106 protein-coding genes, 6 tRNA genes, 1 other RNA gene, 6 pseudogenes and 1 riboswitch (2 of these 120 cut by a window edge) are annotated in these 115,343 nt (G+C 39.7%); of the genes and pseudogenes, 67 read left to right on the plus strand and 52 right to left on the minus strand.

Annotated elements, in window-relative coordinates:
* The 5 genes from EGS71_RS17010 to EGS71_RS17030 form a co-directional block, all read right to left on the minus strand.
* Positions 1 to 273, minus strand: the beginning of a protein-coding gene (locus EGS71_RS17010; RefSeq protein ID WP_000071498.1) for an NAD(P)/FAD-dependent oxidoreductase. It extends 927 nt beyond the left edge of the window; 273 of the gene's 1,200 nt are visible here — the first part of the coding sequence; its start codon is at positions 271 to 273; its stop codon lies off the left edge, out of view.
* A gap of 117 nt (positions 274 to 390) precedes the next feature.
* Positions 391 to 1,272: a 1-aminocyclopropane-1-carboxylate deaminase/D-cysteine desulfhydrase gene (locus tag EGS71_RS17015; protein WP_000459525.1), complete on the minus strand. Its 882-nt coding sequence runs from the start codon at positions 1,270 to 1,272 to the stop codon at positions 391 to 393.
* Positions 1,273 to 1,338: 66 nt separating this feature from the next.
* Positions 1,339 to 2,454 (minus strand): HlyD family secretion protein, encoded by a 1,116-nt coding sequence (locus tag EGS71_RS17020; protein WP_001278641.1) that lies wholly within the window; start codon positions 2,452 to 2,454, stop codon positions 1,339 to 1,341.
* A gap of 40 nt (positions 2,455 to 2,494) precedes the next feature.
* Positions 2,495 to 4,138 carry an MFS transporter gene (locus tag EGS71_RS17025; protein ID WP_000047790.1) on the minus strand — a complete coding sequence of 548 codons (1,644 nt, stop codon included), beginning with the start codon at positions 4,136 to 4,138 and terminating at the stop codon, positions 2,495 to 2,497.
* Positions 4,135 to 4,704 (minus strand): TetR/AcrR family transcriptional regulator, encoded by a 570-nt coding sequence (locus EGS71_RS17030; RefSeq protein ID WP_000044599.1) that lies wholly within the window; start codon positions 4,702 to 4,704, stop codon positions 4,135 to 4,137. The genes EGS71_RS17025 and EGS71_RS17030 overlap by 4 nt, the downstream gene beginning before the upstream one ends.
* A gap of 178 nt (positions 4,705 to 4,882) precedes the next feature.
* On the opposite strand from EGS71_RS17030, the gene EGS71_RS17035 reads away from it, so the two are divergent.
* Complete coding sequence (locus tag EGS71_RS17035; protein ID WP_000463103.1) at positions 4,883 to 5,506, plus strand: LysE family translocator; 624 nt, start codon at positions 4,883 to 4,885, stop codon at positions 5,504 to 5,506.
* Between the two features lie 162 nt (positions 5,507 to 5,668).
* Positions 5,669 to 5,857, plus strand: a complete 189-nt coding sequence (locus tag EGS71_RS17040; RefSeq protein WP_000735805.1) for an NF038215 family lipoprotein — start codon at positions 5,669 to 5,671, stop codon at positions 5,855 to 5,857.
* Positions 5,858 to 5,983: 126 nt separating this feature from the next.
* On the opposite strand, the gene metG is transcribed toward EGS71_RS17040, so the two are convergent.
* Positions 5,984 to 8,047: a methionine--tRNA ligase gene (metG, locus tag EGS71_RS17045; RefSeq protein ID WP_001226775.1), complete on the minus strand. Its 2,064-nt coding sequence runs from the start codon at positions 8,045 to 8,047 to the stop codon at positions 5,984 to 5,986.
* 286 nt (positions 8,048 to 8,333) lie between these two features.
* Here metG and EGS71_RS17050 point away from each other — a divergent pair, with 286 nt between their 5' ends.
* The 3 genes from EGS71_RS17050 (at position 8,334) to EGS71_RS17065 (ending at position 11,226) form a co-directional block, all read left to right on the plus strand.
* The gene (locus EGS71_RS17050; RefSeq protein WP_000206130.1) at positions 8,334 to 8,834 is read left to right on the plus strand and encodes a hypothetical protein; all 501 of its coding nucleotides are present in this window, start codon (positions 8,334 to 8,336) and stop codon (positions 8,832 to 8,834) included.
* Positions 8,835 to 8,979: 145 nt separating this feature from the next.
* On the plus strand, positions 8,980 to 10,209 hold the full coding sequence (gene apbC, locus EGS71_RS17055; protein WP_000118709.1) for an iron-sulfur cluster carrier protein ApbC: 1,230 nt from the start codon (positions 8,980 to 8,982) through the stop codon (positions 10,207 to 10,209).
* Positions 10,210 to 10,353: 144 nt separating this feature from the next.
* The gene (locus EGS71_RS17065) at positions 10,354 to 11,226 is read left to right on the plus strand and encodes a 5'-methylthioadenosine/S-adenosylhomocysteine nucleosidase (RefSeq protein ID WP_001159878.1); all 873 of its coding nucleotides are present in this window, start codon (positions 10,354 to 10,356) and stop codon (positions 11,224 to 11,226) included.
* Between the two features lie 30 nt (positions 11,227 to 11,256).
* Here the strand turns inward: EGS71_RS17065 and EGS71_RS17070 are convergent, their stop codons facing one another.
* The gene (locus EGS71_RS17070; protein ID WP_000605098.1) at positions 11,257 to 11,823 is read right to left on the minus strand and encodes a DUF2062 domain-containing protein; all 567 of its coding nucleotides are present in this window, start codon (positions 11,821 to 11,823) and stop codon (positions 11,257 to 11,259) included.
* A 356-nt stretch (positions 11,824 to 12,179) separates the two neighbouring features.
* Between EGS71_RS17070 and EGS71_RS17075 the strand changes: the two genes are divergently transcribed.
* The 7 genes from EGS71_RS17075 (at position 12,180) to EGS71_RS17110 (ending at position 21,716) form a co-directional block, all read left to right on the plus strand.
* The gene (locus EGS71_RS17075; RefSeq protein ID WP_000626775.1) at positions 12,180 to 12,773 is read left to right on the plus strand and encodes a LysE family translocator; all 594 of its coding nucleotides are present in this window, start codon (positions 12,180 to 12,182) and stop codon (positions 12,771 to 12,773) included.
* A 114-nt stretch (positions 12,774 to 12,887) separates the two neighbouring features.
* Entirely contained in the window at positions 12,888 to 13,457 is a 570-nt protein-coding gene (dcd, locus tag EGS71_RS17080; protein WP_000985728.1) for a dCTP deaminase, read from the plus strand.
* A 296-nt stretch (positions 13,458 to 13,753) separates the two neighbouring features.
* Positions 13,754 to 15,061, plus strand: a complete 1,308-nt coding sequence (locus tag EGS71_RS17090) for a hypothetical protein (RefSeq protein ID WP_001248735.1) — start codon at positions 13,754 to 13,756, stop codon at positions 15,059 to 15,061.
* A 222-nt stretch (positions 15,062 to 15,283) separates the two neighbouring features.
* Positions 15,284 to 17,416, plus strand: a complete 2,133-nt coding sequence (locus EGS71_RS17095; RefSeq protein ID WP_000209690.1) for a hypothetical protein — start codon at positions 15,284 to 15,286, stop codon at positions 17,414 to 17,416.
* A gap of 15 nt (positions 17,417 to 17,431) precedes the next feature.
* The gene (locus tag EGS71_RS17100; protein WP_000724339.1) at positions 17,432 to 18,157 is read left to right on the plus strand and encodes a DUF6160 family protein; all 726 of its coding nucleotides are present in this window, start codon (positions 17,432 to 17,434) and stop codon (positions 18,155 to 18,157) included.
* 32 nt (positions 18,158 to 18,189) lie between these two features.
* Positions 18,190 to 20,601 carry a DUF6160 family protein gene (locus tag EGS71_RS17105; RefSeq protein ID WP_001038909.1) on the plus strand — a complete coding sequence of 804 codons (2,412 nt, stop codon included), beginning with the start codon at positions 18,190 to 18,192 and terminating at the stop codon, positions 20,599 to 20,601.
* Between the two features lie 161 nt (positions 20,602 to 20,762).
* A complete protein-coding gene (locus EGS71_RS17110; protein WP_000791879.1) occupies positions 20,763 to 21,716 on the plus strand; it encodes a DUF6160 family protein in 954 nt (317 codons plus the stop codon).
* A 79-nt stretch (positions 21,717 to 21,795) separates the two neighbouring features.
* Here the strand turns inward: EGS71_RS17110 and EGS71_RS17115 are convergent, their stop codons facing one another.
* Positions 21,796 to 22,740, minus strand: coding sequence for a tRNA dihydrouridine synthase (locus tag EGS71_RS17115; RefSeq protein WP_001984199.1), 945 nt, complete (start codon positions 22,738 to 22,740; stop codon positions 21,796 to 21,798).
* An 84-nt stretch (positions 22,741 to 22,824) separates the two neighbouring features.
* Positions 22,825 to 23,634 (minus strand): cytochrome C assembly family protein, encoded by an 810-nt coding sequence (locus EGS71_RS17120; protein ID WP_000624642.1) that lies wholly within the window; start codon positions 23,632 to 23,634, stop codon positions 22,825 to 22,827.
* A gap of 140 nt (positions 23,635 to 23,774) precedes the next feature.
* Between EGS71_RS17120 and ffh the strand changes: the two genes are divergently transcribed.
* Positions 23,775 to 25,184, plus strand: a complete 1,410-nt coding sequence (gene ffh, locus EGS71_RS17125) for a signal recognition particle protein (protein WP_000460625.1) — start codon at positions 23,775 to 23,777, stop codon at positions 25,182 to 25,184.
* Positions 25,185 to 25,233: 49 nt separating this feature from the next.
* Here ffh and EGS71_RS17130 read toward each other — a convergent pair whose 3' ends face one another.
* Positions 25,234 to 25,968, minus strand: a complete 735-nt coding sequence (locus tag EGS71_RS17130) for a pantothenate kinase (protein ID WP_000839416.1) — start codon at positions 25,966 to 25,968, stop codon at positions 25,234 to 25,236.
* Positions 25,969 to 25,983: 15 nt separating this feature from the next.
* Entirely contained in the window at positions 25,984 to 26,736 is a 753-nt protein-coding gene (locus EGS71_RS17135; RefSeq protein WP_000362828.1) for a biotin--[acetyl-CoA-carboxylase] ligase, read from the minus strand.
* 30 nt (positions 26,737 to 26,766) lie between these two features.
* On the opposite strand from EGS71_RS17135, the gene EGS71_RS17140 reads away from it, so the two are divergent.
* The 7 genes from EGS71_RS17140 (at position 26,767) to EGS71_RS17170 (ending at position 37,351) form a co-directional block, all read left to right on the plus strand.
* On the plus strand, positions 26,767 to 27,570 hold the full coding sequence (locus tag EGS71_RS17140) for a sulfite exporter TauE/SafE family protein (protein ID WP_000420176.1): 804 nt from the start codon (positions 26,767 to 26,769) through the stop codon (positions 27,568 to 27,570).
* 249 nt (positions 27,571 to 27,819) lie between these two features.
* The gene (locus EGS71_RS17145; protein ID WP_001047228.1) at positions 27,820 to 28,515 is read left to right on the plus strand and encodes a GntR family transcriptional regulator; all 696 of its coding nucleotides are present in this window, start codon (positions 27,820 to 27,822) and stop codon (positions 28,513 to 28,515) included.
* 10 nt (positions 28,516 to 28,525) lie between these two features.
* The gene (gene smc / locus EGS71_RS17150) at positions 28,526 to 31,975 is read left to right on the plus strand and encodes a chromosome segregation protein SMC (RefSeq protein WP_001239993.1); all 3,450 of its coding nucleotides are present in this window, start codon (positions 28,526 to 28,528) and stop codon (positions 31,973 to 31,975) included.
* A 1-nt stretch (position 31,976) separates the two neighbouring features.
* A complete protein-coding gene (locus tag EGS71_RS17155) occupies positions 31,977 to 33,014 on the plus strand; it encodes a cell division protein ZipA C-terminal FtsZ-binding domain-containing protein (protein ID WP_000405211.1) in 1,038 nt (345 codons plus the stop codon).
* Between the two features lie 94 nt (positions 33,015 to 33,108).
* A complete protein-coding gene (gene ligA / locus EGS71_RS17160) occupies positions 33,109 to 35,145 on the plus strand; it encodes an NAD-dependent DNA ligase LigA (RefSeq protein WP_001018838.1) in 2,037 nt (678 codons plus the stop codon).
* A 253-nt stretch (positions 35,146 to 35,398) separates the two neighbouring features.
* A complete protein-coding gene (ftn, locus tag EGS71_RS17165) occupies positions 35,399 to 35,863 on the plus strand; it encodes a heteropolymeric bacterioferritin subunit Ftn (protein ID WP_001214863.1) in 465 nt (154 codons plus the stop codon).
* Positions 35,864 to 36,157: 294 nt separating this feature from the next.
* On the plus strand, positions 36,158 to 37,351 hold the full coding sequence (locus EGS71_RS17170) for an MFS transporter (RefSeq protein ID WP_001992131.1): 1,194 nt from the start codon (positions 36,158 to 36,160) through the stop codon (positions 37,349 to 37,351).
* A 67-nt stretch (positions 37,352 to 37,418) separates the two neighbouring features.
* On the opposite strand, the gene EGS71_RS17175 is transcribed toward EGS71_RS17170, so the two are convergent.
* Together EGS71_RS17175 and otsB are read right to left on the minus strand one after the other, a co-directional pair.
* Positions 37,419 to 38,849, minus strand: coding sequence for an alpha,alpha-trehalose-phosphate synthase (UDP-forming) (locus EGS71_RS17175; protein WP_000040102.1), 1,431 nt, complete (start codon positions 38,847 to 38,849; stop codon positions 37,419 to 37,421).
* Positions 38,837 to 39,688: a trehalose-phosphatase gene (gene otsB, locus EGS71_RS17180; protein ID WP_001064767.1), complete on the minus strand. Its 852-nt coding sequence runs from the start codon at positions 39,686 to 39,688 to the stop codon at positions 38,837 to 38,839. Before otsB ends, EGS71_RS17175 begins: the two co-directional genes overlap by 13 nt.
* A gap of 355 nt (positions 39,689 to 40,043) precedes the next feature.
* On the opposite strand from otsB, the gene EGS71_RS17185 reads away from it, so the two are divergent.
* The 5 genes from EGS71_RS17185 (at position 40,044) to bioD (ending at position 44,699) form a co-directional block, all read left to right on the plus strand.
* On the plus strand, positions 40,044 to 40,778 hold the full coding sequence (locus EGS71_RS17185; RefSeq protein ID WP_000776133.1) for a hydrolase: 735 nt from the start codon (positions 40,044 to 40,046) through the stop codon (positions 40,776 to 40,778).
* 90 nt (positions 40,779 to 40,868) lie between these two features.
* Positions 40,869 to 42,149, plus strand: coding sequence for an adenosylmethionine--8-amino-7-oxononanoate transaminase (bioA, locus tag EGS71_RS17190; RefSeq protein WP_000131424.1), 1,281 nt, complete (start codon positions 40,869 to 40,871; stop codon positions 42,147 to 42,149).
* Position 42,150: 1 nt separating this feature from the next.
* Positions 42,151 to 43,308, plus strand: coding sequence for an 8-amino-7-oxononanoate synthase (locus EGS71_RS17195; RefSeq protein WP_000054319.1), 1,158 nt, complete (start codon positions 42,151 to 42,153; stop codon positions 43,306 to 43,308).
* Positions 43,305 to 44,054 carry a malonyl-ACP O-methyltransferase BioC gene (gene bioC, locus EGS71_RS17200; protein WP_000055881.1) on the plus strand — a complete coding sequence of 250 codons (750 nt, stop codon included), beginning with the start codon at positions 43,305 to 43,307 and terminating at the stop codon, positions 44,052 to 44,054. Before EGS71_RS17195 ends, bioC begins: the two co-directional genes overlap by 4 nt.
* The gene (gene bioD / locus EGS71_RS17205) at positions 44,055 to 44,699 is read left to right on the plus strand and encodes a dethiobiotin synthase (protein ID WP_000016597.1); all 645 of its coding nucleotides are present in this window, start codon (positions 44,055 to 44,057) and stop codon (positions 44,697 to 44,699) included.
* Positions 44,700 to 44,763: 64 nt separating this feature from the next.
* On the opposite strand, the gene rluB is transcribed toward bioD, so the two are convergent.
* The 5 genes from rluB to EGS71_RS17230 form a co-directional block, all read right to left on the minus strand.
* Entirely contained in the window at positions 44,764 to 45,687 is a 924-nt protein-coding gene (gene rluB, locus EGS71_RS17210) for a 23S rRNA pseudouridine(2605) synthase RluB (RefSeq protein ID WP_001291249.1), read from the minus strand.
* Between the two features lie 41 nt (positions 45,688 to 45,728).
* Positions 45,729 to 46,325 carry an SMC-Scp complex subunit ScpB gene (gene scpB, locus EGS71_RS17215; RefSeq protein ID WP_000093856.1) on the minus strand — a complete coding sequence of 199 codons (597 nt, stop codon included), beginning with the start codon at positions 46,323 to 46,325 and terminating at the stop codon, positions 45,729 to 45,731.
* Positions 46,322 to 47,113 (minus strand): segregation and condensation protein A, encoded by a 792-nt coding sequence (locus EGS71_RS17220; protein ID WP_001076479.1) that lies wholly within the window; start codon positions 47,111 to 47,113, stop codon positions 46,322 to 46,324. The genes scpB and EGS71_RS17220 overlap by 4 nt, the downstream gene beginning before the upstream one ends.
* Before the next feature lie 228 nt (positions 47,114 to 47,341).
* Complete coding sequence (locus EGS71_RS17225; protein ID WP_000902823.1) at positions 47,342 to 47,959, minus strand: L-threonylcarbamoyladenylate synthase; 618 nt, start codon at positions 47,957 to 47,959, stop codon at positions 47,342 to 47,344.
* 89 nt (positions 47,960 to 48,048) lie between these two features.
* Positions 48,049 to 48,711 (minus strand): elongation factor P hydroxylase, encoded by a 663-nt coding sequence (locus EGS71_RS17230; RefSeq protein WP_000550438.1) that lies wholly within the window; start codon positions 48,709 to 48,711, stop codon positions 48,049 to 48,051.
* Positions 48,712 to 48,807: 96 nt separating this feature from the next.
* Here EGS71_RS17230 and EGS71_RS17235 point away from each other — a divergent pair, with 96 nt between their 5' ends.
* The 6 genes from EGS71_RS17235 to lysM all read left to right on the plus strand — a co-directional run bounded on the left by EGS71_RS17235 (position 48,808) and on the right by lysM (position 52,483).
* Positions 48,808 to 49,368: a YceD family protein gene (locus EGS71_RS17235; protein WP_001275712.1), complete on the plus strand. Its 561-nt coding sequence runs from the start codon at positions 48,808 to 48,810 to the stop codon at positions 49,366 to 49,368.
* 74 nt (positions 49,369 to 49,442) lie between these two features.
* Positions 49,443 to 49,628, plus strand: a complete 186-nt coding sequence (gene rpmF, locus EGS71_RS17240) for a 50S ribosomal protein L32 (protein WP_000290730.1) — start codon at positions 49,443 to 49,445, stop codon at positions 49,626 to 49,628.
* Positions 49,629 to 49,780: 152 nt separating this feature from the next.
* Complete coding sequence (gene fabD / locus EGS71_RS17245) at positions 49,781 to 50,767, plus strand: ACP S-malonyltransferase (RefSeq protein ID WP_002009440.1); 987 nt, start codon at positions 49,781 to 49,783, stop codon at positions 50,765 to 50,767.
* Complete coding sequence (fabG, locus tag EGS71_RS17250; RefSeq protein ID WP_000191300.1) at positions 50,764 to 51,498, plus strand: 3-oxoacyl-ACP reductase FabG; 735 nt, start codon at positions 50,764 to 50,766, stop codon at positions 51,496 to 51,498. Before fabD ends, fabG begins: the two co-directional genes overlap by 4 nt.
* A gap of 84 nt (positions 51,499 to 51,582) precedes the next feature.
* A complete protein-coding gene (gene acpP / locus EGS71_RS17255) occupies positions 51,583 to 51,819 on the plus strand; it encodes an acyl carrier protein (RefSeq protein WP_001279871.1) in 237 nt (78 codons plus the stop codon).
* Positions 51,820 to 52,009: 190 nt separating this feature from the next.
* Positions 52,010 to 52,483: a peptidoglycan-binding protein LysM gene (gene lysM, locus EGS71_RS17260; protein ID WP_000522216.1), complete on the plus strand. Its 474-nt coding sequence runs from the start codon at positions 52,010 to 52,012 to the stop codon at positions 52,481 to 52,483.
* A gap of 45 nt (positions 52,484 to 52,528) precedes the next feature.
* Here lysM and EGS71_RS17265 read toward each other — a convergent pair whose 3' ends face one another.
* Positions 52,529 to 53,296: a hydroxymethylpyrimidine/phosphomethylpyrimidine kinase gene (locus EGS71_RS17265; RefSeq protein WP_001247943.1), complete on the minus strand. Its 768-nt coding sequence runs from the start codon at positions 53,294 to 53,296 to the stop codon at positions 52,529 to 52,531.
* A gap of 97 nt (positions 53,297 to 53,393) precedes the next feature.
* Between EGS71_RS17265 and EGS71_RS17270 the strand changes: the two genes are divergently transcribed.
* Positions 53,394 to 54,068: an HAD-IA family hydrolase gene (locus EGS71_RS17270; protein WP_000985178.1), complete on the plus strand. Its 675-nt coding sequence runs from the start codon at positions 53,394 to 53,396 to the stop codon at positions 54,066 to 54,068.
* Between the two features lie 65 nt (positions 54,069 to 54,133).
* On the opposite strand, the gene ribB is transcribed toward EGS71_RS17270, so the two are convergent.
* Positions 54,134 to 54,793: a 3,4-dihydroxy-2-butanone-4-phosphate synthase gene (gene ribB / locus EGS71_RS17275; protein WP_000096537.1), complete on the minus strand. Its 660-nt coding sequence runs from the start codon at positions 54,791 to 54,793 to the stop codon at positions 54,134 to 54,136.
* A gap of 90 nt (positions 54,794 to 54,883) precedes the next feature.
* A riboswitch (FMN riboswitch) is annotated at positions 54,884 to 55,034 on the minus strand.
* Between the two features lie 176 nt (positions 55,035 to 55,210).
* On the opposite strand from ribB, the gene EGS71_RS17280 reads away from it, so the two are divergent.
* Both EGS71_RS17280 and EGS71_RS17285 read left to right on the plus strand, forming a co-directional pair.
* Entirely contained in the window at positions 55,211 to 56,992 is a 1,782-nt protein-coding gene (locus tag EGS71_RS17280; RefSeq protein WP_002009411.1) for a DUF2157 domain-containing protein, read from the plus strand.
* Complete coding sequence (locus EGS71_RS17285) at positions 56,992 to 57,552, plus strand: GDYXXLXY domain-containing protein (protein WP_000716108.1); 561 nt, start codon at positions 56,992 to 56,994, stop codon at positions 57,550 to 57,552. Before EGS71_RS17280 ends, EGS71_RS17285 begins: the two co-directional genes overlap by 1 nt.
* Positions 57,553 to 57,606: 54 nt before the next feature.
* On the opposite strand, the gene panD is transcribed toward EGS71_RS17285, so the two are convergent.
* The 11 genes from panD to EGS71_RS17340 form a co-directional block, all read right to left on the minus strand.
* Positions 57,607 to 57,987, minus strand: a complete 381-nt coding sequence (panD, locus tag EGS71_RS17290; protein WP_000952664.1) for an aspartate 1-decarboxylase — start codon at positions 57,985 to 57,987, stop codon at positions 57,607 to 57,609.
* A gap of 131 nt (positions 57,988 to 58,118) precedes the next feature.
* A complete protein-coding gene (gene pth, locus EGS71_RS17295) occupies positions 58,119 to 58,700 on the minus strand; it encodes an aminoacyl-tRNA hydrolase (protein ID WP_002009592.1) in 582 nt (193 codons plus the stop codon).
* A gap of 20 nt (positions 58,701 to 58,720) precedes the next feature.
* Positions 58,721 to 59,017: a 50S ribosomal protein L25 gene (gene rplY / locus EGS71_RS17300; RefSeq protein ID WP_001273421.1), complete on the minus strand. Its 297-nt coding sequence runs from the start codon at positions 59,015 to 59,017 to the stop codon at positions 58,721 to 58,723.
* Between the two features lie 99 nt (positions 59,018 to 59,116).
* Complete coding sequence (locus EGS71_RS17305; RefSeq protein ID WP_001133287.1) at positions 59,117 to 60,067, minus strand: ribose-phosphate pyrophosphokinase; 951 nt, start codon at positions 60,065 to 60,067, stop codon at positions 59,117 to 59,119.
* A gap of 36 nt (positions 60,068 to 60,103) precedes the next feature.
* Positions 60,104 to 60,178: transfer RNA gene (locus EGS71_RS17310), tRNA-Gln, on the minus strand.
* A 91-nt stretch (positions 60,179 to 60,269) separates the two neighbouring features.
* A tRNA-Gln gene (locus EGS71_RS17315) sits at positions 60,270 to 60,344 on the minus strand.
* 21 nt (positions 60,345 to 60,365) lie between these two features.
* A tRNA-Gln gene (locus EGS71_RS17320) sits at positions 60,366 to 60,440 on the minus strand.
* Between the two features lie 27 nt (positions 60,441 to 60,467).
* Positions 60,468 to 60,542: transfer RNA gene (locus EGS71_RS17325), tRNA-Gln, on the minus strand.
* Positions 60,541 to 61,374, minus strand: coding sequence for a 4-(cytidine 5'-diphospho)-2-C-methyl-D-erythritol kinase (ispE, locus tag EGS71_RS17330; RefSeq protein WP_000621870.1), 834 nt, complete (start codon positions 61,372 to 61,374; stop codon positions 60,541 to 60,543). Before ispE ends, EGS71_RS17325 begins: the two co-directional genes overlap by 2 nt.
* Before the next feature lie 18 nt (positions 61,375 to 61,392).
* Positions 61,393 to 61,971, minus strand: a complete 579-nt coding sequence (gene lolB / locus EGS71_RS17335) for a lipoprotein insertase outer membrane protein LolB (protein ID WP_000039823.1) — start codon at positions 61,969 to 61,971, stop codon at positions 61,393 to 61,395.
* Between the two features lie 4 nt (positions 61,972 to 61,975).
* Complete coding sequence (locus EGS71_RS17340; protein ID WP_001088484.1) at positions 61,976 to 63,685, minus strand: tetratricopeptide repeat protein; 1,710 nt, start codon at positions 63,683 to 63,685, stop codon at positions 61,976 to 61,978.
* An 88-nt stretch (positions 63,686 to 63,773) separates the two neighbouring features.
* Between EGS71_RS17340 and hemA the strand changes: the two genes are divergently transcribed.
* Entirely contained in the window at positions 63,774 to 65,057 is a 1,284-nt protein-coding gene (gene hemA, locus EGS71_RS17345) for a glutamyl-tRNA reductase (protein ID WP_000007423.1), read from the plus strand.
* Here hemA and EGS71_RS17350 read toward each other — a convergent pair.
* Both EGS71_RS17350 and EGS71_RS17355 read right to left on the minus strand, forming a co-directional pair.
* Positions 65,054 to 66,919 (minus strand): DNA primase, encoded by a 1,866-nt coding sequence (locus EGS71_RS17350; RefSeq protein WP_001007235.1) that lies wholly within the window; start codon positions 66,917 to 66,919, stop codon positions 65,054 to 65,056. The genes hemA and EGS71_RS17350 overlap by 4 nt on opposite strands.
* Before the next feature lie 157 nt (positions 66,920 to 67,076).
* On the minus strand, positions 67,077 to 68,234 hold the full coding sequence (locus EGS71_RS17355) for an outer membrane protein assembly factor BamD (protein WP_000056810.1): 1,158 nt from the start codon (positions 68,232 to 68,234) through the stop codon (positions 67,077 to 67,079).
* 71 nt (positions 68,235 to 68,305) lie between these two features.
* On the opposite strand from EGS71_RS17355, the gene rluD reads away from it, so the two are divergent.
* The 3 genes from rluD (at position 68,306) to EGS71_RS17370 (ending at position 70,879) form a co-directional block, all read left to right on the plus strand.
* Positions 68,306 to 69,358: a 23S rRNA pseudouridine(1911/1915/1917) synthase RluD gene (gene rluD / locus EGS71_RS17360; RefSeq protein WP_000199621.1), complete on the plus strand. Its 1,053-nt coding sequence runs from the start codon at positions 68,306 to 68,308 to the stop codon at positions 69,356 to 69,358.
* A 10-nt stretch (positions 69,359 to 69,368) separates the two neighbouring features.
* Positions 69,369 to 70,106, plus strand: a complete 738-nt coding sequence (pgeF, locus tag EGS71_RS17365; protein WP_000397509.1) for a peptidoglycan editing factor PgeF — start codon at positions 69,369 to 69,371, stop codon at positions 70,104 to 70,106.
* 221 nt (positions 70,107 to 70,327) lie between these two features.
* Positions 70,328 to 70,879 (plus strand): flavodoxin family protein, encoded by a 552-nt coding sequence (locus tag EGS71_RS17370; RefSeq protein WP_000056378.1) that lies wholly within the window; start codon positions 70,328 to 70,330, stop codon positions 70,877 to 70,879.
* A 41-nt stretch (positions 70,880 to 70,920) separates the two neighbouring features.
* On the opposite strand, the gene smpB is transcribed toward EGS71_RS17370, so the two are convergent.
* Positions 70,921 to 71,397, minus strand: coding sequence for an SsrA-binding protein SmpB (gene smpB / locus EGS71_RS17375; RefSeq protein ID WP_001029798.1), 477 nt, complete (start codon positions 71,395 to 71,397; stop codon positions 70,921 to 70,923).
* A 135-nt stretch (positions 71,398 to 71,532) separates the two neighbouring features.
* Here smpB and coaD point away from each other — a divergent pair, with 135 nt between their 5' ends.
* The 5 genes from coaD to EGS71_RS17400 all read left to right on the plus strand — a co-directional run bounded on the left by coaD (position 71,533) and on the right by EGS71_RS17400 (position 74,146).
* Entirely contained in the window at positions 71,533 to 72,024 is a 492-nt protein-coding gene (coaD, locus tag EGS71_RS17380; RefSeq protein WP_000047853.1) for a pantetheine-phosphate adenylyltransferase, read from the plus strand.
* Between the two features lies 1 nt (position 72,025).
* Positions 72,026 to 72,289, plus strand: a complete 264-nt coding sequence (locus EGS71_RS17385) for a YfhL family 4Fe-4S dicluster ferredoxin (protein ID WP_001979799.1) — start codon at positions 72,026 to 72,028, stop codon at positions 72,287 to 72,289.
* 27 nt (positions 72,290 to 72,316) lie between these two features.
* Positions 72,317 to 72,671, plus strand: an RNA gene (gene rnpB / locus EGS71_RS17390) — RNase P RNA component class A.
* Positions 72,672 to 72,735: 64 nt separating this feature from the next.
* Positions 72,736 to 72,812, plus strand: a tRNA-Met gene (locus EGS71_RS17395).
* A 149-nt stretch (positions 72,813 to 72,961) separates the two neighbouring features.
* Positions 72,962 to 74,146: a porin gene (locus EGS71_RS17400; protein ID WP_000830711.1), complete on the plus strand. Its 1,185-nt coding sequence runs from the start codon at positions 72,962 to 72,964 to the stop codon at positions 74,144 to 74,146.
* Positions 74,147 to 74,199: 53 nt separating this feature from the next.
* Here the strand turns inward: EGS71_RS17400 and EGS71_RS17405 are convergent, their stop codons facing one another.
* Positions 74,200 to 75,180, minus strand: coding sequence for a LysR family transcriptional regulator (locus EGS71_RS17405; RefSeq protein WP_001061609.1), 981 nt, complete (start codon positions 75,178 to 75,180; stop codon positions 74,200 to 74,202).
* Positions 75,181 to 75,283: 103 nt separating this feature from the next.
* On the opposite strand from EGS71_RS17405, the gene EGS71_RS17410 reads away from it, so the two are divergent.
* From EGS71_RS17410 to EGS71_RS17440, 7 genes are all read left to right on the plus strand, one after another.
* Positions 75,284 to 76,396: a tartrate dehydrogenase gene (locus EGS71_RS17410; RefSeq protein WP_001129656.1), complete on the plus strand. Its 1,113-nt coding sequence runs from the start codon at positions 75,284 to 75,286 to the stop codon at positions 76,394 to 76,396.
* Between the two features lie 20 nt (positions 76,397 to 76,416).
* Positions 76,417 to 78,069 (plus strand): BCCT family carnitine transporter, encoded by a 1,653-nt coding sequence (locus EGS71_RS17415; RefSeq protein ID WP_001984224.1) that lies wholly within the window; start codon positions 76,417 to 76,419, stop codon positions 78,067 to 78,069.
* 11 nt (positions 78,070 to 78,080) lie between these two features.
* On the plus strand, positions 78,081 to 79,055 hold the full coding sequence (locus EGS71_RS17420; RefSeq protein ID WP_000214726.1) for an alpha/beta hydrolase: 975 nt from the start codon (positions 78,081 to 78,083) through the stop codon (positions 79,053 to 79,055).
* 42 nt (positions 79,056 to 79,097) lie between these two features.
* Positions 79,098 to 80,213: a carnitine monooxygenase subunit alpha gene (cntA, locus tag EGS71_RS17425; protein ID WP_001277084.1), complete on the plus strand. Its 1,116-nt coding sequence runs from the start codon at positions 79,098 to 79,100 to the stop codon at positions 80,211 to 80,213.
* Positions 80,214 to 80,277: 64 nt separating this feature from the next.
* Entirely contained in the window at positions 80,278 to 81,729 is a 1,452-nt protein-coding gene (locus EGS71_RS17430) for an NAD-dependent succinate-semialdehyde dehydrogenase (RefSeq protein WP_000096960.1), read from the plus strand.
* 47 nt (positions 81,730 to 81,776) lie between these two features.
* Entirely contained in the window at positions 81,777 to 82,733 is a 957-nt protein-coding gene (gene cntB / locus EGS71_RS17435; protein WP_000146428.1) for a carnitine monooxygenase, reductase subunit CntB, read from the plus strand.
* Positions 82,734 to 82,890: 157 nt separating this feature from the next.
* Positions 82,891 to 82,967 (plus strand) — tRNA-Met (locus EGS71_RS17440).
* 43 nt (positions 82,968 to 83,010) lie between these two features.
* Here EGS71_RS17440 and EGS71_RS17445 read toward each other — a convergent pair.
* The 6 genes from EGS71_RS17445 to EGS71_RS17470 all read right to left on the minus strand — a co-directional run bounded on the left by EGS71_RS17445 (position 83,011) and on the right by EGS71_RS17470 (position 89,424).
* Positions 83,011 to 84,039 (minus strand): hypothetical protein, encoded by a 1,029-nt coding sequence (locus tag EGS71_RS17445; RefSeq protein WP_000139302.1) that lies wholly within the window; start codon positions 84,037 to 84,039, stop codon positions 83,011 to 83,013.
* Complete coding sequence (locus tag EGS71_RS17450) at positions 84,032 to 85,657, minus strand: NAD+ synthase (RefSeq protein WP_002009526.1); 1,626 nt, start codon at positions 85,655 to 85,657, stop codon at positions 84,032 to 84,034. Before EGS71_RS17450 ends, EGS71_RS17445 begins: the two co-directional genes overlap by 8 nt.
* Positions 85,658 to 86,041: 384 nt before the next feature.
* Positions 86,042 to 86,602, minus strand: coding sequence for a hypothetical protein (locus tag EGS71_RS17455; RefSeq protein WP_001048355.1), 561 nt, complete (start codon positions 86,600 to 86,602; stop codon positions 86,042 to 86,044).
* Between the two features lie 90 nt (positions 86,603 to 86,692).
* Entirely contained in the window at positions 86,693 to 87,553 is an 861-nt protein-coding gene (locus EGS71_RS17460) for a pirin family protein (RefSeq protein WP_000838090.1), read from the minus strand.
* 170 nt (positions 87,554 to 87,723) lie between these two features.
* Entirely contained in the window at positions 87,724 to 88,176 is a 453-nt protein-coding gene (gene hemJ / locus EGS71_RS17465; RefSeq protein ID WP_000339889.1) for a protoporphyrinogen oxidase HemJ, read from the minus strand.
* An 18-nt stretch (positions 88,177 to 88,194) separates the two neighbouring features.
* On the minus strand, positions 88,195 to 89,424 hold the full coding sequence (locus EGS71_RS17470) for a beta-ketoacyl-ACP synthase II (protein WP_000832710.1): 1,230 nt from the start codon (positions 89,422 to 89,424) through the stop codon (positions 88,195 to 88,197).
* 296 nt (positions 89,425 to 89,720) lie between these two features.
* Between EGS71_RS17470 and EGS71_RS17475 the strand changes: the two genes are divergently transcribed.
* From EGS71_RS17475 to rimI, 8 genes are all read left to right on the plus strand, one after another.
* Entirely contained in the window at positions 89,721 to 91,046 is a 1,326-nt protein-coding gene (locus EGS71_RS17475) for an EcsC family protein (protein ID WP_000160015.1), read from the plus strand.
* A 200-nt stretch (positions 91,047 to 91,246) separates the two neighbouring features.
* Positions 91,247 to 91,621, plus strand: a complete 375-nt coding sequence (gene rpsL, locus EGS71_RS17480; RefSeq protein ID WP_000246374.1) for a 30S ribosomal protein S12 — start codon at positions 91,247 to 91,249, stop codon at positions 91,619 to 91,621.
* 159 nt (positions 91,622 to 91,780) lie between these two features.
* The gene (rpsG, locus tag EGS71_RS17485; protein WP_001138055.1) at positions 91,781 to 92,251 is read left to right on the plus strand and encodes a 30S ribosomal protein S7; all 471 of its coding nucleotides are present in this window, start codon (positions 91,781 to 91,783) and stop codon (positions 92,249 to 92,251) included.
* Between the two features lie 178 nt (positions 92,252 to 92,429).
* Complete coding sequence (fusA, locus tag EGS71_RS17490; protein ID WP_000113824.1) at positions 92,430 to 94,568, plus strand: elongation factor G; 2,139 nt, start codon at positions 92,430 to 92,432, stop codon at positions 94,566 to 94,568.
* Between the two features lie 94 nt (positions 94,569 to 94,662).
* Positions 94,663 to 95,853 (plus strand): elongation factor Tu, encoded by a 1,191-nt coding sequence (tuf, locus tag EGS71_RS17495; RefSeq protein ID WP_001029610.1) that lies wholly within the window; start codon positions 94,663 to 94,665, stop codon positions 95,851 to 95,853.
* A 203-nt stretch (positions 95,854 to 96,056) separates the two neighbouring features.
* Positions 96,057 to 96,938 (plus strand): metal-dependent hydrolase, encoded by an 882-nt coding sequence (locus tag EGS71_RS17500; protein WP_000992302.1) that lies wholly within the window; start codon positions 96,057 to 96,059, stop codon positions 96,936 to 96,938.
* Positions 96,939 to 97,174: 236 nt separating this feature from the next.
* Positions 97,175 to 98,050 (plus strand): metal-dependent hydrolase, encoded by an 876-nt coding sequence (locus EGS71_RS17505; RefSeq protein WP_000992291.1) that lies wholly within the window; start codon positions 97,175 to 97,177, stop codon positions 98,048 to 98,050.
* A gap of 108 nt (positions 98,051 to 98,158) precedes the next feature.
* Positions 98,159 to 98,614, plus strand: a complete 456-nt coding sequence (rimI, locus tag EGS71_RS17510) for a ribosomal protein S18-alanine N-acetyltransferase (protein WP_000621542.1) — start codon at positions 98,159 to 98,161, stop codon at positions 98,612 to 98,614.
* A gap of 44 nt (positions 98,615 to 98,658) precedes the next feature.
* Here rimI and EGS71_RS17515 read toward each other — a convergent pair whose 3' ends face one another.
* The 3 genes from EGS71_RS17515 to trxB all read right to left on the minus strand — a co-directional run bounded on the left by EGS71_RS17515 (position 98,659) and on the right by trxB (position 101,292).
* Positions 98,659 to 99,474 (minus strand): arginyltransferase, encoded by an 816-nt coding sequence (locus EGS71_RS17515; protein ID WP_000844345.1) that lies wholly within the window; start codon positions 99,472 to 99,474, stop codon positions 98,659 to 98,661.
* Between the two features lie 18 nt (positions 99,475 to 99,492).
* Positions 99,493 to 100,224, minus strand: a complete 732-nt coding sequence (gene aat, locus EGS71_RS17520; RefSeq protein ID WP_000854785.1) for a leucyl/phenylalanyl-tRNA--protein transferase — start codon at positions 100,222 to 100,224, stop codon at positions 99,493 to 99,495.
* Between the two features lie 120 nt (positions 100,225 to 100,344).
* Positions 100,345 to 101,292, minus strand: coding sequence for a thioredoxin-disulfide reductase (trxB, locus tag EGS71_RS17525; RefSeq protein WP_001276144.1), 948 nt, complete (start codon positions 101,290 to 101,292; stop codon positions 100,345 to 100,347).
* 269 nt (positions 101,293 to 101,561) lie between these two features.
* On the opposite strand from trxB, the gene EGS71_RS17530 reads away from it, so the two are divergent.
* The 7 genes and pseudogenes from EGS71_RS17530 to istB (EGS71_RS17560) all read left to right on the plus strand — a co-directional run.
* On the plus strand, positions 101,562 to 104,594 hold the full coding sequence (locus EGS71_RS17530) for a DNA translocase FtsK (protein WP_025464953.1): 3,033 nt from the start codon (positions 101,562 to 101,564) through the stop codon (positions 104,592 to 104,594).
* Positions 104,595 to 104,743: 149 nt separating this feature from the next.
* Positions 104,744 to 105,364: a threonine export protein RhtC gene (rhtC, locus tag EGS71_RS17535; RefSeq protein ID WP_000959259.1), complete on the plus strand. Its 621-nt coding sequence runs from the start codon at positions 104,744 to 104,746 to the stop codon at positions 105,362 to 105,364.
* A 150-nt stretch (positions 105,365 to 105,514) separates the two neighbouring features.
* Complete coding sequence (locus EGS71_RS17540) at positions 105,515 to 105,898, plus strand: transposase (RefSeq protein WP_001055589.1); 384 nt, start codon at positions 105,515 to 105,517, stop codon at positions 105,896 to 105,898.
* A complete protein-coding gene (tnpB, locus tag EGS71_RS17545) occupies positions 105,895 to 106,230 on the plus strand; it encodes an IS66 family insertion sequence element accessory protein TnpB (RefSeq protein WP_000619347.1) in 336 nt (111 codons plus the stop codon). Before EGS71_RS17540 ends, tnpB (EGS71_RS17545) begins: the two co-directional genes overlap by 4 nt.
* Before the next feature lie 74 nt (positions 106,231 to 106,304).
* A pseudogene (locus tag EGS71_RS17550) lies at positions 106,305 to 107,420 on the plus strand (IS66-like element ISAba25 family transposase); the annotation flags it as partial.
* An 88-nt stretch (positions 107,421 to 107,508) separates the two neighbouring features.
* Positions 107,509 to 108,534, plus strand: coding sequence for an IS21-like element ISEc57 family transposase (gene istA, locus EGS71_RS17555; protein WP_002009888.1), 1,026 nt, complete (start codon positions 107,509 to 107,511; stop codon positions 108,532 to 108,534).
* Positions 108,534 to 108,791: pseudogene (gene istB / locus EGS71_RS17560) on the plus strand (IS21-like element ISEc57 family helper ATPase IstB); the annotation flags it as partial. The gene istA and the pseudogene istB (EGS71_RS17560), both read left to right, overlap by 1 nt.
* 31 nt (positions 108,792 to 108,822) lie before the next feature.
* Here istB (EGS71_RS17560) and EGS71_RS17565 read toward each other — a convergent pair.
* The 3 genes from EGS71_RS17565 to EGS71_RS17575 form a co-directional block, all read right to left on the minus strand.
* Positions 108,823 to 110,406 (minus strand): IS66-like element ISAba25 family transposase, encoded by a 1,584-nt coding sequence (locus EGS71_RS17565; protein WP_001094424.1) that lies wholly within the window; start codon positions 110,404 to 110,406, stop codon positions 108,823 to 108,825.
* Positions 110,407 to 110,480: 74 nt separating this feature from the next.
* Complete coding sequence (gene tnpB, locus EGS71_RS17570; RefSeq protein ID WP_000619347.1) at positions 110,481 to 110,816, minus strand: IS66 family insertion sequence element accessory protein TnpB; 336 nt, start codon at positions 110,814 to 110,816, stop codon at positions 110,481 to 110,483.
* Positions 110,813 to 111,196 (minus strand): transposase, encoded by a 384-nt coding sequence (locus EGS71_RS17575; protein ID WP_001055589.1) that lies wholly within the window; start codon positions 111,194 to 111,196, stop codon positions 110,813 to 110,815. Before EGS71_RS17575 ends, tnpB (EGS71_RS17570) begins: the two co-directional genes overlap by 4 nt.
* 88 nt (positions 111,197 to 111,284) lie before the next feature.
* Between EGS71_RS17575 and istB (EGS71_RS17580) the strand changes: the two are divergent.
* A pseudogene (istB, locus tag EGS71_RS17580) lies at positions 111,285 to 111,806 on the plus strand (IS21-like element ISEc57 family helper ATPase IstB); the annotation flags it as partial.
* A gap of 71 nt (positions 111,807 to 111,877) precedes the next feature.
* Positions 111,878 to 112,351, plus strand: a pseudogene (locus EGS71_RS17590) (IS66 family transposase); the annotation flags it as partial.
* A gap of 27 nt (positions 112,352 to 112,378) precedes the next feature.
* On the opposite strand, the pseudogene EGS71_RS17595 reads toward EGS71_RS17590, so the two are convergent.
* The 5 genes and pseudogenes from EGS71_RS17595 to EGS71_RS22815 form a co-directional block, all read right to left on the minus strand.
* A pseudogene (locus tag EGS71_RS17595) lies at positions 112,379 to 112,819 on the minus strand (hypothetical protein); the annotation flags it as partial.
* 27 nt (positions 112,820 to 112,846) lie between these two features.
* Complete coding sequence (locus tag EGS71_RS17600; RefSeq protein WP_001094424.1) at positions 112,847 to 114,430, minus strand: IS66-like element ISAba25 family transposase; 1,584 nt, start codon at positions 114,428 to 114,430, stop codon at positions 112,847 to 112,849.
* 74 nt (positions 114,431 to 114,504) lie between these two features.
* The gene (tnpB, locus tag EGS71_RS17605; RefSeq protein ID WP_000619347.1) at positions 114,505 to 114,840 is read right to left on the minus strand and encodes an IS66 family insertion sequence element accessory protein TnpB; all 336 of its coding nucleotides are present in this window, start codon (positions 114,838 to 114,840) and stop codon (positions 114,505 to 114,507) included.
* Complete coding sequence (locus EGS71_RS17610) at positions 114,837 to 115,220, minus strand: transposase (protein WP_001055589.1); 384 nt, start codon at positions 115,218 to 115,220, stop codon at positions 114,837 to 114,839. Before EGS71_RS17610 ends, tnpB (EGS71_RS17605) begins: the two co-directional genes overlap by 4 nt.
* 86 nt (positions 115,221 to 115,306) lie before the next feature.
* Positions 115,307 to 115,343, minus strand: a pseudogene (locus EGS71_RS22815) (hypothetical protein) (its annotated part continues 77 nt past the right edge of the window); the annotation flags it as partial.

Genomic DNA, 115,343 nt, shown 5'->3' on the forward strand with positions numbered 1-115,343 from the left:
ATAATCACAGACCAGACCAATAAAGTCCCAGTTGCTATAGCGTGATAGGGCAGAAATAACAAAGTGCGGATTATGAGAAATATAGTTTTCAGGTTCTACATAGAGGTTGGTAAAGTTACATTTCCCACCGCCTGACATTAAAATCTTTTTACCAATTTTATTGGCTTTTTCTAAAATTAAGACCGAACGTCCCCGTTTAGCAGCATGTGCAGCCAACATGAGTCCAGAAGCACCTGCACCTAAGACAATGACATCGACATGACTGTTAGACATAAGAAGTTCTCGATTAGTCGTGAAAATTAAAAAGGGGCATATACTATCATGCCAGCACTTACTCATGCTAAGGACATTTATACAGGTAAGGGATAAGGCCTTCTAAAAGCGGGTGAGTTATGCGTGAGGTTTATTTCTAATATCAGCTTGTAAACCACCAGAATGAATTGCCAAAATGCGTGTATTCGCTGGAAAATAATTGTTTTTTATAAGATCAAACAGACCAAACATCATTTTTCCGGTATAGATCGGTTCAAGGGGGACCGTATATTGCTCTTCAAAATTTTCAATAAATGCGAATAGTTCAGGTGAGGTTTTCGCATAACCGCCCCAGCAGTATACATCTGTCAAAGACCAATTTTGTTTTTTAGTCCATTGCCTAATCTCTTGTTGTAAGAAATCACCTTTTAAAGCCGAAAATCCTAAGATTTTCTGATGAACTGCACTTCTTTCAATCAGACCTGAAATCGTTCCGCCAGTTCCGACTGCACAGCAAATCACATCATATTGCTCTAAGTCATATTGGCTCAGGATTTCCTGACAACCTTGAACTGCCAGTTCATTGGTACCACCTTCGGGAATGATATAGGTCTGCGGAAATTGTTGCTGTAATTGTTTAAGGTAATTTGCTTCATTTCGTAAGCGATATTCATGGCGAGAGACAAAATGTAGCTGCATTCCTAAACTCTGAGCTTTTGCCAAGGTGGGATTAAGTGGTTTACCAGCTAACTCTTCACCACGAATAATTCCTATACTTTTTAAACCAAAAAGATGAGCTGCATAAGCTGTTGCAGCAATATGATTTGAGTAAGCCCCACCAAAAGTCAAAATGCTTGATAAACCTTGTTCTTTTGCAGCAAGCAAATTGTATTTTAATTTGAAAAACTTATTACCCGAAATTTGAGGATGAACTAAATCTAAACGTTTAATGTCGAGATGAACAGGGAAGGATAGTTCAACGTGCTGATAGGAGATAGGTTGGGCAATGTGATCAAACATTAGAAATTGAGAAAAATAATGATTGATCACATTGTAGCTTTTTTAAATAGGTTTTTAAAAAGCTGATTAAGAGCTTGTGTCGACAGAAGTAATCACTGACATACCAGGGCGTAAGTGTTCTATTCCTTCCTGATTTGGGTCAATGGTAATACGCACGGCAATTCGTTGAACGACTTTGGTAAAGTTTCCTGTCGCATTATCCGGTTTTAGTACACTGAACTCGGAACCCGCGGCTGGAGAGATTTGTTCAACATGACCTGTAAATTTTTTATGTTTCATTGCATCGACTGTAAACCACGCTTTTTGTCCAATTCGCATATTGGCAATTTGGGTTTCTTTAAAGTTGGCAATCACCCAAGTTTGCTGTGGAATCAGATAGAGTAACTGTGATCCTGCGGCCACATATTGCCCAACACGAGGATTTACTTCACCAAGTTGTCCATCCATTGGAGCAACAATAACACTATAGTCTTTGGTGGTTTGTGCTTGGTCTAACTGTGCTTTAGCACTGGAAACTTGTGCTTCTAAGCCTGCTTCTGCGACTTGAGCTGTTTTAAGTGCTTCTTTGGCAACTAGAACATTGGCCTCTGCCTGTTTAAGGGCTGCAAGATTATTCTCGGCATCAGCAGCGGCTTTATCTTGCTCAGATTTAGAAGCTGCTCCACTATTCCCTAGCTGTTGATAGCGTCTAAGCTGTGCTAAAGAGAGTTCATATTGAGCCCTAACTTGTTCTACTTTAGCCTGCGCAGCCACAATATCTGCTTGTTTTTGTGCAATTGACTGAGTTTGATTGGCTAAAGTATTTTTGGCCTGTTCTACTCCCGAAGCCGCTTGTGCTACTTTTTGGTCATAAGTGGTGGCATCAATATGCATTAATACTTGACCCTTTTTAACATGATCAAAGTCTTTTACCAATACATCTTTAACATAGCCATTAATTTGCGAGGATAAAATGGTAGTTTTACCTTTAACATAACTATTGTCAGTTTGCTGCACACTTGTGGCAAAAGGCCCAATTCTCCATGCCCACAAAATCACTAAAATACCGATAATAAGCACACCCAACATCCATAATAGGGTTGAGCGTTTTGTCGGAATCAGTTTACTTGCAGGTGCAGGCGTTGGCTCATTATTAGATGTTTGAGCAGGGGTTTGTTCCGGTTTATTTTGATCATCTGACATATATCAATCTCAATTTCTATTTCATCAATAACAAAAGCCGTTAAGGGCGGCTAATTCCTCTGCGTTGTAGATATTTACTACGTGCAATATTAAATCCGCCCCATAAAAGTAAGGCGACGGCAAAAATACCGTTTAATGCAATCACATCATTGTAGGCACGGACCTGAGCTTCACGAGTAACCACTTGATTAAGTGAGCGCATAGACTGAGCTGTTTGTAAGGCGGGGTCATTTGTTGTGATGGCTGCACTACGTTGATAGGTAGAAAGCCTTTGAGCAACTAATGGGTCGGCTTGTTCCAAATCTTTAATAATCTCGACTTGATAGTTTTGTGTACGATGTTGTTGATAGGTCGAGAAGAAAGATGAGCCAACAAGGCCACCAAATGTTTGGGTTGCAGAGAATAAGACAATAAAAGTCACTACATACGAAGGACCTTTAGCCAAAGTTTGTGCAAATCCAATTAGAAGTAAAGGACCGATAAACAGGCCGCCGGCAAAGCCTACTAAAAACTGGCTTGCAAAGAAGTTTGAAGGCCGTACATCGCTCGTAAGGTGATAATCTAGTCCACAGGCAATGAGAATCAAAAACTCTGCAAAAAGTAAGTGAAAAATAATTCGTTCACGCGAGAAAGTAAGCGCACTAAATAGAGTTCCGCTTAAAATCCCCACCAATATGACCACATAGAGTGGAACAAATTGGTCTGGACCCATTCCCATAGTTTTTAGGAAATTAACGGCTGCATAACTTTGTTCTGACATTAAAAGACGAATGGCAAAAGCACCAAAGATAAAGCGTAGGGTTGAGGAGGCGCCTAACCAACGTGTCATAATTAATGGATTGGCACGATAATGTTCATAGAGCAAACCTAAAACAACTAAGCTAAAACCTGCAATTAATACATAAGCAAGCCATTCACTGTTAAACCACCACAAGATTGGGCCTTGTGTCAGCACAATACATAGACATGCAAAACCTGGCGCCAGTAAAGCAAAGGTGAAGAAATCCTGTTTTTCGAAAACATAGATTCGTAAGCTACGTGGTAATTTCAAAGAAACCACCATTGCTAAACAACAAAGTGCTAAGCCGAGTTCAAAGGTGTAAAGAACAGACCAACTATCTGTGCTCACAAGAAAAGGGGAAATAATCCAGGCGAGGGGTACACCTAACTGCTGAAAACCAAAGGCAATATATATACCTTTTGCCATGTCGGCTTTTTTAAAAGCTTGCATGGTGTAATACATACCTAAAGAGCTGAGTGGTGCACCAGCTAAACCTGCTACAACCCGAGCGAACAAGGCCATTTCATAGGTATGCACAAAAATGTGCAAAACCAGCACGGCAATAAAAATAACAAGTCCTATTTCTGAAAAGACTCTCAGACCATATTGTTGCCTAGCTTTAAACAAAATTAGATTCGAACTGACATTCGCCATTACATAAGCAGCAGGAAGCCAAGCGGCTTCAGAAGGTGTCAGGCCATACTCACCTTGAATTAAGGGTAAATTTGCCGTAATGAAACCATTACTTAAGCTTGCTGAAATAGCGACAAACAGACCAATAAAAAAATAAAGAAATCGCTTAGGTACAGAATGCGCAATCGCTGCTGGTGAACCAGGTAAAGTCGGTTGTTCTTCTGGCGTCCAGTCAGGTGGCGTTTCTAAATAACGAGGCGTTTTACTCATTCTATCCCTCGAATTTTTTGTACTTGAATACCATGAAATAGTAATTCAATTGCTCGTTTCGCTAAGCGGGTTTGTTCTTCAGGTTCATGTCCTTGAAATGAAGAACCCAACATTGCTGTGAACATTGCATAGTCATCAGCAGTTAGATCAGCTCGGCACAGTTTTTGTTCTATTGCATTTTCAATCAGTGGCTTAAGTGCATTATTCCGCCGTTCATAAATTTTTAGCATAATTGGATCTTGTCGATCAATCACTCTCCAAAAATCTTGCAAAATTGCGAGCTTGGGAAGTTGTGCAATATGTCCTTCAATTAAACGAAATAAACCATCTTCGAATTGTTGAAAATGAGCAGCTTTTTGCTCTAGCTGTGTAATCGCTCGCTCTAAAAGGGCGCTAATTAAAGCCTTGCGGTCACAAAAGTTGCGGTAGAACGTCGCTCTACCTACACCTGCATGATCAATCACGACTTGTAGAGGGACATTAATACCATGAATACGAAAGCATTCCTCGGCTGCATTGAGTAATTCATCCCGATTATGGGCTGCAATTTTTTGACGTTTACTCATGTCACTGATTTGGGAGGTTTAAAGATGATATATTTAACGGACATTTTTGTCCGTTGTGAATAACTAAATTGTAAAAACATGAAAATTCAATTTTTATAATTTATCTCTTTTCCATTTTTATATGTGTCATAAAAAGCTGCTAGAATATCGCGCAATTGCATGATGCTAGGTCAATACAATGTTTGAGTCCCTTATTCCTCTTTTTTCAATTGCGATGGCATTGATGCTTGGAGCAATAAGTCCTGGGCCAAGCTTTATTTATGTGGCGCAAAATTCAATATCTAAATCACGTAAACATGGCTTGTTTACGGCATTAGGGACGGGCACGGGTGCAGCTCTTTTTGGCTTTTTAGCAGTTATGGGGTTACAGGCAGTTTTATTGGCAGTGCCTTCAGCTTATCTAATTTTAAAAATTGGTGGAGGGCTGTATTTGCTTTGGCTTGCTTTTAAAATTATTAAACATGCCAAAGAACCAATTGCCATGGAAAATGATGCCAAATCGAAAATGACTTATAAACAAGCCTACCGATATGGTTTGATTACTCAGTTAAGTAATCCGAAAATTGCTGTTGTACTAGCGAGTGTTTTTACTGCTTTACTGCCAAAAGAAATTCCAAATTATTACTACGTCGCATTACCGCTCATTTGTTTTATGATTGATGCAGGTTGGTACTCATGTGTAGCAATGCTTTTATCTTCAGAGAAGCCTCGAAAAATGTATTTAAAAGCAAAAACGGGTGTTGACCGAGTGGCTGGAAGCATTGTTAGTGTATTGGGCTTAAAGTTAATCTTCTTCAAATGATAAATCTTTAATTAAAATATCTAAAAAATATAAAGCCAGCTCTTTGTAGTCTGGCTTTATTTTTGCGCAAAATATATACAAATTGAAATATCTTTTTTAGCACTTAAATATTTAAAAAGTGGTAACTTAATTAATAAAACAAAAAGAAATGAGGATCACGTTATGAAAAAACTAATGGTGAGCATTTCGGTTGTTTTTTTCATCTTAACTACAGGATGTGAGATGAGAACAACAAGTAAACAGCAACCTTCAAATGAACGGGCGATGAGTATTGCTGGTTCTCCGGTTTATGAAAAAGACTACAAAATTCCCGATTTACAAGCCAATAATTATGAGCAATCTAATTATTAATTGATGGATAGAATGTCTCACATATAGCACTTTAAATGTACTCAGTGCAGATAAGCCTGCTTATTTTAAAAAGTAGGTTAGAAATAAAAAAGCTCCCAATGTAGGGAGCTTTTTTATGAATCTAGATTAAGAAACTTTATCGCCAGGTTTTGCACCGCTATCTGGTGAAATAATGAAAATGCCTTCATCATTTCCGGCAGCAAGTACCATACCGTTTGAAACACCAAAACGCATTTTACGTGGTGCAAGGTTAGCCACCATCACGACCAATTTACCTTTTAGGTCTTCTGGCGCATATTGACTACGAATACCACTAAATACATTACGTGGTTCAGCTTCACCTACGTCTAACGTCAGTTGAAGTAATTTATCTGAACCCTCAACTGTACCTGCCTCAACGACCTGAGCAACACGTAAGTCAACTTTTAAGAAATCTTCAATACCGATAATTTCAGCTTCACCCACTGCTGGAGTAGGGGCTGCTTTTTTCTCGGCAGATTTCTCTTTTTTCGCTGCTTTAGTCGCTTGTGGAGCAGGAGCACCTAAAGACTCTTTAGAAGCATCAACCATGGCTGCAACAGCTTTTGGATCAACACGCTGCATAAGAGGTTGGAACTGTGCAATCTCATGGCTTACAAGAATTTGTTTACGTGACTCGAAATCGAAGCTTTCAAGTTTTAAGAAATCTTGAACTTGCTGAGCTAAAGTTGGCAGAACTGGGGCTAAGTACACTGCTAATTGACGGAATAAGTTGATACCGACAGAGCATACATCAAGAACTTGTTGTTCTTGACCTTCTTGTTTAGCAAGAGCCCATGGTTTTTTCTCATCAATATATTGGTTTGCGCGGTCAGCAAGCGCCATAATTTCACGGATCGCCGTAGAGAATTCACGCGCTTCATATGCAGCAGCAATTGAATCACCAGCATCAATAAAGCTTTGTACTAAGTCAGATTCAGCACATGTACTTGATAGCGTATTGTTAAAGCTGCTGTTAATGAACTTAGCACAGCGACTAGCAATATTAACTACTTTACCGACTAAATCTGAATTTACTTTCTGAACAAAGTCATCAAGGTTCAAGTCGGAGTCTTCAACTTTATCTGAAAGTTTAGAAGCAAAGTAATAGCGTAAATACTCTGGGTTTAGATGTTGTAAGTACGTCTCGGCTTTAATGAAAGTACCGCGAGACTTAGACATTTTTTGTCCATTTACAGTCAAGAAACCATTTACGAACAAGCCCGTTGGGGTGCGATAATTCGCGCCCTCAAGCATCGCAGGCCAGAATAAAGCATGGAAGTAAACAATGTCTTTACCAATAAAGTGGTAAACCTCATTTTGACTATCTTTCTTCCAGAAATCATCAAAGTTTAAGTCTGGGCGCTTAGTTTTGATGTAGTTTTCAAAACTAGACATATAACCGATTGGGGCATCTACCCACACATAGAAATATTTATTCGGTGCATCCGGAATTTCAAAACCAAAATAAGGAGCATCACGAGAAATATCCCAGTCTGCTAAACCTGCTTCAAACCATTCATCCAATTTGTTAGCAATTGAAAGAGGTAAGCGACCTTCATCGCGGGTCCATTTTTGCAAATATTCAGCAAAGTTTGGGAGCTTGAAGAAATAGTGATCTGATGATTTTTCAACTGGTGTTGCACCACTTAAAGTCGAACGCGGATTGAGTAACTCAGTCGCATTATAAGTTGTACCACACACTTCACATGAGTCGCCGTATTGATCTTCTGACTTACATTTTGGGCAAGTACCCTTAATGAAACGGTCAGATAAGAACATACCTTTTTCCGGATCAAATAATTGAGTTACAGGTCGAACTGCAATATTTCCGGCTTCACGGTTTTTAATATAGATATCTGTTGAACGAGCTTTGTTTGCATCACTATGAGTTGAATCATAATGATCGAAATGTACGCCAAAACCGTCAAAATCACGGATGTGTTCTTTTTGAACATTCGCGATTTGCTCTTCTGGGCTAATACCATTTGCTTCGGCACGTAGCATAATTGCTGTACCGTGAGCATCATCCGCACATACATAAGTCACGTCATGACCCATTGCCCGCATGGCACGAACCCAGATGTCTGCCTGGATATAACCGAGTAAATGACCCATATGAATTGGACCATTGGCATAAGGGAGGGCATTGGTGACTAAAATTTTACGCACGGATCTCATTCTCTCATTCGTATTTATAAGGTGGAAGATTTTAACTGATGCAGGAAGATAAGCAAAGATTAATAATCTTTGACTAAATATAAGAGGTATCTACAAAAATGGACTTAAAGCCAGAAGTTATTTCTCTTTAGAACAGATAAACAAATCAAAAAATATTTGAATCTTCCTGTATTGTCTTTGTTTCAAATTGCAGTTACGGTCAGAAAATAAGCCATAACGATGTATAACTAATAACTTATTCAGGTAATTTTTTTAATTAACGATGAGGATAACAACGATGACTACTGAAAATAAATTAGATGAATTAAAGGCAAAAGCGGCTGAAGCAAAAGTACAAGGTGAAAAAGCTTTGGACGATTTAAAAGAAAATGTAAAAGAGAAACAAACTGCGGGTAAAGAAGCAGTTGCAGATAAAGTAGATGAGCTAAAGACCAAAGCGGCCAATGCAAAAGTACAAGGTGAAAAAGCCTTGGAAGATTTAAAGGAAAATGTAAAAGAAAAACAAGCTGCTGCAAAAGAGGCAGTTGAAGATAAAGCTAATGATTTGAAAGGCAAACTTGATGATGCTCAGCATAGCCTGCAAGACAAGTTTGATCATTTACGTACTGAAGCAGCGCATAAACTTGATGATGCTAAAGCCAAAGCTGCAGAATTAAAGGAAGAGGCGGCTACAAAATTTGATGAGTTAAAAACTCAAGCAACTGCGAAATTTGATGAGTTGAAGAAAACTGCTACCGAAAAACTCAATAAATTGAAAAATCATGATTCTGCTGAATAAGCTGATTTAAACTAAAATCCGTACTCCTTACCTAAAAGATGAGTTCTGAAGTTAGTAATTATTCATCCCAAGGTGAGCGAGTGCGGAGCAATACTGTTACACTATCTCCATTAAGCTGTAATGATCTGTTTTTGGAGTAAACAATATGTCTTGGCTTTCTTCATTAAAATCCGTTTTTTCACCCGCACAAGAAGTGAAAGAAGAGGAAATCCAAACCGTACTCCAAAATTATTTATTGCCACATTCAAAAGATGCTTTAAAAGAGCGCATTAGTCAGCTTCAAGTGCAAGGTCGTGTTTTACAACTCACCATTAATACTTTCCCAGACGAAAAAGAATACTTGCAACAAATTCATGATGATTTAGCTGGCGCTTTGCAAAAGTGCGGTATTGAAGAACTTAATTTACATGTAGTTCAACAAAAGCGCCCTACACAAGAGAGTTCGGGTCAAGGTTGTTCATCTAAAGCACCGAAAGAGAATTCGAATTTACCTCCTGTGCTTGATGCTTCACCTAAGTCTGAACCGGATCCAAATAACCCACCAATTCAGAAAGCAGCGCCGCAACAAAGAGATGTGCCACTTCATCCTCGAATCAAGAATGTTATTTTAGTTTCATCAGGTAAAGGTGGTGTTGGTAAATCGACAACAACGGTCAATTTGGCGCTTGCCTTACAAAAAATGGGACTTAAGGTTGGGGTATTAGATGCTGATATCTATGGACCAAGTATCCCGACCATGCTAGGTAATGCTGGTAAAACTCCTCTGATTGAAAGTGAAAATTTTGTGCCTTTAGATGCTTACGGTATGGCAGTACTTTCTATTGGACATCTAACTGGCGATAACAACACACCTGTTGCATGGCGTGGACCGAAGGCTACAGGCGCTCTAATGCAATTATTTAATCAAACGCTTTGGCCAGATTTAGATGTACTCATGATTGATATGCCGCCGGGTACTGGTGATATTCAACTCACGCTTGCTCAGCGTATTCCAGTGACTGGCTCAATCATTGTGACGACCCCACAAAATGTTGCTTTGCTTGATGCGACTAAAGGAATCGAGTTGTTTAATAAAGTTGGCATACCTGTATTGGGTGTAGTTGAAAATATGTCGACTCATATTTGCTCGAATTGTGGACATGAAGAGCAAATTTTTGGTATCGGTGGTGGTGATAAGCTTTCCGAGCAGTACCATATTCCATTGCTGGGTCGTTTGCCTTTAAATGCTCAAATACGTGAGCATGCTGATCAAGGTAAACCGAGTGTTGTTGCAATGGATGACGCAGCTGATAGTTATATCGATATTGCGAAAGCAGTCTGGCAACAGATTGAGAAAGTTCCTCAGCGTGCACGAGATGATAAACGAATCTTTTGATTCATCTGACCCGACTTTAAGTCGGGTTTTTATTGGTTGGTTAAAAGAAAAATTTAAATTACTGAATCTAAATAACAAAGCTAAACTTGAAATTGGCATGCAGATTGCTACTTTACGCTTCTTTTTCAAAGAAACAGGTGGAAAATGCAATTTAAGTATAGTTTGGGCGTAATCAGTTTATGTAGCGCTTTATTTTTAGTTGGATGTAATGATGACAACTCATCAGTTTCACAAACACCAACAGTTCAGGAACAAAAACAGAAATTACAGCCGATTATTATTCAGGGTGCTTTACCCGTAGAGTCGGAAAGAATGGCTTCAAAGTTAGAAAATAAAACTGTTGAAAAAATAGGTGGCTGGACCTTTTGGAAAGGAACCTACAATGGCTATCCAATGATTATTTCTAAAACACGTATGGGGATGAGTAACTCTGCTGCCGCAACTGCTTTGGCAATTGAACGTTATAAACCGATTGCCATTATTAACCAGGGAACAGCAGGGGGGCACGATCCTGATCTCCATGTTTATGATATTGTTTTAGGAAAATATGCAACCAATATTGGGGCGTTTAGAACGCCTAAACAGCCATTAGGTGGCGGTTCAAACTCACTTACATGGGTTGAGGCTTTTGATGTTTTACCGACAGAAGAATCTGACCCTGAGCCTATTGCAATTCGCAAATTTGAAGGTGACCAAGAGCTATTAATGGCGGCACATAAAGTACGTTATGACAAAGGTGAGGTGGTTGAAGGAACAATTGGCTCGGCAGATGTGTGGAATAATGAACTTGACCGAATTCAATTTTTCCATGAGCGTTATGGTACCTCAGTTGAAGAAATGGAAGCGGCTTCTGTTGCGCAAATCGCAAGCCAGTTTAATGTTCCGTTTTTAGGAATTCGAATTTTATCTAATAATATTACAAATAACGGGGCTTATGACCCTGGTACAGGAGAAGCTTGCCAAGACTACGTGCTTAACGTAGCTGAAGAATATATGAAATCTAAACTACCAAAATAACAATATAATTTTAGGCAAGAAGATGAATTCTTATAGAGCGTCTTCTTGTTTTTTATGTCCTGTTCTATTTTTCCAGTTTCGAATGACCATCCAACGCCAGAATACCTCAGTCACTATATATAATATGGTTGCAAATACAAACGCTTCGACAATGAGACCTGATATTAAAATTTTAGCGAGGCTCAAATCGATATGACCATGACCAAAATGCGTAATCCAACGTGAAATCTGGTGAAGCACCCCCAAAAGCATTTTCTTATTTATCATATGCACATGATAAATATGTGCACCAAACCAGAAACCAATATACAAAATAGGCGCTAATGTAAGAGGATTGCTAAGCCAAGCAAGCATTAAGCTAATAGGTAAATTAACTTCAAACAGTAAAACTGCCATAACAATAAATACACTATGAAAGGGTATAGGCAGTAAACCGAAAAAAGTCCCTACAAAAACGGCGCGAGTAATAGATTTACGGTTGACATACCAAAGCACAGGATTAAGGGTTTTTTGCCCGAAAATCCTTAAAAATTTCATATTTGAAACTTTCTCTGGAGAAGGAAGCCAAGATTGAAAAAATTGCTTTGCCATAATCATAGGATAGTAGAGCTTAGGGGCTCATATAAACACAAAGAAACAATATATTAATTGAAACTTATTAAAAGCTTAAAAATTAAACTTACTGCGGTAATAATTTATTATAGGCCTTTTTAATGTAAAAATAGATTTAAAATAAAAATACTTATATTACTTAAATACAATTTGGTATGTAATACGCTGTAACTGACTCTATAGTTTTTTAGCTTAGAATTAATAAAATTTTAATAAATTATTGTTTATAAATAATTTTTAAATTTTATTTTTTAAGATATTAAAAAATTGTCTTACAATTAGATTTTGCCTTCTAGAATAATATCTATTAATCTGAGATGACTACATTGTGAGGTCATTCAATGATTTCATGGCTTTTTATTGGCTTGGTTGCCACTATTTTACTTACCCCTGGCCCAACAAATACTTTACTTGCATCATCAGGAGTACAAGTAGGCCTCAAAAAATCTGCTAAATTAATTCCGGCAGAAGTTCTAGGGTATGTGATTTCGATTTCAGCTTGGGGAATGTTAATCGGGAAAGTTTCTGCAACGCTTCCTTTATTACCTCCTATACTTAAATTGCTCAGTGCTTGTTATATTATTTTTTTAGCAATTAAATTATGGCACACGGCAAATCAACAGCTTGAACTAGATCATCCAACTATTCGCCCACGTGAATTATTTTGTGCAACTTTACTAAATCCTAAAGCATTACTTTTTGCTTCAGCGATTTTCCCTGTTGCAGCGTGGACTAATTTTCATATTTATCTCATTCATATGCTGGCTTATTTAGCTTTAATTACCCCGATTGCCTTATTCTGGATTTTTTTAGGTTCAGTCTTGGCTGCAAATAAAGTACGTTGGTTAAATCAATCAAATTTACAAAGAACAGCCTCGTTGGTTTTAGTTAGTTTCTCAATTCCAATTAGCTATTCTGCTTTATTAAATCTTTAAAAATTTATTCCGGGCTATTCTTAGCGATAAGAGTAGCCGCCATTGTTTTCATAATTGCTTTTTTACGTTAAAGTACGTCGCAATCAATGAAATTACCTTTTGGATAGAAAATACATGGCTATTAAGTCTGATCGTTGGATTCGCGAGATGAGCGAAAAACACGGCATGATTGAACCTTATGCAGAGAATCAAGTCCGTTTTGATAAGAATGGCGAAAAATTGATTTCCTACGGGGTCTCTAGCTATGGTTATGACGTACGCTGTGCCCGCGAATTTAAAGTTTTCACTAACGTACATTCTGCAATTGTTGATCCAAAAAATTTCGATGAAAAAAGTTTTATCGATATTGAGTCTGACGTTTGTATTATTCCGCCTAATTCATTTGCTCTAGCGCGTACAATTGAATATTTCCGTATTCCACGTAATGTTTTGACTGTGTGCCTTGGTAAATCAACTTATGCACGTTGCGGTATTATTGTAAATGTCACTCCTTTAGAGCCAGAATGGGAAGGGCACGTTACTTTAGAATTTTCAAATACCACGAACTTACCTGCGCGTATTTATGCAGGTGAAGGTGTAGCACAAATGCTATTCTTCGAAAGTGATGAAGTATGCGAAACCTCTTATAAAGATCGTGGTGGTAAATACCAAGGTCAAACTGGGGTTACACTTCCTAAGACATAAGTTGTTATAAATAGATGAGCTTTAAAAATGGGTCACTTTAAGTGGCCTATTTTTTATATATACCTTAAAAAGTGACGTTTATCGGAATATTAATAAGGTACGTTTTCTTTTGTAGAAAATGATATAAAATGATCAAGAATTGATTTTTTTCTTTGATGTGGATCACACAAATTAAAAAGAAGCGAAATCGTAAATATCGGTATTTTTCTTATGTATTTAGTTTAAGAGTACATTAAAGAAAGAGAAGCCAAATAAAAAGAAATTAGATTATGCCCCCAAGGATACGGAGGTCGGTCATGCGACAGTTTACGTCTCTTCAGGTTGCGATATTAGCACTCGGAAGTTTATGCTTTTCTTCAGCTTATGCTGGTTCTACCTTAGTTCCAATGTCTGATGCTGAGTTGTCAGCTACTCGTGGTCAAGCCTTGATGAGTATGTCCTATATTGCGCCTACCGATGCTGCAAGTAATTCTAATACTAACGGAAACATGGGCTTCTATCGACTTGCTCTAGATGCCCAATTAGAACTGAATGCCAATATTAAAAAATTACAGTTAGGTTGTGGTGGTGTCAATGGAGCAGGGGCCTGTGATATTGATATCGATTATTTAAGCTTAAGTGGTGGTACTGTAGATAGTACCAGTGCTGAACGTGCTGCCTCTTCAGCAGTTATTACTAATCCATTTTTAGAGTTCGCTGTTAAGAACCCGAATTCAGCGTCTACACGTGAAATACAAGGTTTCCGATTAAGTGCTAAATCGCTTTCGGGTTTACTTACCTTTGGTTTGCAAAATGGCGATGCTGCGAGTGGTATTAATTCTTTGAGTGGTTACTTAATTACTAAACCAACAGGCGGGACTGTGACAACGAATCCTTACTATGGTATTACTCAAGATGAAACAAACACAGCAATTACTGGTCGAGCAACTGTTCTAGGACAGGGTGTCACGGTTCCTTTTACATCCACTGCATATAACTTAAATTTAGGTGTAGGTACGGGTACATTGTCGATGGGGGAACAGATTATTACGGGTAAACGTATAAATACGGCTAATTTAAAAGCGACAGCTACAGTCGGCGGTCTGGCTATTAGTGGGACCCTAAATGCTACAGCTTCAGTACTTGGAATTCCTATTCCTATTTCTGGTAATGTAACAGGTTCTGTAGATAATCTAGATGTTAATGTAGCAATTAAACAAAGTCTGGGTTATTTCCATGCTGCACAATTAAATGGATCCGCAGGGTATCTTTCCGTACAGGGGGTAAATATTCTATGGCCTGAAGCTGCTTCTACTGCACAGACTGGGTGGTGGCTAGAACTCACAAATCCAATTGATATCGGCCAAATTACTCCTACAGGTAGCGTTGATATTGCACTTTCTACAATTGTTGATGCATTAGGGCAAGTAAGTGCTTACTTAAATAGTCCAGGTCACGCAGTAGAATGTGGAATTTTAGCAGCTAACTGTTTAATAGTAGGGAATCTTCCTGTAGGGACAGTTGATTTAACAGGAAAAACGCCAGCCTCTATGACCTTAACTAATGTTGTCTTACAAAAACAAAATTTCTCAGCTAACTGTTATGGCTCTTTGAAATTCTGTTAGTTGAGCTAAAAATCAATATTTTCATTCATCGGAAAAAAGCGTTTTTGCTGATTTAATTTTGCATTTGAGTAAATATTCAGCATAATGGAAATGTGGAAAGATTGGCAATTTTTAGAGTTTGCCCCTAGTGAGATGAAAAAGGAAATAATTTCATCTTGCCTCAAGGACTGTTCAAGAAAAAGAAATATGGTGCGCGGCATCGTATAAAACAGGAAGGTCATGATGACTACACTTAATTATACGGTCGGTTTTCAAAAAACCGTTTTAGCAAGCTTAATTGGACTCTGTTTAAGTCAATCTAGCTTTGCTCTTGAAGAACTTTCTGATGCCGGTTTAAGTGAAACTACAGGCGAAGGTATTGCAATATTACCTCAAAATGCATTTATGGTATTTCGTGGTGCTGGTCCAAATGAATCTGTAAATCAAATTATTACTGATCGTAGTAAAGATATAGGTTCTATTAACTATGTGCCTGTAGGACCCTTGAGTGTGGCTGCTGCCGATACTAGTGGTAATGGCACTGTGGGGCCAGAAGACCGCGCAGTAGGTAAAGCTGATATCTTTCTTTATGGTTTAGCACTTTCCAAATCGGACGGTGATGCAAACTCACGTATTGCCAATACTGCAACAGCAGCAGCGATTTCGAGTTGGGGCACAGGAGCCAATCCTTGGATATTTAAGGTAAAAACTGCTACGAATGTTCCTAATTTTAGTACAACGGATAGTTCTCTTTACCCTGTAACATATTTATCTTTAGAGGCTCCTTTATATCAACCAACAATTGATGGTGCAGAAGGAGCTGATGCATATAATTTAAAATTAGGATTATGGGCTGATGCCTTTGTACGGAACCCTAATATTGTAGCGACTACAGATGGCTCTTTAGCACAGTTCCAGTATGGCGATAGTAATGGATTAATTGGTACCAGTATTGATACAAATCGGGCTAACCGATTGCGCTTACAAGGTGTTTTAAATGGCTTTAGTCTGAATGGCAGCCAGATTAGTATGTTTCAAACTTTAGGTGGAGCAACTACTACAGGTGGAATGAGCCCCTTTTACAATAATACTTTAGGTATGTCTGGCCTAGTCCGCTTAAATACAGGTGATAGTAAAAATACCAGTATAGTGACTGAAAACATTACGAGTCAAACCCAGACATATGCATCGAGTACCAATAATGGTTGGCAAACGGTACATGCAGGCGCAAATTCTACATTAAGCACGAGTAGCACTGGAGATTGTGGTAATAGTGGAACGGGAAGCTTTAGCACATTACGTGGATGTCGTTATTACGTAGAAAATCGCACAAGAACAGATACAAGAACATCAAGTAAGACGCGTAATTCCTTTAACGATACGAGTAAAGTCTTACGATTTAGTACCCGTGAAACTTCAGATTCACCAAATACATCAAACAAGTTATATACACCAGCATTGGATTCTACTGGTGCTATAGCACCGAAATTTGCTGATAGTGAGGGTTTATATTTATACAATCCAAATATTAATTTAGTATTAGGTAATTTATATCAACCCGTTATTTTAGGGACTGATGGTAAAAACTTTAGTATAGAAATTGCGAGAATTGCCAATAAGCCAGAAATATATAAACAGGTCTATACTGACTATACTGGTGCTGATACGACTTATAAAGGTTCTACTTGTAATGTTTACTCTTGTGCTAACCCAACGCATAGTAGTATCGCAATTGGTACGGTCTATAGTCCTGATAATGGAAAAACCTTGCTAGCAGATACAAGTGAAGGAGCTATTGGGGTTTCATTTGGGCGCTTAATTTCAACAGGTACGCAAGTTTCTGGAACCTCCGCTGGTAGTCTAGTGTCATTGAACAATTCTGTGTCTGGAACTACCTCGGCAACTATGACAGAAGTTCGTTTTAAGCAAAGACAACAGAATACTCAAACATGGAATCAGGAATATAGTTGTGGTTTATTTAATTCAGACTGTGGTTATAAAACTGCTGGTTATTTATATCAGTGGGAATATAACAAAGGAACAGGCACTTGGGTAATTACGGATCCAACAGCTAAACCAGCAGATGCACCACAGTGTTCTAGTCTATTAGGATGCACCAACAAATCAGGTTCAACCCCAATGTATGGAACTGTTTTAAACCGAGATTGGAATAATTCTGCTATTCCATGGCTCACATCAAGAAATGCTGTTGTCAATGATTTAATTGGAAGTAGGAATGGCACCACAGGCTATGTGATTCCAACTGCCAATCAGGCACCTGCATTATCCAATATTAGTCCTCTAAACAATTTAGGTTCAGCTGTTATTGATGGTGTTTTAATTCAACATTTAAAGCTCACCACAAAAGGTTTATAAGAGGAGAGTAACGCGATGAAAAAAATAACTGCTTTGCTCTTTGCTCTTTGTGCAACTGTGACTCATGCAGAGTTACAAACCTTGGATAATGATGCATTACAGGCAATTAATGGCCAAGCTGGTGCTGATTTATCACTCATGCTTAATTTAAACCAGACCAGTAACGGTATATTTGATAATGGCAGTGGTGGCGTTTGTGAAAAGGTAGAGTTCTGTCATATTGGTTTAGCAATTAATAAACGCTTTGTGCAAGCAGATGCGACTAAGCCAAGTGGTTGGGCTGAAAATAGCGACAGCGGTAATAAACTTTGGTTAGTATTTAAAGGTGTGCAAGGCACTTTAAATATTCAAAAAATGGGTTTGGATGGTGCTGATTTAAAGTATCTTGATAAAAGTAATACGGAAATTATAAAACCGGCTATTCAACTTAGTTTTAGTGCAGCACAGCCAATTTTAATTCGTAACTTTGGTTTTAATGCCTTATCAATTGAGCAAGATAACTTTACCAGTTCAACAACAGCGCAAGGCTCGAGTGCAAATATGTATGATTATGCATATTTCAAAAAGCCAACTTATGAGGCCATTGCTAATAGTGCAAACCAGCAAGTTGCTACTGCGACCCCATCGGCGTATGACCATGGACGTGAAACTGGTTTTATGGGCTTGATGATGAATGGGAATTTGGCTATCCAAGGAAAAGTCATGGTCTTTAGCTGTGATGGTAGCCATCCACGTTGTTAAAGGTTAATGTAGATTTCAAAGGAACTAAAGTGATGAACAAAAATAAAGAAAGTCACGGCTCAAAGTTTATTTTAAATACATTAACAGCCAGTATGTTGTTAGTGAGCGGACAGGTTTTTGCTTTAGAAGCGTTAACAGATACCGATTTGAGTGCGGTCAATGGTCAAGATGGAATCTCGATACAAACGACTTTCAACGAAATCAATATTGATAATGCTTATTGGGACGACCATGCAGGCACACCAACAAGTGCTGACCAAATTTTAAGAGCTCAAGCGAGTGGTGTAAAAATACAAAAAAGCAATGCCTCTACACAAGCTTTAGGTACAAACTACCGTTTAGACGTAGGAAGTAATGCGACTACAGGTAAAGCAGGGGTCGATTTTTCTATGCAAAGTAGCCCCTCGCTCATTACTGTAAATAGCGTCAAAGTCTGTAATAGTTCGGCTGCTTGTTCTCCTACTTTAGGACAGTTGGCTATACAAACAACTTCGCCTTTAAACTTGGCTCTTACTACTCAAGATGGTTTATTTAGCCCGAATAGTCAGTCAAGCATGACGCTTGGTCTAAATAATGCAAATATTTATTTAGGGCAATTAGACGCGCGTAGTCAGCTAAATCAATTGATATTAAAGAATTTTAACTTTAATTTTGTTGGTAAAGGCGTCATGTTTATTGATCCTACCCGTGGCATAGTCTTACAAACTAATACAGGGAATAATACTGCTGCGGTTGGGCAAACTCCAAATAGTACCTATGGCTATGTCGATTTTAATCGTGTCGCCGATTCTGCTTCTGGTTTAACTGCTGGTACATATGTAGACAGTAGTGGGAAAGTAACCAATTCAGGTCTGAATATTGAGGTAATGCTTAGCTCAAATGTTGATAAGGCAAATCCTTATGCCCTAGACACGACAAATAGCCCACAGAATTCTAAAGGCTTGATTCGTTTAGGTGCTAGCGGCCGTATGGTTAACAGTTACCTACAAGTCCGTGGTATGGATGGTTCTTCAGATAAAACAACATTAGGTACTGCTAATACGGCTTCAGGTACGGGATCAAGTAATAGTATTTTAGGTAATTCTGGAATTGCCTTTCGTATGAAAGGGGAGTTCACTAAAGATAATGATTCGATGTTAGGTTCAGATGGCAAAGCAACTACCTTAGAAATTGGTGGAGCAGGTCTGAATGCTTATGGTTTCGAATTTGGTAATTTAACCGGCCTTAACTCCGCTACGCGTGGTTATTTTGACAGCGGAAATATTTATTTAAATCTTGCTGATACAAAAACATTATTAATGCCAAACAACGCGACTTTAAATGCAATTCGTTTAGGATCAGGCACATTAACGACAGCTGCTGATTATCAGCATAATATTCACCGTGATACGGTGACTAATCCATTTAGTTTAATTCTTGCGATGCGTGGCGCAGAGTTTCAGGCATTTTCAAGACGCGGTCGTTTTACTACAAGTGCGAATGTCGCGGCTGCCAATCAGTTTGCGGACAATGGTGTAAATAACCAATGGGGCTTAGCCTTACCTTTTTATAATTTAAATGCGAATGCCGCTGTCTATGGTGTAGATGCGTCTGCAAATGGTGCTTATTACTATACAAAAGATGCCAACGGTAAACCGATTCAAAATTTAGTTGCAACATCTGGTACAACTTCACGTTTAGGTTTTGGTATAGCTGTCGGAACGACAGGTCGAGATGCAGGCGGTACTAAAACAACTTCAATTTTATTAATTGATGGTTCTCCAAATGCTAATAATGCGGGCAACCCTACCGATTATTATATGGGGTTACGTAATATTGATATGTTCCTCAAAGGCAATGGCACTATTGGTTTAGAAAATGGCAGTTTAAATATCGGTTTAAAAGATATGTTACTTGCTTTATCAACCGAAATTGCAGCAGGTTATTTACCAGGAGCTAAATATAAAACTTGTCCGGCAACCGGGTCTTGTACTTCCCCAATCGATAACTTTGCCAAAAATAATGATGTCTTATTTGGTTTAAAACTACGTTTAGGCGGCGATCTTAATTTATCGATAGTGCCGAATAGTTCAATTGCAGATGGTAGTGCTTTAACTGTACTAGGTGATTTTACAATGCCTGCAACAGCAACTGGAAATACTGTACAAATTAGTGATCCGATTGATGGTTCTGCAATTGGATTTGACAATATTACTGGAAAGCTAGCGTTTAATACCGCTTTAGTTGTGGGCAAAGATACCGCAAGTGGTTTAGGTAAAGTTGGTGTAAATACCGCGGTTTATTTTAATCCTGATAAGAGTATTGACGGCGCATTACGTGTGAAAGATATTAATTTCTATCCACCTTCAACAGGTGCAGGAGCACGTTTAGGTGAGCTTGCAATTACGGGTGGACGTCTAAATAGTAGCTTTAGCATTGTGCCTAGAAATGGTGCCTTTAACTAATCAATAAAAGTGACGTTTAATGTCACTTTTTTATATAAATTTTAGTTTAGTGTGATTGGATTTGCATTCGTCGGGTTATAGAGATAATTGCTTTGTAGTTGAATATTATTCTGATAGTCTGAACAAATAATAAACGTTTGTCTCTTAAGGATTAGAGCGACATGAAAAATAAAAATATAGGGTGCTGGCTGTTACTTGCCAGTAGTTCAAGTGTTTGCGCGATGCAACCTTTGGATGATCAAAGTCTTGCAGCTGCGACGGGTCAAAATGGTCTAACTTTAGGTATTCAGGCTGATCAAGTTAAATTTAATCAAGTCGCCTTGATTGATACGAACGGTATTGCAGCTACGTCTTACAACAGTAAAGCAGGTCTTGTCATTGCAGGAAACTCTACTAATCCGGTTCCTAGCATAGAGTTTATTAAAGCTGCTGTATCTACAAATCCTTCTTTTAATATTGCAATCGATACCGATGCTGGTGGTGGAAATCCTTTTTTAAATTTAGCTGTCACGATGGGGAGTGACGTAAATGGTATTCGGCTTTTACCATTTTCAGTTTATTTAGCACCAAGCACATCTTTATCTAGCCCATCCGATTATGCATTAACAAGTTATGCACCAAAATCAATTTTTAGTTCGGGCACAACGGTGAATACCGGGGTAAAAGAGCTGATTCGTTCTACTGGTAATCTTGATATTAACTTTGTACAAACCAATAAGCCTCGTTTAAATATTCAATTGGGACATGCTGCCCAGTCGGTTATGGTTAAATTTGGAGGAGCTATTCAATCGATTTGTTCTGCTGCATCTGGCTGCCCGATTACTTTAGTTTCCGATAACACGGGTGCTACATTTGGGTTTAAATTTGCAGGTACGAATGCGTCAACCGGTTTTGTTCTTGATGGATTTTATGCTGGGGTTGACCCGACAGGACTTACCTTTGGAAATATAGGTGTATCTAGTAAATTTGATGCATCACTTAACAATGTGACTTTAGGAAATTTAGGTACACAAAGTACAACAACCTTTAATAATTTACCCAATGGGTCTATGGGGAGTTTTGGAGTTACGGGTGCTTCGGTGACCGACTTTAAAATGAAAGTAAGTGGCTTTTAAAAAATAATTAATAATTACTTAACCTGAAATACCAAAAGAGGGCGGTTGTCTAAACAATCGCTCTCTTTTGTTTGAGTGATTAAATACGAGAAGAACTGGTTTGCTCTAGCTGCTGAACAATTTCATCTAAAGCTTTAATGCGTTTCACTTGGTCCCATAATTCTTTCGCTTGAGGATAGGCTTTGGTCATCATACCTAACCACTGCTTATAACGGCCAACCATCCCAATTTCTGTTTTTGCTTGACCATTTAAAAAACGTATTTGTAAGTCAACCAGTTGTTCCCAAGTAAACAGTGCTTCATCCATATTTTGGCGAATACATTGTGTTAAATCTGGAGTAGTCACTGCACCACGGCCAATCATTAAATCTTCACAGCCAGATTGTTGCTGGCAAGCTCTAGCATCAGCATTGGTCCAGATTTCGCCGTTAGCAATCACATTAATTTTTAAAGCTTCTTTAATAGGCAGAATTTTTTCCCAATAAGCTGGTGGCGTATAACCATCTGCTTTAGTTCGAGCATGTACAGTTAACCAGCTTGCACCCGCATCTTCAACAGCATGGGCGTTTTCCATGGTGTGGTTTTCATCTAGATAACCTAAACGCATTTTTGCTGAAACAGGGATGTGCGCAGGTACAGCATCACGGACTGCCTTAATCAGCATATGTACTACGTCTGGTTCATCAAGAAGTACCGAACCACCTCGATGTCGATTGACGGTTTTTGCAGGACAACCAAAATTAAGGTCAATTGCAGGAGCACCCAGCTCAACGACTTTTGCCGCATTTGCTGCAAGCATCTCTGGATTATTGCCTAAGAACTGAACGTGTACAGGTGTTCCAGCAGCTGTTTTACCATCGTTTTTAAGTTCAGGACAAAAACTATAGTAAATATGGTCTGGCAAAATACTGTCTGTAACGCGAATAAACTCGGTTACACACCAGTCGAAGTGACCAACAGATGTGAGTGTATCCCGCATGATCGGGTCAGTTAAACCTTCCATTGGAGCGAGTATGAGTTTCACAGTCTGAGTCACCTGAGCAAAACAAAAACAGCGTTATACGGGATATGTATAACGCTGTCTAGTAGTGCTGAAATTTTAATTGTTTTATCGGCCCAATATCATCTCAAGCACAAATTTACTGCCAATAAAACCGATCGCTAATAATGCAAAACCAATTAAGGTAAAACGAATCGCTTTTTGTCCGCGCCAGCCAAGTTTATAGTGGCCAATCAATAAAGAGCCATAAATAAACCATGAAATAATACTAAATACGGTTTTATGAGCGAGATGCTGGGCAAAGAAGCTATCAACTGTTAAGAAACCAAACGCGAGAGCAATAGTTAATAAAATAAAACCAGTAATGATGAGGTCAAATAATAAAGACTCCATGGCCTGAATGGATGGAAGTAAATTGACCCAAATACGTTTTTTTTGTTTCTTTTTGAGTTCACGGTTTTGGAACCATATCAAGATCGCATGTATGGTTGCCATCAGTAAAACAGCATAAGCAGAAAGTGAAAGAATAATATGAGTATCTAAACCTAATGAATGCTGTTCAATAAACTGATCGGGACGGCTAAATGCAAAACCTAAAATAAGACCAATCGCTGCTACAGGAATGCCGAGCAAGTTTAACGGTACAATCGGACGGAAAGTACTAAAAACTAAGCTTAACAACAACATAAGTCCTGATGTAAAAGACACCAGATTAAAAACATCGTAGTTAATTCCTGATGGCGTCAGCATGGCATGACATAAAACTGTGCCATGTAACAGCAGTGCTAAGGTCGTAACAAAAGCAAATAACCATGGGTTTGGTTCACGTTTTGACATTAAACGTATGAACAGATACCAGAAAGAAGTGGTATATGCGATGAGTGCCAAAATTGTGTAAACCAAGGGGAGGCTAATCATGTCAAACCTTTTTCAGGATTAATTCATCTAGATAAGATATAAATTCGCTGCGAACTAAAGTATCCTATAGCATTCTATGCATAAATTTTCTATTTCGAGAAAGATTTTTTTGCAACTAGCCATTTTAAGCGGATTTTGCAATGTTTGATACCTTAACAGAACGACTCACGCAGAGTTTAAGAAATGTTACTGGCTCAGGGCAGCTGACCGAAGACAATATTAAAGATACCTTACGTGAAGTACGTATGGCTCTTCTTGAAGCCGATGTCGCGTTACCTGTAACTCGTGAATTTATCGCGAAAGTTAAGGAAGAGGCATTGGGCCAAGAAGTGATGACGCAGTTATCTCCAGGCCAGGCATTTGTAAAAATTGTCTATGATGAACTCACCAAGATGATGGGTGAGGCCAATGAAACACTGGATTTAAGTGCTAAGCCTCCAGTTGTGGTATTACTTGCTGGTTTACAAGGTGCAGGTAAAACAACTACAGCAGCCAAGTTGGCACGTTTCTTAAAAGAACGTCAAAAGAAAAAAGTAATGACCGTTTCTGCCGACGTTTATCGTCCGGCAGCGATTAAACAGTTAGAAACTGTGTCAGCAGAAGTTGGTGCAGGCTTTATTCCATCAGATCCTTCTGAAAAACCAATTGATATTGTTAACCGTGCAATTGAACAGGCAAAAATCCAGTTTGCTGATGTGTTGATTGTCGATACAGCGGGTCGTTTACATGTCGATGAAGACATGATGGACGAAATTAAAGAATTGCATGCAGCAGTTAAGCCAACTGAAACTCTGTTCGTGGTTGATGCCATGACAGGTCAGGATGCTGCAAATACTGCTAAAGCATTTAACGATGCTTTGGCACTTACAGGTGTGATTCTTACTAAAACTGACGGTGATGCGCGTGGTGGTGCGGCACTTTCTGTACGTGCGATTACCGGTAAGCCAATCAAGTTTTTGGGTATGGGCGAAAAGCTTGATGCCTTAGAGCCATTCCATCCGGACCGTGTTGCCCAACGTATTTTAGGTATGGGTGACGTACTTTCTTTAGTCGAAGAAGTTGAACGTAAAATCGACAAAGAAAAAGCCGAGAAAATGGCGAAAAAATTGCAAAAAGGTGGCAGCTTCAACTTTGAAGATATGCTGATGCAATTTGAGCAAATGAAGAAGATGGGCGGCATGATGGGCTTCTTAGACAAGTTGCCAGGCATGAGCAGTGCAGGAATTCAGCAAGCAATTGAGCAGGCGAATCCTGAAAAGCAGGTCAAGAAAATGGAAGCTATTATCCAGTCAATGACCATCAAGGAACGCCGTAATCCAGACCTGATGAACCCAAGCCGTAAAAAACGTATTGCAGCTGGGTGTGGTATGGATGTAGCTGAAGTGAATAAACTCATTAAGCAACAAGCACAAATGGCTAAAATGATGAAGAAGTTTGCGAATCCATCTGGTATGAGCAAAATGATGCGTTCATTAGGCAATATGCAAAAACAATTTGGCGGTGGTGGCGGTATGGGACCACTGTTTGGTAACAACGACCAAAAGAAATAAAACCATAAAATAAAAGGCGCCTAGAGCGCCTTTTATTTTGGTCTGTATTCTAGTCTTTAGGATAATGGGCAATATATTGTTGTAACCCTTTAAGCAAAAGATCTGTTTCAACAGTAGGTTGGTACTTCTGTAGAAATTTTGCAAAAAGAGGAGCATCGCCACCTGTGAGGAGTAGTTTTTTAGGTGATTGTTGCATAATGCTTTCAATCGTACTAATGAGGCCCAGTAAAATACCATGATGTACTGCATCTACGGTGTTATTACCCGGATTTAGATTATCAAAAGCCGAATCGGGAATTTTAATACCTTTGGTATTTTGAATCAGCGCATCACGCTGTAAATAAAGGTTTGGCAGAATATAACCGCCTAAATGCTGTTTGCCTTTGGTTAAATCAATAGTAAGCGCTGTTCCGCAACCAATAATGCAATAGTTTTCTTTTTCCTCAGCAACAGCAAGTACCTGTAGCCAGCGGTCAATCCCGAGCTGACTTGGAACTTCATAGCCACATTGTAAACCTGCATATTCAGCATGCACTTTGGCAAAAACAACAGGAATTTCTAGCCATTTTAAAATCTGCTGAATACGCTGATTATTTTCGGTATCGAGAACCGAAGAAATCCCAATACGATGCAAGCCTTGATGTTTAAAGTGTTGGATTAATCCCAGTAATAAATCGGCAGGAGACTGTAAATGTAACTCAGCTGCATGTTCAATAATTTGCTGATTTTCAGTAATCCAGTATTTTAAACGGGTGTTTCCGATATCAAGCCATAAACTTTTCATGGGAAAAATACCTGATTACTGAGTGGTTTGTGGTCTTAGACGACCTTGATAAAACTGCTGTGGTTCAGGAGTTTCAAGAATCACCGCACCTTCATTAGAGATACCAACGAAACGGCCATATACCAGTCCTTGACTATGTTCGAACTGAACTAACTGATTAAGCCACGCAGCATGGTGGTTAAAACGTCCTGCAAGGTTATAACAACCATGATCAAACCAGCGGGCTGCATTTTGAATTGCAACATAAAGCTCTGAAATTAACTCAAGACGACTCATTTGTTCTAGGCCTAAATCTTCTAGAGACGTGATCGGCTGATCACTATCAGTGACTGGTGGTGTTTTTAAATTAATACCTACACCCACAATCGCCTGATGTTGGGAAAGAGGTTCAACCAAAATTCCGCCCCATTTTCCTTGTGTACTATATAAATCATTTGGCCATTTCACTTGCAGGCTCAAAGGTTGTAGCTGTGGAATTTGCAAAATATTCAACGCAACTTCAAGTGCTAAGCGACCATCTAAGGGTGTTCGAGTTTGCACCAATGTGCTTAAATAAATGTTTCCTTCAGGTGAAATCCATTGCCGTTGATGTTGACCTCGCCCTTGAGTTTGTTGAGCACTACAAACCAAGCCTGTTGTAATGCCTTTTTGGGCAATTTCACGAATATCATCATTGGTCGAAGTTGTGGTTGCTTTTAATAAAACCACTTCTGGAAGCTGGTTTTTTGCGCTTAAAAGTTGTTGTAGTTGGCGAGTCTCTAAATCCATGTTGAATATGAGCAGAGTGGTAAAACATTTATGGAGTTAATCATATATTTACTCATTGGCGCAATTGCTGGTTTTACTGCCGGACTGTTTGGAGTTGGTGGTGGACTAATTATTGTACCAATTCTCTATGTCGTTTTTACCCAGTTGCACTATGATCCCGCGGTAATCATGCATATTGCAGTCGGAACCTCCCTAGCAACCATTATTGTGACTTCCTTTAGTTCAGTTTCGGCTCATCATAAAAAAGGTGCAGTCCTCTGGCCTGTTTTCCGTAATTTAGCACCGGGACTAGTGATTGGTTCCTTTTTAGGTGCAGGTATTGCCGACCTTTTGTCTGGCCAGCATTTACAGCTTCTTATTGGTGTCTTTGCTGTTGTGATGGCTTATCGGATGTTCAAAGGAGCCCATGTTGTGGTTGACCCAACACGTCAGCTTCCTTCAACACCTATGCAATTTATGGCGGGTGGAGGCATTGGTATTGCCTCTGCAATTTTTGGTATTGGAGGCGGAAGCTTAACTGTCCCATATTTAAACCGTCATGGCGTAGTCATGCAAAAAGCAGTTGCGACCTCTGCTGCTTGTGGTTTACCTATTGCTATTGCAGGTGCAATTGGTTTTATGTGGTTTGGTGCTAAAGAGCACATTTCTGTACCTAATACAATTGGATATATCCATATCTACGCTTTTATTGGTATTAGTGTCATGAGTTTTGTCACTGCTAAACTTGGGGCTAAGGTTGCCCACGCATTGTCACCACAAATGCTAAAAAAATGCTTTGCTTGCTTGTTAGTCGTGGTCGGCAGTTACTTTATTTATAAAGGTTTTATGAATTAAAAACGTTTTATTAAAAATATATAGAAAAGAAAGCTTAGACTCTCACGGTTTAAGCTTTTTTTATTTGAAGACTTGAAAAGATTAACGGTGAGTTTTTCATCCGATTTCTGTATGGATTTTGGGTGGGTTGGCTTAAAATGCAATAAAATTGTCAGACAATGACATAGTTTTTAATGGATGGGATCAGTTAAAAACAAGGATGCGAAAGAAAAGCATGGATTAATGCATATAAAAAGTAGCGGGTGATTTATGAATCTCGAAGAGACAGAAAGTCTTTCTGAGCAAATTGTCAAATATATTAGCGAACAGATTATTAGTGGCGAATTGGTTGAAGGCGAACGCATACAAGAGCTTCGTATCGCTAAAGAACTTGACGTAAGTAGGGGATCAGTTCGTGAGGCGCTATTATTACTCGAGCGTACGCATCTCATTGAAATTTTTCCGCGTCGTGGTGCAATTGTTTCGGAAATGTCGGCACAACAGGTCAAAGCGTTGTTTGATACAAATATGATGTTATTGGGGCATATTGTACAACGCATAAGCGAAACATGGCGTGCCCATGAAGCTGATCAATTACAACTCTTGTTAGAACAGCTTCTTGAGCATGTAAAAGCAGGCGATATCGAAAAATTCTACGATGCTATTTTCCAATATCTTGCTGAACAACAAGATATGGTCGGTAATCCTTATTTAATGAAATTTTATAAAGAATTATTACCATCATTACGTCGTAGTTATTTTTTGACGCTAAATACCTCTAAACGGGAACTACAAGAAGCGTTTGCATTATTTAAACTCGTGACTGATGCAATTTTGATCCGAAAATCACAACAAGCCGCTTTATTTATGGAAGATTTTTGTCGACACTTACGTAACCTTGTGTTGGAATCGCTGACACGAATGAAACAGATTGAATTGGCTTGGGCGAGACGCTCACGCCGCTAGTTAGGGCATTATGCGTTTAAGCAGTTTAAAACTTTCCGGCTTTAAATCTTTTGCAGATAGTACAACTTTAAACTTTAAGGCGAACCGCACAGCAGTGGTTGGTCCAAATGGTTGTGGCAAATCCAATGTTATTGATGCGATCCGCTGGGTGATGGGGGAGTCAAACGCTCGTCAGCTACGTGGTGGTAGCATGCAAGATGTTATTTTTACCGGAACATCCAAGCGTAAGCCTGTTGGGGTTGCCAGTGTAGAACTGCGTTTTGACAATACCTATGGCAAATTAGGTGGAGCTTATAACGCTTATAATGAGCTCGCAGTTCGTCGTCAGGTGACCCGCGAAGGTAAATCTGAGTATTTCTTAAATGGTACACGTTGTCGCCGCCGTGATATTACTGACATTTTCTTGGGCACAGGGTTAGGGCCACGCTCTTACGCAGTCATTGAACAAGGCATGATTAACCGCTTGGTTGATGCCAAGCCAGAAGAAATGCGTATTTTCATTGAAGAGGCGGCAGGTGTTTCCCGTTATCAGGCGCGTCGCCGCGAAACCTTGCAGCACCTTGAACATACGGAGCAAAACCTTTCACGCTTGGAAGATATTGCGCTTGAGTTAAAATCACAACTTAAAACGCTTAAACGCCAGTCAGAAGCAGCGGTTCAATATAAAACATTAGAAAGCCAGATTCGTACCCTAAAAATTGAAATTTTGTCTTTTCAGGCAGAGAAAAGTGTACGCCTACAAGAAGAATATACAGTTCAAATGAACGAACTGGGGGAAACATTTAAGTTAGTTCGTTCAGAATTAAGTACCATTGAACATGATTTAGAATCTACCAGTGCTTTATTTCAGCGACTTATTCAGCAATCTTCACCACTACAACAAGAATGGCAACAAGCCGAAAAAAAATTATCTGAGCTGAAAATGACTCTGGAACAAAAACAGAGTTTATTTCAGCAAAACAGTACAACCCTTGTTCAATTGGAACAACAAAAAGCTCAAACGAAAGAACGTTTACAGCTTTCTGAATTACAGCTTGAAACACTGAATAGCCAGTTAGAAGAACAAACTGAAGCTTTAACAGCAGTTGAGCATACAGCAGCTGAAGCAGAGCAAAATTTTGCCAGTTTACAATCACAGCAACGGCAAGCGCAGCAACAATTTGAGCAAGTAAAAGCTCAGGTTGAAAAACAACAGCAGCAAAAAATGCAAATGTCTGCTCAAATCGAGCAATTAGGCAAAAATGTTCAGCGCATTGAACAGCAAAAAGAAACGCTGCAACATCAAGCAAACCAGATCCAATCGCAAGTACACGAAGACGAACAAGGCGAGCTTGAGCAATTACAGCAGCAGCTTTGTCTTGAAATCTCAACGCTAGAAGCTGAAATTGAGCAGTATGTGCAGCGTATTGAACAAGCTCAACAAGCGCATCAGGCAAATAAAAATCAACAGCAAACGTTAAAAACAGAAATACAGGTTCTATTATCAGAGCAGAAAAACTTAAGCCAGCTTGTTGCTAAACAAAGTCCAAAGCAAAACCAAGATACGCTACGTTTAATGCAGGCTTTAGAGTTAACAGAGCAGGGCAAACCACACGCACAAATTATTGAAAAGTTTTTAGCAAAATGGTTGCAGGCACATATTGTTGAAACTGAACAAGCCTTTCAGGAAGGAGTTGCTCGCCAGTTAAAGCCTTCAGAGCAATCAAGCAAATTTAAGGGGAACCTGATTTGCTTGAATGATTGGATTGCATCGCCACAGCTATCAATATTCTCGAATGTAGCGATTGCACAAGATTTATCTCATGCTTTAAATGAACAAAAGCAACTGCAATATGGCCAGTCTATTTTGACTTTAGATGGTTATCATGTCGGGCAAGATTGGGTAATTGCTCTTATGTATGATGACGAAAGTCAAAGTGCGCAAGGTATGCTTAGTCATCGTATTCGTCTAGATGAAATTGAACAAGTTCTTCAAAAGCAGCAACCAGAATTACAAGCATTAGATCAAATTATAGTTCAGCAAAAAGATGAGCTAGGACAGTTACAAGTTGACCTACAGCAAAAACAACAAGTCATTAAACAAAAACAAAAAGACTTGCAACAGCTTGATGTACAAATTGCCAAGCAACAAACCGCAGCACAAGCATTTTTATTGCAAAAACAGCAATTGAAAGATCAACTCGCTCAATTAGATACACAGCTTGAAGAAGATGCGATGCAAAAAGATGATCTGGAAATTGATTTGCATGCATTGGCAATGAAGCTCGAAACCATTTTACCTTACTATAAAACTTTGCAATTTCAGGTAGAAGAATTAACAGAGCAGCTTGAAGAACAGCAACAAGTCTTGCAACAGCAGCAGCAAGAGCGCGAGATTTTACGACGTAATAGTACGCAGACAACTCAACAGATTGAGCTACTTGAAAAAGATATTTCGTTCTTGCAGAGCCAATATCAACAAATTACAGCGCAAATGGAACAGGCGAAAAAGTTTGTGGACCCTATTCAGTTAGAGTTGCCAAACCTTGAGTCCGAGTTTCAACAACAATTTGCTCAAACCGAAAAGCTGCAAAAGACATGGAATGAATGGCAGATTGAGCTTAATAGTGTCCAAGAGAAGCAACAAACGCTTACAGACCAACGCCATCAATACCAACAGCAAGATGAAAAGCTTAGAGAGCAGCTTGAAGCCAAACGTCTAGCATGGCAAGCAGCCAAGTCGGACCGTGAGCACTATCAAGAACAGCTCAAGGAGTTAAATGCCGAGCTTCAAACGGGCCTGAAAATAGATTTAACTGAACACCAGCAAAAACTGGAAAAAGTACAGAAACAGTTTGAAAAAATCGGTGCAGTTAACTTAGCTGCTTCACAAGAGTTTGAAGAAGTTTCTCAGCGTTTTGATGAGTTGAGCCACCAGATTCAAGACTTGGAAAATACGGTAACTCAGTTAAAAGATGCGATGAAGAGCATTGACCAAGAAACCCGTAAGTTGTTTATGTCGACTTTTGATCAGATTAATCAAGAGTTACAAAATCTATTTCCAAAAGTTTTTAATGGTGGTGAAGCCAGTTTAAGTCTTGAGGATGATTGGCAATCTGGGGTTAAGCTCATGGCGAGACCACCGGGTAAGAAAAACAGTTCTCTAGCATTACTTTCCGGTGGAGAAAAAGCGTTAACAGCGTTAGCATTAGTATTTGCTATTTTCAGGTTAAATCCGGCACCGTTTTGTGTACTCGATGAAGTGGACGCTCCACTCGACGATGCGAATGTACAGAGATATTGTAATTTGGTAAAAGAGCTTTCTGAACATGTACAATTCATTTACATTACACATAATAAGCTGGCGATGACCATGGCAACTGACTTGTTGGGTGTAACCATGCCTGAACCGGGTACATCAAAATTAGTCACTGTCAATTTAGAACAGGCAAAAGAATACGGGTTAGTTTCGGAGTCATAGAATGGAAATCAATACGATTATTGGCATCGTTGTTGCCATTATTATCATGCTAATTGGCTTAAGAATGATTTTAAAAAAGCCGAACCATGCTGAACCCTCGCTAGACAGTGATTTGCATATTAATCCTGAAAGTAATCAACCGGTTATCCCTCGTCATGTACGAGATCAACTTGAACAGCCAGAAGTTACTGTTGCGTCAGCAGCCGTTGCTGAACGAGTGGAACCAACTTTAAGCGAGCCAGCACAGTCAGAAGAAAAGGGAACAAAAGAACTAGAACAGGCTTCACAAGCTCAAACAGTCCAGACACAAGTACCCGTTGAAAATACGCCAGTAGAAGTAGAAGAAGTTAAAGCTGAAGAAAATACTGTTAGCCCAACTGTAAGTGAAAATAGTTCAGTTGAGTTAGTTGATACCGTTTCTGCTGAACCAGAAGTTGTTAGCTCATCAGAACCAAAAGTTGCAGAAGGGCAACCGAAAACTGAGCCGGAATTAAGCTTAAATCCAAATATCGAAACTGCTGAAATTGCTGAGTTTGAAGGTGAAAGCAACATTCTTGATGTACATTTACATGAGCAGCAGCGTTTTGATGACGAAAGTGCGTTAGCAATGGCTGAGCAGATTATCGCATTAAATGTATATCCAAATCCGCGCCGTGCGTTATCGGGTGATAAAGCACTGAAAGTGCTTTTAAAATATGGTCTACGTTACGGTGAAATGTCTTGTTTCCACCGCTATGAAAATACCGATGAGCCGAGTGCATTGATGTTCTCTGTATTGCGTATGACTGATAATGGTCCTGCTGGTTTCGATTTAGAAACTTTATCGACTGAGCAAGTTCAAGGTTTAGCATTTTTCCTTGCACTTCCAAACAGCAAAGCTGTTACCGGTTTTGACATGATGACCAGTATTGCAGGCCTTATTGCTCGTGAAATTGATGGTAAGGTTTATGATGAAAATAACCTTGAATTTACGCCACAGTTAAAAGAACATTGGCGCCATCATGTGATTGATTATCGTCCAGCACAGGCAACCGCCTAGTTTAAATTTTTGGTATAGGTTGCGATAATTGCAATATATCTAGTCGCAGCTCAGGGTGGAGAAATTTCCACCCTTTTTTATGGTGAATAAAATAATGGCAATAACTTCCGTGATCGAACAGATGCGTCAGCTTATTCAACTGATTGCAAAGCATAACCATGCCTACTATGTCATGGATCAGCCGACAATCTCGGACAGTGAATATGATCATTTATTTCATCAGTTAAAAGCTTTAGAAGAACAATATCCGGAACTTGTACAAGCCGACTCACCAACAATGAAAGTAGGTGGTCAAGCGCTTTCAAAATTTGAGAGTGTGACGCATGTGGTGCCAATGCTTTCACTTGGTAATGTATTTAACCAAGAAGATTTATTTGCATTTGCACGCCGTGTAGAAGAGCGACTTCCGAACCAGAAAGTACAATATGAAGTTGAGTTAAAACTCGATGGCCTTGCGATTTCACTATGGTATGAAAATGGTGTACTTGTTCGCGGTGTAACCCGTGGGGATGGCGAAACGGGTGAAGACATTACTCAAAACGTTAAAACCATTCGTAACTTACCTAAAGTTCTGCATTCAGAAAAATATGAAATACCTCGTCTACTTGAAGTACGTGGTGAAGTATTGATGCCAAAGTCTGGTTTTGAAAAACTCAATGCTGACCAAGAAGCAAAGGGAGAAAAAACCTTCGCTAACCCTCGAAATGCAGCCGCAGGAAGTTTAAGACAACTTGATCCAAATATTGCTGCTGCTCGACCTTTAGCATTTTATGCGTATGGGATTGCACAGTGTGAACCGAATCATGGCTTGACAACCATGCATGATAGCTTGCAATGGTTAACGGAACTTGGGTTCCAAATTGCTGAGCGTCAGTACTTGTGTAATTCAATTCAAGAAGTACAGCAGCGCTATGAGCAAATTCAACAAGAGCGTCCAAACTTGCAAGTTGAAATTGATGGCATGGTGGTGAAGGTTGATGACCTAAAACAGCAACAGCAGCTTGGTTTCTTAAGTCGTGAACCACGCTGGGCAACTGCTTATAAATTCCCGGCACAAGCTGCATTAACTACAGTTGAGCAGATTGACTGGCAAGTAGGGCGTACAGGGACTTTGACCCCTGTAGCACGCTTAAACCCTGTTTTTGTGGGTGGTGTGACTGTTTCTAACGTAACGTTGCATAATATTGGGGAAATTCATCGTCTAGATGTACGTGTTGGCGATACGGTAAGTGTATATCGTACGGGTGATGTAATTCCTAAAGTAGAAAAAGTTTGGCCGGAGTTCCGTCCTGCTGAAGCAGAAGTTGTTCATTTACCAGAGTCGTGCCCAGTATGTGCTTCGCCTGTAGTGATGCCAGAAGGTGAGGCTCTTGCACGTTGTTCAGGCGGTTTATATTGTGCTGCACAGCGTATTGAAGCCATTCGTCACTTTGTATCGCGTAAAGCGATGGATATCGAGGGTTTGGGAGATCGTTGGGTAGAATCTTTATTACGTCTCGATTTACTTAAAGATGTTGCTGATATTTACCATTTGCATGAGCACAGAGAAACTCTCTTGGGCATCGAAAAAATGGGAGAAAAGTCAGTACAGAACCTAATAGATGCGATTGAAGCAAGTAAGAAAACAACTCTAGCACGTTTTATTTATGCATTAGGTATTCGTGGAGTAGGTGAAACAACGGCTAGAATGTTAGCAAATACATTTCAGACGCTAGAGGCACTTAAAGCTGCGAATGTAGAAGCTTTAAAGAAAACCCCAGATGTAGGGGATATTACAGCAGAGTGGATTGCTGACTTTTTCTTGGCACCGCATAACATTGAAGTACTCGATCGTTTAATTGCCGCAGGAATTCATTGGGATGCGCCAACAGCACCAACGCGACAACCTTTAAATGGTGAAAGCTGGGTACTTACAGGTACATTAGAGCAAATGACTCGTGATCAGGCCACTCAAATGCTACAAGCATTAGGTGCACGAGTAAGTGGGAGTGTTTCTAGCAAAACAAAATGTGTAGTTGCTGGGGAGAAGGCGGGTTCAAAATTAGAAAAAGCTGCAAAGTTAGGTATTCCTGTCATGAATGAAACAGATTTCTTATCACTCATGGCAGGCTATGGGCAAACTTTGAGCTAAAAGGTTAGCGAAATAAGAACCATTGATTTTAGTTACAAATTTATAAATTGATGGTTTTTGCCATATTTGAACGCTTGTCTGAGCTTATAAATCGGACAAGCGTTTCTTTTTGCAAAGGAAATTTAAATAACTTAAACTGCAAATGCGTATGTTTCTCATTTTAATTTGATAAAAATCATAAACTTAACTATTTTTTGTTTTGCAATCATTTTTAAGTTTGCCCATAATAGACTCATACGATAGGAGATTTATTATGCGTGGCAATCCAGAAGTCATAGACTATTTAAATATGCTCATTGGCGGAGAGTTGGCTGCCCGTGATCAATATTTAATCCATTCTCGTATGTATGAAGATTGGGGCTTAAACAAGATTTATGAACGTATTGACCATGAGATGCAAGAAGAAGCTTCTCATGCCGATGCGATTATTCGTCGTGTATTATTTTTAGGTGCCAAACCAAACATGCATCGTGAAGATATCAATGTTGGTACAGACGTTGTATCTTGCTTAAAAGCCGATTTAGCACTTGAATATCATGTGCGTGAAAAATTAGCGACAGGTATTAAACTTTGTGAAGAAAAAGGCGACTACATCAGTCGTGACATGTTACGTCAACAATTATCAGATACTGAAGAAGACCATACTTATTGGCTTGAAAAACAGTTGCGTTTAATTGAGCTGATTGGCCTACAAAATTATATCCAGTCTCAAATTTAATGACTTGAAAAACCCAGCTTAGGCTGGGTTTTTTATTGGCTCATTTTAATAAAATGAAGTCACCATTTAAATGTTAATTCTGCCAAATTGAATATATTCAAAGCCTTACTACATAAGGCTTTGGCAGTTACAAAAAAGTCAGAAAATTTGTATCAGACCCCATGTTTTTTTTGTGGAATTGGATATAATTTCGCCAACAAAAACCCTTGCCTAGAAATTTAATGAGGCAAGGGTTTTTCTATGGGGAATCGGTTGGTATGGATCGCCAATGGTTTTATGGTGAGCTTCGCGTATATGTTATTTTCCAAACCTGCTGTTTTAGATACAGCTACTCTCTTAAGTACACAACGATTAGCAACTCGTCTTAGCTTTTTTAGCTTGGGCTTTGCGATATCTGCATGGGCACCACTTATTCCGTATGCTCAGCAACGTTTAAACCTAAATCACGCAAATTTTGGTTTATTGCTGCTTTGTATGGGAATCGGCTCAATGATTGCTATGCCTGCGACAGGGGCTTTAGTTAAGCGTTGGGGATGTCGTCCATTAATTGCTGTGGCGACCATACTCTTGATGGTATTGCTACCAAGTTTAACGATCTGGCATAGTCTTGTATCGATGGCTGTAGCGTTATTCATTTTTGGTACGGCAGCAGGTAGTCTTGGCGTTGCTATCAATTTACAAGCAGTTGTGGTGGAAAAGCACAGCTTACGTGCGCTCATGTCTAGTTTTCATGGTATGTGTAGCCTTGGCGGTTTAATCGGTGCCATGCTTGTCACTGCACTATTAGCAATTGGCCTTTCACCACTCATGAGCACATTGTCTGTAGTCATGGTTTTATTGGTGGTGAGCTTTGTTGCCATTCCATCTGCCTTAACAACATTTGAGCAAGATGAACAAGGTGCTGCGGAAATAACTGACGCGCCTAAAAAATCTTCACGTCCGAATGGTACGATCCTTTTGATTGGGATGATGTGTTTCATTGCCTTTTTGTCAGAAGGTGCGGCAATGGACTGGGGTGGTATTTATTTAACCAGTAAATACCAGCTTAATCCTGCCTTTGCTGGGCTGGCTTATACTTTCTTCGCGCTTAGTATGACAAGTGGTCGTTTTGCAGGGCATATCTTGTTAAAACAGTGGGGTGAGAAAACTATTGTGACTTATAGTGCAATTGTTGCTGCTCTTGCTATGGTCACTATTGTGATGGCACCTGTTTGGCAAGTTGTCGTATTGGGTTATGCACTTTTAGGTTTAGGCTGTTCTAATATTGTACCAGTCATGTTCTCTCGTGTTGGACGCCAAAATGATATGCCTAAAGCAGCGGCATTGTCTTTAGTGTCAACGATTGCTTATACAGGTTCATTAAGTGGCCCGGCCTTAATTGGTTTGATTGGCCAGTGGACTAGCCTAACCACTGTCTTATCAGGAGTGGCGGTTTTATTAACCATGATTGCTATACTCAATCGCTTTACTCTTGTGAAGGCAAAGTAATCTAAGCTTGCTTATCAACCGCGGAACATCGAGTAAAACATCCTCGATGTTCCATAAGCTTAAATTATTATAAGACATGGTAAGTGGGTTGATACTTTTCTTGTAAGGACAACTTAGACTTTGTGAATGTCGGAGAATTTTCTAAATCCTTCAAGAAATTATTTCGCCAATCGCTCAGGTCAGTAGCTGCTAAACCTTCTATTAACTGTTCATAACGATTAATACGTTCAGCTTTTGACATCTCTAGAGCCGTTTTTAAAGAATCCATCATGGCTGCTCTATCTAATGGATCAACAATCAATGCTTGAGTCATTTGTTCAGCAGCACCGGCATATTTAGATAAAATCAGCACACCTGGGTTCTCTGGATCTTGAGCCGCAATATATTCTTTTGCGACCAAATTCATACCATCACGTAATGAGCTAATCCAGCAAATGTCAGAACGACGATAAATATGTATCAAGCTGTCATGTTGAACTGTGTCGAAGCAACAGTCGATAGGTCGCCAATCTTCATGAGCAAATTCTTCATTAATCAGTTCTAATTTGGCCTTAAAGCGTTGGTATAAGCGTTGATAGGCTGGAATATCTGTACGTGAAGGCGTTGCAACTTGAAGGTGACGTACCAATCCATGATATTCAGGATTAGTTTCAAGGAAAGTTGCAAATGCATTGAAACGTTCAAGTAAACCTTTTGAATAATCAATCCGGTCAACCCCAATAATTGTTTTTTGACGTGGTATATCTTCAAAGTTAAATACGTATGGTGTATGAAAGGCCTGTTGTGCTTGGCGCTGAATAAGCTCTGGCTGAACACCGATAGGATAGGACTTAATCAAGATTTGACGTTTCTTATAACTGATTCTGTCGCTTAGTATTTTTTGAGCTTCAAGTAAGCCCATACAAGTTTGCATACAGGTGTTCTGATCGGTTTGAGTTTGTAAACCAATCACATCATATTGGCAAAGATCTTGGACCAACTGTAGTGCAACTGGGATCTTGCGCCAGATATTTAAGCTTGCGAAAGGAATATGCAAAAAGAAACCGATTTTATTTTGCATACCTAATTCACGGCAATGACGAGCTACGCTGAAAAAGTGATAGTCATGCACCCAAATCAGATCATCAGGCTGAGCAATCTGTTGTAATTTTTCAGCAAATAAACGATTGACCTTTTGGTAGGTATTATATTCTTCTGCATTATATTCGATCAGGTCATCCCGATCATGCATGGCAGGCCATAATACTTTATTGGCAAAACCACAGTAGTACTGTGCATATTGCTGATGTGTAAGAGGGCAGGTAATGTAGTCGATCCCATGAGAATATGCCTGATCAAATTCAGGCGCTTCAGTATCGGTAATTTGCTGACCATTCCAGCCTAACCAAATGCCGTTACTATCATTTAATGCGTCTTGTACAGCTACTGCAAGGCCACCTGCTGAAGCCTTACCCGATGGCATACTAATTCGATTCGATAACACGATTAATTTAGACATATTTGTTCTCCATTCTGATCTTGACTATTTTTGACGTATAACTTTTTTATTTTTTCTAGGAAGAAAAAAAGAAAATTAGACACACTATTAATATCTTTTAATCTATATTGAGCCTCTGTTTCACCAGAACCTACTTTAATTGAAGTGCCAAACTGTTGATTAATAAAAATGAAACCTGATTCATCCGTTAAATCATCTCCTATAAATATAGGGTGGGTTAACGGTAAATTAAGATGATTTAATATTGTTTGTATTGCTTTACCTTTATCTGCCTGCTTAGGTAATAATTCAACGACAAATTTTCCTCTATTTAATTTTAATTGAGGATAAAAATATTTAATCTGTTGCATAATATAAATTGCATTATTTTCTAATTCCGGGTTTTTTCGATAATGTAAAGCAATAGAATGTCCTTTATCCTCAATTAATAAATCGGGATATTTTTCACAAGAATTTATAATATCTTCTTTTAATTTTTGAAAATTAATATCGCTTAAATCTGGGCGAATATAAGTATCAGAATCAAAATAAATATCTAAACCATGTAAGCCCGCTATAGGTAATTCAATAGACTGAAGTAGTTTACCCGCTGTTTCAACATCACGTCCTGTTACAGCAATCACAGGTATATTTAATTCAATAATTTTTTTTATAACTTCTAAGGTAGTATTTGGAATAAAACTATGCTCAGGATGAATTTGAAATGGAGCTAATGTTCCATCAATATCCAGAAATAAACAATAATTTTTATCTGTAGGTAAGGTATTTATAATATCATTGGGTGTAACAAAATATGTATCTTTTTCTCTCCCATCAGATATTATACTTTGATTGTTCATATTTGCCTGCCCATATTTTTTGATCAATATTTAATCTTCTAACATTAAAATGAATTGATGAGTCATTTTTTTTAATAAAAAAACATAAGTATTAACATTAATTACATTGCATAATGGATTTATGGGTGAAGTGTGGATTATGTTGTTTTTTGATTTGCTTCAATGTTTAGATAATTAAATTTTTGTATATTTCATATAAATATTTTAGGCCTTATTTATCAATATATTTCAGAATATTTAACAGCTATAAATAGTTGATTTTACTTTTTTGAATTCAATTTTTATATTGATTTTAAAAGATATTTTAAATTGATATTAATATATAATTTCCATAAATTTGTCTTTGAGCGTGCATATGAAGTTACAAAATAAAATTTTATTGATTACAGGTTGGGGAGTAGGAATAGAACCTTTGCAATCGTTAAAATTAGGTTTAACGAAAGCTGGGTGTGACACGCAACTTATTAATATTTTTAATGTTTTAGATGGTGGCTTTCACGAGCAGCTTGATTTTTTAACTGATATTGATGTGGTTGTAGGTTGGTCTTTAGGTGGACAGTTAGCAACATACCTGATTGACTTTTTTTATAAACAAACGGGCCAAACTAAAACGTTAATTACGCTTGCCTCTAATCCTTGTTTTGTGGCTAATACCTCGTGGCATACTGCTATGCCTGCTGATGTATTTAGTCAATTTAAAGCATCCTTTTTACAGAATCCCCAAGCTACTTTAAAACGTTTTTATTATTTAATTACACTTGGCTCATCTCAGGCAAAACAAGATTGGCTTAGTGTACAAAACATAGCAAATCCGCCCTCAAATAAACTGTTGTTAGAAGGTTTGCAAATGCTTGAGCAGCTAAATTTGGTAGATAACTTGAAAACCTATCCAGGACGACAGCTTCACCTGTTTGCTGAACAGGATAATGTCATTCCTTGCAAGATTATGGAAAATTTTAAAGATATAGCGACAGAAAACATGAGTTATAAGCTAATAAAAGATGCTACACATGCTTTTCCCTACTTACAGGTAGAAAGAACAATTGAAGAAATCTGCCAATTTTTAACAATTCATCAGCAAAGTTCATAAGCTTTGATTGATCTCGCAATTTTCTTTCATTCTTAACAGGTTTAACATGTGCTAAATGAAAGATTTGATTGCTGTAAAAGGGTATAGAGGATGACCGATAATTTTGATTTGGAACATATTTGGCATCCATATACTTCAATGACCCAACCTTTACCCACATTTAAAGTGAAGCGTGCCTATGGGGCAACGATTGAATTTGATGATGGTAGAACTTTAATTGATGGTATGTCATCTTGGTGGTGTGCAATTCATGGCTATAACCACCCTGAACTTAATCAGGCAGTGACCGACCAACTACAAAATATGTCTCATATCATGTTTGGCGGTTTAACTCATGATCCTGCTATTGAACTTGGCAAAATTCTTTTAAAAATTACACCGCCGAGTCTCGATAAAATTTTTTATGCAGACTCAGGTTCGGTTGCCGTTGAAGTTGCTTTGAAAATGGCTGTGCAATTCTGGACGGCACAAGGCCAGCCACAAAAAACAAATTTTATTACTACACGTTCTGGTTATCACGGTGATACATGGAATGCGATGTCTGTTTGTGATCCAGTGACAGGCATGCATCAGATTTTTGGTACCAGCTTACCGAACCGTCTTTTTGTAGCAGCACCGCAAACCAAATTTCATGAAGAGTGGAACCAAGAAGATATTGCCGAGCTAGAGCAAGCTATTCAGCAAAATCATGAAAACCTTGCTGCACTGATTATTGAGCCGATTGTCCAAGGTGCAGGGGGCATGCGCTTTTATCATCCTGAATATTTACGTCAGGCTAAAGCACTTTGTGAAAAATATCATCTGTTATTAATTTTTGATGAAATTGCCACTGGTTTTGGTCGTACAGGTAAGCTTTTCGCTTGGGAACATGCACAAGTTGAGCCAGATATTATGTGCCTAGGTAAAGGGTTAACAGGCGGTTATATGACTTTGTCTGCGACCTTAACGACAAAGCATGTAGCAGAAACCATTAGTCGCGGTGAGGCTGGGGTATTTATGCACGGCCCAACTTTTATGGCCAATCCGCTCGCTTGTGCCGTTGCTTTAAAAAGTACGCAATTATTAATTGAGCAAGATTGGCAGGCCAATATTAAGCGAATTGAGCAACAGCTTAGCCAATATTTAATGCCTTTAAATCAGCTTGATTATGTTGCTGATGTACGAGTGCTCGGTGCAATTGGTGTAGTGGAACTCACCTTTAATGTCGATATGAAAACTTTACAGCAACAATTTGTAGAGCGTGGAATCTGGATTCGTCCTTTTGGAAAATTAGTTTATGTCATGCCGCCTTATGTCATCACTCAACAAGAGTTAAGTGGCTTGCTCGAACAGTTGGTTGAAGTAGTTAAAACGATGCAGGGGGCACATTAAGATGTCATTGCTCGATCATTTTGCTACAGAGTTAGATGAGTTAAAACGACAAGGTAATTTCAGACAATTTACCCAAAATGTGCAGCATGGCCGTTTTATTACGATTCAAAATAAAACGATGCTCAACTTAGCTTCAAATGACTATCTTGGGTTGGCAGCTGATATTGATCTTCGCCAAGAATTTTTAGATTGCTATCCATTAGAACGCAGCTATTTTAGTTCTTCATCTTCACGTTTATTAACGGGCAATTTTGATGAATATGAACAGTTGGAAAATAGCCTAAGCCAAGCATTTGGTGGTCGGGCGGCTCTATTATTCAATAGTGGCTACCATATGAATATTGGTATTTTGCCCGCTGTTGCTGATAGTAAAACTTTAATTCTGGCAGATAAGTTAGTTCATGCCAGTATGATTGATGGGATTCGTTTGTCTGGTGCCCAGTATGTGCGCTATCGACATAATGATTTTCAGCATTTAGAGCAACTTCTACAAAAGTATCATGATGATGACCAGATTGAACGAATCATTGTGGTCACGGAAAGTATTTTTAGTATGGATGGCGATGAAACAGATTTAACCGCTTTAGTCCAGCTTAAAAAACGCTTTGCTAAAACCATGTTATATGTCGATGAAGCGCATTCAATTGGCGTACGTGGACAGCAAGGTTTAGGGTGTGCCGAACAATATAATGTAATTCAGGAAATTGATTTTCTAGTTGGTACCTTGGGTAAAGCGCTAGCCGCAGTCGGTGGTTATATTATTTGCCATCCAATTATTAAAGATTATCTCATTAATAAAATGCGTCCGCTTATTTTTAGTACCGCACAACCTCCGATTGTTATGGCATGGGCAAATTTTATTTTTAAAAAAGTATTAATGGCTCAATCTCAACGTGAACATTTAAAAAATATTAGCCAATATCTTCAACAAGCAGTGGTGCAAAAGGGGTATGTGAGTCCATCGACCAGCCATATTATTCCAGTGATTGTGGGAGAGAGTCAGGCTGCTATCGATAAGGCGAAACAGGTTCAGGAAAGCGGTTTTTATGCCATGCCTGTACGTCCACCAACAGTACCTAAAAATAGTTCGCGTTTGCGCATTTCCTTAACATCAATGGTTGAGCAACATGAACTTGAAGCCTTGGTGAGTTTCCTGTGAGTTTGAATAAAAATTTGGTTGCCCAACGTTTTGCTAAAGCAGGGCAAAGCTATTCAAAGCATGCAATTGTCCAAAAACAAATTTGCCAAAACTTAACGAACTTACTAAAGCAATTTTGTCCAAGCACGATGTCACGTGTCTTTGAAATTGGTTGTGGTTCTGGCAATTTAACTCGTCTGCTTGTTGAATCTTTTCAAATTGAAGATTTAGTTTTAAATGATTTGTATGCAGAGGTGCAACAGCACTTTAATCATGAAGAACATGTGAAATGGTTAATTGGAGACGTTGAAACCTTAGAACTCCCTCAGCAGCTCGATATGATTGTTTCCGGTTCAGCTTTGCAATGGATGCAAGATTTACCACGGTTACTTCAACATTGCGATGCTGCTTTAAATGAGCAAGGCTGGCTATGCTTTTCAACATTTGGTCCTAAAAACCTCATTGAAATTAAAGAGCTAACCGGACAAGGTTTAAATTATTGGAATCTTGAAAATTGGAATAGTGCCTTAACTCAGGCTGGTTTTGAGATTTTGCATTTGGCACAGTCAGAAACTCAGCTTTATTTCGATTCGCCTAAAGCTGTGTTGCAGCATTTAAAAGCAACAGGTGTAACGGCAACTGCTCAGCATCGTTGGACTAAGCAATCTTTACAGCAGTTTTATCAAGATTATGACCGGTTTAAGCACACCGAGGGGTACTCCCTAACATATCACCCGATTTATTGTATTGCCCGGAGAATGAAGTAAATGAGTGGCCAGATCTATTTTGTGAGTGGGATTGATACCGAAATTGGTAAAACCTACGCAACAGGTTTTTTAGCAAAATTATGGACTGAGCAGGGTAAAAAAGTGATTACCCAAAAACTTATTCAAACAGGTAATGCTGATATCTCTGAGGATATCCAGAAGCATCGTGAAATTATGGGGCAAGGTTGGTTTCAGGAAGATCATGACAAGCTGACTATGCCGGAAATCTTTAGTTATCCTGCTTCACCTCATTTAGCAACGCGTCTTGATAACCGAGAGATCGATTTTCAAAAAATTGAGAATGCGACTCAAACATTGGCTGAGCGTTTTGAAATTGTATTGTTAGAAGGTGCAGGTGGCTTAATGGTACCCTTAACCACCAGTTTACTTACTATTGATTACGTTGCTCAGCATCAGTTTCCTGTTATTTTGGTGACGTCTGGTCGTTTGGGGAGTATTAACCATACATTGCTTAGTCTCGAGGCACTTAAGTCACGTGGTCTGAAATTAAAAGCTTTGGTTTACAATCTAAAAGATGAATCAAAAGATCCATTAATCTCTCAAGATACTTCAAATTATTTGAAGGATTATATAGCGATTCATTTCCCTGAAGCTGAATGGATTGAACTAGCAAAAATGAATTAATTAAAAAAGTAGGCCATAAAAAAACCGCTCAATTTAGAGCGGTTTTTTGATTTAAAAACTTTACTTAGAACTTTTTAAATCCACGGTTAAAACCAGTCGATTTGCGCTGATTGCCTGTGTTAGCTGGCGCTTCTTTTTCATCATCACGACGTTGCTGACGTAAGTAACCACCACGGCGTGCTGCCATTGGCTTTTCTGTCATACGTTCGGTGCGACGTTTTGCCATACCAAATAAGCCTGTACCTTGACGTGGTTTTAACTCAACAGATTTTGCCAAGTTATCGATGTCAGTTTTGTCGAGTTCCATCCAGCGACCAGTCCGTAATTCGCGTGGTAAAATGACAGTACCGTAGCGAGTACGCAATAAGCGGCTTACTTTAAGGCCTTGTGATTCAAAAATACGGCGTACTTCACGGTTACGGCCTTCTTTCACTACAACTTGATACCAGCGGTTAATACCTTCACCACCAATTTCAGAGAAAGATTCAAATTTGGCAGGGCCATCTTCAAGCTCTACACCATTGACCATGTTTTGACGTAATTGAGGTGTTACTTCACCCATTACACGTACAGCGTATTCACGTTCAATTTCATTAGATGGATGCATTAAGCGGTTAGCAAGCTCGCCATCGTTTGTAAAAAGTAATAAACCTGTACTGTTAATATCTAGACGGCCTACCATTACCCAACGGTCATTTGCAATTTGTGGTAAATGATCAAATACGGTTGGACGCTTTTCAGGGTCATTACGTGAACAGATTTCACCCTCTGGTTTATAATAAATCAGTACACGACGACGAATTTCATCTTCGATCTGGAACTGAACTTTACGGCCATCAATGCGTAATTCATCGCCTGGTTCAATGCGCTCGCCAACTTGGGCAACGCGGCCGTTCACACTCACGCGTCCTGCGGCAATAACCTCTTCCATATATCGGCGAGAACCTAATCCGATTCGCGCTAATACTTTTTGCAATTTTTCACTCATGACAGCACAACCTTAGACATAATGATCAACAGTCCACCTCTTTATGACTTCGGTGCATTTGCATCGAGAGCCATAAATGCTTCCTTGGCGTTCTGCAGGGGAGGCAATTGGCCTAGAGAGGCTAGACCAAAAGCATTCAGAAATTGAGGCGTTGTAATTAGCAACGCAGGTCTTCCGGGTAAATCTCTAAAACCGGCTTCTTTAATCCAGTTCCAGTCAAATAGCGTTCTGAGAATCTGACTATTATTAGATACACCACGAATTTGTTCAATATCAGCACGTGTGACCGGTTGATGATACGCAATGACAGCCAACGTTTCTAGTAATGATGGCGACAGTTTTGTTGGTCGCTCTGGCCAAATCTGCGCAATGATATTGCGATATTTGGATCTTACCTGAAAACGAAAGCCCTGCGCAGTTTCAATCAACTCAATGGAACGGCCATGTTGTAAAAGGGCAAGCTGTTGTAAAAGCTGACGAAGCTGTTGTTTGTTATATTGATTATTAAATGCTTCTTTTAAACGGGCAATTGAGACAGGCGCTTCACTCGCAAAAATAATGGCTTCAAGCTGTAATAAAACTTCATGATGAATATCGGCTAATGACAAATCATTATTATTTTGTTCAAAACTGCTCATATTGAAGACCCTTGAATAGCTAGTGGAGCTTCAACTCCTGTAGCAATAATCTTAATCTTTTGTTGTCGGGTCAATTCTAAAACAGCCATAAAAGTTACAACCATTCCCATACGGCCTTGTTGGGGATTAAGTAATTCTTTAAAACTTAACACGTCGCCTGACTCTAATTTCTCTTCAATATAAGCAATACGTTCTTCTAACAGTACAGGCTCTTGCGCAATTGTGTGTGTTACAGGTTCCGGACGGTTAAATACACAGAACAAAGCATCGTGTAATGCTGAAACATCATAACCTTCATAAACAGGTGCAATATGACCTAAGCTTACATTGGCACTGAATGTATCACGGTCAAGAACTGGCATTTGGCCTAAACGTTCAGCGGCTTGTTTAATGCGTAAATAAGTTTCGAGTCGATCAATAAGATCCTGTTTAGGATCTTTTTCGATGCTTACGACAGTAGGCTTAGGTAAAAGTAAGCGAGATTTCAAATCAGCCAATAAAGCAGCCATGACCATATAGTCGGCAGTCAGCTCAATGTTTAAGGATTTCATACTATCCATATAAGCCAAATATTGAGTTGCAATAGGAGCAATATCAAGCTGGATGAGATCAAAACCGTTTTTTTGAATCAGATAAATTAAAAAGTCGAGTGGTCCTTCAAACTGTTCGAGCAAAATCTCAAAGGCAGCTGGAGGAATATAAAGATCCTCAGGAATCGTATCGTGCCACTCATCTAAAACACGGATGTGTGGAACGTCTTCCATGGATTGATGAAGTGATTGGTTCATTACGATTATAAGCCACGCGAATTTTCAAAAGCATGAGACTTGTTTTTCAAGTCAATAAGAGCTGTAGCAGAAGAACAGCAGATAGTGAGAAGCATTCTAAAGGAATTGTGACTTTTAATAAATTGCTTAACGGCTAAAGTGTAAAAAAAATCCAAACTAAATAAAGAGTATTTTTTTTCTTGATAATGCTTTTTTTTAAACTATTGGTAAAAAATGAAAAGTAAGTGCTTATTCAAAAGCACTTACATCACCGACACCACAACGAATAATTTCAGGATGTTCACCTGATAAATCAACAATACTCGTGGTTGTTAAAGTACCAAAACCACCATCAATAAAGACATCAATACGCTTAGCTAATTGATTTTCAATATCGTAAGGATCATCTAGTGGATCTTCTTGCCCCGGTAAAATTAATGTACTGGTGAGTAAAGGTTCACCGAGCTCTTTTAATAAAGCCTGACAAATTGGATTACTCGGAATACGTAGACCAATCGTTTTCTTTTTAGGGTGCATTAACCTACGTGGAACTTCACTGGTTGCCGATAAAATAAAAGTGGTGATTGCTGGTGTATTTGCCTTTAATAAACGGTACGTCGCATTATCAACTTTGGCATAAGTCGCGATATCTGATAAATCGCAACACATAATTGCATATTGATGTTTAGGACCTAAACCACGAATCTGGGCAATCCGTTCCATCGCATTTTTATTACCAATCTGGCATCCGATTGCATAGGCAGCATCGGTAGGGTAGACCACAACGTCTCCGGCACGAATACGCTCAACCGCTTGCTCAATGAGGCGTTGCTGTGGATTTTCAGGATGTACATGTAAATGCAGCATATTTTAGAGACTCCATCACGCCATTATTAAAAATAGTATTAGACCTTTCAAACTTGTGAAGCAAGTAACTTACGTAGTTTTTTTGTCATTTAATCAAGGAGTTCACGTTTAAATTCATTTAATTGTAATGCTGCACCTGCTCGCGTACATTGGCAAATACATTCAATGAATCTTGCTGCATCGGCAGGCAGCTTTGCTTCACCAGAAAAGTAACGTTGAACTTGGGCATAAACATTATCTTTAAACTTTCTGCCATCTCCACCATCGCCCGTAAGGTTATCTAGCGAGACTCTGAATTTTCTGCCAAAAGACTGTGCAAATAACCATTCAATAGCTTGAGGTTTGATTTCTACTTGTTCAAATAAATCTTGCTGTTCTTTAGTTCTGCCATCTGGCGCATACCAATAACCTAAATCGGGTAATAGGCGACGTTTTGCACCTGCAATCGTCCAATGGCTAATTTCGTGAAGAGCACTATTGAAAAAACCATGAGCAAATTGAATTTTCGCTGGCTCATGATCGTTCGCCGGGAAATATTCTGGTTCAAATTCTCCACGAACTAATGTCACATTATGGTGGGAAAACCAGTGATTAAAGTGTAAAATAAGCCAATCAACTTGCTCAGACTCTAATTTTGAGCTTGGCCATGGTGAGAGTTGCACCACGTCAGGTAAAAGAGGGTTCTGGTGGGTTGAATGGGTGCAAACGAGTAATGAAGTGTTAACTTCAGGTTGCGGCTGCAACAGGTGCATTGCTTAATTTACCCCGAGTTCTGTCTAAAGAAGTACAAAATTGTATCTTAATCTTTGACAGAGTACCGATGAATTTGTAGAATTGCCGCCTTAATTATGTCAGCAAATACCTTTCCGGCACAGATTGAGCCGTTTAAATGGGCTGAACAAGGCTTTACATGGTCAGGTCAACTGCCATTGTCTCGCTTTGCTCGTATTGCTCGTGAAGCTGTTGGGTCAATTGATAACCAATTGATCAACATAGACTGTAAGCTATCAATGGATGCCTATCATCGCATTGTGTGGTTAGATGGTCACATGGAAACAAAAGTTCCAATGGAGTGCCAACGTTGTTTGGAACCTGTTGAAATGCCAATTGTTTCTGACTTTCATATTGCACTTGTAGATGATGAGTCACTGATAGAGCGCTTGGATGAGGATGCTGATTTCATCGTTTTAGGTGAAAGTGAGTCTTCGACAAAAGGTGATTTTGATACACCTGCCTCGATCAACTTACTCGCATTACTAGAAGATGAACTGTTATTGTTGATGCCTTTATCTCCCAAGCATGATGCTTGTGAACATAAACATCAACCTACCATTCAGAACGTTGTCGAAGAGAAACGGGATAATCCGTTTGATGTTTTGGCAGGTTTGAAGGGTAAACTTAACTCATAATTTGTGTTATGATTATGGGATAAGACAACTGAATTTGTTCTGATCCATTTTTTCGATCTTTGTAAGGAGCCATCATGGCCGTTCAGCAAAACCGTAAAAGTCGCTCTCGCCGTGACATGCGCCGTTCACATGACGCTTTAACCGAGAATGCATTAACAGTAGACCAAGCAACTGGTGAAACTCATCGTCGTCACCACGTGACTAAAGACGGTTTCTACCGTGGTCGCCAATTATTCGCTAAAGCAGCTGATGCTGAATAATTGCATGATATGCATTAAGCGTGATGCTTAAGTATAGAAAAAATGGGAGCGAAAGCTCCCTTTTTTTGTTGTTTTTCGCAATTATAAATATACAAATTAAATGTTAAATTTCCGCTCCAGAGAAATGAGTGAAAACCCAAAAAGGATTTCTTATGTCTGCTAAACGTCTTGAACAAGTAGCTTTAGCCACAAAAACTGCATTTGTGTTTCCAGGTCAAGGTTCACAAAAAGTTGGTATGCTCGCTGAACTCGCAGAACAGTTTAGTGGAGTTGGGCAAACTTTTGCCGAAGCTTCAGACGCGCTAGGATTTGATCTTTGGCACATTGCACAAAGTGGTGAAGGTTTAGACCAAACAGAAAATACCCAGCCTGTATTATTAACTGCCAGTATTGCTTTATGGCGTTTATGGTTAGATTTAGGTGGTTTAGCCCCTAAATACCTTGCAGGTCACTCTTTAGGTGAATACAGCGCTTTAGTTGCAGCAGGTTCAATGAGTTTGGCGGATGCAGTTAAGTTAGTTAATTTGCGTGGAAAACTCATGCAAAATGCTGTTCCTCAAGGGGAAGGCGCTATGGCTGCTATTCTTGGTTTAGCTGATGATAAAGTAGTTGAATTGTGCCAAAGCGTGTCTGCATCAGGCCAAGGTTCAGTTGAAGCAGCAAACTATAATTCACAAGGTCAAGTTGTGATTGCTGGTAGTACTGCATCTGTACAGCAAGTTATGGCATTGGCAAAAGAACAATCTGCTAAAGCAATTGCTTTACCGGTTTCTGTTCCATCACATTGTTCATTGATGAAGCCGGCAGCAGAAAAATTTGCAGAAGCTTTGGAACAAACTGCCATTGAGCTACCTACCATTCCTGTAATACAAAATGACAACGCGGAAATTGCTACCGATGTTGCTCAATTACGTCAGGCTTTAACAGCACAATTGTACCAGTCTGTACAATGGACACGTACCATGCAGTCTCTACAAGACCAAGGTATTCAGTACATTGTTGAGTGTGGTCCAGGTACAGTATTGAGTAATCTCGCAAAGCGTTTACCAAATATTGAAAAAGCTTTTTCTATTGATAGTAAGAGCAAAATGGAAGATGCCCTAAATGCTGTTTTAGTGGCAGAAGGAAAAATTGCATGACACAAGAACGCAAAGTTGCATTAGTAACGGGCGCGAGTCGGGGCATTGGCGCTGCAATTGCCCAGCAACTTATTCAAGACGGTTATTTTGTCGTAGGTACTGCGACTTCTGAATCTGGTGCACAAAAGCTAACTGATAGCTTTGGTGAACAAGGTGCAGGTTTGGCTCTCGATGTGCGTAATCTCGATGAGATTGAAGCAGTCGTGTCTCATATTGAACAGAACTATGGTCCTGTACTTGTTCTCGTTAACAATGCAGGTATTACGAAAGACAATTTGTTGCTTCGTATGTCGGAAGATGATTGGGATGACATCCTCAATATCCACCTTAAAGCCGTTTATCGTTTATCTAAACGTGTGCTTAAGGGTATGACGAAAGCACGTTTTGGTCGAATTATTAATATCAGTTCTGTTGTAGCTCACTTTGCAAACCCAGGCCAAGCGAATTATTCTGCTGCTAAAGCAGGTATTGAAGCATTTAGCCGTAGTCTTGCAAAAGAGATGGGTAGCCGCCAAATCACTGTAAACAGTGTGGCACCAGGTTTTATTGCAACAGAAATGACAGATGCACTTAGTGAAGACATTCGCAAAAAAATGAGTGATCAAGTGGCTTTAAATCGCTTAGGCGAGCCACAAGATATCGCAAATGCGGTGAGTTTCCTTGCAAGTGATAAAGCAGGTTACATTACCGGTACGGTATTACATGTAAATGGTGGTTTATACATGGCCTAACGCCGATGTATAAACTTTTAAAAATTTTTATATTCAATTAAACTAGTGGCAAATCAAACGCCACAAGCAATGAGGAGAATTCCTGTGAGCGATATCGAACAACGCGTTAAACAAGCGGTTGCAGAACAACTTGGTCTTAAAGCTGAAGAGATTAAAAACGAAGCATCTTTCATGGATGACTTGGGTGCTGACTCTTTAGATTTAGTTGAACTTGTTATGTCTTTCGAAAATGACTTCGACATCACTATCCCTGATGAAGATTCAAACGAAATCACTACAGTTCAATCTGCAATTGACTATGTAACTAAAAAACTTGGTTAATTCGCATATTGCTGATTAAAAAAGAAGGCCACCGTAAGGTGGCTTTTTTTATACGGGTAAGATAGTTGATAGAGATACATATTTTTACAAGATCAACCTCAATTGATAGCAGAGGCATCTCTTTTTTCAAGTATAACAATAAGGGTCAGTTTAATGACTTTACTATAAACAATAATATGAGGACTAAAAAATGGGTCTTTTTGATTTTGTAAAAGGTATTGGTAAGAAAAATACCGCGCCAGCAGAACCACAAGCAGCTCCAGCAACACCAGCAGAACCTTCTGCACAAGAAATTGCGAATAAATTATTGGGATTGATTAAAAGCTTAGGCCTTGGGGTGGAAGGCTTATCTGTAACATATAATGGCTCAACTGACACTGCTATTATTAAAGGGCAAGTCCAAAGCCAAGCAGATAAAGAAAAAATCATTCTTATTGTGGGTAATGTAGATCATGTGGCACAAGTAGATGACCAGATGACTGTTGCAACTCCTGAGCCAGAAAGCAAATTTTATACAGTGAAATCTGGTGATAATCTTTCAAAGATTGCAAAAGAATTTTATGGTGATGCCAATCAATATCAAAAAATCTTTGAAGCGAATAAACCAATGCTGAAAGATCCAGATGAGATTTTTCCAGGACAAGTTTTACGTATTCCTCAATAATAGGAATATAAAAAAGGCGCTTAAAGCGCCTTTTTTATTTATTGGTTAAAACCGTTTTGGAATCTTTTGTCCATTGGGTACAGGTGTTTCAGCATTTTTTAACACACCAAATAACCATGTTTCTGCATGTTGAACTGCAATTTTTAAAGAGTCACCTAGAGCTAAACGACCTGCAATAAAACTCGCTAATGAACAACCTGAGCCATGATATTCACCTTCAAGGCGCGGACATGTACTACTTGCTGCAAGCTCGCCATCAATATATAAACTATTTTTAATAAAGTTAGGTGTATCTTCGTGTCCACCTTTCACCAATACGGCCTTGGCACCCATTTCAAATAACTTTTGGGTTGCTTGATCTAAATCGGTAACGCCTGTTAAAGCGCGCAATTCAACTGTATTTGGAGTAATGAGTGTCGCTAGAGGAATAAGCTCCACAAATGCTTTAACTAAAGTTGCTTGGTCTCCTAATGAACCGCCACTGTTTGCAACTAAAACAGGATCAAGTACATATTGATAGTCAGGATGAGCACGTAAAAATTCGGCTAGAGCCGCAATATTATCAGTAGTGCCTAGCATGCCAGACTTAACACATTTAATGGGTAAATCGCCTACAACAGCATTTGCTTGGGCTAATAATAGTTCTTTTGAGGTTGCTTCAAAGCCAAATACTTGTTGAGAATTCTGAATGGTGAGGGCTGTACATGCAATTGCTGCATGTGCACCACTTTGTCCAATCGCTTCAATATCGGCTTGTAAACCTGCACCACCTGAAGGGTCTAAACCCGAGAAACAAAGTACGGTTGGACGCACGGTTATTTCCTTTTCAATTTAAATTTACGTTAGTATAAGAGAGTTTAATTAAACTCTCGACCAATTGAATTAAATACTTTACTGGGTTAGTGATTGAATGGCTATAAAACATATTTTGATTGATTTAGATGGAACCTTAACAGACCCTAAAGTTGGTATCCATACATCAATTCGTTATGCAATGGATAAGTTAGGTTATCCATTAGCTGCCAATTTAAATATTGATTGGACGATTGGCCCACCTTTAAAAGCGTCATTAGCAAAATTATTAGCTACTCAAGATGATGCACTAGCTGAGCAAGCTTTACTTGCTTACCGTGAGCGTTTCTCGGTGATTGGTTTATTTGAAAATGAAGTATATCCATCTGTTGCGGAAACACTTAAGGCCTTAAAAGCAGAAGGGTATCGGTTGTTCGTTGCTACTGCTAAACCAACGATTTATGCAAAACGAATTTTAGATCATTTTGAATTAAGCCAATATTTTGTACAAATTTACGGTAGTGAATTAACGGGTGAGCGGACCAATAAAGCTGAGCTTATCCATTATATTCTTGAACGTGAGCAATTAAACCCAGAAGAATGCTTGATGGTGGGTGATCGTCAATATGATGTTTTAGGCGCCCGTCATAATGGTATTGAAGCGGTAGCGGTGTCTTATGGTTATGGGACACCAGAAGAACTTACTCAAGCACAACCTAAAGCAAAGATTACAAAATTTTCTGAACTTTTAGATTATGTTGAAGAACAGGCCGCACAAAAGAAAGTTTCTTAAATTTCAAGAATTATAACTTAGAGGTTTGACCTGCAAGTGAACAAGTCAAACCTTTTTATTTATTTTTAAATACCGTGTTGTTGACGATATTGTACAAGCTCTTCAATTGTAATCACGGTTAAATGATGAGTTTGAGCATATGCTAAAACTTGAATTCCTGATGCCATTGTCCCATCCGGATTGGTTAATTCACATAATACTCCAGCAGGTTTTAAACCAGCTAATCTTGCTAGATCAATAGTCCCCTCCGTATGACCTCGACGGGTAAGCACGCCACCATTACGTGCGCGTAATGGGAAAACATGGCCTGGACGGTTAAGATCACTTGCAACAGCACCATCTTTAATAGCAGTTTTAATTGTGGTTACACGGTCTTTAGCAGAAACGCCAGTGGTAACGCCTTGAGCAGCTTCAATAGTCACTGTAAATGCAGTATGAAACTGACTTGAGTTTTGAGAAACCATTGGTGGAAGTTCAAGATGATCAGCTAACTCTTCAGTAAGGCATAAACATACAATACCTGAGCCATCACGAATCATACGTGCCATGGTCTCAACAGTTAGGGTTTCTGCTGCAACAATTAAATCTGCTTCATTTTCACGATCGAAGTCATCCATCACCAAGACAGGTTTGCCTTGACGGATATCTTCTAATGCTTGTTGAATGCGTTGCTCAGCAGGAGAGAGGGCTGAGAAAAAAAGTTCTGGTTGAATTAAACTAGACATAATGAAACGCTCTCGTAAGAATACGGTTGAACATTTCAGGACTGATGCAAAAACAGGCTGGCACTGAAATAAAATGGATTTATTCCAGTTCGTCGTCTTCTTTCATCCGGACTATACCGTCGGCTTTGGAGTTTCACCAAATCTGCTCAAATTACATAATTTAAGCTCGTGGGCTTGTTAATTTAACAATAAAAATTAACTTTACCACCGGTGGGGAATTACACCCCGCCCTGAAGCGATGGGTTTTATTATAGCGCGCTTGGCAAAATTGGCTAGATGCTTTTGTAGAATGCTAAGTCTCTTTATGAATAAGTATTTTCATAAATTGAAATAGGCTTTTTAACAAGAGCTTACTTGTTGAGCTTAAAAGTGAATGTTATGTTTTTTCTAGAAAATTATAAATAAAACAGGTGTTTCATGCAGATAAGAGATTATTATCCTTTTAGGAATACTTTATTTATTCAGCATCTCCATATTTTCAGTTATGTATTTATGGCGCTCAGTATTCTGTACTTAATTGCTGCTAATTGGTTGATGCTTCCAGATAGCATTCAACTCATTATTCCACCTGTTATATTACTTATGATAGCTTGGGTGAGTATCAAAAAGACTTTAAGTGAGGGAGTAAGGCAAACTTTACATGGCATCTGCGGCTTAATGGTCGGTTTGAGTTTGGCTGTAATTGGGCAAGTTTATCAAACTGGTGCAGACAGTTATTTACTTTTCTTGATTTGGACTTTGCTTTTATTGCCGTGGCTATATCGACCAAATATTGGAATCTTTGCTTTAATTTGTATTACAAGCCAACTCACCCTATTTTTATTTTTTAAACAGACTTTCTGGGCAGAAAAATTTCCCTATCTTTATCTTTTTGCTCTAAATCTATTAAGTCTTGTGCAGTTTTGGATCTGTCAAAAGAAATATACGGCTTTACGTTTTATTTTTATTGCTTGGTTTGCTGTTATTTCAATAACAGGAATGATTCAATTCCTATCAAGTGAAAATTTACCTTATCTGATCTCGGCTTTTTTTCTAGGAATCATCGCTTTTTATTATTTTTTTACTAAAGATGATCAGTTGTGTGCCAGTTTAATGGCTGCTGTTCTTGGTGTGACGGCTACCATATGGCTTGTGGATGGTATTAATCAACTATTTAAAGATTCTAATGAGTTCATCTTTTTATTGATCGCGGGGATTATTTTTACTTGGTTTACACTCATTAGTTATTTCTTAATCAAGATTTTCCGTCAAAGCCGTTTTTATATCATTCCTTTGGCAATTGGTGCTTGGCTTGCTGGTCTAGCGCTTGCAGCATTTACTTTGGTGTTTTGGGAGACTATTTCCTTAATTATTGGAATCATCTTTGTTGCTGTAGCTATAACTTTACTAACAAAATCGCAAAGTTATTTCATCCGGCAGTTTGCATATTGTTTATTTGTGAGTGGACAGACTGCTTTTTTATTCCATCTTGGTTCTGAAACAGATCAAATTTTATGGGTATTGATTGCCCAGATCTTTATTTTATGTATTAGTTATTTTCTTAAGCCTCACTGGTTCTTTATTTTAATTCAAATGCTTGCAACTTATGGTATAGCAGTAATCTATCTACTACAAATGGATCATTCATTATGGTCCTTAAACTCTACTCAGACTTATTTAAATTTAGTCTTACTTAACTATTTGGTTTTTAGCTCGGTACTACTGATAGGAAGTAAAGCGGTCGTATCGTATAAGCGAAGTATCTTTTTATGTACGCTCGTTGTAATTTTGGTGAGTTCATTTTTTGATACCTTTATAGGATTAGCACTTGTTGATTCGGCTGATCAGTCACTATGGTTCCTTTATGCATTGCCGTGCGTATGGTTATTATGCTTTAGTTTTTTCTTTCTCTATCGGCAACTTCACGGTATAACTTTTTTTGCCTTTTTAGTTTTTGGTATATTACTTATTGCACTCGGTTATTTTGAAGTATTCATCTTATTTGTTATTTTGACATGGGCTTTAAAAAATAAAGATCGCATTGTTTACGGTGTTACGCTCATAGTATTTGCCTTTGTGCTTTGGCAACTTTATTACAGTTTACAATTAAGTTTTTTAGCTAAAAGTGCCTCAATCTTGGTGTCAGGCATTATATTGCTGGCTCTATATGGGCTACTTATGAAAGAAGCTAAAATTAATTGTATTAAGGGGGGAAAGTAATGAAAAAGCATTTCTCTCTTATGCTTGCAGTAGTCACTGTATTATTTTTTGCAGGTTTAGTCATGAAAAATGAATGGCACTTGCATCAGAGTAAAAGTATTTTTATTAAGCTGAAACCAGTTGATCCCCGTTCTATTCTACAAGGAGACTACATGGCGCTGGCTTATGAATTAAATTTACAATCTCTCAAAGCTTTGACAGGAAGTGAAAGTGAAGCTTTAGATCAGGTGATTTTTAATCATGCTTCTGTTCCAGCAAAAGTTATTTTAGATTCACGAAATCGAGTGATCCGTACGGTTTTAGACCCTAAATCTTTATCTAATGAGCAGAATTTAATTTTAAAAAATCCAGACAATCACTATCAATCTTTGTACCCAGCTTCTCGAAGTTTCTTATTCGCCGAAGGCTTAGCTCATTGCTATGAGAAAGCGAAATATGCTGAATTTAAGGTAAATGCAAAAGGAGAGGCGATTTTATTTGATTTACGTGGAGAAGAGCTACAGCCTCTAAATTGTAAGCAGCAACAGAGCTGGTGGAAGGGAACTGCCAGAAGTTTATAAAGTCTTATAAAAAAGCCCGTATTTACGGGCTTTTTATTATTTTTAAATCTTTAATTAGGCAACTTGCACCGGAATACAGTTCGCTGTGTGATTAACTGTGTTATCTGGGTTTGCATATACCAAGCGTGGTTTATGGGCATTTGCTTCAGCTTCTGTGAAATCACCAAAAGTAGCAATAATAACTAAATCGCCCACATCTGCTTGGTGAGCAGCGCCGCCATTTACTGAAATAATGCCAGAGTTATCTTCACCACGAATTGCGTAAGTTGTGAAGCGCTTGCCATTAGTTACGTTCCAAACGTGGATTTCTTCGTATTCACGAATACCAGCTAAGTCCATCAATACGCCATCAATTGCACAAGAACCTTCATAGTGAAGTTCAGCATGGGTTACAACTGCACGGTGAATTTTGCATTTTAATAAACGAGATAGCATGGCTAGCGTCTCCTGAGTAGATCTAAGATGAAGATCTTATGGTGAAATCTTTCGCCTTTGCCGCCGGCTAGGTGGCTGATGCGCATTTTGCTCCTAAAAAAGCAAGATAGCAAGCTTGATTGTTCAACAATTTAAGCTGGTTTATACGCATTAATTTGATTCATGGCCTGTGGTACTTGCCCTTGAACAAGTAACTTTACTTTAGAGAGAGCATGATCAATTGCTCCATCCATCAGGCTTTGTTCACTACTTGGTGCTTTCCCGAGCACATGTCCAGAAACTCTTTCTTTTGAGTCAGGATGTCCAATACCAATACGTAAACGATGAAAATTTGGGCCAATATGCGGGACAATATCACGTAAACCGTTATGACCGCCGTGTCCACCGCCTGTTTTGAGGCGAATTACACCAGGGTTCATATCAAGTTCATCATGAGCAATCAGAATTGCTTCAGGAGCAATTTGATAGAACTTTGAGAAAGGAACAACACTTTGTCCGGAACGATTCATATAAGTCATAGGTAGAAGTAAGCGAACATCATGCCCTTCTATATTACCACGACCACTGATTCCGTGAAATTTTGGATCATTTTTTAATGTAATGCCATATTTATCTGCAAGCTGTTCGACGAACCAGAAACCTGCATTATGGCGGGTTTGGGCATATTCTGAACCAGGATTGCCCAAACCAACAATTAGCGAAATATTTGACACTAATCTACGCCTTTAAACACTTATGCGCGTTTGAAGTCAGCGTGCATAGGAGTGTTTTTAGCTGGGTGACGTTGTAACGCTTGGATTTTAACGTTTTCAACTTTGTCACCTACTTTGATTTCAACAACTTCTTCAAAGAAAGCGTTGCTTTCTAAAGCTTTTACAAGCTCACGAAGTTCTAAAGTAACTGCTACAGGCTCAGCGTTACCACCGTAGATGATAGCTGGAACTAAAGATTCGCGACGAAGGCGGCGGCTCGCACCTTTCCCTTGTTTGTCTTCAGCACGCGCTTGAGCGTTTAATACGAAGTTTGCCATGAGATAAATCCTCATTAAAGATTAAATAAACTAAACTTGCGACCAGTTTAGTGATAGAAAACCCCAGCCAAAGCTAGGGTTAAGAAAAAAGCTGCAATATTATAAACTATCGAACATCGCGCTGATAGACTCTTCGTTATTAATACGACGAATCGTTTCAGCAACCATGCTAGCAACAGAAACTTGGCGAATTTTGCCTAAGTTTAATGCTTCTTCAGAAAGAGGAATTGTGTCAGTTACAACTAACTCATCAATAACAGAGTTACGTAAGTTCTCAATTGCTTTACCTGAAAGTACAGGGTGAGTTGCGTAAGCAACAACACGACGTGCACCGAATTGTTTAAGCGCATCAGCTGCTTTACACAATGTGCCAGCTGTATCAACCATGTCGTCTACGATAACGCAATCACGATCTTTTACGTCACCAATCAAGTGCATAACTTGCGACTCGTTGGCTTTTTGACGACGTTTGTCGATGATTGCTAAATCGATATCACCCATCTGTTTAGCAACGGCACGAGCACGTACAACACCGCCAACGTCAGGAGAAACCACCATAAGGTTGTCATGTTGTTGTTGACGTAAGTCAGCAAGCAAAGCAGGAGTACCGTAGATGTTGTCGACTGGAATATCGAAGAAGCCCTGGATTTGGTCAGCATGTAAGTCAATCATTACGACACGGTCAATACCAACAGTGGTAAGCATGTCTGCAACAACTTTCGCTGTGATCGGCACACGTGCAGAACGTGGGCGACGGTCTTGGCGAGCATAACCAAAATAAGGGATAACAGCAGTAATACGACCAGCACTTGCACGACGCAAAGCATCTGCCATAACCAAGATTTCCATAAGGTTGTCATTGGTTGGAGCACAAGTAGGCTGAACGATAAATACGTCTTTACCACGAACATTTTCAGTAATTTCTACTGAAATTTCACCATCAGAGAACTGACCGACTGATGCAGCACCTAGAGGGATATGTAAGTGACTTACGACTTTTTGAGCGAACTGTGGATGAGCATTTCCACTAAAAACGACAAGATTGGGCATGAAGCACCCTTGGCGGTTGGTATGTAATGAAGTAGATGGCAGGGGCGGCTGGATTCGAACCAACGGATGGCGGGATCAAAACCCGCTGCCTTACCACTTGGCGACGCCCCTAATGCGGCAGAACTTTAATATTTTTGCAATGCAATGTCAAGGTTAATCAACAAAAAGCAAGGCAATTAAGTCTGTCTTTTAAATAAGAGAATGGCAGGGGCGGCTGGATTCGAACCAACGGATGGCGGGATCAAAACCCGCTGCCTTACCACTTGGCGACGCCCCTAAATTCGATGCTGTATTAAGATGGCAGGGGCGGCTGGATTCGAACCAACGGATGGCGGGATCAAAACCCGCTGCCTTACCACTTGGCGACGCCCCTAATACAATCATCATTACAGGTGGAAAATGGCAGGGGCGGCTGGATTCGAACCAACGGATGGCGGGATCAAAACCCGCTGCCTTACCACTTGGCGACGCCCCTAACTTGCAACTTTAAAATGACGTAAAGGAGATTCTTTTAAACTATGTACCAAGTAAGCTTTACATGGTGCATGTTTAAGAATGTCATCAACATTCATTTCATCGGTTACCTCAGCAAAAACACAAGCACCTGTACCTGTAAGCTTTGCATGACCAAACTGGTCGAGATATTGCATTGCTTCTTCAACTTCAGGGTATAACTCTCTAGCCAGAGGCTCAAAGTTATTTCCGAAATTAGAAGGTTCTAACTGATAGGCGCAAAATGTAGTGGGCTTAGAATCTCTTGTCAATGTTTTTTGTGAAAAAAGCAGTTGAGTGCTGATAAAACAATCAGGTTTTAAAACAATGAATTGTTTTTGATCTAAGTCTATGAATGATAAATGTTCACCAATCCCTTCAGCCCATGCATTTAACCCATAAATAAAAATTGGAACATCGGCACCAAGCTTGACACCGAACTGAGCTAATTGTTCTTCAGTTAGACCACATTGCCATAATTGATTTAAGACAATAAGCGTCGTTGCTGCATTGGAAGAACCGCCACCTAAACCGGCACCCATCGGAATATTTTTTTCAATTTTTATATGGAGTCCGCAAGGATTTTGAGCGTGAGGGCGTAATATCTGTGCCGCCCGATAAATCAGATTTTGCTCAAGTTGAACCTCACCTAAACCTTCAATCTGAATCTCATCTTCAGATAAAGGCGTAAATGTCATCCAGTCATATAAATCAATAAGTTGGAAAATGGTTTGTAGTTCATGGTAACCATTTTCACGACGTCCTGTGATATGCAAAAACAGGTTGAGCTTAGCTGGAGAAGGTACTCGAATCATAGATTTATATAATAAGGATTAGCGGTTTTGGATCACCATTGTAATACGGTTTTCTTTATCTTCAGCAAGAGCCTGCTTTAAAACCAGTTTATTTGGTAGAGTTTGTTCACCATCATAACTAAAATTAACTGTCCAGCCATCTTCGATGAGTTGGCTCACACGATTTGCATTATCTTTACTAATTTGAGCACTTAAAGTTGCAGGTTTCGCTAAAATCCAACTGGTTAAATGAGTAATTGGTGCTTGCCAGCCAGTTGCACGCTCTAAAAGTTCTTCAGGAGATGCAGCCGTAATCAGTCCAGTTTTAGCACTGTTTAGAGTAACTTCACCAGGTTTACCCTGAATTTGTGTTTTTCCAACACCTAAAATACCGCTTAATTCGATATCGAAATTGTCTTGCTGTTGAATCCATGTAAAGAATGCACTACCAGTTTGTTGGGGAGTGCGTACTCCAATTTTACCTTGTAAATTGAAGTGTTTTTCGTCTTGTACTTGGTGGGTAACTGCAGCTTTAGGTTGAGTAAAATGCTGACAACCGGTTAAAAATAAAACACTTGATCCACAGATCGCTGTGCACAGTTGGGCAAGTTTGCTCATAAATTTAACTCTTTTTTGCAGATGTAGGTAAAATTAACGCATCAAGTTGTTGTAATTGTGGATCATTTGCGTGCTTTTGTTTCAGTTGTTGTAACACGGCACTGAACTGAGTTAATGATCCTTGCATATAAAGTGCCTTAGCGTAACGAATGCCAATATTTATGTTATGACTTAGTTCATATGCTTTGCCTAAAGCTTCCGCAGCCGCTTCATAATCATTTTGTAAAAATGCGATATAGCCTAGCGTATCAAGAATAGAAGCTTGTTCAGGGGCATATTCTAAAGCCTGTTCGGCATATTGACGTGCTTCCTTAAGCCTACGATTTTGCAAAGCTAATGTATAAGCATAGGCGTTTAGGTACGTTGGGCTATTGGGTTCTAACTGCAATAATTGTTTGAGTGTTTTATCGAGTTTATCGCGGTCAGTATAAGGGTCTAATAATAAAACTTCTGCATAGATGAGCTCCGGATCATCCGGTAAGTTTTTGATCGCTTCATCTAATAAATTTAATGCAGCTTTTTTATTGCCCATCTTCTTCAAAATTTCAGCTTGAGCTTGGTAAAGAAAGCTTGCATGCTGAGGATAATTGACTCGTTCTTGGGTTAAAAAGCGTAAAGCGTCGTGTAAGTTTTCTTGTTTATCATAGATCGCAATGAGATTGCGTCTTGAAACAATATACAAACTACCATCGACTAAACGGTAGTAAGCTTTAGCAGTTTCATAATGTTGTTTTCTTTCAGCATTAATCGCTAAGTAGTAATACGCCTCATTTTGATATTTTGCAGAGTTGCGTAAATCAACCAGATATTGTTCTGCTTTGTCATATTGCTTAAGGTCAATACTGGTTAAACCAGCAATAAACAAAGCCTCTTCAGCATGAGGATTGCTTTCAATAATTTTCTCTAATTTTTCAAGAGCAAGCTGGGGTTGATTAATCTGGATGAGATAACGTACTTCGGCTAGGCGAATATCTAGGTTTTTCTTATATTTACGGCTTGATTTTGCATACCATTTTAAAGCACCTTCCTGATCACTGAGTGCGATTAGTAAATTGGCTTTCATTAAGATAAAGCTGGTCACTTTAGGGCGACGGCGTAGTGCGCGATTAATGGTACTTAAGGCTGGTTCTAACTGACCATTTTGTGCTTCTAGGTTGGCAATAAGCGCTAAGATGGATGGGTTGTCTTTCTCTGCACTAGAACGTAAAGCAGTTAATAAAACTTCTCGATCCTGTGCATTTTCAGGTGCAATGCTTGCCAAAATTTGTTCAAGATCGGCAGTTGGATCTATTTTTAAAATTTTATCTAAAGTCTCGGCAGCAAGCTGATATTCATGTGTTTTTAGCGCAATATGCGATAAATAAAATAAAGCAGGGACATCTTTAGGCTCTTGAACAACCCAATGTGTTGCAATATTTAATGCAGCTTGTAAGTCGTTATATTCAAGTGCAACGTCTAATGCACGCTGTTTAATTGTTGTTGAGTTGCTTTTTATCGCAAGCACTGTGTAATTGTGCAGTGCTGTGGGAATATCGTCATAAGCTAAGGCAAATTCAGCAACCATACTCTGCTGTAAAGCCTGATCAAATGAATGCACGGCATAGGTCTCTTGCACTGGACGTGCATAGACATATGAGGACATGCTACCTAACAATAAGAATGTGGTAGAATACTGTCTTATCGAAGCACCGTTAAAATTAATACGGCTATTCATTTGACGCAATTTTTATTGATCCAAAGTAATGCTTTTTATGACACCGATGTTGCACAATAGCATAAATTTAGCGAAATGATGATCTGATATGTCTTTCTTTGCATTGGGTGTCAACCATCAAACAGCTTCTGTAGAACTCCGCGAGCAAATTGCTTTCAATGCAGAGCGATTAAGTAATTTGCTTGCCGAACAACGTCATCACGAGTCTTTAAAAGACTTAGTGGTTGTCTCAACGTGTAACCGTACAGAAGTCTACGCCATGGCGGAAGATGCCGAAAGCCTTCTGAAATGGTTAGCCGATGCCAATAATATTGATGTAAAGCAGTTAATTCATCATGTTTATCGTTACGAAAATGCTCAAGCCATCACACATTTAATGCGTGTAGCAAGTGGTTTGGACTCACTCATGTTGGGCGAACCGCAAATTTTAGGGCAGGTGAAAAGTGCTCTAGCATTGTCTAAAGAAGCGCAAACAGTTTCTCCAGAATTAAATAGTGTATTTGAGTACGCTTTTTACGCCGCTAAACGTGTGCGCTCTGAAACAGCTGTAGGTAGTCATGCCGTTTCAATGGGTTATGCAGTTGCCCAGCTCGCTTTACAGGTTTTTAGTAAACCTGAAAAACTAACGGTTATGGTGGTTGCTGCAGGCGAAATGAACAGCCTTGTTGCCAAGCATTTAGCCGAAATGGGCGTTGCTAAGATGATTATTTGTAATCGTAGCCGTGAACGTGCCGATCAATTGGCCCAAGAAATTGCACATCAAGTTGAAGTTGAGATTATTGATTTTTCAGATTTGGCTGAGAATCTATATCGTGCCGATGTTGTTTCAAGCTGTACGGGTAGTTTGCATCAGGTTATTGCTTATGCAGATGTCAAAACTGCATTAAAAAAACGCCGTTATCAGCAAATGTTAATGGTCGATTTAGCTGTACCGCGTGATATTGACCCTAAAGTAGAGTCGCTTGATGGGGTGTATTTATACGGCGTAGATGATCTACAAAGTGTGATCGATGAAAACTTGGCTCAACGTCGTCAAGCGGCTGTTGAAGCTGAGGTGATGGTTAATCAGCTAGCTACCCAGCTAATTACGCATCAAAAAGTCAAAGAGGCGGGCAGTACAATTCATGCTTATCGCCAACATAGTGAAGAAATTAGCCAGCGAGAGCTTACCCATGCATTAGAGGCTCTGCATCATGGTGGAAATCCTGAGCAAGTGTTGCAGCAATTTGCCCATCGTTTGACGCAAAAACTAATACATCCGACCTCTATGTTGTTGCGTGAAGCTGCAAAAGCAGAGAGTCCGGACTATTTTGAATGGTTACAGCAGCATTTACAGGATGTATTTGATCATGAGCGAAAACCCAAACGTTAAGAAAGAAGTCTTAAGCTAATTTGTTTGGTAAGTTCATTGAGTTGTTGTCTTAAGTTTCTTGACTCAACTAATGAGATTTTAGATTTTAGTTTTTGACGTAAATATCTTTCTTGTAAGCCTAAAGCATATTCTTTTGCGAGTTTATCTGCTACTTCCGGTGCTTGAGTTAAGGCTTGAATATTGGTCCTTTGCATAATATCTGCAATTTCATGGCAATAAGTGCTACAAGCACCTAAAACATAGTAGGTAGCTAGTTCTTGGTCATCAGGCAATTCGTCAAATATACGGTTTAAAATTGCTAATATTTTAGCCAACAGCTCATCTTGCGGAATATAAGCCCTTAATCCTTCAAAATGAATATAAAGAAACGGATGGTGCATCAAAATTGCAATTGCAAAGTCTTCATCTTTCGTTTGAATATTAAAAGATAGTGATGCATCGTGGCTAATTTGTGGAGTGAAGCGCTTACCTAAGCCTAATTTTTCACGGAAAGATTGGGTTAGTAGATAGCGAAAAGACCCTTGTTTTGGCAATAACTCGGTCAATTCTCTTAATTCGCCCATAACAAGACTCTTACCTTCGGGCGTACTAATGTCATGTTGCCCAGTAAGATGAGCAAAAACAAAGTCAGAAAGTAAAGGAGCTTGCTGTAGAAGCTTCTGGAAATTTTCCACCCCTTCACGGCGGATTAAAGAGTCAGGGTCATGGTCATTTGGCAATACAAAGAATTTGAGCTCACGACCATCATTGAGTAAGGGTAATGCAATTTCTAAAGTTCGGCGTGCGGCCTTTTGACCTGCAGCATCACCGTCAAAAGCAATCGTAATCCGGTTATTTTGTTTAAATAAGATATTAAGGTGTTCGGTATTACTTGCTGTTCCTAAAGTCGCAACTGCACCAGTAATGCCATATTGCTGTAAAGCAATGACATCCATATATCCTTCGACCATTAACCAGTCATTTGCTTTTAATTTTCGGCCTTCATATAGCCCATATAGTAATTGATTTTTGTGGAATACTTCCGAATCGGGCGAGTTGATGTATTTAGGTTTAATTTCATCATTGAGCGCACGACCACCAAAGCCAACTACACGGCCTTTAGGGTCCCGAATTGGAAAAATAACACGATCACGTAAAAGGTCGAAGTCACGACCACTATCGCTTGAACGGATGAGGCCAAGCTGCTTTAAGCCCTCAATATCATAAGGGAAAGCTTTTTCCAGATGCTGCCAGTCTTCAGGAGCATAACCTAAACGCCAGAACTGAATAGTCTGGTCACTTAAACCGCGTTGCTTAAAGTAATTTTTAGCTTTTTGACTAGTCGGTAATTGATGTTCATAAAACTGGGCAACATTTTCTAGAAGGTCATATAAATTACCTTCTTGTACTGGCTCATCAAAGCTAAATGGCTGTTCAAACTGGGCAAAGGGATCATCAAAATATACGGGTTCAAACGTATTGTACTGATCTTCTATAGGTGCTTGAGTAGTCGGTTCAGCAACCGTTTTGGGCGGTGTTGATTGTTTTGTAACTTGGCGTGTATAAGACAGTTTTTTATTATCAGTATTATCTTTTGGTAATTCGACTCCCGTATTACTCGATAATTCCTTCATCACATCAATAAAGTTTCGGTTATCAATGTCCATTAGGAAGCGAATAGCATTTCCGTTCGCCTGACAGCCAAAGCAGTGATAATACTGTTTATCGCGGTAAACATGGAAAGAAGGCGTTTTCTCTTGATGAAAAGGGCAACAACCAGAATAAGTTCGTCCGGTTTTTTTCAGTTTCACACGTTGACCAATCAGATCGACAATATCTGTGCGATCTAAGATCTGATCAATCGTATGCTGTGGAATTGCCATAATTCAGATAACCGTGTTTAAACTAATGATGCGATAGGTCAGATTATTCTGACATGATGAATCGAGATATGCCCGATAAATATTTTACTATTTTATAAAAACAAACAGGCAAGTGATATTACTTGCCTGTTTGTTGGTTATTTTTAAGCTTTATTGCTTATTGAGCAGCGTCATCTGCTTCGTTATCTGCTGGTGAGGCACTCGGTGCTTCATTCGAAGATGTTGCTGGTGCAATTGTTGTGCCTTCTGCTGCTTTTGGCTCAGGTTTATCTAGTAAACCGAAGCTTAAGCGATTAGTCCAACTACGTTCACTTTTTGGTGCTTCAACAGGTGTGTTAGTTGTTTCTTCCGCTTCTTCTTTACCTGAGTTGCCAATTAAACCAAAGCTTACGCGGTTTAGTAGACTACGTTTTGGTTCAGCTTCAGAAGAAGTAGTCGTATCTGGTGTTACAGACTTAGATTCACGACCAAGAATACCTAAGGTTGCACGGTTGATCCAGTTACCTTCTTTACGTGCAGCACGCATATTGACAGTGCCGTTTTTATTGACAAGGCTCGGATAATTAAGTTTTAAAACTTCGATGTATTGTTGCGAAGTTGCCTTATCACCTAATTGGTCATAGCTATATGCCAAAGTTGCTAAAGCTTCTGGTACTTGAGGTGTTTGTGGGTAGTGTTCAATCACCCATTGTGAACGTTCAGCCGCGGCAATCCATGCTTTACGTTTAACGTTAAAACGCGCTGCATTCATTTCACTTTCAGCAAGCTCTTGTCCAATAAACTTCATACGCTGTGCTGCATCGACAGAGTACTGGCTACTTGGGAAGCGACGAATAAGATCAACAAAGTTTTGATATGCAACTTTTAAATAACTCACATCACGATGAGATTGTTGCAAAGAGGTGTAACGCAACAAACTATCGTAGTTCATCTCCATATTAGATACGCCACGTACATAGTAAGCATAATCTACATTTGGATGCTGAGGATTTAAACGAATAAAACGTTCTGCGAGTGCAATCGCACCTTCATAATCTTTTTGCTTAAATTTTGAATAGAGAAGTTCAAGTTGTGCTTGTTGTGCGTATTGTCCAGTTGGATAATAAGTATCAATCGCTTCTAAAGATTTGGTAGCGTCAAGATATTGACCACGATCAAGAGCTTTTTGAGCCTTGTCAAAATATGCTTGTTCACTAGATTGAGGGCCAGTATCGACCACTTCTTTTTTACTTGGATTGCTGCTACAGCCCACAAATGCAGACGCTACACCTAAAGATAAGGCAAGCATCGTAATTTTATAACGTGGTAGCGACATAAAAACTCCTCTGTTATGTTGGGCAATGAGCTACAATTGCGCTATTAAACCACTTTTATCTAAATGATCAAATGACTTCAGCACAATCTTCAAACACAAACTTCTCTGAAACAGACTTCAATTTACTAGAAGATTCTGAGGATGCAGATAACCATACTTCTGATACAACTGCAACACGTTTATCGTTGCAAGTTCAGTTAGATGAAAGCTACTTAGGGCAACGTATCGACCAAGTGGCAGCCATGGTGTGGAGTGAGTTTTCACGCGAAAAACTTAAACAATGGATGAAAGAAGGTCATCTGTTGGTAAATGGTAACATTGTCAAACCTAAATATCGCTGCGAAGGCAATGAAACGCTAACTTTAAATGTTGAGCTTGAAGCACAGACCAACAGTCAACCAGAAAATATTCCACTCGATATTGTTTACGAAGATGAAGATATTTTAGTCATTAATAAACCGGTAGGTATGGTGGTTCATCCTGGCGCAGGTAATACCTCGGGTACTTTGGTCAATGCTTTGCTTTACCATTCACCTAAGTCAGCCGAGCTTTCACGTGCTGGTCTAGTACATCGTATTGATAAAGATACCAGTGGTTTACTAGTTGTTGCTAAAAATCTCGAAGCACAATTTTCTTTGAGTAAACAATTGGGAGATAAATCTGTTTATCGTATTTATGACTTAGTCACTTATGGCAATATTATTGCAGGTGGCACAATCGATGAGCCGATAAAAAGACATCCGGTTGACCGTGTAAAAATGGCAATTTTGCCGGGTGGGCGTGATGCTGTAACGCACTATAACGTGAAAGAGCGTTTTAGAGACTTTACTCGTGTACAAGCGCAACTTGAGACTGGCCGTACCCACCAGATTCGCGTTCACTTTAGTTATATTGGACATGGTTTGGTCGGTGACCAAGTTTATATGAACCGTGTACGTATTCCGGCAGGGGCATCTGAGTTACTCATCGAAACTTTACGCGGTTTTAAACGCCAAGCACTTCATGCAGCTAAATTGGGCTTAAAACATCCTCGTACTGGTGAAGAAATGTTATTCGAAGCACCATGGCCTGAAGATTTTACGCAGTTGGTTAATGTTTTACGTACAGAAAACGCTGCATATTAAGGACTGGTATATGGAATTTGTTCAAGGGTTACCTCAAGGCGTATTCGTAGGGCAGACACGAGTTCATCACCCTTTGGCATTACCAGCAGAGCAAACAGAGCTAACAGGTTTTAACCTTGCTTTGCACGTTAAAGACGAAGCTCAGCGTGTCCAGCAGCATCGGATAATGCTGTTAGATGAATTTGCTCAGTTTGGGGTTAAAAAAATGACATGGATGACCCAAACACATAGCACGATTTGCCATACAGTAAATGAACAAATTCCCTTTACAGCTTTAATTGGCGACGGCTTGATTACGCAAACCAAAGGTCATGCGTTAATGATGATGACAGCCGATTGTTTACCAGTCGTGCTTGGTAATGCTGAAGGTACAGAAATTGCTAACTTACATGCAGGTTGGCGAGGTTTAGCGGGAGGTATTATTGAAAATACAGTTGCTGCAATGCAGAGCCCTCCAACATGGGCATGGTTGGGTGCCGCGATTAGTCAACCTTGCTTTGAAATTGGAGCAGAGGTAAAAACTGCTTTTTGTAGTAAATATCCTGAATTGGAAACTGCATTTATTGATGGGGCAGCTCCAAATAAATTTCATGCTGATTTGTACGCAATTGCTCGTTTTATCTTACAGAGCCTAGGAGTTGAAAAAGTTTTAGGGGGAGATCAGTGTTCATACCAACAGCAAGATGAATATTTTTCTTACCGCCGTGAGGCTAAAACTGGCCGTATGGCAACTTTTGTTTTTATGTAGTTTTGAAAAATCATATTTCTTCTTAAGGATATGATTGTTGTAATAATACTCTCTTATGTTGTTTAAATTTCAAAATAGCATAAGAGAGTTTTTTTATTTTGAATTTTCTATATTTATTCAAGAAATTAAGGCAAGTACCGAGATTTCATGTTTATAGAGGAAGGTTTAGCAAGTTTTAATAAAATGATAAAATAGAAAAAATCGCTCAAAATATTAAGCTTATGTCTTTGCCTGAAAAACATCTCTCTATTGTCTATCACAGTCCTTATGGTCACACTGCAAAGGTAGCGTCTGCTATCGCAAGTGGCGCCGAAGTGATGGGCGTCAAAGTACATGTGATGAATATTGAGCATATTGATTGGGATGTTTTAGATGCCTCACAGGGCATTATTTTTGGTTCCCCAACTTATATGGGAAGCGTAACTGCCGATTTTAAAAAGTTTATGGATAGTACATCTAAACGTTGGAAAAATCGTTTATGGCAGGGTAAGTTAGCAGCGGGTTTTGCAAATTCGGGCGGTTTAAGTGGTGATAAACTGGCGGTTCTGCAACAACTTAATATTTTTGCGATGCAGCACGGCATGTTGTGGTCAGGTTTACCTTTAATGACAACAGGCCATACTGAAACCGATTTAAACCGTTTATCGAGCTGTTTAGGGTTGATGACTCAATCAGATAATGCACCTGTTGAAATTACACCGCCGCAAGGTGATTTAGATACGGCTAAATGGTTTGGTGAATATATTGCTGGGCTTTTATATAGATTAAATTAGTGAAAAATAAAAAAGCCTCTATAAAGAGGCTTTTTAGTCTATTACTTATGAAATATACGTGCTTTATCACGTTGCCAGTCACGTTCTTTTTCAGTCGCACGTTTATCGTGAAGTTGTTTACCTTTCACGAGTGCAATTTCAAGCTTAACCAGATGACCTTTCCAGTAACATGCTAATGGAACGCACGAATAACCTTTTTGGTTCACCGCACCCATAAGCTTTTCAAGTTCACGACGAGATAATAATAATTTTCGTGTACGTGTAGCTTCCGGCACAATATGTGTAGATGCAGAAAGGAGTGGTTGAATCTGAGCACCAAATAAGAATGCTTCACCATTTTTAAAAATGACATAACTTTCTGTCAAACTCATACGACCGGCACGTAAAGATTTTACTTCCCAGCCTAGTAAAGACATGCCAGCTTCAAATTTTTCTTCGATAAAATAATCATGACGGGCACGTTTGTTTTGTGCAATGGTTCCGCCATTATGTTTCTTTACTACTGTTGCTTTCGCCATAATTCAAACTTCCACAATTGTCCCTATTGTGCCGTAAACTGATGCCAAGGTGAAGTTTTTTCCCACATATCAATATTTCGTCTCATGTATAACTTTTGCTAAAATAGGCGCACAATACAATTAGAGTACTAGCGGATGTCTAAAACGCGTGTAATTTATCCTGGAACATTTGACCCTATCACGAATGGGCACGTTGATTTAGTTACTAGAGCATCAAGAATGTTTGATGAAGTTGTAGTAGCGATTGCAATTGGACATCATAAAAACCCTTTGTTCAGCTTAGAAGAAAGAGTCGCACTGGCGCAATCATCATTAGGCCATCTATCAAATGTTGAGTTTGTAGGTTTTGATGGTTTGTTGGTTAACTTTTTTAAAGAACAAAAGGCCACAGCAGTACTTCGTGGTTTAAGAGCAGTTTCTGACTTTGAATATGAATTTCAACTGGCCAATATGAACCGTCAGCTTGATCCACATTTCGAGGCGGTGTTTTTAACACCTTCTGAACAGTATTCTTTTATTTCTTCGACATTAATTCGAGAAATTGCTCGTTTAAAAGGAGATGTAACCAAGTTTGTTCCGCAAGCTGTGGTTGAAGCCTTTGAACGTAAACATCAACAAGGTTGGTAACGTGTCGTTATATATCACTGATGAATGCATAAACTGCGATGTTTGTGAACCAGTTTGTCCCAATGAAGCGATCTTTATGGGCGAAGTGATTTATGAAATCAATCCGGATTTATGTACAGAGTGCGTTGGTCACCATGACCAGCCACAGTGCCAATTATTTTGTCCAGTAGACTGTATTCCAAAAGATCCGCAGCATGAGGAAACGGAAGAACAGTTACTCGACAAATATAAAAGACTAATTGCTCAAAAAAGCACAAGCAATTAGTCAATAAATTTGTTAATATGCGCCCTCGAAGTGAGCCGGATGGTCGCTGCTGTGGAGGTCTCCGTGACTGAAGCAGGAGAGGAAAGTCCGGGCTTCATAGGGCAGGGTGCCAGGTAACGCCTGGGCGGTGAAAGCCGACGGAAAGTGCAGCAGAGAGTAGACCGCCTCATTCGTGAGGTAAGGGTGAAAGGGTGCGGTAAGAGCGCACCGCGTGTCTGGTAACAGTTCACGGCATGGCAAACCCCACCAGAAGCAAGACCAAATAGGAATCCTAGGTGCGGCCCGTACTGGATTCGGGTAGGTCGCTTGAGCGTATGAGTGATTGTACGCCTAGAGGAATGACCATCCTCGACAGAACCCGGCTTATAGGCTCACTTCACCTCATTTTATTGAAAATTTTTCTTGACGCGCGGTTAAGAAGCTAAGATAATGCGCGCACAGTTTACGGCTATGTAGCTCAGTTGGTTAGAGCACCGCACTCATAATGCGGGGGTCACAAGTTCAAGTCTCGTCATAGCCACCATTTTACAGACCACGCTCCTGCGTGGTCTTTTTTTATGCTTGTCTTTTTGATTAAACACAGTTTGTAAAGACCGACTTCATAGTTCTGGCATTGTTTGTCTAAGCCAATTTCTTCATGTTCTTATAACACTTAACAAGGATGTTGAAGACATGAAAAGGTCATTATTATTTTTAGGAATTCTAAGTTTAACTGCTGGAGCACAAGTCTCTGCAGCTGATTTGAGTTGGGGTGATCCAACTTTAGATTCGGGTCAATTTAAAGTATCTGGTGCAGTACGTTCTCGTTATTTACATAAAGATTATGTGGTCGGGGCCAATGAAGGTTCCCAAAATGATGACTGGCGACTTACTGATATTAAATTAGTGTTAGGTTATGAAAACCCAAACTGGATTGCAGGAGCAGATGCTCGCTGTTATCAATATGATCGCTTGTGTGATGCGATTTTTCTGAAAAAAGCTTGGGTAGGGTATAAGTTATCTGACCAACAAAGAGTCACGGCAGGTTTGCAGCCTGTTGATTTTGGCTTTGGTGAATTTTGGGGAAGTAGTTATTACGAAACGCTTTTAAATACCGTTGGTTTAGAAGATATTGATAATCTGGGGATTAAATATAAATTTGCAGATGACAAATACAATTTAACCTTAGGATTCTATCCAACTGATGGAGGAAATTATAAGGGGACATCAAAAGACTCAAGCCGATATAGTGGTAATTTCGTTGAAGCTGATGATTTAACTACAGGAACCAATATTGAAGAAAAAAATATGTGGATTGCACGGGCCTCTAGAAAATTTGAGCTTGATAAAGCTCAAAAACTTTCGACCGAGTTAGGTGGTTCAGTTTGGTATTCTGATTTAGAAAATAAAAGAACAGACGAAGATGGACACCGCAAATCATGGAATGTATTTGCTCAAACGCAATATCAAGCATGGCAATGGATGTTCTTAGCAGGTAAGCAAGATGTCACTAATGGCGATAATTTATTGCCAAATAGCTCAACCATTGGAGCATTTGATTACCCGTATCAAGTTGCTAACAAAGGAAAATATCTGGTCAATGAAATTAACTATACCTTTGCTCAGCCATTCCACAAAATTGAAAATATTAAGCCCTATATCTCTCATAGCCGCTTTTTCAAAGATGAGGAGGGATATAAAGACTCTGAGCGTTTAATTGCAGGCGTTTATTTTAATTACAAAGCCATTGGTATTCAGGGTGAATATATTATGAGTAAAAATGATCCAATGGTAGGTGGTGGGGCGAATGGCCTTGCACAAGGTAGCAGTAATGATTGGGATAAACTGTTTTATCTTTCAATTGGATATTATTTCTAAAAGTTAAAAGTAAACTATTGCCCTAAGTGAACAGGCCCACTTAGGGCTTTTTTTTATAGAAAGACTTTTTCAGGTGGTGGCTCTCGTTTGACGGCTGGTGAAATGAGTTGTCCACGGCTTAGGTTTTGCACATGCTGTAAACGATTGAGCAATTCGTTTTGAATAAACAAAATACAGGTTTGTAATTTAGATGAGCTTTTGAGTCGTGATGGATAAACTGCCCAGACATCTGCATCTTGCCAGTACTCAGGCAAAATATGCTGAAGTTGGCCGGTAATCAATTCATCTGCAACATCCCAAATCGAACGGAAAATAATACCGTGACCTTCTATGGCAAGTTGATGAATAATTTCACCGTTATTTGAAACAAAGCGGGGTTTGATATGCACTGAGACATCTTCGGAAGCATGCCTAAATTTCCATAAAACCGAGGATTGGTCGCGTTCACTAATTGTTAAACAGTCATGTGTTTGCAAATCTTCAATACTGTCAGGTACACCGTGTTTAAGTAAATAACTCGGTGACGCGCACAAAATACGAAAATTAGAAGCCAGCTTCTTCGCAATCATATTGGGTGCAATTTCATTACCAATTCTAATGTCTAAATCAATACTGTGTTGAATCAGGTCTTTGGTGTTGTCGATGGTATCAAAATGAATCTGTAGTTTTGGATACAGCATCATTAATTTAGACAAAATTGGTGCGACATGTTTTCTGCCAAAACCAAAGCTACTAATAATATCCATACGACCCGTGGGTGTACTCAGCGGGTTATTGACCAGTTCGCAGACTTCATCAAATTCTTCAAGAATATTTGAAACTCTCTCAAGTATGAGTTTGCCATCTTCTGTCAGGCTAACGTGACGTGTACTGCGGTGAAAAAGTTTGCAGCTCAACGTGTTTTCTAAAATATTAATTCGCTTGCTAATAAAAGCTGGCGATGTCCCGAGTTCCTCAGCAGATTCGACAAAACTTTTTAGTTTGGCGACTGTGCAAAAAACCTTTAAATCCGATAGGTTAGGTAGATTATTCACGATCCGTGTCCATTGGAGTGATAGTTCTGTTGTTGATCATTTTTGCTTAAAACATCATGTTTAAGCCATACAAGGATATTAGTCGAAGGTGTGAAGGAAGCTTATGGCAAAAAGATATAAAGTTGCCACGATTGCAGGCGATGGCATTGGTTTAGAAGTTCTACCAGAAGGTATTAAGGTTGTAAAGGCAGCAGCAGAGAAGTACGGCATTGATCTTCAGTTAGATGCTTTCGATTGGGCAAGCTGCGATTACTATCTTGAGCACGGCAAAATGATGCCAGATGACTGGTTTGAAACTTTACAGGGCTACGATGCAATTTATTTTGGTGCTGTAGGCTGGCCAGATAAAGTGCCTGACCATATTTCGCTTTGGGGTTCGCTGCTCCAGTTCCGTCGTGGTTTTGACCAATATGTGAATTTACGTCCAGTGCGCTTAATGCCGGGTGTGAAATGTCCATTGGTAGGTAAAAAACCGGGCGATATCGACTTCTACGTGGTTCGTGAAAATAGTGAAGGTGAATACTCAGCCATTGGTGGTAAAGCTTTTGAAGGTACAGACCGCGAGTTTGTTTTACAAGAAGCCGTATTTACACGTCATGGCGTAGATCGAATTTTGCGTTATGCATTTGAGTTTGCAAATCAGCGAGATGCGAAAAAAATTACCGCAGCGACCAAGTCAAATGGTATTGCAGTGAGCATGCCGTATTGGGATGAGCGTGTTGATGCGATGGCAAAACAGTATCCACAAATTCAAGCTGATAAACAGCATGTTGATATTTTAGCGGCTCGTTTTGTTTTACAACCTGAACGTTTTGATGTGGTTGTGGCATCGAATTTATTTGGCGATATTCTTTCCGATTTAGGTCCTGCATGTACGGGAACCATTGGTTTAGCGGCATCGGCAAATTTAAACCCAGAAAGAAAATTTCCATCACTGTTTGAACCTGTCCATGGTTCAGCACCAGATATTTACGGTAAACAAATTGCCAACCCAATCGCTGCGATTTGGTCGGGTGCCATGATGTTCGAATTCTTTGGTGAAGAAGACGAGCGCTGTATCCAAGCGGGTCAAGACATTATGCAGGCGATTGAGAATGTATTAATTAATGGCCCAAAAACAGCCGATATCGGCGGTCAGGCAAAGACTTATGAGGTAGGAGATGCAATTGCATCATGTGTAGCCCAAACTAAAATGGACGTATTCGCTATGGAATAACGCCATCCAAAAATGGATGTATGGATATGGATAATCAAAACACAAAAATTTATACGGATAAATTTCTTGCCGTAACCAGCTTACTGTTTGTATTTATTTCAGTTGCTGGTTTGGCGATTTATTCGCAAGAATCGATAAAGATTGCTGCAACGTGGATGCAGTGGACGACATCGGTATTTACAACTCCAGTATTACTATTTGCTTTTTTAGCTATCATTTTTACTTTTGGTCTTGCCTTTAGTAAATACGGAAAAATTAAGCTTGGAGAAGGAAAACCTCAATACAGCACAATGTCATGGATTTTTATGTTCATCTTGTCGGGTATTGGGTCTTCTACATTGTACTGGGGCTTTTTGGACTGGGCCTACTATTATCAAACTCCAGGTTTGAGCTTACCACCTGAGTCAGCAGAAGCATTGAAATATAGCGTGGCTTACTCGTTTTTTCACTCTGGCTTAAGTGCTTGGGCAATTTATGCTTTGGCATCAATTTCTTTGTGCTACAGCTATCATGTGAGAAAAAACAAGGGTTTAAGTTTAGCTTCAGTGATTGAGGCTGTGACAGGCTTTAAATCAACCGGCGTGGTTGGTCGTTTAGTCGACTTAATGTTCTTGCTTTGCATGTTCGGTGCATTGACGATTTCATTAGTACTCACTGCCGTGACATTTACCAATATTTTGTCTCAGCTCACAGGTATTCCAAATACCTTTATGACCAAGGTCATCATTATTTTGGCAGTTTCAGTTCTGTTCGCACTCAGTTCATATGTAGGTATGGACAAGGGCATGCAACGTTTAAGCCATATGGTGTGCTTGGGTGTAGTGTTATTTGCAATTTATGTACTTTGCTTTGGTCCGACCCAATTCATTTTGAATAATTCATTAATGAGTTTCGGGTTAATGGCAACTAACTTTGTTGATATGAGTTTGTTTACCGACCCAATGGGTGATGGCAAGTTTACTCGTGAATGGACTGTTTTCTACTGGTTATGGTGGATTTCATATGCACCGGGTGTGGCACTCTTTGTAACGCGTGTTTCTAAAGGTCGTACCATTAAAGAAGTGATCTTTGCCATGGTCATTGGTGGCAGTGTCGGGCTTTGGTTCATCTTTGGAGTATTTGAAAATTACAGCGTTTATAGCTTTATTCATGGAGCTGTAAATGTGCCACAAATCTTGAGCCAACAAGGTGGTGAGGTTGCGATTGGTCAATTGCTTAGTCTGTTACCTGCCGGAAAACTCATGATGTGGATTTTCCTCGGCATTATGGTGGTGTTCTTGGCAGCGCATATGGATGCAGTCGGGTATGCGGTTTCAGCAACATGTACACGCGGTTTAAGTGAAGGGCAAGATCCATCGCCAAATGCACGTTTGTTCTGGTGTGTCATGCTGACCTTAGTTCCAATTGCCATGATCTTTAGTAAAGCACCATTAGACACCATGAAAACGGCAACTATTGTGACGGCTTTACCATTCATCGTGATTATTCTGATTCAGACCTATGGCTTAGTGAAATGGCTCATACAGGATTATGCCAAAGTCCCATCACATTTAATTGAGCAACAAGGTTATGATGATCAGGAGATTGGTTTAAACCAGACTCAAGATGAACATGCAAAACGGATGCAGCTTGAGCTTGCAAGCTCAATCAAACTGGATAGAAAAACCAGCTAGAGGGAACGGTAATGACGACATATGAACAGGCTACTTATGCCTTAAGTGAAGAAATGCAAAGCCTTGTGTATTGGAGCAGCATTTATTCACCAGCAGATGCAGATATTGACTCAGTCCGTGCGGCATATGATGCCATGTGCCGACACTACACTTTGCCACGTGATGACAAGTTAGATGTAGAAGATCGAGTGATTGCAAATGAAGAGCATCCTGTGCCTGTTCGTGTGTATTTACCAAAAACAAATCGACCTGAGTCTGGTTGGCCATGTGTGTTGTATCTACATGGCGGTGGTTGGATGGTGGGTGGACTCGATTCACATGAGTTTATTACCAGTTATTTGTGTAAGGACTTAAATGCGGTTGTTATTAGTGTGGATTACCGCTTGGCACCAGAGCATCGCTTTCCAGCAGCCTTTGAAGATTGTTTAGCAGTCTATCACTGGCTTAAACAACATGGTTCAGCTTGGCAAATCGATAGTGAAAATATCGTTCTAGCAGGTGATAGCGCAGGCGGTAATTTAGCAGCAGCTCTTGCAGTGGAGCTACAACATAGTGGTTTGCAAGCTCAAGGGCTGGCATTGGTTTATCCATGTTTAACGACAGCATTTGATACCCCATCCGCACAAAAGCACGCCCATGCGCCGTTGTTAACGACAGAAGATATGCATTTTTATTTAAAGGAATATGCTCCGGACTCACAAGATTGGCAGGATTTACGTCTAGCTCCTTTATTGGCGACGGACTTTTCAGATATGCCTACAAGTTTTGTGGCTGTTGCAGAATATGACCCTTTAAGTGATGACGGTTATCTCTTTACCCAAAAACTGGAACAAGCAGGCATCCCTAACGAGTTTCATTTAGGTAAAGGTTTATTACATGGCAGTTTACGTCTGATGCGTGACTGTCCGGAAGTTCAACATTTATATCAAAACATGCTAAGTGCAATACGTCGCATGTTGAGCAGTGCCGAAAAGACATCAATTTAATATCGAGTCATTTGGACGAAAAGAATTTAATGGAGTAAAAACATGAGTGCAGTTGAAAAATTACCTGAAGATTTTTGCGCAAACCCAGATGTTGCATGGACTTTCCCTAAAGTTTTCTATACTTCATCTCAAGTTTTTGAGCACGAGAAAGAGGCAATCTTTGCTAAAAGCTGGATTTGCGTTGCACATGGTAGTGAGTTGGCTCAGCCAAATGACTATATTACCCGTAAAGTAATTGGTGAAAATATTGTCATCATTCGTGGTAAAGATAGTGTTCTACGCGCATTTTATAATGTGTGTCCGCACCGTGGTCATGAACTTTTAAGCGGTAGTGGTAAAGCAAAAAATGTAATTACCTGCCCATATCATGCATGGACGTTTAAGCTAGACGGTAGCTTGGCATTGGCACGTAACTGTGACCACGTTGAATCTTTCGATAAAGAAAACTCAAGCATGGTGCCTTTAAAAGTCGAAGAATATGCAGGTTTCGTATTTATTAATATGGATGAAAATGCGACTTGTGTAGAAGACCAGCTACCGGGCTTTGCTGAACGTTTAAATCAAGCATGTGGTGTGATTAAAGATTTAAAATTGGCAGCACGCTTTGTGACAGAAACACCAGCAAACTGGAAAGTGATTGTTGATAACTACATGGAATGCTACCACTGTGGACCTGCACATCCAGGCTTTGCTGACTCTGTACAAGTCGATAAATACTGGCACACAACGCATCAAAACTGGACATTGCAATATGGTTTTGCACGTTCATCTGAGAAGTCATTCAAACTTGATCCATCAGTAACAGATCCTGAGTTTCATGGTTTCTGGACTTGGCCTTGCACCATGTTCAACGTACCACCAGGCAGCAACTTCATGACAGTTATTTATGAATTCCCTGTTGATGCAGAAACAACTTTGCAGCATTACGATATTTACTTTACGAACGAAGAACTGACTCAAGATCAAAAAGATTTGATTGAGTGGTATCGCAATGTATTCCGCCCGGAAGATTTGAACTTGGTAGAGAGCGTACAACGTGGATTGAAATCACGTGGTTATCGTGGTCAAGGCCGTATCATGACTGACAAGCAACGTTCTGGTATCAGTGAGCATGGTATTGCTTACTTCCAACATCTTGTGGCGCAGTACCATCAATAAAAACAAAGGGATTTATTCAGGTGTAAACATGACTTACACCTGATTCTTCAGTTAGGAAGACGATATGTCGAGTTTACAAAGTACTGAACTATTTCAGCAACAAGCCTATATTAATGGGCAATGGCTAGCTGCACAGTCAAATGCCACGGTTCCGGTGAGTAACCCAGCTACAGGCGAAGAAATTGGCACAATTCCTAATATGGGAGCAGCGGAGGCAACCCAAGCAGTTGAAGCTGCCTATACGGCTTTACAAAGTTGGAAAGCTTTAACGGCCCAAAACCGTGCTGATATCTTATTGGCCTGGCATAAACTGGTTCTCGATCATACCGATGAACTTGCTTTAATCATGACCATTGAGCAAGGCAAGCCTTTAGCAGAAGCAAAAGGTGAGGTTCGCTATGCTGCATCATTTATTCAATGGTTTGCCGAAGAAGGCAAGCGTATTTATGGTGATGTGATTCCAACGGTAAATAACCAGCAGCGCTTTATTATCAGTAAAGAACCTGTGGGTGTGGTGGCTGCGATTACGCCGTGGAATTTCCCAATTGCCATGATTACCCGTAAAGCAGCGCCAGCTCTAGCAGCGGGTTGTACGGTCGTGATTAAGCCAGCCAATGAAACACCTTACTGTGCATTAGCGATTGCAAAGCTTGCAGAAAAAGCAGGTATTCCAGCTGGTGTGATTAATGTTGTTACTGGTAAATCTCAAGAAATTGGCTCGGTATTTACTTCACATGAAAAAGTGAAGAAGTTAACTTTTACTGGTTCAACGCCAGTGGGCCGTTTATTGATGCAGCAGTGTTCAAGCACCATTAAAAAATTGGCGCTTGAGTTGGGCGGAAATGCTCCTCTGATTGTGTTTGATGATGCCGATTTAGATAAAGCTGTACAAGGCGCGATTTTTGCCAAGTTCCGTAATGCAGGCCAGACCTGTGTTTGTGCTAACCGCATTTATGTACATAACAATATTTATCAAGCTTTTGCCGAGAAGTTTGTACAAGAAGTACAAAAGTTTAAAGTCGGTAATGGACTTGAAGATGGCGTACAAATTGGCCCATTAATTAATGAAAAGGCAGTTTTGAAAGCACAGCAGTTAATTGATGATGCAGTGAGCAAAGGCGCTAAGATTGCCTGTGGTGGTAAGCAGCATGCTTTAGGACAAACCTTTTATGAACCATCAGTTTTAACTAACGTTGACCGTACAATGGAAATTGTCCAAGAAGAAATTTTTGGTCCAGTTGCGCCGCTTATTCGCTTTACAGATGAAGCAGATGTGGTTGCTCAAGCAAATGACACGATCTTCGGTTTGGCAGCGTATGTTTATAGCGAAAATATTTCACGTTTATGGCGAGTGTCAGAACAGCTTGAATATGGAATGGTCGGTATGAATGCCACTGCAATTTCAAATGAAGTTGTACCATTTGGCGGTGTGAAACAATCAGGTGTTGGGCGTGAAGGCTCAAAATATGGTCTTGAAGAATTCATGACCATTAAATACATGTGTTTAGGGCTTTAAGGATAAGCCCTAACAACAAAAATATGCGGTAAAAGAAGGATTCTAATATGGCGAGTCATTATGAAATGTTCCCAGCGGTTGTTACTCGTGTGGAACAGCTAACCCCTTTAATCAAACGGTTTACGTTCAAACGTCAAGATGGGCAGAACTTTCCTCGATTTAGTGGGGGAAGCCATATTATTGTCAAAATGAATGAACAACTTTCCAATGCCTACTCATTGATGAGCTGTACGCAAGATTTATCAACTTACCAAGTCTGCGTTCGTAAGGATGTGGAAGGTAAGGGCGGATCAGTTTTCATGCATGATCAGTGCAATGAAGGCTGTGAAATCCAGATTTCAGAACCAAAAAATTTATTTCCATTAGCTGAAACAGGCAATAAACATATCTTGATAGCTGGTGGTATTGGTATTACACCATTCTTACCTCAAATGGATGAGCTGGCAGCACGTGGAGCAGAGTATGAGCTGCACTATGCTTACCGTTCACCTGAACATGCAGCTTTACTTGATGAGCTAACACAGAAACATGCAGGGCATGTATTTAGTTATGTTGACTCAGAAGGCAGCATGCTTAATTTAGACGAATTAATTTCATCGCAACCAAAAGGCACACATGTATATGTATGTGGACCTAAACCTATGATTGATGCTGTGATTGATTGTTGTAACAAGCACCGTTACCGCGATGAATACATTCATTGGGAACAATTTGCCTCAACAGTTCCTGAAGATGGTGAAGCATTTACGGTGGTACTTGCCAAATCTAATCAGGAAATTGAAGTACAAAGTAACCAGACTATTTTACAAGCCATCGAGACATTAAATATTGATGTGGAATGTCTATGCCGAGAAGGGGTTTGTGGTACATGTGAAACCGCTATCTTAGAAGGTGAAGCAGAACACTTCGATCAATACTTAAGTGATGCCGAAAAAGCTTCACAAAAGAGTATGATGATTTGTGTATCAAGAGCAAAAGGTAAAAAATTGGTATTAGATCTTTAATATATTTCTGTGGCCGATCAATTGCTTAAAGTAAGAATTTGCTAAAAAATGAACAAATGATGGTGATCTGAATCATATTTGTTCATTTGGTGGGCATAAAGAGTTTTGAAGTATTGACCTGCTATACAGAACTATAGATAATGCGCACACAGTTTACGGCTATGTAGCTCAGTTGGTTAGAGCACCGCACTCATAATGCGGGGGTCACAAGTTCAAGTCTCGTCATAGCCACCATTTTAAAAACCACGCTCCTGCGTGGTTTCTTTTTATCTATTTTTTACTCACTAAGATGTTTTTCAATTATATCGAGTGTTTTTGAGCTTTGATAAAAAGGAGCTAAGAGCGCTTGAAGTAACGGTTCCAAAATACCGTGTTCATTAAAGGCATCCATAACTTTTGGATAAAAACGTAAAGCTTCAGTTTGTAAGTCAGTTTCGGATAAACCAATTGCACTTAATACTTCAAATAAACTTTGGTCTTTATAAAAATCATAAAAAACTTCGACACCATACAAAATAAGACCTTGCATAAATTGTGACTGTCTTAATTCTTTCCAGTATTCATAAATTAAAACAAAGAACTCCTCAACATCGAGAGGAGTGAGCTGTTTCATAAACTCATAGATTTTTTTATGTCTAATATCTTCCCAGATATGACGTATTAAGCTTTCTAAATCTTCAGCCGATAAAAGGCTTAATTCTGTCAGTTGTTCATGAATAAAGCTGGCAATCCACGTTTCGAGCTTATGCTCAAGACGTTGTTGCTGTAAAAAAGAGAATTTTTTGAGTTTATGTTGCCATTCAAAATGGTAGTCATCCACTCTAGAGGCTGTTAGAAATTTAGGTAATTTTTGTTCTAAGGTTGAAGTGGCAATATATTGGCAAAGCTGTTGGACAGATGGGCTAGTTCTTAAAAACTGATTGAGATAATGTGGAATATGCTCCATTTCCAAAAACTTGAAAAGCCACATTTCAAACTGGTGATCGGATACCAAGTCTTGTAGCTGAACTGGAGATTTCATGGCAGATAAATAAATACGCTGTGCAATTTCCCCAATAAACTCAAGCAAGCCTGCACCGAGCTGCATTTCAAAAGTATAGCGTTTCACAACGGCTTGTAATTGTTCTAAATCCACAACTTCATAAAGTTTAATTTCATCGGCATGTTGCATAAAAAGCTGAATAAATTGCCGGAAATAAATAGGTGAGTTTTCTATAGATAATTGTTTTTTGAAAAATTCCACTTGCTCAAGCAAAAGTGCTTGAGCAAGTGCTGTAGTTTTTGATGAGTTTTTCTGCTCAGTCATTCGCTGTCCAACCGTTGACAATCGGATAACGTCGTTCGCGACTAAATGCACGAGAAGTAATTCTCGGGCCAATCGCACCTTGACGACGTTTATATTCATTACGATCAACTAAACGGATGACTTTTTCAACAACTTCTTTATCAAAACCTTTGGCAATAATGTCTGCCTGACCTAAATCTTCCTCAATGTATGCATAAAGGATAGCATCCAATACATCATACGCTGGTAAAGAGTCTTGGTCTTTTTGATCTGGACGCAGTTCTGCTGAAGGTGGGCGAGTAATTACACGCTCAGGAATAACCGGAGTTTCACTTAAGCTATTACGGTATTTTGCTAATTCAAACACGATTGTTTTATAAACATCTTTGAGAACAGCAAAGCCACCCACCATGTCACCGTAAAGTGTGCAATAACCAACTGAAAGTTCAGATTTATTACCTGTAGAAAGAACTAAATTACCAAACTTGTTAGATAAGCCCATAAGCAATGTGCCACGAGCGCGCGCTTGTAAATTTTCTTCAGTTGCATCGGCTGGTGAATTACCAAAGAACGGATACAAAGTTTGCATGAAGCTATTTACGATTGAATGAATTTCGGCAATACCGGAAGTCACGCCCATACGGCGAGCTTGTTCCGCTGCATCTTCTACACTAATTTGAGAAGTGTAAGTATATGGCATCATCACAGCTTGAACTCTCTCTGCACCGATTGCATCAACTGCGATAGCAAGCGTAAGGGCAGAGTCAATACCACCAGAAAGACCTAAAATTACTCCAGGAAAACCTGAGCGTTCTACATAGTCACGTGTTGCCATGACTAGACCTTGATAGATCTCTGCAAAAGTTTCTAGTGCAGGAGCAGACTCGACAACTTTATATAATTTTGTATCGCGGTCAAATTCAGCAATATAGAGATCTTCTTTAAAGCTAGGTGCTTGTAAAGCAATTTCACCATTTTGATTGCTGACAAAACTTGTACCATCAAAAATTAAATCATCTTGTCCACCAACTTGGTTAACATAAACAATATTTAAATGAAGCTGCTTTGCAAGCTCACTTAATGTCTGTTTACGATGCTGTGGTTTACCCACTTCATATGGCGATGAATTAAGCACAAGTACAGTATCAACATTTAATTGGCTTAATTGTTTTACTGTATTGATTGACCAGATATCTTCACAGATGAGTACACCAAACTTATGGCCTAAGTACTCAAATACCAAGTGCTGATGGCCTTTTTGGAAATAACGTTTTTCATCAAAAACGCCATAGTTTGGCAAGTTATGTTTATTAAAGACACCTAACACCTGACCGTCTTTCATGACAGCAGCTGAATTATAACGTTGGCCATCTTCTGTCTGGTTTACGAAGCCGAAAACCATCACAATATCTTTAACTTCACTAAGTTGAGCAAAAGCCTTTTGCATCCGCTTATTTAAATTTGGACGTAACAATAAGTCTTCAGCTGGATAACCAATCACAGAAAGCTCAGGAAAAATAATCAGGTCAGCGTCTTGTTTTTTCGCCTGATTTGCTTGCTCAATCATCTTTTGGGTGTTTGAGTCAATATTGCCAATATGCGGAGAAAACTGAGCAAGGGCAACTTTAAAACTTTTCATTCAAACCTAATCCTAGATCATAACGAATATAAATACACATATTGTTGATTTTTATGGATATAATTTTTCAACGATGTGTATAGCACGATAATAAACACGTAAAATAGTAAACAAAAATGTCAAGATCAATAATATATACCAATCACATATTTTCTGCGTAAAAATAACGAGATTTTCTGTATACAATAGAAACAAGCTTCATTATTTTTATTTTTTGTATACTGCCTTATCGCTCAAAAATTTGAAATAAGTTTTTATACTTATTTTCAATAATTTGCCATTAATAAATTCAGATCTCAACTTTATTTTTATATTTTTTGTTTATCAAATTTCTGTTGATAAGTTAGCAAAAAAGTTACGTTGAAAACAAACTGGATTATTTGGTTACAAATCAAGTCGAGGTAAACAAATGATATTTGGCAGTTTACCTGAACAGATATCTCTAGCAATTTCTCCTTGCTGCTCAATATTGTAAGAACTAAATGCTTTCTGAGGATGATAAGTATATTTATAAGGATTGTAATATTTAAAGCTCAGATAGTAGGCGGATTGTAGTAACGCACCTTTTAGTAATACATGAATACCTCGTTGGTATTGCATAACATGAGCTAGCTCATGAATAAAAATCCCTTGTATGAATTTAGACTCTAGCGCGTAATTACTGCTGTAGTCAGAAAGATTGACGTATATATTCCCATTTGGAGCCATCAAAATTCCATGCGCTTGCCACGGTAAGTAACGAGTAGCAATAATTTTAGGACGTTCACAATCTAGCAAACTCCCAAACACCCTTTGTGCTAAAGCTTTTTCTTCAGGTGTAAGAAATCGAATTGGATAGCTTTTTAAGTGACGAAATATAAAAAGGGTGAAAATAATAAATTGGCGATATATGACAAGTTTAAAAGCGTTGAGAGTGAACATAGTTTTGCTAGTAAATAAGTTCATCTATTGGTTTGTAGCATAACATACATCAACTATGTTGAAAGACAGACGCAAATAACTGTCATTTGTTTCTCATGCGGCAGTTAGCCTGTTTTACTTGGCAAATCTTCCATTTTTAATATCATCATAGGCTTGTAAAATCTCATCATAAGTATTCATTACAAATGGACCATGACCATTAATCGGTTCTGTGATGGGTTTTCCAGTCAAAATAAGTAATTTGCAGCTTTGCAGGGCAGTAATAGAGAAATGCTCTCCTTGGTTTGACATGACTGCTAGGCCTTGTTCCTCTAAAACGTCTTCATCTTTTTGAAATTGTGCCCGACCTGAACGTAAATAAACTAAAGCTGTTTCACCAGATTGAGCAGGGAAGGCGGCTTGTTGACCTGCATGGAGCTCTACATCTAATACGGTAATAGGAGTGTGAGTAAGTGCAGGGCCCATAACATGCTTAAACTGCCCTGCAATAATACGTACAAATCCAGCTTCATTTTCCAGTTTCACTATCGGTATTTCAGCTTTCTTTAAACTTTGATAGCGCGGAGAGTTCATTTTATTTGCTGCTGGTAAATTGACCCAAAGTTGAATCATTTCAAAAGGACCACCAGATCGAGAATACTCTTCACTAAACAATTCCCGATGAATCACACCAGAGGCTGCGGTCATCCATTGCACATCGCCAGCACTTATAAATCCACCTCCACCAGATGAATCTTTGTGTTCTAGTTCACCTGCATAAACAAGTGTTACCGTTTCGAATCCACGATGGGGATGATCATTAACTCCTCTACGTTTCATAGAAGGTGCAATTTTTCCGGGACCTAAATGGTCGAGTAGTAAGAAGGGTGAGAGGGTATTGCCTAACTCATGGTAGGAAAAAACAGAAAGAACTGGATAAAAATCACCGACCGCAAAGCGAGTATCGTTACGATGAATAAAAGCCAGACTTTTCATGCTTTATCCTTTCTGTTGATTGAATTTATAAAAAAGATGAGATGTTTTTATAAGAATGTATTAAGAATGGTATAAAAGTCTTTTGCTCTGAATAATAAATTATGAATAGGTTGAGTCAGTAAAATGCATAAGAGAATGAGATGAGAGTCCTAGATAATAAAAAACCCCAGTTAAAACTGAGGTTTTACAACAACTAAAATCACAACAGCAAATAAAATTAAGGTTGGCATTTCATTGAAGAAACGCCAGAACTTATGTGATTTGTAGTGAGCATTTCCAATAAGCTTTTTGCGATAGTAACCACAAACTAAATGGTAGATCACTAATAAAGCCACTAATCCAACTTTTAGATAAAACCAAGTGGCTTCATGGTAATGTCTAGTTGCATCACCCCAATCTACGAGAAAGTGAGCGGTAATTAATGTGGCAATCATAGATGGCCACATAATACCTCGATACAACTTACGTTCCATTACTTCAAAGCGTTGATGGCTGGTAGCATCATCACTCATTGCATGGTAAACATAAAGACGTGGTAGGTAGAACAAAGCAGCGAACCAACAAACCACAGCAATAATATGTAATGCTTTTACCCACAAAAAGGCATCAGAAGGTGCATCCATCGATAATCCTACGCGGGATTATGCATCCCACTTCTTGAAAATTAGGCAAGCGTTAACACCGCCAAAGCCAAAACTGTTACTCATTACAGTATTCAATTTTGTATCACGTTTTTCAAGCACAATATCAAAGCCTTCAGTACCTTCATCAAGCTCAGTCACGTTGATGTTTGGCGCGATAAAGTCATTTTGAAGCATTAATACAGAGTAAATTGCTTCATGAACACCAGCAGCACCTAAGCTGTGACCAGTCATAGATTTAGTTGAACTAAGAGGTGGAACTTTACCTTCACCGAAAGCACGTTCCATTGCTTTAAGCTCAGTCACGTCACCTGCTGGTGTAGAAGTACCATGTGTATTTACATAGTCAATTTTATCTACGCCGTGTTGTTTCGCTTCTTCAAGAGCCATCAAGATACAGCGAGTTGCACCTTCACCACTTGGAGCTACCATGTCAGCACCGTCACTGTTTGCAGCATAAGCAACAACTTCAGCAAGAATATTTGCACCACGTGCTTGAGCATGTTCAAGAGATTCAAGAACAACGAAACCGCCACCGCCAGCAATAACGAAACCGTCACGGTCTTTAGAATATGGACGAGACGCTGTTTCAGGTGTGTCGTTGTATTTAGAACACAAAGCACCCATTGCATCAAACAATAAGCTTTGAGACCAGTGATCTTCTTCACCACCACCAGCAAGCATAAGATCTTGTTTGCCTAGAGCGATAAGGTTATATGCATAACCAATTGCGTCTGCAGAAGTTGCACAAGCACTTGCAATTGAGTGAGCAATACCTTGAAGTTTAAATGCTACACCCACGTTTGCAGTGATTGTATTTGTCATGTTACGTGGAACAAAAAAAGGACCAACTTTACGAGCACCTTTAGTTTCTAAAAGCTCAGTCATTTCTACAACAGAAGCAGTTGAACCACCGCCTGAACCACCAGCAATACCATAACGTGGATTATCTGCTAAATCTTCTGCTTTTAAGCCAGCATGTTCAACAGCTGCAACAGCAGAGTTATAAGCGTACATTGCACATACGCCCATGAACCGTTTTAATTTACGATCAATATTGTCAAAATCTTGTTCTGCCGCAGCGCTGACATGACTTTTAAAATTGAGTTCAGCATAAGTTGGGTTAAAACGTGTCCCGGAGATTCCATTTTTAAGTGAATGAGTAACTTCTTCTAAAGAGTTACCGATACATGAGTTAATACCCATACCAGTGATTACAACACGTTTCATCTACAGGTCCCTTTATGGTGATATTTAAAGTCTATGATCATGAGCAGCTATTAAATGATAGGAGAATATAGCTGTAAGAACAGTAGACCCATGTTTTCGTTGCTACCATGATAGCAGAAAGGTTTTTTATTTCTTATGGCAAATCTTTATGTCAATTTTGCATTTAAAAAAAATAACCAAATACACAGTATGTTGCATTTAGGGTTAACTAAAATACACACATTCAAGTTGAGATAAATCCACATTCCACCTAGTATTTATCTCTAATTAGATAAATTAAAAAATCGAGGTACTGGATGACAAAATTTAATAATAATCAATCTGACAATTTGTTTTCTCAGGTCTTCGGAGTGGCTAAAAAGCTCAGTTCTACTGGTTTAAACATCTTGCAGCAAAGTCAAATTGGTGAGGTAAGTAAATTGGTTGAGCCACTTTCAAATGGCAAAACAGTAGAAGGTAGTGCCAGAAATAAAAGTCCGTTTGAAGTGGAGCAGTATGAAAGCCCACAACAAATGTTACGTGAACATTTACCTAAAGTTACTCGTCAGGTATTTGGACGCCATTTTAGAAAGGTCAATGGTATCGCTACATTTATTTCACCTGACTGGAATGAAAAAATATCAAGCTATTTATTTGATTGGTTGAATGACTTTAGTTCGAAAAGTACGTTAACTGAAAAAATTTTAGAAGAAGCGGGTGCTAAAGACTTATTTGAGCTTACAAAAGATACCTCACGCTCCCAACGTTTAAGTCAGGCACTTATTGAACAAAATAAATTGATTGCCAGTATTCAAGGTGCAATTACAGGCGTATCTGGAATGGTTGGAGCAGCCGTAGATATTCCAGTTTCATTAGTCCTAGTTTTGAGAACAATTTACCAAACAGGTAGATCACACGGTTTTGATTTAACTGAAGCCACTGACCAAGATGTCGTTGAATTTATTTTTAAAGAAGTTGATATCAGTCTGATTGCAGAGAAGCAGACGGTGCTTTTAGCACTTAAAGCTTTACGTAATATGTTAGAGACGCAAGATATTCAACAGTTTCAACAAGTACTTGGGTCTTCAAATGATATTGAAACTCTAAAAAGCTGGTTAGTCGATGAAAATGGTGAGTTTAAATGGAGCTGGTTAAATAAAGTTCCACAACTTGCTGCGGTGGGTAAGTTTACTCCAGTGGCAGGTGCAGTACTTAGTGCTGTTTATAGCTGGAAGTTACAAGAAGATGTAGGTCATAAAGCACAAGCTATTTTTGGTGCAGCAAGACATTATTTAAATGAGCACCCAAGTGAACATTTATCACCATTACAAGCTTACTATGCGGCGGTAACTCTAATTCAAAAAGCGAGCCCACGTCTTTTAAATGTGGGTGAAAATGGTAGTGTCCATGCTGCGCAGCATCATAAAATTGAAAATCATGATGTAATTTCAAAAGTATCTGTTGTGGTCAAATCAAATACTTCTGAAAAAAGCGAAGAAAAAGTTCAAGAAAATGTTCACCAAGGAATTGAGCATCTTGCAGAGAAACATGTAGTTGAACATGAACATAGTGAACAAAAGCCAGCATTAGAGCCTGAAAGTGAAGAAAATGATGACGTTATAGAGGGGCAAAAGTACTCTTAACAATACAATTACAAAGGTAGGGTTTGAAAACTAAATTTCACCCCTATTTAAATTTGTAAATAATCCTGTCAATCATTGATATGGTCAACATTTGGCAACTGCTGCCATGTTGACCATTTTTGCATCTTGGCTTACAATTATGTGCCCTTAAAAAGAGGTGTTTTCTTTTTAAGGTTTTTTAATAACGGGAGAATTGCCATATGGCAACAACGAATCAGTTGATCCGTAAGGGTCGTACGACTTTGGTTGAAAAATCCAAAGTTCCTGCGTTGAAGGCTTGTCCACAACGTCGTGGTGTTTGTACACGTGTTTATACAACTACACCTAAAAAACCTAACTCAGCTATGCGTAAGGTTTGCCGTGTTCGCTTAACTTCAGGTTTTGAAGTATCTAGCTACATCGGTGGTGAAGGCCATAACTTACAAGAGCACAGTGTTGTTCTTATCCGTGGTGGTCGTGTTAAAGACTTACCGGGTGTACGTTACCATACCGTTCGTGGTTCTTTAGACTGTGCTGGTGTTAAAGATCGTAACCAATCACGTTCTAAATACGGTGCTAAACGTCCTAAGAAGTAATTCTGGGAAACTAGTCCAAAAGCCCTTTAGCGTTTCGCTTGTTTGAATTCTTCATAGATTTGTAATTCAAGCGACGTATAGTAAGGCCAGCGTCGTGTACATGACACTTGTACAAACTGCTGGATCATCCTGAAGTGTCATATTATTAGGTGTATTAAAATGCCAAGACGTCGCGTAGTCGCTGCTCGTGAGATCCTTCCAGATCCTAAATTTAGCAGCCAAACAATCGCTAAATTCATGAACCACGTAATGCAAGATGGTAAAAAATCTATTGCTGAAAGTATCGTTTACGGTGCTTTAGAACGCGTTCAAGAAAAAAACAAAGTAGACCCAGTTGAATTTTTCGAGACTACTCTTGAAAAAGTTCGTCCTATGGTCGAAGTAAAAGCACGCCGTGTTGGTGGTGCTACTTATCAAGTACCTATGGAAGTACGCCCATCCCGTCGTACTGCCTTAGCAATGCGTTGGTTAGTAGATGCTGCTGCTAAGCGTTCTGAAAAAACTATGGCTTTACGTCTTGCTGGCGAGTTGCTTGATGCAGCTGAAGGCAAAGGTGCTGCGATCAAAAAACGTGAAGACGTGCACCGTATGGCAGAAGCTAACAAAGCCTTCTCTCACTACCGTTTCTAAGCGGATAAAACAGTCCCTAATCAGGAGAATACTCATGCATACAGTAGCTAGATTCAACATTGCTCTCTACCAAAGTGGGGGCTTTGCGGGTATTTAAGTTGCCCCGCTTGAGTATTCGTGCGCATCAATTTAATTGGTGCGCCCTGTTTTAAAGATAACATTTAGGAATGTAGACATCATGGCTCGCCAAACCCCAATTACTCGTTACCGTAACATCGGTATCTCTGCGCACATCGACGCAGGTAAAACAACTACAACTGAACGTATTTTGTTCTACACAGGTGTATCTCACAAAATTGGTGAAGTACACGACGGTGCAGCAACAATGGACTGGATGGAACAAGAGCAAGAGCGTGGTATTACAATTACCTCTGCTGCAACAACTTGTTTCTGGTCTGGTATGGGTAACCAATTCCCACAACACCGTATCAACGTAATTGATACACCGGGACACGTTGACTTCACAATCGAAGTTGAGCGTTCTATGCGTGTTCTTGACGGTGCTTGCATGGTTTACTGTGCAGTTGGTGGTGTACAGCCTCAGTCTGAAACTGTATGGCGTCAGGCTAACAAATATAAAGTGCCTCGTTTAGCATTCGTGAACAAGATGGACCGTACTGGTGCAAACTTCTTCCGTGTTGTTGAACAAATGAAAACACGTCTTGGTGCGAATCCTGTGCCAATCGTTGTGCCAATCGGTGCTGAAGACACATTCACTGGTGTAGTTGACCTTATCGAAATGAAGGCAATTATCTGGGATGAAGCTTCTCAAGGTATGAAGTTTGAATACGGCGAGATTCCAGCTGACCTAGTTGATACTGCTCAAGAATGGCGTACAAACATGGTTGAAGCTGCTGCTGAAGCTTCTGAAGAGTTAATGGACAAATACCTTGAAGAAGGTGATCTTTCTAAAGAAGACATCATCGCAGGTTTACGTGCTCGTACATTAGCTTCTGAAATCCAAGTAATGCTTTGTGGTTCTGCATTCAAGAACAAAGGTGTTCAACGTATGTTGGATGCTGTAATTGAATTCTTACCATCACCTACAGAAGTTAAAGCGATCGAAGGTATCCTTGACGATAAAGACGAAACTAAAGCGTCTCGTGAAGCATCTGACGAAGCTCCGTTCTCTGCGCTTGCGTTCAAAATCATGAACGACAAATTCGTAGGTAACTTAACATTCGTACGTGTTTACTCTGGTGTTCTTAAACAAGGTGATGCTGTTTATAACCCAGTTAAATCTAAGCGTGAACGTATCGGTCGTATCGTGCAAATGCACGCAAACGAACGTCAAGATATTGATGAAATCCGTGCAGGTGATATCGCAGCGTGTGTAGGTCTTAAAGACGTTACTACTGGTGATACATTATGTGATGAGAAAAACATCATTACACTTGAACGTATGGAATTCCCAGATCCAGTAATTCAGTTAGCGGTTGAACCAAAAACTAAAGCTGACCAAGAAAAAATGTCTATCGCTTTAGGCCGTTTGGCTAAAGAAGACCCTTCATTCCGTGTTCACACTGATGAAGAATCTGGTCAGACAATTATTGCTGGTATGGGTGAGCTTCACCTTGACATCATCGTTGACCGTATGAAGCGTGAATTCGGTGTTGAAGCGAATATCGGTAAACCAATGGTTGCTTATCGTGAAACGATTAAGAAAACTGTTGAGCAAGAAGGTAAATTCGTACGTCAAACAGGTGGTAAAGGTAAATTCGGTCACGTATATGTTCGTTTAGAACCGCTTGACGTTGAAGCTGCTGGTAAAGAATACGAATTCGCTGAAGAAGTTGTTGGTGGTGTAGTACCTAAAGAATTCTTCGGTGCAGTTGACAAAGGTATTCAAGAACGTATGAAGAATGGTGTCTTGGCTGGTTACCCAGTTGTAGGCGTTAAAGCTGTTCTTTTTGACGGTTCTTACCACGATGTCGACTCTGACGAATTGTCGTTCAAAATGGCTGGTTCTTACGCATTCCGTGACGGTTTCATGAAAGCAGATCCTGTTCTTCTTGAACCTATCATGAAAGTTGAAGTTGAGACTCCAGAAGACTACATGGGCGATATCATGGGTGACTTAAACCGTCGTCGTGGTATGGTTCAAGGTATGGACGATCTTCCTGGTGGAACAAAAGCAATTAAAGCAGAAGTTCCACTTGCTGAGATGTTTGGTTACGCGACTCAAATGCGTTCTATGTCTCAAGGTCGTGCGACATACTCAATGGAATTTGCTAAATATGCTGAAACTCCACGTAACGTGGCTGAAGGCATCATCGCTAAATTCCAAGCTGGCGGTAAAAAAGGTGACGACGAGTAATCTTTCGATTACTATAAGCCCTAACTAATTCTTAGTTAAAAACCAAGTGCTCATGGAGCGACCCTCCATGAGTAGTTAATAAAGGAAGATCATCATGGCTAAAGCCAAGTTTGAACGTAATAAACCACACGTAAACGTGGGTACAATCGGTCACGTTGACCATGGTAAAACAACTTTAACTGCTGCGATTGCAACAATTTGTGCAAAAACTTACGGCGGTGAAGCGAAAGATTACTCACAAATCGACTCAGCACCTGAAGAAAAAGCACGTGGTATTACAATTAATACATCACACGTAGAATACGATTCTCCAACTCGTCACTACGCACACGTTGACTGCCCAGGCCACGCCGACTACGTTAAAAACATGATCACTGGTGCTGCTCAGATGGACGGCGCGATCCTTGTATGTGCTGCAACTGACGGTCCAATGCCACAAACTCGTGAGCACATCCTTCTTTCTCGTCAGGTAGGTGTACCTTACATCATCGTATTCTTAAACAAATGCGACCTTGTTGATGACGAAGAATTACTTGAATTAGTAGAAATGGAAGTACGTGAACTTCTTTCTACTTATGACTTCCCAGGTGATGACACTCCAGTAATCCGTGGTTCAGCTCTTGCAGCGCTTAACGGTGAAGCTGGTCCTTACGGTGAAGAATCAGTTCTTGCTCTTGTAGCAGCACTTGACTCTTACATCCCAGAGCCAGAGCGTGCAATCGACAAAGCATTCTTGATGCCAATCGAAGACGTATTCTCAATTTCTGGTCGTGGTACAGTAGTAACTGGCCGTGTTGAAGCTGGTATCATCAAAGTTGGTGAAGAAGTAGAGATCGTTGGTATTAAAGATACAGTTAAAACAACTGTAACTGGCGTAGAAATGTTCCGTAAACTTCTTGACGAAGGCCGTGCAGGTGAGAACTGTGGTATCTTACTTCGTGGTACTAAGCGTGAAGAAGTACAACGTGGTCAAGTACTTGCTAAACCAGGTACAATCAAGCCGCACACTAAATTCGACGCAGAAGTATACGTACTTTCTAAAGAAGAAGGTGGTCGTCACACTCCATTCTTAAATGGTTACCGTCCACAGTTCTATTTCCGTACAACTGACGTAACTGGTGCGATCCAGTTGAAAGAAGGCGTTGAAATGGTAATGCCAGGTGACAACGTTGAAATGTCAGTAGAATTAATCCACCCAATCGCAATGGACCCAGGTCTACGTTTTGCGATCCGTGAAGGTGGTCGTACTGTAGGTGCTGGTGTTGTTGCTAAAGTAACTGCATAATCACTTTTCAGTGAAAAAAGCGCTCCTTTTGGGGCGCTTTTTTTATATCTAATTGTTAGACAATTCAGTTGAAAGCTGGCCTTAACTGATACTTCAATGTCCCTATTTGCACTTAAGCCTTTTTATTAAGTTTGTATGATAAGAACCAAGAAAACGAACAATAAAGTTTAAGTAACTTAGGTTACTGGTAAGGAGCTTTCAATATGAATGCTAAAGTGAATATCACAAATCGTGCAGGGGCAAGCTTTCCTGTACGTCGTATGAACTTTGATTTTAATGATGTGCCAGAATACTGGATGAATGGTTCCGCTGGACTTACACATTTTATGACAGCGTTATCAGCGCTATTTCCAGCTGGTGAAAAGTTCTTTATTGATAGTGTACGTGCTGTGCGTTATCACCCAGCAATTAAAGACAATGAAGAGCTACAAAAAGAAATTAGTGCTTTCATTGGTCAAGAGGCGATGCATACTCAAGAGCATGTAAACTTTAATGCTTCTGCCCAAAAATTTGGTCATGATGTTGAAACTTTAGAAAAGTTCACCGATACGGCTATTCAAACTGCTCGTAAAACTTTTGCAAAGCTCGTAAAACCATTTGGTATGACGCAAGAAATGGTGGACCTGACTGCTACTACTGCCCTTGAACATTTTACTGCAACCATTGCATCTCAGCTTTTAGTTAATACCCACATTCAAGAGTTGATGACAGATAAAACGATGTCAACCATGTGGTATTGGCACGCAATAGAAGAAAATGAACATAAAGCAGTTGCATTTGATGTGTATGAAGGTGTCTTTGGTAAAGGTGTAAAAGCTTATGCTTTACGCACAAGTTCACTTGTTTTCGCAATGGCTCTTATTTTCGCAATTCAATCTTCGTTTGTGGTTCGTCTTTTAAAGCAAGACCATAAATTAAACTTAGATGAGTTATTAGTAATTTATAAATATGGTTATAGCCCGTCGAAAGGCATTATTACGGGTATGGCTAAAGAGATGTTGGCTTATTTTAAGCCAGGTTTTCATCCCAATGATTTAGATACGGTTAGCTTGTTAAAAACTTGGAAATCTAAACTTGGACTTTAAGCTGAAAGTAAGTGAAAAGGGCTGTTAGCAGTCCTTTTTTATTGTCTATAAATTATGAACCACTTTTAAAAGATATTTGTTAATTTTGCCCTAGTATGAGGCTATTGATGACCTCATCTGATAATTTGCTGGCCTCATCTGCACTTAAATAGCGCCTTTAAAGGCGTATTATTATAAATATTAAGAAAATAAATAAGGATATAAGTGAATTTTCGATTCGCTTAAAGGAGTCTGACATGAATGCTAAAGTAAATATTTCTAATCGTGCCGGAGCAAGTTTCCCTGTGCGTCGTATGGACTTTGAGTTTGCTCAAGTTCCACGCTATTGGGCAAATTACGATGCAGGATTAACTCATTTTATGACAGCATTATCGGCTCTTTTTCCGGAAGGAGAGCAGTTCTTTGTAAACAGTACTCGTGCTGTGCGAAACGATCCTAAACTGGCTGATCCAGCACTTCAAAAAGAAATAAGTGCTTTTATTGGCCAAGAAGCTATGCATTCTAAAGAGCATCTTGCATTTAATGCTTCTGCGCAGGCGTATGGATATGATGTTCGTAAAATGGAAAAACAGACAGGTAAAGTTATTAAAGTAGGTACTGCGGTTGTAACCAAGCTAATGAAACCTTTTGGTTATACAAAAGAAATGATTGATTTAACAGGTACCTGTGCTTTAGAACATTTTACCTCAACTATTGCGGCTGAGCTTTTACAAAACCCTGAAATTCAAGCCATGTTCCAAGATGACACTATGTATCACTTATGGATGTGGCATGCGGTAGAAGAAAATGAACACAAAGCTGTAGCGTTTGATGTCTATACCAATATGTATGGGCAGGGGCCAAAAGCTTATTTTATGCGTTCAACTGCTTTAATCATTGCAATGGCCTTAATCTTTGCTACTCAGTCTTATTTTACTGCTAAGTTACTTAAGACTGATGATAAATTAACATGGAAAGATACCAAATACATGCTTAAATTCATGTATGGCCGTAAAGGTTTTATGACTCGTCAAATTCCAGAATTATTAGATTTCTTAAGACCAAAATTCCATCCAAATGATTCGGATACGACAGCTTTATTGGCCACTTGGCGTGAAAAATTAGGTCTTTAAAAAACTGATTGGAAAAGAGCAATTTAATTGCTCTTTTTTTTTACTCGTTTTTTCTATTTAAGTTTCTATAATACGTTTACTTTGAAATCTAAAAATGTGTTGAAACTCATGATTCGTACTATGCAAGCCTCAGATATTGATAGTGTTGCTCAAATTGAGAAGCTTGTTCAAACACACCCATGGTCTAGGCAGCAATTTGTAGAATCTTTAAATTCTTACCAATGTACGGTAATAGAATTAAATAATAAGGTGGTTGGTTTTTGTATTTTACAACCTGTATTAGATGAAGCGAATTTATTGCTCATGGCAATTGATCCTCAAATGCAAGGTAAAGGATTAGGATATCAGTTGTTAGATGCGTCGATTGAGCGTTTAGAAAATCACCCCGTACAAATTTTTCTAGAGGTACGTGAAAGTAATAAGGCCGCTATTGGTTTATACGAAAAAGCAGGGTTTCACCAAATTGATGTGCGTCGTAACTATTATCCAACCCAAGAGGGTGGACGTGAAAATGCCATTATTATGGTAAAAAGCTGTACTGATGATTTTGCTTCTTTATTCTAAGAATGCCTGTCTTGTTGCTGTTTGAACAACAAGACAGAAGCAGGTTATTTAATAATTAAATTATTCCATTCAGAAGGTAATGTGGTCATGAGGGAATTACCCAATTGATTGATCTCTTCTGGTGATAATGACCTATTTAAGCGGCGCCATTGCCCATCTAGTAAAAGTTCTAGCGGTGTATATTGAGATTTATAGTTCATTTTAGCTGAGTGGGGAACCCAATAACCTAAGTAGACATATTCTAAACCGAGTGTTTTTACATATTCGATTTGATTCAGAATTGAATAAACGCCTAAAGATCTACGGTGTTCATCTGGGTCAAAGAACGTATAGACGGCAGATAACCCATCATCCATTAAATCACAAGTCGAAACGCTAATAAGACGATTGTCTTTCCATAGTTCTAAGAAGAAACTATCTGTACAGCTATGGACCAAGAATTTTTCAAATTGATCTAAACTTGGCGGAAACATATCACCATCGGCATGGCGCTCGTTAATGTAACGTTCATATAGATCATAATGAATTTGTGAGGCTTGCCGTGTTGGTAGAACAGTCATGGTGAGATCTTGATTTCGCTTCCATGCTTTTTTTTGCATGCTGTTCATTTGGAAATCGGTAACAGGTACACGACAAGATAAACACTGCCTGCATAAATGACATTCAGGACGGTATACAAAGTCGCCACTACGACGAAAACCTAATCGCGATAATTCAGAAAGCGTCACCACATCAATCCGATGAATCGGGTCTAAAAAGACCATGCGTGCTGATTTATTTTCTAAATAGCTGCAATCATGAGGTGGAGTAATATAATATTGCAGATCATTTAAAAGGGACTTCGGGTGATATGATTTCATGATTGGTCCCTCCTGTTATCATTCCATTAATTTTGCATTTAATGCTATTGTTTTACTTGAAAATACACGTTCTTGATACTTTTTCCAATTGATAGAGGGGTGAATAATTACATCTTGTAACGATTTAAGATATTCTTGCCGAGAAAGTGTACAAGCCCCAAGACTAATTAAGTGACTATTTACAAGTTGACAGTCAACCCAAGGAAGCTGATTTTCTTGACCAATTAACATTAACGTATAAAAAGCCATTTTAGAAACATCGGTTTGGGTACTAAACATAGACTCGCCAAAACAACCTTTACCGATCGTTACCCCATATAAACCACCTACCAGCTGCTCTTCTTGCCAGACTTCTACGCTATAGCCATAACCGGCATCAAACATTCCACAATAGCCTTCAATAATATCTTCACTAATCCATGTTTCATTAGCATAGCTTCGAGGTAGTGAACATGAGCGAATGACTTGCTCAAAAGCACGATTTACCGTAATGGTGTAATCATATTTTTTCATGTTCCGAATAAGCGATTTACTCGGTTTATAGTTTTGAGGATAAATGATACAGCGTGGTTCAGGGCTCCACCAACAAATGGGTTCATCTTCATTAAACCATGGGAAAAGCCCATGTGTATACGCTTCATAGAGTGTGGAAGGGGAGAGGTCAGCGCCTATACAAATTAAACCATGACCATCTGGATCTGATTCCTCCGGATCTGGGAAAATATACTGAGATAGAGGCAGTGTTTTCATAAAACTAAAATAATATGTGCTTTAGGACTATGCTATAAAAATTAATACAGGGCAGCCAGTAATTATTATAAATTCCAAAAAAACAGCCGTTATAAAACGGCTGTTTTGAAATATCTAAACTTAAAGGTTGTCTAGATATTTTTCGGCATCTAGTGCAGCCATACAGCCTGAACCCGCCGAAGTAATCGCTTGACGATAGATACTATCAGCAACATCACCAGCAGCAAAAACGCCTGCTACAGAAGTCGCTGTTGCGTTACCTGAAGTACCACTTTGTACTTGGATATAGCCATCACGTAAGTTTAGCTGACCTTCAAACATAGAGGTATTTGGTTTATGGCCAATTGCAATGAATAAGCCTTGAACTTGTACTTCTTGTTTGCTGTCATCTTTCGTAGATTTTAAGCGAACACCTGTTACGCCAGTATTGTCACCAAGAACTTCTTCAACTTCATGGTTCCAAACGATACTGATTTTGCCTTCTTTTTCTTTAGCAAATAAGTGATCTTGTAAAATCTTCTCAGAGCGTAAAGAATCACGGCGGTGTACAAGTGTCACATGTTCAGCAATATTTGATAAATAAAGTGCTTCTTCAACAGCAGTATTACCACCACCCACAACCATCACATTTTGGTTCTTGTAGAAGAAGCCATCACATGTTGCACATGCGCTCACGCCTTGACCCATAAATTTTTGTTCAGACTCTAAGCCAAGATATTGAGCTGTCGCACCAGTTGCAATAATTAAAGCATCACAAGTGTACTCATCCATGTCACCTTTAAGAACAAAAGGACGTACATTTAAGTCCACTTCATTAATATGATCATAGACAAGTTCGGTACCAAAGCGTTCAGCATGTGCTTGCATACGGTCCATTAGGACAGGACCAGTCAAACCTTCAGGATCGCCCGGCCAGTTGTCAACTTCGGTTGTTGTTGTAAGTTGGCCGCCAAGCTGTAAACCTGCAATAAGTGTTGGTTTAAGATTTGCACGTGCTGCATAAACAGCTGCACTATAACCCGCAGGGCCAGAACCGAGAATAATTAACCGAGAATGACGAGCACTCATTGAGGGTATCCTTATTTATTTCGAGAATTTTGAAAATTATACGTGAAATTGCCGACCAATAGCGTTAAATCAATGTGGATAATATTGATCAGGTCAATCGAATTAAGTTATATAACAATATAGAAGAGCCTTATGTTAACAACAACTGTAAAGAATCATGCACCTTTTTTGTAAGAACAGGTGCATAATATAAAGTTCAATCGTTGAAGATCTGAAATGTAGGTCTTCACATCTCTAAACCAATAATTAAATGGGTTACAGGACAGTATATGACTGCGGTGTCAAGTGTTTATGCACAGCGCTTATTGATGACATTATTCTTGGTCTCTTTTGGGATTTATATGTTTCTGGCGACAGTAACATATACACCATTTGATCCGGGCTGGATGCATATTTCAAGTGATACTCAGCAAGTATCCAATGCAAGTGGTATTGCCGGTGCATGGATTGCAGATTTGCTGTTTGGCTTTTTAGGTTGGGCAAGTTTACTTATTCCAATCTTCCTATTTGTTGAAGCGATTCAAGTCTGGTGGCCACATAGTTTTCTAAACCGCCCATTCCGTTATGCTGCGCAGTTCTTCTTAATTCTTGTTGTTTCGAGTTTGCTTTACCTTCACTGGAATGTACCTGCAGATACTTTAGATAATGCCGCAGGTGGGATTATTGGTTATGAGTTGGGGCAAAGCTTATCTCAACTGTTAACAATTTATGGTGCGACATTATTTCTACTTGTTTTCGGAGTGGTATTGTTCACTTTGGCATTTGGGGTGCAGTGGAGCAAAACATGGGTTACGCTCAAAGCAATGCCTGGTTATTTACAAGATTTATTCTATAAAAATGTATCTCCTAACGAATCTGCTTATGACTTAACCACACAGCCTGCGAATAAAGCAGCAACGGTAAAAGTTGCAGAGATGCCTAAAGCAGAAGAAGTTACGGATGAAGTAGAGCTAAATGCCCAATCAGAAAAAGCTCAAAGCAAAGCGAGCTCTACACGACATGATGAAATAGCAGAGCGTTTATTTGCCGACGTTTTAGCTAAAGAACAAAGTCAACCTGAAACAATTGAAGAAAAACCAACTCCTCAGCCAGAAAACTTTGAGCGTACACTTGAGCAAGCCCAACAACTTAAAAAAGACAGTGAGCGTTTAGTGGCTACGGGGGAGGTTTGGCGTGCTTTACAGCGTGATGATGTAAGCCATAAACAAGAAATTGATGCGCTGTTACGAGCTGCTGATGATTCAAGTGAACAGCCTACGACTCATGAGCAATTTCAGCAAACAGTTTATCAGGCTAAACAAAATCAACTATCGAATACTCATCAAGGTTTAGATTGGAATGATGATGAGATTTTTGATGAACTACTTGCTGCAGTTCCAAATAGTAAAACAGCAACTGACGTGCATACGCCATTTGTTCAAGATCATCATGTTGAACCAGAAGTTACGCCGCAAGCTCCTCAAACATTAGTTGAATCATCTGTACCTATATCGAATTTAAATCAGTCACCTAAAAATTTATCGAATGAAGAAGTCTTTGATGATTTTGATGACCTATTGATTGATGAGGATATCCCGCCAGCAACTCAACCGATCAAGGCAAGTAGCTATGCGCAATCTTCGGCTTTTGTAAAAGCGCCTATTCAAACTACGATTGGTGTAGAGAAGCTGTCAAAAGAAGAATTTATTGAAGCTTGGCAGGAAACTGCTGGAAAGCCTCAGGATGACCTTGAGGATGAGTTTGATTTTGATGCGCCTCTAACAGATGCATCAGGTCGACCAATGTCTCGTGCCATGCAAGTGGCCAAAAAACGTTTAGATTTACCAACATTACCGGGCTTTGAATTGCTTGATAAGGTTGACCCAAATAAGAAAGTTAACTTTACCGAGGAACAGCTTTCTCGTTTGTCTGAGTTACTTGAGATCAAGTTACAAGAGTTTAATGTGAAGGCTCAGGTGGTTGAAGCTCAGCCAGGTCCAGTTGTTACACGTTTTGAATTAGATTTAGCACCGGGTGTGAAAGCATCTAAAGTGACTAATATTTCCCGTGACTTGGCACGTTCAATGTCTATGGCTTCTGTACGTGTAGTAGAGGTTATTCCGGGTAAACCATATATTGGTATTGAAGTTCCAAATAGTGCTCGTGAAATGGTACGTTTGATTGAATTATTGGAAACACCAGCATATCGTGACCCAAGTGCTCTCATTAGTATGGCAATGGGTAAAGATATTTCAGGTAATCCGGTACTAACAGACTTGGCAAAAGCACCGCATATGTTGGTTGCGGGTACTACAGGTTCTGGTAAATCTGTTGCCGTTAACTCGATGATCTTATCGATGTTACTCAAATATACCCCTGACCAATTGCGTCTGATTTTAATTGATCCGAAACAGCTTGAATTAGCCAACTACAACGATATTCCGCATTTATTAACGCCTGTAGTCACTGACATGAAAGATGCAGTGAGTGCATTAAACTGGTGTGTAAATGAAATGGAACGCCGTTATAAGCTTATGTCGTTCCTTAAAATTCGTAAGTTAAGTGACTACAACCGAAAAGTTGAAGAAGCGCTTGCAAATGGAGAAGACTTGATTGATCCAACATGGAAACCAAGTGATTCAGCGACACAAGAGCGTGCGCCTCGTTTAACGCCATTACCATCAATTGTGATTGTGGCAGATGAGTTCGCTGATATGATCATGCAAGTTGGTAAGAAAGCAGAAGAAATGATTACGCGTTTGGCGCAAAAATCTCGTGCTGCTGGTATTCACTTATTGCTTGCAACTCAACGTCCATCGGTAGATGTCATTACAGGTCTTATTAAAGCCAATATTCCAACGCGTGTAGCTTTACGTGTAAACAGTAAAATTGACTCACGTACTATTTTGGATGCAGGTGGTGCAGAAGACTTGTTAGGCCACGGTGATATGCTGTTCTTAGGACCTGGTAAGATTGAGCCAGAACGTGTGCATGGTGCATTTATTAGTGATGATGAAGTTAACCGTATTTGTGATGCATGGCGTGAACGTGGCGAACCAGACTACGTAGATGAGATCTTAACTCCATTTGATGAGGAGCCTGCTTCGCGTGGCTTTGAAGAAGGTGATGGTGGTTCAGACCGTGATGCACTTTATGATCAATGTGTATCGTTTGTTTTAGAAACTCGAAAAGCTTCTACATCTTCATTACAGCGTAAGTTTAGCCTTGGTTATAACCGTGCCGCTCGTATCATTGATCAAATGGAAGAGAATGGTATTGTGAGTGCTATGGGGGCCAACGGTAAGCGCGATATTTTAGTTTAATATCTATAGTTAAAATTAAGCCTCTTCGGAGGCTTTTTTTATGGTTAAAAATAATAATTACTACGGGTAGTTTGAGATTTTATCAAATAGTAAAAAATGCTAATGTGTGCTTCTCAATAAATAACAATGAAACAAATCAGGAGGACAACATGTTAGTCGCGTTAATTACGTTAGCTTTTATTCATTTTTGTGCGCTTATTACTCCAGGGCCTGATTTTTTTCTGGTATCACAGACTGCAGTGAGCCGATCTCGTAAAGAAGCAATGCTGGTTGTTGCAGGGATAACAGCGGGTGTTATGTTTTGGGCTTCTTTAGCATTGATGGGCTTAAATATTATTTTTGAGAAAATGGCTTGGTTAAAGCAAGGTTTACTTATTGCAGGCGGTTTATATCTATGCTGGTTAGGATACCAAATGTTGCGTTCGGCATTTTCAAAAAATCAGCAGGAAGAGGTGACAACTGTTGAATTACCGAAAGCGCCGTATTTATTTTTTATGAAGGGATTACTCACCAATTTATCGAACCCTAAAGCTGTGATCTATTTTGGTAGTGTATTCTCTTTATTTTTAGCAAATCCTCAGCTTGATCAAGTCCATTGGCTGCTTTTTATTATTGTGTCGGTTGAAACAATTTTATGGTTCTGCTTTGTGACTTTTATTTTTTCATTACCGAGCTTTAGAGCCGCTTACCGTAATTTTTCAAAATGGATTGATGGTATTTCAGGTGGTATTTTTACCGTTTTCGGTATTTTCCTGATTGGAAACCGATAAATCCAGATAATAAAAAAGCCTCTTAAAGAGGCTTTTTTAATTACTAACTTTTAGATCACTTATAGTAAGCATCCGGCTAACACAGCCTTACCAAGCGGTCCTATAAGCCTTAATTTAGTTCCCACCTAAAAACAAGTGGGGACTTAATCCATGAACATGGATATATATTCAGCAACACCTCCTGTTGCTAAAAAACGCAGAACATACAGCAAAGAATTCAAACTCAGTATTGTCAATGCCTGTAAAAATCCTAATACCTCGATCGCTTCGGTCGCACTGCAACATAGTATTAATGCCAACCTTGTCAGTCGTTGGATCAGGATCTTCAGCCATCATGAGGGTGCCGTGCAGGATCCTACTCATGTGAATCCAGCATTTATTGCTTTGCCTTACACTGCTGCAATCAGCCAACCTATTGATGAGAGGATCACGTTGTGTATCACCGTGCCTCATACGAATAATGATATTCAGCTAAAATGGCAGACATCAGAAATACCTGCCTTGGCAGAATTACTCAAGGCACTGGCAACATGATCCGTATCAATGAAATTTGGCTCTCTACCCAGCCCATGGATATGCGAGCAGGAATGGATACTGTCATGGCTCAGGTGGTGAGAGCCTTTGGCTACATCAAACCGCATTGCGCCTACCTGTTCTGTAATAAACGTGGTCATCGTATGAAAGTGTTGGTACATGATGGACTGGGCATCTGGCTGTGTGCCCGGCGTTTGGAACAGGGTAAATTTCACTGGGCTCAAGTTCACCAAGGTGAAACCGTGGCCCTCAGCCCGGAACAGTTACAGGCATTAATCCAAGGTTTGCCCTGGCAGAGAATTGGATTGCAGCAAGTGGTGAATATGCTCTAAACCAAGCTCGACCATTCTGCCATCCTCCAAACGTTCTATTTCATTCTCTTCATGACCTCAGGCATACTGCGGTCATGAATACGCTGCCTGACTTAAGCCAACTGACCCATGAACAACTGCTGGAATTCACCAGACAGTTGGCGATGCAGCATCAGTCTCTAGCACAATCAAACCAACAATTGGATGCCAAAGTTCAACATCTTTCTATTCTCAATCAAAAATACGAGCATGAACTGGCGCTGTTTAAAAAGCACAAATTCGCCCAAAAGAATGAACACTTAACGGCAAAACAAATCCACCTATGGGATGAAGCGGTTGAAGAAGATATTGCTGCTGTTGATCTGGAATTAGAACGATTAAATGCAGATAAAACCGATGCAGCGACACAGAAAGCCAAAACCAATAAACCTAAACGTCGACCACTGCCAGATCATCTACACACCATCCGTATTGAGCATGAACCTGCATCAACCCAATGCACTTGTGGATGCCAACTCCGTCGTATCGGCGAAGATGTCAGTGAGAAACTGCATTTCAGACCGGCACAGTTCTATAAGGAACAGCATGTGCGTGGTAAATGGGTCTGTGATCAGTGTGACACTCTGACTCAGCAAGCGATGCCCGCCTATGTGATTGATAAAGGCATTGCTTCACCTGAATTGCTCAGCCATGTGCTGGTATCGAAGTATGCCGATCATTTGCCGCTGTACCGTCAACGTCTGATCTATCAGCGGGCGGGAATCGAACTTTCTAGATCAACTTTATCTGACTGGATAGGTCGCTGCGGTGTAGAACTGGAACCTCTGGCCAATGCCTTAAAAGAGGTGGTGCTGCAACAGCGGGTGCTGCATGCAGATGAAACACCGGTCACCATCATGCGGATGGGTGAGAATGAGAAAAAACCGAAGAAAGGTTATGTCTGGGCCTATGCCACCACACAGTACAATCCAGTTCAGGCGGTGATCTATGACTTTCAGGATAGTCGTTCAGGCCAGCATGCTGCAGAGTTCTTGAAAGGCTGGCAGGGCAATCTAGTCTGTGATGATTACAGTGGTTATAAAGCACGCTTTAAATCAGGCCAGGTCATAGAGGTCGGCTGCATGGCCCATGCACGTCGTAAATTCCATGAACTGCATGTGACCGGGAAAAGTCAGGTCGCTGAACAGGCATTGGTGCTGATTCAGAAACTGTGTTAGCGGCAATGTAAAAATGACCCCCCAACAGCATTTGAAAATTGACCCCCTTGGTTAATATAGTGGTCTTTTTGGACTGCTCAACATGTTAACTTTGGAGCAAGCAGTGACAATCCAAATACTTCATCAACAAGGTCAATCTATTAAGGCAATTAGCCGCGAACTCGGTATTTCTAGAAATACTGTGCGTAAATATTTACGATCTCAAGTAACACCTAAATATCAACGAACACAATCTAAAGTGAGTATTCTTGAGCCTTATAAACCGTATTTAATCAAACGTGTAAATGCCGCCGATCCAGAATGGATACCGGCTGCAGTGTTGTATCAAGAAATCTTGCAAAAAGGCTACACGGGGAAAATTAGAACACTACAAAATTATCTCAATACATTAAAGCCAACTAAACAACCAGAGCCGATTAAGCGATTTGAGACTCAACCAGGTCAACAAATGCAGGTTGATTTCACAAAAATTCGACGTCATCACACCACATTAAAAGCATTTGTTGCAACTTTGGGATACTCTAGAGCAACCTTTGTTAAGTTTTATGATCATGAACGTTCTGATGCATGGATTGATGGCTTAGAAAGTGCTTTTCAGTTCTTTGGTGGTGTTCCTAAAGATGTATTATTTGATAATGCTAAGGCCATTATGATTGAACGTGATGCTTATCAAGATGGTCAACATCGCTGGAATGCTAAATTACTTGATTGTGCTAAGAAATATAACTTCCGACCACGTGTTTGTAAGCCATATCGTGCGCAAACAAAAGGTAAAGTAGAACGCTTTAATAGTTATTTGAAATCAAGTTTTATCGTGCCATTAAAAGCAAGTTTAAAGGTGGTTGACCTTAGCTTAGATGTTGATATGGCAAATGCCTATATTGGTCGATGGCTTAGTGAAACAGCAAATCAACGCATTCATGCAACAACTAAAGAAAAACCAAGTACTCGTTTGCTTGAAGAACAACAATATTTTTCTTCATTACCTTTATTTAATGATGGTTCTAAAAAATCTGTAATTGATGATGTTAGCCCATCATCACTCATACCTCATGAGAGTGTTCAACACCCCTTATCAATCTATGATGAATTACTGGAGGTTTCTTAATGAATTTACAGTATGAGCGTATTGAACAGCTTTGCCGTCAGCTTGGTCTACAAACAGTGGCATCACAATGGTCACATCATGCACAACAAACCTTAGCAAAGGATGGCAGTTATGCAGATTTCGTTGAAGCTATGCTATTACATGAATACACAGCCAAGCAGCAACGTAGTCAACAGATTCTTTTACAACTTTCAGGTCTTACTCAAATCAAAACGTTGGAGGCTTATGATTTTAATTATGCTTTAGGTGCTCCAAAGGTAAGCGTCCGCTGAATCCCATACCTATTTTTTAATTCGATTTAGGTTTCCAGCAGTGCGGCAGTAACTCTTCAATCTGGGTCACTTTATGTGTCGGTAACCTTTTCAGCACATCACTTAAATAGGCATACGGATCCAGCCCATTCAGCTTTGCTGACTGGATTAAAGTCATGATGTTTGCCGCTCGCTGACCACTGCGCAGCGAACCTGCAAACAGCCAGTTCTTGCGCCCCAACGCCCAGGGACGCATCTGATTCTCTACCCAATTGTTGCATATCGGTAGATTGCCATCATCCAGATAGCGGCTTAAGGCTGGCCAACGCTTCAGAGTGTAATTGATGGCCTTGGCGGTGGGAGAACTCGATGGCACTGTCAGATGATGTTGGTTGAGCCATTCATATAGTTGTTGCATCACTGGTTGACTATGCTGTTGTCGGTATTCGCGGCGGTCTTCCGCTGTACCATCGGTCTTTTTCCTGAGTTCTGCTTCTATCGCATACAGTTTCTGAATCAGCACCAATGCCTGTTCAGCGACCTGACTTTTCCCGGTCACATGCAGTTCATGGAATTTACGACGTGCATGGGCCATGCAGCCGACCTCTATGACCTGGCCTGATTTAAAGCGTGCTTTATAACCACTGTAATCATCACAGACTAGATTGCCCTGCCAGCCTTTCAAGAACTCTGCAGCATGCTGGCCTGAACGACTATCCTGAAAGTCATAGATCACCGCCTGAACTGGATTGTACTGTGTGGTGGCATAGGCCCAGACATAACCTTTCTTCGGTTTTTTCTCATTCTCACCCATCCGCATGATGGTGACCGGTGTTTCATCTGCATGCAGCACCCGCTGTTGCAGCACCACCTCTTTTAAGGCATTGGCCAGAGGTTCCAGTTCTACACCGCAGCGACCTATCCAGTCAGATAAAGTTGATCTAGAAAGTTCGATTCCCGCCCGCTGATAGATCAGACGTTGACGGTACAGCGGCAAATGATCGGCATACTTCGATACCAGCACATGGCTGAGCAATTCAGGTGAAGCAATGCCTTTATCAATCACATAGGCGGGCATCGCTTGCTGAGTCAGAGTGTCACACTGATCACAGACCCATTTACCACGCACATGCTGTTCCTTATAGAACTGTGCCGGTCTGAAATGCAGTTTCTCACTGACATCTTCGCCGATACGACGGAGTTGGCATCCACAAGTGCATTGGGTTGATGCAGGTTCATGCTCAATACGGATGGTGTGTAGATGATCTGGCAGTGGTCGACGTTTAGGTTTATTGGTTTTGGCTTTCTGTGTCGCTGCATCGGTTTTATCTGCATTTAATCGTTCTAATTCCAGATCAACAGCAGCAATATCTTCTTCAACCGCTTCATCCCATAGGTGGATTTGTTTTGCCGTTAAGTGTTCATTCTTTTGGGCGAATTTGTGCTTTTTAAACAGCGCCAGTTCATGCTCGTATTTTTGATTGAGAATAGAAAGATGTTGAACTTTGGCATCCAATTGTTGGTTTGATTGTGCTAGAGACTGATGCTGCATCGCCAACTGTCTGGTGAATTCCAGCAGTTGTTCATGGGTCAGTTGGCTTAAGTCAGGCAGCGTATTCATGACCGCAGTATGCCTGAGGTCATGAAGAGAATGAAATAGAACGTTTGGAGGATGGCAGAATGGTCGAGCTTGGTTTAGAGCATATTCACCACTTGCTGCAATCCAATTCTCTGCCAGGGCAAACCTTGGATTAATGCCTGTAACTGTTCCGGGCTGAGGGCCACGGTTTCACCTTGGTGAACTTGAGCCCAGTGAAATTTACCCTGTTCCAAACGCCGGGCACACAGCCAGATGCCCAGTCCATCATGTACCAACACTTTCATACGATGACCACGTTTATTACAGAACAGGTAGGCGCAATGCGGTTTGATGTAGCCAAAGGCTCTCACCACCTGAGCCATGACAGTATCCATTCCTGCTCGCATATCCATGGGCTGGGTAGAGAGCCAAATTTCATTGATACGGATCATGTTGCCAGTGCCTTGAGTAATTCTGCCAAGGCAGGTATTTCTGATGTCTGCCATTTTAGCTGAATATCATTATTCGTATGAGGCACGGTGATACACAACGTGATCCTCTCATCAATAGGTTGGCTGATTGCAGCAGTGTAAGGCAAAGCAATAAATGCTGGATTCACATGAGTAGGATCCTGCACGGCACCCTCATGATGGCTGAAGATCCTGATCCAACGACTGACAAGGTTGGCATTAATACTATGTTGCAGTGCGACCGAAGCGATCGAGGTATTAGGATTTTTACAGGCATTGACAATACTGAGTTTGAATTCTTTGCTGTATGTTCTGCGTTTTTTAGCAACAGGAGGTGTTGCTGAATATATATCCATGTTCATGGATTAAGTCCCCACTTGTTTTTAGGTGGGAACTAAATTAAGGCTTATAGGACCGCTTGGTAAGGCTGTGTTAGCCGGATGCTTACCTCCAAAGTCGCAGTTGCTTGAACTATTTAATTTAAGCTTTATTCCAAGAGCTGAAAATGTTGTATTTATTGGTGCAAGTGGTGTTGGGAAAACACATCTATCAATGGCTTTAGGCTATAAGGCAATTATGAATAATATTAAGACTAAGTTTATTACTGCAGCTGATTTAATGTTGCAACTTAGCCTAGCTTATCAACAAGGTAAATTAAAAAACTACATGCAACGTGTTGTACTTGCTCCAAAGTTATTGATTATCGATGAAATAGGATATTTACCATTTGGTCGTGAAGAAGCAAATTTATTTTTTAATGTTATTGCCAAGCGCTATGAAAAAGGCAGTACGATTTTGACCAGTAATTTACCATTTAGCCAGTGGTCTAAATCATTCGCAGATGATGTTACTTTGACAGCAGCAATGTTGGATCGTTTATTACATCATTGTCATGTTGTACAAATATCTGGGGAAAGTTATCGTCTAAAAGATAAAAAGAGAGTAGGAATTCAACCACAAATTGAGTCTTAATAAATCATCAAAGGGGTCAATTTTACTTTGCTGTTTTAAGGTAAAAGGGGTCAGTTTTAAATTGCCGTTGACAACTGTATGCGATAGAAGCAGAACTCAGGAAAAAGACCGATGGTACAGCGGAAGACCGCCGCGAATACCGACAACAGCATAGTCAACCAGTGATGCAACAACTATATGAATGGCTCAACCAACATCATCTGACAGTGCCATCGAGTTCTCCCACCGCCAAGGCCATCAATTACACTCTGAAGCGTTGGCCAGCCTTAAGCCGCTATCTGGATGATGGCAATCTACCGATATGCAACAATTGGGTAGAGAATCAGATGCGTCCCTGGGCGTTGGGGCGCAAGAACTGGCTGTTTGCAGGTTCGCTGCGCAGTGGTCAGCGAGCGGCAAACATCATGACTTTAATCCAGTCAGCAAAGCTGAATGGGCTGGATCCGTATGCCTATTTAAGTGATGTGCTGAAAAGGTTACCGACACATAAAGTGACCCAGATTGAAGAGTTACTGCCGCACTGCTGGAAACCTAAATCGAATTAAAAAATAGGTATGGGATTCAGCGGACGCTTACCACTTATATAGGAATAATATAACAAAACTGAAAAGAATCAGCAGCCACATGATAGAACCTATAATAATTAAAATGATTTGAGGTGTATTGAATTTTTCTTGCTTAATTGTTGTTTCTATTTGTTTTTGTGCATAATTCAACGCTTTAAAGGCTGGTATTAAAAATATAATGCTGCAGAGAGAGATAAGCCAGTAAGGATCAGGTAGGCGAACCAGTAAAGATGTAATGAGATATCCTAGATACATCCAACCTGAAGAGAAATCATTAATATACCCTTGTTCTTTTGCATAAGTTTTTATCCGATTAAATAGTGAATATAAAAAGAATATAGAAAAAATTGCACGAGCAGCGGGCATAATATTTAACTTATCTTTGATTAGAAAAAATCGCCATGCTTTAAACATCCACCAAATTGGGTATAAGCCAAAGGAAAGTAAGCGTCCGCTGAATCCCATACCTATTTTTTAATTCGATTTAGGTTTCCAGCAGTGCGGCAGTAACTCTTCAATCTGGGTCACTTTATGTGTCGGTAACCTTTTCAGCACATCACTTAAATAGGCATACGGATCCAGCCCATTCAGCTTTGCTGACTGGATTAAAGTCATGATGTTTGCCGCTCGCTGACCACTGCGCAGCGAACCTGCAAACAGCCAGTTCTTGCGCCCCAACGCCCAGGGACGCATCTGATTCTCTACCCAATTGTTGCATATCGGTAGATTGCCATCATCCAGATAGCGGCTTAAGGCTGGCCAACGCTTCAGAGTGTAATTGATGGCCTTGGCGGTGGGAGAACTCGATGGCACTGTCAGATGATGTTGGTTGAGCCATTCATATAGTTGTTGCATCACTGGTTGACTATGCTGTTGTCGGTATTCGCGGCGGTCTTCCGCTGTACCATCGGTCTTTTTCCTGAGTTCTGCTTCTATCGCATACAGTTTCTGAATCAGCACCAATGCCTGTTCAGCGACCTGACTTTTCCCGGTCACATGCAGTTCATGGAATTTACGACGTGCATGGGCCATGCAGCCGACCTCTATGACCTGGCCTGATTTAAAGCGTGCTTTATAACCACTGTAATCATCACAGACTAGATTGCCCTGCCAGCCTTTCAAGAACTCTGCAGCATGCTGGCCTGAACGACTATCCTGAAAGTCATAGATCACCGCCTGAACTGGATTGTACTGTGTGGTGGCATAGGCCCAGACATAACCTTTCTTCGGTTTTTTCTCATTCTCACCCATCCGCATGATGGTGACCGGTGTTTCATCTGCATGCAGCACCCGCTGTTGCAGCACCACCTCTTTTAAGGCATTGGCCAGAGGTTCCAGTTCTACACCGCAGCGACCTATCCAGTCAGATAAAGTTGATCTAGAAAGTTCGATTCCCGCCCGCTGATAGATCAGACGTTGACGGTACAGCGGCAAATGATCGGCATACTTCGATACCAGCACATGGCTGAGCAATTCAGGTGAAGCAATGCCTTTATCAATCACATAGGCGGGCATCGCTTGCTGAGTCAGAGTGTCACACTGATCACAGACCCATTTACCACGCACATGCTGTTCCTTATAGAACTGTGCCGGTCTGAAATGCAGTTTCTCACTGACATCTTCGCCGATACGACGGAGTTGGCATCCACAAGTGCATTGGGTTGATGCAGGTTCATGCTCAATACGGATGGTGTGTAGATGATCTGGCAGTGGTCGACGTTTAGGTTTATTGGTTTTGGCTTTCTGTGTCGCTGCATCGGTTTTATCTGCATTTAATCGTTCTAATTCCAGATCAACAGCAGCAATATCTTCTTCAACCGCTTCATCCCATAGGTGGATTTGTTTTGCCGTTAAGTGTTCATTCTTTTGGGCGAATTTGTGCTTTTTAAACAGCGCCAGTTCATGCTCGTATTTTTGATTGAGAATAGAAAGATGTTGAACTTTGGCATCCAATTGTTGGTTTGATTGTGCTAGAGACTGATGCTGCATCGCCAACTGTCTGGTGAATTCCAGCAGTTGTTCATGGGTCAGTTGGCTTAAGTCAGGCAGCGTATTCATGACCGCAGTATGCCTGAGGTCATGAAGAGAATGAAATAGAACGTTTGGAGGATGGCAGAATGGTCGAGCTTGGTTTAGAGCATATTCACCACTTGCTGCAATCCAATTCTCTGCCAGGGCAAACCTTGGATTAATGCCTGTAACTGTTCCGGGCTGAGGGCCACGGTTTCACCTTGGTGAACTTGAGCCCAGTGAAATTTACCCTGTTCCAAACGCCGGGCACACAGCCAGATGCCCAGTCCATCATGTACCAACACTTTCATACGATGACCACGTTTATTACAGAACAGGTAGGCGCAATGCGGTTTGATGTAGCCAAAGGCTCTCACCACCTGAGCCATGACAGTATCCATTCCTGCTCGCATATCCATGGGCTGGGTAGAGAGCCAAATTTCATTGATACGGATCATGTTGCCAGTGCCTTGAGTAATTCTGCCAAGGCAGGTATTTCTGATGTCTGCCATTTTAGCTGAATATCATTATTCGTATGAGGCACGGTGATACACAACGTGATCCTCTCATCAATAGGTTGGCTGATTGCAGCAGTGTAAGGCAAAGCAATAAATGCTGGATTCACATGAGTAGGATCCTGCACGGCACCCTCATGATGGCTGAAGATCCTGATCCAACGACTGACAAGGTTGGCATTAATACTATGTTGCAGTGCGACCGAAGCGATCGAGGTATTAGGATTTTTACAGGCATTGACAATACTGAGTTTGAATTCTTTGCTGTATGTTCTGCGTTTTTTAGCAACAGGAGGTGTTGCTGAATATATATCCATGTTCATGGATTAAGTCCCCACTTGTTTTTAGGTGGGAACTAAATTAAGGCTTATAGGACCGCTTGGTAAGGCTGTGTTAGCCGGATGCTTACAAAGGAAATTAAGGATAGAAAGATAAACTTATTAACA

This window comes from Acinetobacter sp. FDAARGOS_559 (assembly GCF_003940475.1).
GTDB classification, from domain to species: Bacteria; Pseudomonadota; Gammaproteobacteria; order Pseudomonadales; family Moraxellaceae; genus Acinetobacter; species Acinetobacter baumannii.

Bases quoted from the DNA above. Each gene is read 5' to 3' on its own strand.
- EGS71_RS17015 (WP_000459525.1), bottom strand. From the start codon at position 1,272: ATGTTTGATCACATTGCCCAACCTATCTCCTATCAGCACGTTGAACTA.
- EGS71_RS17020 (WP_001278641.1), bottom strand. From the start codon at position 2,454: ATGTCAGATGATCAAAATAAACCGGAACAAACCCCTGCTCAAACATCT.
- EGS71_RS17025 (WP_000047790.1), bottom strand. From the start codon at position 4,138: ATGAGTAAAACGCCTCGTTATTTAGAAACGCCACCTGACTGGACGCCA.
- EGS71_RS17030 (WP_000044599.1), bottom strand. From the start codon at position 4,704: ATGAGTAAACGTCAAAAAATTGCAGCCCATAATCGGGATGAATTACTC.
- EGS71_RS17035 (WP_000463103.1), top strand. From the start codon at position 4,883: ATGTTTGAGTCCCTTATTCCTCTTTTTTCAATTGCGATGGCATTGATG.
- EGS71_RS17040 (WP_000735805.1), top strand. From the start codon at position 5,669: ATGAAAAAACTAATGGTGAGCATTTCGGTTGTTTTTTTCATCTTAACT.
- EGS71_RS17050 (WP_000206130.1), top strand. From the start codon at position 8,334: ATGACTACTGAAAATAAATTAGATGAATTAAAGGCAAAAGCGGCTGAA.
- apbC (WP_000118709.1), top strand. From the start codon at position 8,980: ATGTCTTGGCTTTCTTCATTAAAATCCGTTTTTTCACCCGCACAAGAA.
- EGS71_RS17065 (WP_001159878.1), top strand. From the start codon at position 10,354: ATGCAATTTAAGTATAGTTTGGGCGTAATCAGTTTATGTAGCGCTTTA.
- EGS71_RS17070 (WP_000605098.1), bottom strand. From the start codon at position 11,823: ATGATTATGGCAAAGCAATTTTTTCAATCTTGGCTTCCTTCTCCAGAG.
- EGS71_RS17075 (WP_000626775.1), top strand. From the start codon at position 12,180: ATGATTTCATGGCTTTTTATTGGCTTGGTTGCCACTATTTTACTTACC.
- dcd (WP_000985728.1), top strand. From the start codon at position 12,888: ATGGCTATTAAGTCTGATCGTTGGATTCGCGAGATGAGCGAAAAACAC.
- EGS71_RS17090 (WP_001248735.1), top strand. From the start codon at position 13,754: ATGCGACAGTTTACGTCTCTTCAGGTTGCGATATTAGCACTCGGAAGT.
- EGS71_RS17095 (WP_000209690.1), top strand. From the start codon at position 15,284: ATGACTACACTTAATTATACGGTCGGTTTTCAAAAAACCGTTTTAGCA.
- EGS71_RS17100 (WP_000724339.1), top strand. From the start codon at position 17,432: ATGAAAAAAATAACTGCTTTGCTCTTTGCTCTTTGTGCAACTGTGACT.
- EGS71_RS17105 (WP_001038909.1), top strand. From the start codon at position 18,190: ATGAACAAAAATAAAGAAAGTCACGGCTCAAAGTTTATTTTAAATACA.
- EGS71_RS17110 (WP_000791879.1), top strand. From the start codon at position 20,763: ATGAAAAATAAAAATATAGGGTGCTGGCTGTTACTTGCCAGTAGTTCA.
- EGS71_RS17120 (WP_000624642.1), bottom strand. From the start codon at position 23,634: ATGATTAGCCTCCCCTTGGTTTACACAATTTTGGCACTCATCGCATAT.
- ffh (WP_000460625.1), top strand. From the start codon at position 23,775: ATGTTTGATACCTTAACAGAACGACTCACGCAGAGTTTAAGAAATGTT.
- EGS71_RS17130 (WP_000839416.1), bottom strand. From the start codon at position 25,968: ATGAAAAGTTTATGGCTTGATATCGGAAACACCCGTTTAAAATACTGG.
- EGS71_RS17135 (WP_000362828.1), bottom strand. From the start codon at position 26,736: ATGGATTTAGAGACTCGCCAACTACAACAACTTTTAAGCGCAAAAAAC.
- EGS71_RS17140 (WP_000420176.1), top strand. From the start codon at position 26,767: ATGGAGTTAATCATATATTTACTCATTGGCGCAATTGCTGGTTTTACT.
- EGS71_RS17145 (WP_001047228.1), top strand. From the start codon at position 27,820: ATGAATCTCGAAGAGACAGAAAGTCTTTCTGAGCAAATTGTCAAATAT.
- smc (WP_001239993.1), top strand. From the start codon at position 28,526: ATGCGTTTAAGCAGTTTAAAACTTTCCGGCTTTAAATCTTTTGCAGAT.
- EGS71_RS17155 (WP_000405211.1), top strand. From the start codon at position 31,977: ATGGAAATCAATACGATTATTGGCATCGTTGTTGCCATTATTATCATG.
- ligA (WP_001018838.1), top strand. From the start codon at position 33,109: ATGGCAATAACTTCCGTGATCGAACAGATGCGTCAGCTTATTCAACTG.
- ftn (WP_001214863.1), top strand. From the start codon at position 35,399: ATGCGTGGCAATCCAGAAGTCATAGACTATTTAAATATGCTCATTGGC.
- EGS71_RS17170 (WP_001992131.1), top strand. From the start codon at position 36,158: ATGTTATTTTCCAAACCTGCTGTTTTAGATACAGCTACTCTCTTAAGT.
- EGS71_RS17175 (WP_000040102.1), bottom strand. From the start codon at position 38,849: ATGTCTAAATTAATCGTGTTATCGAATCGAATTAGTATGCCATCGGGT.
- otsB (WP_001064767.1), bottom strand. From the start codon at position 39,688: ATGAACAATCAAAGTATAATATCTGATGGGAGAGAAAAAGATACATAT.
- EGS71_RS17185 (WP_000776133.1), top strand. From the start codon at position 40,044: ATGAAGTTACAAAATAAAATTTTATTGATTACAGGTTGGGGAGTAGGA.
- bioA (WP_000131424.1), top strand. From the start codon at position 40,869: ATGACCGATAATTTTGATTTGGAACATATTTGGCATCCATATACTTCA.
- EGS71_RS17195 (WP_000054319.1), top strand. From the start codon at position 42,151: ATGTCATTGCTCGATCATTTTGCTACAGAGTTAGATGAGTTAAAACGA.
- bioD (WP_000016597.1), top strand. From the start codon at position 44,055: ATGAGTGGCCAGATCTATTTTGTGAGTGGGATTGATACCGAAATTGGT.
- rluB (WP_001291249.1), bottom strand. From the start codon at position 45,687: ATGAGTGAAAAATTGCAAAAAGTATTAGCGCGAATCGGATTAGGTTCT.
- scpB (WP_000093856.1), bottom strand. From the start codon at position 46,325: ATGAGCAGTTTTGAACAAAATAATAATGATTTGTCATTAGCCGATATT.
- EGS71_RS17220 (WP_001076479.1), bottom strand. From the start codon at position 47,113: ATGAACCAATCACTTCATCAATCCATGGAAGACGTTCCACACATCCGT.
- EGS71_RS17225 (WP_000902823.1), bottom strand. From the start codon at position 47,959: ATGCTGCATTTACATGTACATCCTGAAAATCCACAGCAACGCCTCATT.
- EGS71_RS17230 (WP_000550438.1), bottom strand. From the start codon at position 48,711: ATGCACCTGTTGCAGCCGCAACCTGAAGTTAACACTTCATTACTCGTT.
- EGS71_RS17235 (WP_001275712.1), top strand. From the start codon at position 48,808: ATGTCAGCAAATACCTTTCCGGCACAGATTGAGCCGTTTAAATGGGCT.
- rpmF (WP_000290730.1), top strand. From the start codon at position 49,443: ATGGCCGTTCAGCAAAACCGTAAAAGTCGCTCTCGCCGTGACATGCGC.
- fabD (WP_002009440.1), top strand. From the start codon at position 49,781: ATGTCTGCTAAACGTCTTGAACAAGTAGCTTTAGCCACAAAAACTGCA.
- fabG (WP_000191300.1), top strand. From the start codon at position 50,764: ATGACACAAGAACGCAAAGTTGCATTAGTAACGGGCGCGAGTCGGGGC.
- lysM (WP_000522216.1), top strand. From the start codon at position 52,010: ATGGGTCTTTTTGATTTTGTAAAAGGTATTGGTAAGAAAAATACCGCG.
- EGS71_RS17270 (WP_000985178.1), top strand. From the start codon at position 53,394: ATGGCTATAAAACATATTTTGATTGATTTAGATGGAACCTTAACAGAC.
- ribB (WP_000096537.1), bottom strand. From the start codon at position 54,793: ATGTCTAGTTTAATTCAACCAGAACTTTTTTTCTCAGCCCTCTCTCCT.
- EGS71_RS17280 (WP_002009411.1), top strand. From the start codon at position 55,211: ATGCAGATAAGAGATTATTATCCTTTTAGGAATACTTTATTTATTCAG.
- EGS71_RS17285 (WP_000716108.1), top strand. From the start codon at position 56,992: ATGAAAAAGCATTTCTCTCTTATGCTTGCAGTAGTCACTGTATTATTT.
- panD (WP_000952664.1), bottom strand. From the start codon at position 57,987: ATGCTATCTCGTTTATTAAAATGCAAAATTCACCGTGCAGTTGTAACC.
- rplY (WP_001273421.1), bottom strand. From the start codon at position 59,017: ATGGCAAACTTCGTATTAAACGCTCAAGCGCGTGCTGAAGACAAACAA.
- EGS71_RS17305 (WP_001133287.1), bottom strand. From the start codon at position 60,067: ATGCCCAATCTTGTCGTTTTTAGTGGAAATGCTCATCCACAGTTCGCT.
- ispE (WP_000621870.1), bottom strand. From the start codon at position 61,374: ATGATTCGAGTACCTTCTCCAGCTAAGCTCAACCTGTTTTTGCATATC.
- lolB (WP_000039823.1), bottom strand. From the start codon at position 61,971: ATGAGCAAACTTGCCCAACTGTGCACAGCGATCTGTGGATCAAGTGTT.
- EGS71_RS17340 (WP_001088484.1), bottom strand. From the start codon at position 63,685: ATGAATAGCCGTATTAATTTTAACGGTGCTTCGATAAGACAGTATTCT.
- hemA (WP_000007423.1), top strand. From the start codon at position 63,774: ATGTCTTTCTTTGCATTGGGTGTCAACCATCAAACAGCTTCTGTAGAA.
- EGS71_RS17350 (WP_001007235.1), bottom strand. From the start codon at position 66,919: ATGGCAATTCCACAGCATACGATTGATCAGATCTTAGATCGCACAGAT.
- EGS71_RS17355 (WP_000056810.1), bottom strand. From the start codon at position 68,234: ATGTCGCTACCACGTTATAAAATTACGATGCTTGCCTTATCTTTAGGT.
- rluD (WP_000199621.1), top strand. From the start codon at position 68,306: ATGACTTCAGCACAATCTTCAAACACAAACTTCTCTGAAACAGACTTC.
- pgeF (WP_000397509.1), top strand. From the start codon at position 69,369: ATGGAATTTGTTCAAGGGTTACCTCAAGGCGTATTCGTAGGGCAGACA.
- EGS71_RS17370 (WP_000056378.1), top strand. From the start codon at position 70,328: ATGTCTTTGCCTGAAAAACATCTCTCTATTGTCTATCACAGTCCTTAT.
- smpB (WP_001029798.1), bottom strand. From the start codon at position 71,397: ATGGCGAAAGCAACAGTAGTAAAGAAACATAATGGCGGAACCATTGCA.
- coaD (WP_000047853.1), top strand. From the start codon at position 71,533: ATGTCTAAAACGCGTGTAATTTATCCTGGAACATTTGACCCTATCACG.
- EGS71_RS17400 (WP_000830711.1), top strand. From the start codon at position 72,962: ATGAAAAGGTCATTATTATTTTTAGGAATTCTAAGTTTAACTGCTGGA.
- EGS71_RS17410 (WP_001129656.1), top strand. From the start codon at position 75,284: ATGGCAAAAAGATATAAAGTTGCCACGATTGCAGGCGATGGCATTGGT.
- EGS71_RS17415 (WP_001984224.1), top strand. From the start codon at position 76,417: ATGGATATGGATAATCAAAACACAAAAATTTATACGGATAAATTTCTT.
- EGS71_RS17420 (WP_000214726.1), top strand. From the start codon at position 78,081: ATGACGACATATGAACAGGCTACTTATGCCTTAAGTGAAGAAATGCAA.
- cntA (WP_001277084.1), top strand. From the start codon at position 79,098: ATGAGTGCAGTTGAAAAATTACCTGAAGATTTTTGCGCAAACCCAGAT.
- EGS71_RS17430 (WP_000096960.1), top strand. From the start codon at position 80,278: ATGTCGAGTTTACAAAGTACTGAACTATTTCAGCAACAAGCCTATATT.
- cntB (WP_000146428.1), top strand. From the start codon at position 81,777: ATGGCGAGTCATTATGAAATGTTCCCAGCGGTTGTTACTCGTGTGGAA.
- EGS71_RS17445 (WP_000139302.1), bottom strand. From the start codon at position 84,039: ATGACTGAGCAGAAAAACTCATCAAAAACTACAGCACTTGCTCAAGCA.
- EGS71_RS17450 (WP_002009526.1), bottom strand. From the start codon at position 85,657: ATGAAAAGTTTTAAAGTTGCCCTTGCTCAGTTTTCTCCGCATATTGGC.
- EGS71_RS17455 (WP_001048355.1), bottom strand. From the start codon at position 86,602: ATGAACTTATTTACTAGCAAAACTATGTTCACTCTCAACGCTTTTAAA.
- EGS71_RS17460 (WP_000838090.1), bottom strand. From the start codon at position 87,553: ATGAAAAGTCTGGCTTTTATTCATCGTAACGATACTCGCTTTGCGGTC.
- hemJ (WP_000339889.1), bottom strand. From the start codon at position 88,176: ATGGATGCACCTTCTGATGCCTTTTTGTGGGTAAAAGCATTACATATT.
- EGS71_RS17470 (WP_000832710.1), bottom strand. From the start codon at position 89,424: ATGAAACGTGTTGTAATCACTGGTATGGGTATTAACTCATGTATCGGT.
- EGS71_RS17475 (WP_000160015.1), top strand. From the start codon at position 89,721: ATGACAAAATTTAATAATAATCAATCTGACAATTTGTTTTCTCAGGTC.
- rpsL (WP_000246374.1), top strand. From the start codon at position 91,247: ATGGCAACAACGAATCAGTTGATCCGTAAGGGTCGTACGACTTTGGTT.
- rpsG (WP_001138055.1), top strand. From the start codon at position 91,781: ATGCCAAGACGTCGCGTAGTCGCTGCTCGTGAGATCCTTCCAGATCCT.
- fusA (WP_000113824.1), top strand. From the start codon at position 92,430: ATGGCTCGCCAAACCCCAATTACTCGTTACCGTAACATCGGTATCTCT.
- tuf (WP_001029610.1), top strand. From the start codon at position 94,663: ATGGCTAAAGCCAAGTTTGAACGTAATAAACCACACGTAAACGTGGGT.
- EGS71_RS17500 (WP_000992302.1), top strand. From the start codon at position 96,057: ATGAATGCTAAAGTGAATATCACAAATCGTGCAGGGGCAAGCTTTCCT.
- EGS71_RS17505 (WP_000992291.1), top strand. From the start codon at position 97,175: ATGAATGCTAAAGTAAATATTTCTAATCGTGCCGGAGCAAGTTTCCCT.
- rimI (WP_000621542.1), top strand. From the start codon at position 98,159: ATGATTCGTACTATGCAAGCCTCAGATATTGATAGTGTTGCTCAAATT.
- EGS71_RS17515 (WP_000844345.1), bottom strand. From the start codon at position 99,474: ATGAAATCATATCACCCGAAGTCCCTTTTAAATGATCTGCAATATTAT.
- aat (WP_000854785.1), bottom strand. From the start codon at position 100,224: ATGAAAACACTGCCTCTATCTCAGTATATTTTCCCAGATCCGGAGGAA.
- trxB (WP_001276144.1), bottom strand. From the start codon at position 101,292: ATGAGTGCTCGTCATTCTCGGTTAATTATTCTCGGTTCTGGCCCTGCG.
- EGS71_RS17530 (WP_025464953.1), top strand. From the start codon at position 101,562: ATGACTGCGGTGTCAAGTGTTTATGCACAGCGCTTATTGATGACATTA.
- rhtC (WP_000959259.1), top strand. From the start codon at position 104,744: ATGTTAGTCGCGTTAATTACGTTAGCTTTTATTCATTTTTGTGCGCTT.
- EGS71_RS17540 (WP_001055589.1), top strand. From the start codon at position 105,515: ATGAACATGGATATATATTCAGCAACACCTCCTGTTGCTAAAAAACGC.
- tnpB (WP_000619347.1), top strand. From the start codon at position 105,895: ATGATCCGTATCAATGAAATTTGGCTCTCTACCCAGCCCATGGATATG.
- istA (WP_002009888.1), top strand. From the start codon at position 107,509: ATGTTAACTTTGGAGCAAGCAGTGACAATCCAAATACTTCATCAACAA.
- EGS71_RS17565 (WP_001094424.1), bottom strand. From the start codon at position 110,406: ATGAATACGCTGCCTGACTTAAGCCAACTGACCCATGAACAACTGCTG.
- tnpB (WP_000619347.1), bottom strand. From the start codon at position 110,816: ATGATCCGTATCAATGAAATTTGGCTCTCTACCCAGCCCATGGATATG.
- EGS71_RS17575 (WP_001055589.1), bottom strand. From the start codon at position 111,196: ATGAACATGGATATATATTCAGCAACACCTCCTGTTGCTAAAAAACGC.
- EGS71_RS17600 (WP_001094424.1), bottom strand. From the start codon at position 114,430: ATGAATACGCTGCCTGACTTAAGCCAACTGACCCATGAACAACTGCTG.
- tnpB (WP_000619347.1), bottom strand. From the start codon at position 114,840: ATGATCCGTATCAATGAAATTTGGCTCTCTACCCAGCCCATGGATATG.
- EGS71_RS17610 (WP_001055589.1), bottom strand. From the start codon at position 115,220: ATGAACATGGATATATATTCAGCAACACCTCCTGTTGCTAAAAAACGC.